A 109,523-nucleotide genomic window follows, 5' to 3' on the forward strand; every position below is an offset into this window, starting at 1 on the left:
GGGACCGCTCCAAAGGGTCATATATCGAACATGCCCATGCGCCGCTTTTGACGTTAGAAGACATAGTCTTTTACGAAAAGGTGCGTTGCGGTGGCACACCTCCGCAAAGTGACCCGACCTACGCGCCTTTGCAGGATACGGATTTCGCCGGGCTGCCGCCCACAGTGATTGTGACGGCGGATTGCGATCCGCTGCGGGATGACGGGCCAGACTATTGCGAACGGATCAAAAAGGCCGGAGGGAAGGCACATTGCATCAACGAAGCGGGGCTGGTGCATGGCTATCTGCGGGCACGAAGCTCGGTCAAACGTGCCGCAGATAGTTTTGAGCGGATTTCGATCGCGATTGAAGCGCTGGGTCAGCAAATCTGGCCCTATGACTGATCACTTCAGAAAGGGTTGCGCCTTCATGGTCTCGGCCACCGGTGCGCCCATCCTCTTCAGGATCGTTGGTGCCAACTGAAGCTGGTCTATGACCGTATCCGCCTCGGGGCCTTCCGCGTCGCCGAAGTAATACAGCGCCGTTTCCTGTTGCAGTGGACTGCGCCCTCCGTGGTGGCCGCGGTCGTCCTGACCGTGGTCGGCGGTGACGATCACCTCGTACCCCAACTGACGCCAGCGGGGGATAAATGGGGCCAGCATTTCGTCCATGACAAAACAAGCGTGGTCCATCTCTTCGCTTTCGTGGAAAAAACGGTGCCCCATGCTGTCCAGAGTGCAAGTGTGCAGGATACCGTAATCAAGCCCGAACCGAAGGCACATGTTGGTGAGCTGGGCAAACAGATCCACATCGCACGGCGTCATCTGATTGGCTTTGCCGTAGCCCGTCATGGTGTGGAACCGGCCGTGGTTGATCGTCTTGCTGTTGGGTTCGTCATATTCCACGTCGCGCACGTAGTCGAAGGGATGGCGGTTGAAGAACTGCGACCAAAAACTATGAGTGACTGCCCCTGTGACGCCCCCGGCCTCGCGTATCTGGCTGAACACATCCTTGTGGCCGAGGCGGAAGACATTGCCATTGCCGGTGCAGCCATGTTCCTGCGGTGAGACACCTGTGTGGATCGAAGCGTAGCAACTGGCTGAGATTGACGGCAGCACCGCGCGGTGTTTCCACACGCGCGCCTCGCCGCTGTCGACCCAACCCTCGAGGTTGCCGAACAGGCGGCGGAAATTACGCCAAGGGACACCGTCAAGGATGATGAGAAGAAGTTTGCGGTCCATGGTTCGGCCTTTTCGTGGGGTCTTTCGGCGACCCTACGAGATTCGCAGGGCAGGGGCAGCTTGTTCCCGCCCCAAATAGCAAAATCCCGACACCTGTTTGTGACAAGCGTCGGGATTTTATGATTGTTTTGCGTGGGATCAGTTCCCGGCGCTCTCCATCTTGCGGTGCGCGACAACCTCTTCCAGCCAACCCAAATGCATCTCGGGCACCGAGCTTAGCAGAAGGTCGGTATAGTCGTCGAACGGCGGGCTCAGAACCTGCGATTTCGGGCCGTAGCGGACCACACGGCCCTGATACATCACCGCAATACTGTCGCTGATCGCGCGGACCGTCGCCAGATCGTGAGTGATGAACAAATAGGCCACATCCTCGATCTTTTGCAGGTCCAGCAGCAGCTTCAGGATGCCATCCGCAACCAAGGGGTCGAGGGCCGAGGTGACCTCATCGCAGATGATCATCTTGGGCTTTGCCGCCAGTGACCGCGCGATACAGACACGCTGTTTCTGCCCGCCCGACAGCTCCGCCGGATAACGGTCGATGAACTTCTCGCCCAACTCGATCTCGTCCAGCAGTTCCACGATCCGCTTGCGTTTTTCAGCGCCGCGCATGTTGAAGTAGAACTCCAGTGGGCGTCCGATGATGGTGCCCACGGTTTGACGAGGGTTCATCGCAACATCGGCCATCTGGTAGATCATCTGCAATTCACGCAGATCCTCGCGGGTGCGTCCCTTGAGGTCGGGCGACAGCTTGCGCCCGGCAAAAGTGATCTCACCACCGCGGGGCGGCAACAATCCAGTGATTACCCGCGCCAGCGTGGACTTGCCCGAGCCGGACTCGCCCACAACCGCCAGTGTCTGCCCCGGATGAAGCTCGACATTGACGTTGTGCAGTACGTCGAAATTCAGCCCCTTGTAACGCGCCGTGATTCCGTCGACGCTGAGCACCGGTTCAAGTGTGGGCTGCTTTTCCTCGTGTTCGATCGAACGCACCGAGACCAGGGCCTTGGTGTATTCTTCCTGTGGGTTGTTGATGATCTGGTCGGTGGTGCCGTATTCGACCGTATTGCCCATGCGCAGAACCATGATGTCATCACTGACTTGCGCAACGACCGCCAGATCGTGCGTGATATACAGCGCGGCAACGCCGGTATCTGCAATAGCCTCTTTGATGGCCATCAGAACGTCGATCTGCGTGGTCACGTCCAGCGCCGTAGTGGGTTCGTCGAACACCACCAGATCAGGCTCGGGGCATAGCGCCAGCGCTGTCATGCAGCGCTGTAGCTGACCGCCCGAGACCTGGTGCGGATAGCGCTCGCCGATATTGTCGGGGTCGGGCAGACCCAGCTTGGCGAACAGCTCGCGCGCGCGGGCCTCGGCCTCTTTGCGGCTGAATTTTTTCTGCTCAACCGCAGCCTCGACCACCTGATCCATGATCTTTTTGGCGGGGTTAAAGGACGCCGCAGCGGACTGAGACACATACGTCACCTCACCCCCGCGCAGCTTGCGGATATCGCCATAGGACGTCTTCAGGATATCACGCCCGTTGACCCAGACCTCGCCTCCGGTGATCTGAACTCCGCCTCGACCATAGGCCATTGAGGCCAGACCGATGGTGGACTTGCCAGCCCCGGATTCACCGATCAGCCCCAGCACCTTGCCGCGTTCAAGGTCAAAGCTGACCCCGTGCACGATTTCGATGTCATGGGGCTTTTCGCCTGGCGGATAGACGGTCGCGCCGATCTTGAGGTCGCGGACCTTGAGAAGGGTATCACTCATCCCCGGCCTCCTTTCAGCGATGTGGTTCGGTTCAGGACCCAGTCAGCCACGAGGTTGACCGAGATTGCCAGCGTCGCGATAGCCACAGCGGGGTAAAGCGCCGCGCCGATGCCATAGACGATGCCGTCCTTGTTTTCTTTCACGATCCCGCCCCAATCGGCCAGTGGCGGCTGAACGCCCAGCCCCAGGAACGACAGTGTCGAGACGAAGAGAACCGCAAAGATGAAACGCAAGCCCAGTTCCGCCACCAGCGGCGACAGAGCGTTAGGAAGGATTTCGCGGAAGATGATCCACGACTGCCCCTCACCGCGCAGCTTGGCGGCCTCGACATAGTCCATTACGGCGATATCTACCGCGACCGCGCGAGCCAGGCGATAGACGCGGGTGGAATCCAACAGACCCATGACGATGATCAGAACCGGAATGGTCACTGGCACCATCGCCAGCACCACCAGCGCGCTGATGAGCGTCGGGATCGACATGATCAGGTCAACTGTTCGGGACATGACCTGATCGGCCCATCCCCCCAGAACAGCGGCCAAAAATCCAAGGATCGAACCGGTCACAAAGCTGAGGATCGTCGCAGCCGTCGCGATAAAGATCGTTGTGCGTCCGCCATAGATCATGCGGCTGAGAAGGTCGCGCCCGATATTGTCGGTCCCAAGCCAGAACTGCGAACTTGACGGTTCCCAGACATCGCCCACGACCTCGGCCATACCGTATGGGGCCAGCACAGGAGCCAGCAGAGCAATCAGAAAATAGAGGGCTGTAAAGGCCAGCCCGATCATTGCAGAGATGGGGATGTTCTTCATTTCGGATGCCTCAGCCTTGGGTTGGCCAGAATGGCAACGATATCTGCAACCATGTTTAGTCCGATATAGATCGCGGCAAAGATCACGCCGCAGGCCAGAACCACGGGCACATCTCGCTTGGTTACGTGGTCCACAAGGTACTGCCCCATGCCGGGATAGACGAACACCACCTCAACCACGACAACGCCGACGACCAGATAAGCCAGGTTCAACATCACCACATTGACGATAGGTGCGACTGCATTGGGCAGCGCGTGGCGGTAGATGATTTTAAAGTTGGTCAGACCCTTCAGTTCAGCCGTTTCGACATAGGCCGACTGCATCACGTTCAGAATAGCGGCGCGCGTCATACGCATCATATGCGCCAAGACAACCATGGTCAGCACCATGACGGGCAGTGCGATCGAGTTCAGCTTTTGCCCAAGTGACATGCTGTCATTGATCATTGCCAGCGGCGAGAACATGCCCAGTTTTACGGCAACGAAATAGACCAGCACATAGCCGATCAGGAATTCCGGGATCGAGATTGTGGTCAGCGTGACAGCCGAAATCAGTTTGTCCGGCCACCGGTTGCGGTAGCGCACTGCCAGCAGGCCCAGAAAAATGGCCAGTGGAACCGAAACCAGCGCGGCCCAGAACGCCAAGAACAGAGTGTTGTTCAGACGGCCGCCAACAGATTCGGCGATGTCCAGCTTGTTTGTCAGGGACTGGCCCAGATCACCTTGCACAATGCCACCCAGCCATTCGAAATAGCGGGTCAGGGCAGGGCGGTTCAGACCCATTTCTTCGCGTAGGTTAGCCAGAGCTTCAGGGGTTGCGGACTGCCCCAGGACGGCTTGCGCGGCGTCTCCGGGAAGGGCTTCGGTCAGGCCAAAAATCAGGGCCGAAGCGCCGAGCAGCAATAGGAGTCCCAGCGCCAGGCGCTGGGAAACCAGTTTCAGAATAGGATGCATTCGTCCGTGATCCGTATCAGGCGAACCACATCTTACGAGACATCTGGCCGTTCATCAGCTCTTGGGTCGGGTCGGTCTCCCAACCTTCCAGCTGGTTGCTGACGCCTTCGACAAAGTCGTTGAACATCGGGCAGATCAGGCCGCCTTCGTCGCGGACCATCTGGCCCATCTGGCTGTAGATGTTCTTGCGCTTGTCATTGTCCAGCTCGGCACGGGCCTGGAACAACATTTCGTCAAAGCTGGCAACCTTGAACCGCGTGTCGTTCCAGTCAGCGGTCGACAGATACGCGGTCGCGTACATCTGATCCTGAACCGGACGGCCACCCCAATACGAGGCGCAGAAGGGCTGAACGTTCCATACTTCGGACCAGTAGCCATCGTTGGGCTCACGCTTGATTTCCAGCGGGATGCCGGCCTGAGCGGCGGTCTGCTGGAACAGAGCGGCGGCATCCACGGCACCCGGGAATGCACCATCTGCGACGCGCAAGATGATGGGCGATCCGTCATGGCCGGACTTCTTATAGTGCTCGGCGGCTTTTTCGATGCTGAATTCACGCTGTGGGATCGAGCCATCGAACAGAGGATATGCCGCGTTGATCGGCATGTCGTTCCCGATCGAGCCATAACCACGAAGAACCTTGTCGACCAGTTCCTGACGGTTGATCGCATATTTCAGTGCCAGACGCAGTTCGTTGTTGTCGAACGGTGCGGTGTCGCAATGCATGATGAACACATAGTGTCCACGACCAGCTGTTGAATGCACTGTCAGGTTGGGTGCGCGGCCCAGCAGGTCTGCCACTTTGGGCTCGACCCGGTTGATCGCGTGAACCTGGCCCGACTGCAATGCGGCTGTACGGGCGGTTGCGTCGTTGATTACAACCACTTCGACGCTGTCGAAGTTGCCAAAATCACTGTTCCAGTGGTTGGCAAATTTCTTGAACACATGGCGTACGCCGGGCTCGTCGACCTCCAGTTGGTAGGGGCCGGTGCCGATACCGGCGCCGGGGTTGTCCATGCCGCCGTCTGGCTGGATGATCAGGTGGTAGTCGGCCAGCAAATAGGGAAGGTCGGCATTCGCTTCGGTCAGTGTGACCTGGAAATACTCGCCATCGGCCTTCATGGACTCGATGCCCTTCATGATGCCCAGAGCACCGGACTTGGAGTCTTCGTTCGAATGGCGCTCCATGGTTTTCAGCACGTCTTCGCTGGTCATGGTCTTGCCATTGTGGAATTCCACGCCTTGGCGCAATTTGAAAGTCCAAACCTTAGCGTCCGCGCTGCCTTCAACGCTTTCGGCGACGCGTGGCTCGATCGAGCCATCGGGCGCGACCTCGACCAGCGTGTCACCGAACTGCTTGCCGTTCGCGAACGGAACCGAGCTGGCATAGGTTGCCGGGTCAAGCGAGTTGGTGGATTCGCCGCCCTGAAGGCCCAGCTTAAGATCGCCGCCCTTTTTTGGTCCCGCTGCGCGAGCTGCATCTGCAAACATGGTGCTGGCCATCGCTGCCGAAACACCCAATGCCGCCGCTTTTCCCATAAATTCGCGGCGGGTCAGTTTCCCGGCTGTGACCTGTTTGGTCATGTGAGTGAGTTGTTCGTTCATCCAAAGATCTCCCAGTTGATTGGATTCCAGCCCTTGCGCGGGCTTTTTATTGACGCATGAGTCAAAGTTGGCTGATTTTTGCCCACCGGGCAAGTTTTATTGTCATACATTTGCATCGCACTGAGTCACATCTGCTCGCGCGGGATCGAATCCTCCGTTTCCTTTGAAAAAACCTCTGTCCCTTCCTCATAGGCGGTCAGTTTGGCTTTCAGGTAAAAGGTGTTGATATCCGACCACATTTCACAAGTGGTCACGGTGCGCAGGTGAATGTCATCCCGGCGCATTTCCTGTGTCCAAACACATTGACCGCGCGCTGAAAGTGGATCTTCGGGGTGAATAGACCATTTTTCAGTGGCCGTGCCCCCGTGTGTCGGACCGTGGTGTTTATCTGTGATCAACCCAAAATCATCTTCGATGATCAAGTGCGTTTCGCCCGTGTTCATGTCTGTTTCTACACGGCGTTTGTTGCTGTCTGCACGCAGAGTGTCGACATCGCGAGGGGTTTCAGAATCGGCGGGTTCGAACACCCATTCGTCCCCGGATGACGGGCGAAGAGGGATATCGATCTCACCATTGGTCATATGAAGCTCGGTCGCCTCGGGCGAGGGCCAGATCAGCGGCCAGTAAGCGCTTGAGATTGCGACACGCAAATGGTGCCCTTTGGGAACGCGGTACGCGATATGGTCGAGGTCTAATTCTATCTCGAAGGGTACGTTGGGTGTCAGGGCAGACGGGGTCGCGTGGCTGTCTCGGTGTGACAGATTAAGGACCCCATAGGTGATACGCGTCGACGCACCGTCGGGGTGCACGTGGTTCAGACGCACGGCAATCTGTGCTTGTGGTTTGTCAGCGCTGACGCGAAGCCGTAGCCGAGGTGCGCCAACGATGTCCAAATCATCGGACAGTACTGCGCCGTCGAAACAAGCAGACAGCGCGTCATCCCCCCGCTGATCACCGGGCATGTCCGGGCCGAGCCAGATGGCGCAATACTCGCCGCCTTCCATCCCGCAGGTGTGCGGCGACCGGATGCGAGCGTCCAACGCGCCTGACGCGCCCAACCCGTCCTCGGTCAGCGCCAACGTCTGAACAGGCAAGTGCGTGGTCGCGCCCTTTTCTTCAGCGATCCAGCGGCCGGGACGTTCGGTGTACCACCGTTGCGGGCGAACGCCGTCCATAAGATAGGCACGGTAATCCGGGTCCTGGTCCACTCCGGTATTTCGGCCTTTTAACCAGTGGTCCCACCAGCGCAGCGCCTCTTGCAGGAACCCAATCCGGGGCTCGGGGATCGCGAAATGCGGATACTTGTGCACCCATGGTCCCACGATCCCTTTGGCTGGGGCGTCAAGTTGTTCGACCAGCAGAGGAACAGTGTTTTTATAGGCGTCACCCCATCCTCCGACGGCAAGGGTTGCGGCCCGGATAGCACCGAAATCCTCGCAGACCGAGCCGTGCTGCCAATAGGCATCCCGAGTCTGATGCCGTAGCCAGACCGACGGCAGGAATGGTTCATTTTCCAGTCGATCCAGCCATAGTTCGCGCCAGTTCGGGCGCAGTGCCGGATCAGGAGCGCGTGACGAATACGACCACATTGTTGCCCCCCAGCCGAGGTTTTCGTTCAGCAGGCAACCACCCTTGTAGTGGATGTCGTCGGCATAGCGGTCTGCGGTTGAGCAGAGGGTGATGATCGCCTTTAGGGCCTCGGGCTGCATTGCAGCGACCTGCAACGAATTGAAACCGCCCCAGCTGATCCCCATCATCCCAACTTGACCCGTGCACCAGGGTTGGTCGGCCAGCCACCGGATCGTCGAGACGGCGTCGTCCAACTCTTGTTGGGTGTACTCGTCCTCCATCAGCCCTTCGCTGTCGCCATTGCCGCGCATATCGACCCGGATGCAGGCGTAACCGCGCTTAGCGAACCAAGGATGTGTCAGGGCATCGCGCGTCGCGGTGCCGTCGCGTTTGCGGTAAGGCAGGAACTCCAGAATGGCGGGGACAGGATCGTCCTGCGCATCCACCGGTCGCCAAACGCGGGCAGACAGGCGGCACCCATCTGGCATGTGAATACCGATATCTGGCAGGTCTTCGATCTCGCGCAGCGCATTGGAGGGATGAGTCATCGGATCAGTCTCGTGGTCTTGTGCGTTTAGGGTGAGATAAAAATCGTCAATTCAAGAGCGAATTGCGACAAGCAGATCCATCACGTTTGTTCCGGTGGGGCCGGTCACCAACAAAGCATCTGCACGCTCAAGGTAAGTGCCGCTGTCGGCATTCTGCAGCGCTTGCTCTGCGCCGTCTGCCCAAGTGGTTCCATCGACAATACCGCCTGCCGCCTGCGTCGGACCGTCGGTGCCGTCAGTGCCGCCTACGACCACCGTCAGCCCTTCGACGCCAGCGATTTCCTTGGCCAATGCCAGCGCCAGCGCCTGATTCCGCCCGCCGCGTCCCGGATCGTCCGGCAGAACAACCGTCGGCTCGCCTCCAAAGATCATAACTCCCTTTGGCATGTCGCGCAGGCGTGGGCCTAGGGTCGCTGCCACGGCAAGAAAATCGTCGTGCAAAGCTTCTTCATCGGCAAATACCGCTGCGCCTTCGATTTCGGCTTGTCGGACAGCGGCCGCACGGGCGTGGGCGTTTGAGGCCACAATCTGTGCCGATGCTTCGAAATCACGGGTATCGGGTAGCGCTCCAATCCCTGAGCCGATGACATTCAGATCATCCCCAGGCACATCCGAGATCGCCAGAACCGTTGCTTTGCGCCCCTTGAAATGGGACAGCAATCCGGCCCCCTTGATCCGGGATATCTTGCGACGTTCGACATTCATCGCAGTGATATCAAGCCCTTGGGACAAAAGTCGTTTGTTCAATCGCTCAAGATCATCCAGCGTCTGGCCCGGTACCAGATCTTCCGCCAGCGATGATGCGCCGCCTGACACGAGCAGTAGCAGGTGCGACGAAGCTCCCATTCCTTCCACGGTTTGTCGCAGCGCACGCCCACCGTCCAGACTGCGCGCGTCAGGAACAGGATGAGACGCCTCGATCACCGTTACATGATCAGGCAGGCCCCGTCCGTGATCGTCCTTGGTGACGACAAGGGTTGGCACCGGGCCGAAATGCTCAAGCGCGGCGAGGGCCATTGCCGCTGCAGGTTTTCCCACTGCCAGAATTTGGTCGGGCGCTGGGATATCACCAAGGGCTGTCTGCGTTGCGGCGTGGCCGCCAACGGCATCCACGCCTGCTTGCCAGATGCGTATTGCCTTTTGCGTTTGATTCATCAGTTCTCCACCCAGATTGTGACCGGCCCGTCATTTACCAGTTCCACGGCCATATCCGCACCGAATTGCCCGGTTTCGACAGATATGCCTTGCGCGTCCAGAAAGCGCGCGAATTCTTCGTACAGGTGCTTGCCAATCTCAGGCGGGGCAGCTTCTGAGAAACCTGGCCGGTTTCCCCGTGTCGTATCTGCCGCCAGCGTGAACTGGCTGATCACAAGCGCCGAGCCCCCAATATCCTGAACCGACCGATTCATCTTGCCGGCGTCGTCCTTGAAAATTCGCAGTTTTGCGATTTTGGTCGCCAACTGCTCTGCTTTAACCAAGTCATCGCCCTGCATGGCACAAACCAGAATCATCAGGCCGGGACCGGTCCGCCCAACGACAACACCATCTACGCTGACCTTGGCTTTGGAAACTCTTTGTAAAACGGCCCGCAAGTGCTGCTCCTTTAGTTAATCGGCCCAGGTGATAAATTCACTTGGTGCAGCGCGTGTTGTACGAAATCCATTTGCCGGATGCTCTGAATCCGCATAGCCGAAGGAAATTGCGCAAAGGATCAGCCGGTCGTCAGGGATGTTGAAATACCGGTGCAGGAATGGGCCGTAGCTGGCCACGGCTGCCTGCGGGATGGTCGCCACGCCCACAGCCTGCGCCGCCAGCGTAAAAGCGGTGACAAAACCGCCGCAATCCATTGCACCATATGGGCCCAGCTCGGCTGGGCTGGACACAATCGCGCAATGAGGCGCACCGAAAAGGGTAAAGTTCTGCATCATCTGTTTTGCGGAGGCGGATCGGTCTCCGCGTTCAACACCCACCGCTTCGTATAAAGCCCATCCACATTCGCGGCGACGGTCCTTGTAAACGCCAGAATATGACGTCGGAAAGGGCAGATCAGGCGCAGGCGCGCCAGTGGTCGCCTCTTCTTGTAGCGCTTTTCGGAAGGTATCGGTTTGGGCACCGCTGGTAACGATAACATCCCATGGCTGTGCGTTGCACCAACTTGGCACACGTGCCGCGCTTGTCAGTATTTGCTCGATCTGGTCTTTTGGAATCGGATCAGGGCGAAAAGCGCGACAGGAATGGCGCTCGTCCAGCAATTTGTTCAATTCGGATAGCGTCACACTGGCCTCTCCCCTCGGCGTTGACGACGCGCAGGATGGCGTCTGACCAAAGGATGTTCAAGCAGTTATCCGGCGGGTAGTGTGTCTGTCTATTGCTGACCGGTCGCGATCAGATAGCCAACCCCCGCGGCAACCAGCAAACCAAGCGCAACGGCGATGGTGATCTTGATAGCAGACCATGGGCGTTCGCCCTGTACCCGTCCCGTGCGGCCATTCACCACGAACCGATAGGTCTGGCCGCGATACTTGTAGGCCGCCATCCAGACGGGCAACAGGATGTGTTTGAAGGTGACATTCCGCACATCGGTATCAATCGCGTGTATGCGCTGACGGTCGCCGCCAATATCAAAGCGCACGTCCCGCTCGATCACGCGGGCCATATGGCCGCGCGCCTCGGAATAACCTTCCTTCAGCTCGACCGAGTACGCCTCGGCCCGGAACCCGGCCAGATATTCGGGCTGATAGGGTTCCAGCGCAGGCAGATCCCAAGGCTCCAACGCGTCGGTATAGGTTTTGGGCAAGGACCGAGAGGCCAGCACCAGCACATCGTCAAAGAAACGCGCCACCCGCCCGGATTTGGGCGACCATCGCACTTTGGGAACCTGCTGTTGCACCCGCTTGCCATCGCGCATGACAGTGCGGGTTTCGTAATAGACCGTGCCGCGCTCACCTCGGTAGCTGGACTGGGTGTTGGCATCAAATGTCCAGTAGGGCACATAGATACCCTGCATTTTCCGGCCCTTGCGGGCATAGTCCTTGAGCCCGTTAGGCGCAAACCACAGCCGGCCCAACCAATCGCCCATCGCCTTATGCGCAGCCCGCTCATCCAGCGCAAAAGGCAGCACGCCGCGCGGCTTGATGTGCCGGTTGACTCCGGTATCCGTCACCACGGGCGTGGCGCAGAATGGGCATTCTGCGGCATGGGTGGCTGGGTCGAATTCGACCTGGGCCGCACAATTGGGACAAGAAAGAACGCGCGTTTCCTCGATCTCGGTATCGGGCAGCCGGTCGGCGATGGCGGTGTCGAAATCCAGCTCTTTCAGGCTGGCCCCGCCCCACGGACCTGCGCCGATGGGTTCCGAATGGCCGCAATGGTCGCAGGTCAAAGTGCCATCGCCCGGGTTGAAACGGTAATCTGCGCCGCATTGGTCACAGGGGAAACGGTGTTCTTCTGTCATAGCTTGGCCTCTGTGTTCGTGGCGCTGCTCCCGGGGCCAATTATCAAACGAACAACCAAGGCCGAGAGGATGCAGATTGCGACGAAATTCAGAGAGTTCTTTGCAAATACCCACCAACCATAGTCGGTGTAGACACCGTTGATCGAGATGGTGTCAGTCCCGTCGCCATAGCTGGATGTGCTTTTAGGATCCTGCGACATTAGCCAGCTTCTAAAGAACCTGAAGGTCAGTCGAATGGCGATGAGGTTTACCGCAATCCCTGCGCCCCAAATGGCCGCACGTATATAATTGATCCGGCGGCGCATCATGAAGCGCAGAAAGGGTTTGACCAACAGCCAGCAAATAAAAAACGATATTGGCAGGCCAAACAACGCGTACCAAAACACAAGGAACACAGAGTCCACGTCCAGAGCTTCACGGCTCAGGCTGGCAAACAACGGTACGCCGATAACGCCCACCCAGCCCAACAGCGCAGACAGTTTCACCGCACATCCCAGATCGCGCTGAGAATACGGAGACTCCGCCTTGACGTCGGCCACCGATTACGCCCCCGGCGGCGGTGGCGGCAGGATGGTGAACAGCTGTGCCAGTTCCTGCACCTCGCCCGCCTTTTTCCAGCCGTCCTGACCGGCGGTCCAGACATGGGTGTCACGGGTTAGCTCTCCGTCAGTGGCCATTCGGCCCACCTTGGCCTTGGAAAACGGCCCGCTGGTCTGCCCGTCGACGGCGATATGCCAAACATGCTCAACCGGAGGCGGGGGCGGCGGTGCCGCATGTGCAACTGTTTGCGGGGCAGCGGGGGCGGAGCTGCCCCACGGGCCGCTCGGTTGACCCGCTGCCATGTTCGCCATCTGCTGCGCCATCGCCATTCCCATGCCCATACCAAGACCGGCGCCCATGCCACCGCCCTGACCGGGGTTGTTGGCGGCTGCGGTCATCGCCTCGGCTGCAGAATACTGGGTGAACTTGCCCAAATCACCGGCCAGACCCATCGATGTGCGCTTATCCAGCGCCGCCTCGACCGCCGGCGGCAATGAGATGTTTTCGATGTAAAACTCAGGCATCTCCAACCCGTACCCATCCAGCACGGGCGAGACCTCAGCCGCGATCAGTTTGCCTAGATCGGCGGTGTTGGCCGCCATGTCCAGAACCGGAATGCCCGATCCCGCAATCACGCGGCTGAATTCCTGCACGATGATGTTGCGGATCTGAAAGCTGATCTCATCCATGGTGAATTCGCCATCGGTGCCGACGATCTCGACCAGAAACTTCGCGGCATCCTTCACCCGCACCGTATAGGTGCCAAAGGCCCGAATGCGGGTTGGCCCAAATTCGGGATCGCGCAGCATGATCGGGTTCTTGGTGCCCCATTTCAGATCGTTGAATCGGGTCGTGTTGACGAAATAGACCTCGGATTTGAATGGAGACTGAAAACCGTGATCCCAATGCTGCAAGGTCGTCAGGATCGGCATGTTGTTGGTTTCAAGCATATAAAGGCCCGGCGTGAACACATCCGCCAGTTGCCCTTCATGCACAAAAACGGCGGCCTGACCTTCGCGCACGGTCAGCTTGGCACCGTATTTGATCGCATGGCCTTCACGCTCGAACCGCCAGACCATTGTGTCACGGGTGTCGTCGACCCAGTGAATGACGTCGATGAATTCTCCGGTCAGAAAATCGAAAATACCCATTGGGGCCTCCTTATCCTTGGGCCTATAGCGGCTGGCCCATCAATTCACGTGCCAGTATCCGCACCACGGGGCGGGCATCCTGTGCCGTCACGCCCGGTTGCAGGCGCGGATCGTAAAGCATTGAAAGCAGTTTCTCGTCATGGCTGGTCAGCAGAGCAAACTCGTCATCGTCGTTAAAGATCGAAGGCCGTGCGGCCGGACTGTCGTTGGACAGGCCAAGACCCTGCGCCATTTCTTCATGGATGCAACTGCGGCGCAGCAGGTCCGGCAATTCCGTTCGGATGAGTACCACGGCCCGCACGAACTGGTTCGGCGCCCGGTTAGTAGGGGACGCAATTACAAAGCAATCAATATTGGCCCGAGGGTTTGCGACCAGTTCAATGACCGGTTGGCTGATCCCCGGCGCGAGCTCCTTGAGGCGTGACACCACGTATGCGCTGTCGTCTTTGCCCGCAAAAAAGACATGAAAATTCGGTTTTCTTGTGACGACAGAAATCGGGTGGCTGGTAAGTCTCGCTAACCTTTCGGTGTAGGCGTTGACCTGAGCGGTATCCTGTTCGCGCAACTGTGGTTCCACGGTGGGCGCAAACTCAATTTGGACACGAACCGGGGTGGTCCAGCGGCTGAGTTGCCCCTCGGTGCTGTACGTCGTCGCGGTGACGGCGTGGTCGGGATACTCGTTGTAAAACGCAATCACGTCGAAATTGCGCTCAAGGTCGCTGGCGTCGTAGGGCGTATCTGGCCCCCCGCCATCTGTGCGCAGCAGGCCGCGCGTGACCAGATCGCGCTCGACCCGCTGGTAAAACCGCGCAAGATCCTGACTGGCGGCCGAGGGCGCGACATATGCGTTGGGCGCGGGCGTTGCCGGCGCAGGGCGGGGTTCAGGCACTGCAGACGCGGTCAGGGTTTCGTCGCAACTGGCCAAGGCCCAAAGCGCAACGCACCCCAACGCATATCTGAGTGTCCTTAGTCCTGCCACCGTATCAGTCCGGAACAGCGGTGCCGGAATTGTCGCCGATGCCGTCCTTGCGGGCCTTGGCAGCGGCCAGCGTGTCGCGCAGCTCGGCCTCCATCTTCTGAAGCTCTTCTTCGGCGGCCGCACGTTTGGCTTTGCCCTCATCGGCAATAGCAAGGCTTTCATTGATCGTTCCGATCAGATCAGCATTGGCCTGTTTTACAGCTTCGATGTCGAACACGCCGCGCTCCATCTCTTCGCGGATCATCTTGTTCGACTGCCTCAGATTGGCCGCGTTCGAGGTCAGCAACTCATTTGTCAGGTCGTTGGCCTCACGCACGGCCGAGGCAGCCTCGGCACTGCGCTGGATAGTAACCGCCTGCGCCAGTTGGGTTTCCCACAGCGGTACGGTGTTCACCAATGTCGAATTGATCTTGGTCACCAGCGACTTGTCGTTTTCCTGTACCAAGCGGATTGAGGGCAGCGACTGCATCGTCACCTGTCGGGTCAGTTTCAGGTCATGCACGCGGCGTTCCAAATCATCCCGCGCGGCGCGCAGGTCGCGCAATTCCTGCGCTTTCATGACCTGATCATCTTCGGGGGCGGCCTGAACGGCGGCCTCTTTTTCGGGAATATCGTGGCTGTCCAGTTCGGTCAGCTTTTCCTCACCCGCCGCGATATACAGCGCCAGCTCATCGTAAAAACCCAGCGTCTTTTCATAGAGCATATCCAGCGATTTGATGTCTTTCAGCAGCGTATGCTCATGCGCCAACAAATCGTCAGTAATGCGGTCTATCTGGCCCTGTACTTGTTCGTATTGCGCGGTGAACTCGGCAAATGGCGCCGCGCGGCCCATTAGTTTTTCCCACCAGCTTCGTTCGCGCCGTACGTCCAGCTCGCTGACCGAGAAACCGCGAATGGTGGTCACGATGTTGCGCAGGCTGTCTCCGGCTGGTCCAACATCCTTGTTGCGTACGTCGGCCAACATGGCTTGGCTTATTTCCTGCAGTTCGGCTTGCGCCGAAGATCCGAACGCGACGATCGAGTTGGTGTTGTCCATGTCGATCTCTTCCATCCGCTTGCGAATTTCGGCACTGACAGGCTCGTCGGCATCCTCCAGCGAGATGACCTCGGCGGTGGGGTCGGGAAGGGCAACTGCAGTAACTTCCTGCACCATCGTCTCGGCTTCGACCGCCTTATTCTTGATTTCGTCGGACATGGGGAAATCCTCTCTTGCAATAGTGGCCGGTCAGTCCAACCGGACGCCTTCGCGCTGCAACCGTTCGCGCAACACGTCAATTTCAACCGTCAGATCACTGCGGTCATCCAATAGCATCTTGCGGGTTCGAGCCGCGAAATTCTGCTCCAAATCGTCTAGCAATTCCGAGTAACCGGCAAGGGCTTGTGCGTCCCGCGTGCGGGCATAGACATCCGAGAATTTGACGGTCGCATCACGTGCACCTTGCAGATAGACGGTCAGGTATTTGCGCGCACCCGCGAGATCGCGCGGGTCCTCTTCGACCGTACGAAATAACTCGCGCGCAGTGTCCTGAAATCGTTCAACGCGGGCCTCGATCTGTCGGTCGCCTGCGCGTTTGATTGCATCCGTCATCTCGGCCAGATTGGTCTCGGCATCTTCGATCACGCGGGCCACGCGGTCCTGTTGAAAGGTGTCGATGCCCTCCATTCCCTTGTCTTTCATCGGATCCAGTCCGAAAGACACGGAATGCAGCGCCGCGGCTGCTAGGCCAAACAGAACAGGCGCGATGATACCGGCGTCTGACGCCGCTGCTGCGTCTAGAAATTCCACTCTGTAAGACGCCAACGCCGTGCCAAGCCCCGTGAGAACACTGGCAAAGATCTTGCGCGGAATAGCGGGCCGTCGCGCCGTTCGACGGGCGTTATAAGCCGCTTCGGCGCGCAGACCCTCGCGCAGAAGAAACGCCGCACCGGTCAGCAGCGCCGCTGCAATCAGGCCAATGGTCATGCCAAGTGCGCCATCGTTCAGCGACAGAAACACCAATGGTATGGGAGGGATGAACAGAATGTTGGCGCGGGCACCTGCAGGTTCTACCCGGGCGCCGTCGAACTGACCACGCGACGGCTGTTCGGTCGGGTCGGCTTCACCGTGTGGGCTATATTTTCCGCCATAGCGTTTGGCCATGCGTCTACAAGCCCCCCAGAAGGCCGGTGCAAACGCCAAACAACAGCACCACCAGGGCCGCGTAGGCCAGTTTCTGCACTCCGGTTCCGGACATGATGCCCCCCAAAGACGATCCTCACCTAAAATTTAGGGCATGAGGGGCGTGTACGCTAGGGGGAAGGTTGCCTAACCCGCGTCACTTGCGAGATTTCTTGCCGATCGGTGCCCGTTTTCTTTGCGGTCGAGCCTTGGGTTTGGCTTGCGTTTCCGGGGCCGCGTCCAAACCCAATTGGTCGCGCATCACGCGGCGACGAATTTCTTCGACCTCGCCGGGCTTCAGGCTGCCCAGTTGAAACGGCCCATAGGATACGCGCAGCAGGCGATTCACGGCGTAACCGATATCCTCCATCGCGCGGCGAATTTCGCGGTTCTTGCCTTCGCGCAAGCCGATGGTCAGCCATGCGTTCGCGCCCTGTTGACGGTCCAGCGAGACGTCCATGGGTAAAAACCGCTCACCTTCAATGACCAGACCTTTGCGCAAGGGGGCAAAATCCTCGTCCTTGGGGCGGCCATTCACCCGCACGCGGTATTTGCGCAGCCATCCGGTCGAGGGCAGCTCCAGCTTGCGCTTGATGCCGCCATCATTGGTTAACAGCAGCAACCCTTCGGAATTTAGGTCCAACCGCCCGACGCTCATGACTCGGGGCATGTCCTCGGGCAGGTTGTCGAAGATCGTCGCGCGGCCCTTTTCGTCCCGCGTCGTCGTCACCAGACCAGGGGGCTTGTGATACAGCCAAAGGCGCGAGGGTTCGGGCTCGGACACCGGCTTGCCGTCAACGGTGATCCTGTCTTTGCCGGTGACGTTCAGGGCGGGGCTGGTGATGGCCTTGCCATTCACGGTCACACGACCAGCTTCGATCATGCGTTCGGCTTCACGGCGCGAGGCGACGCCCGCGCGGGCAAGCACTTTGGCGATCCGGTCGCCGGGAGGAGGGGTTTGTGTCATCCGCAGCCCATAGCGCATCCCGCCGCCTTGCGAAAGACAGGTTTCTGATGCAGTCAGGGGCATGGCATTCAGGTCTTACATGAATATCGCGATAGATCAGGCGCGCGCGGCGGCCGAACGCGGCGAGGTTCCCGTGGGCGCCGTCATTGTGCAGGGTGGCCGGGTGGTTGCGGCAGCGGGAAACCGAACACGAGAACTGAATGACCCGACTGCACATGCCGAGATACTCGCTTTGCGCGTAGCCTGCGCCGAGGCTGGGTCCGAACGTCTGCCCGAGCATGACTTGTACGTCACGTTGGAGCCCTGCGCGATGTGTGCTGCGGCCTTGTCTGCTGCGCGTATACGTCGGGTGTATTATGGTGCAGCCGATCCCAAATCGGGCGGCGTGGCGCATGGCGCGCGGGTGTTTTCGCATCCACAAGCGCATCACAAGCCCGAAGTGTTCGACGGTATTGCTGCGGCCGAGTGTGAAGATCTGTTGCGCCGGTTTTTTGCTGAAAAAAGAGAGCAAAAATAACTTGATCTTTACTTCAATTCTCAGACCAATCCAGTTGATAGACAACTTGCTGCCCGCCGAATCCTTTCAGCGAAACTGACGCAGGTGGTCTGAATACTAAGTTATCCTCTGCCCCGACCAAAAGGCGCGTTACGTCAGTGACGTGAATTTCGTTTGGCCCGCTGATATCGGTGACACGGGCTGCCTTGTTGACGACCGATCCGAAAAAATCCTCGTTCCGCTGTATGACATCTCCGGTGTGAATGCCGATCCGCAGCCCAAATGGGGCGTCGGACGCTGCTGCCGCGTTTCGGCTCTGGATTTCGATCGCCGCCCTTAACGCATTTTGAGGAGAGGCGAAAATCGACATGGTTCCGTCTCCAAGCGATTTGATCATCCGGCCGCGATTCGCCTCGATCATCTGCGAGGTCAGGGCAAAATGGTCCGCAATAACCTCTGCCCATCTGCGATCACCCAATCGCCGGGTGATCACCGACGAATTCGCGATGTCAGTAAACATGACCGAAGCGGTGCCTTCGGTCTGATCATGTTGAAATTCGTGACGCGCTGCGTCGATCAGGGCGTTCAGCGCAGTGTGCTCGATCCCGATTTTTTCCATGTTCGAGGTGGGATTGGACACATGCGCCTGCACGACTTTCCAAACGCCGTCCTCAAGATGCAAAACAAATGTAAACCGGTGAAATGCAGACTTTCCATTCGAGGCAAAGGTCAATGTCGCGGTGCAATGCGCCCAGCCCGCGTTGCCGCATTCAAACGCTTCCAGCGAGTGTTCATCCCACTCAAAGTCGGGGATTTCTTTCGTGTGATCGGCAAACCCTCGGCGGAAAACTTGCCCCGACCACTCTTCGTTTTCCGCTGATCCTTGATACCGCAGATGCTCAGAAGACGAGAGCATATTGACCAAGGTCGCGCGGTCCTTGAGGCGTACGGCATCGTTCCACCGTCTGACAACGGCGATCAATTCGGGAGAAGGAACGATGCCTTGGCTCATTCGTGCGCTATAGTTTGATCGGCTGCATCACCACGGGCTCGATCACATTTACGCCGGGCAGCCTGTCGATCAGCATTTGCGCGGATTGTTCCAGGATCGGGAATGTTTTGTAGTGGCATGGAATCACGGTTTTGAAATTGAAATACCGCTTGGCAGCGTATGTAGCCCCCTTCATATCCATGGTGAAATGCCCGCCCGCCGACAGGATGCCGATATCGGGTTTGTAGTAGTCGCCCATCCAGTCCATGTCGGCCATTATGTCAGTATCCCCAGACACATATAGCATGTGCCCATTACCCGCGATCATGAACCCAACTTCGCTGCCACCGGTGCGCAAACCATCGGGCGTAGAGAAGGTCGAGCTGTGCGACGCGGGAACCATCGACACCATCACGCCGTTCAGGTTTACCGTGCCACCTTTGTTGAAGCCCACGGTTTCGATCCCTTCGGATTCGCTCCAATACCCCATCAAATCGTATTGGCCGACGACTGGAACCTTAAGGTGCTTGGCCAGTGACACAACATCCGCGACATGGTCGAAATGTGTGTGCGTCAACAGGATGTGAGTTGCCCCCTCAAGGGCTGCGTCGTGCTGGTCTTCGGGCAAAACCGGGTTTCCGGTCAGCCACGGGTCGATCAGCAACACTTGCCCTTCGGTCTCGACGCGAAAGCTGCCGTGACCCAGCCAGATGATATTCATGAAAAAACCTCCCAATCAGTCTGTTGGCTTTAACCTAGCATCGGCTATGTAAAAATTCATGGACTGGTTTCAGGAAATTGACGGGTATTGCGAACGGTTGTCGCCCGCCTATTGGGCCGAGCCGATAAATGCGGTCACGAACGCGGCCTTTCTGGTTGCCGCGTTGATTATGTGGATGCGCATTCGGGGGCAGGGGATGCCGCTGGCCGTGGTTCTGGTGGCGATTCTGGTTGCGATCGGAGTGGGCAGCTATCTGTTCCACACACATGCACAAGTCTGGGCGGCGCTGGCGGATGTCGCGCCTATCCTGCTGTATATTCTGGTTTACATTTTCGCGATCAATCGTGATGTCTGGCAGATGCGTCCGCTTTTTGCGGCCATCGTTACGGCGTTGTTTATCCCGTATGCAGCCGCGACCATACCTGTGTTCCAACTCGTGCCCGGTCTCGGCGGGTCAGCGGCCTATGCGCCGGTCCCGTTGCTGATCCTGATCTACGCTTTCTTGTTGCGCACGCGCGTTCCGGAAACGGCCAAAGGGCTGGCCATTGGCGCGATAATCCTGATCGCCTCAATTACATTCCGGGCGCTGGATGAGCCGATCTGCGGCCACCTGCCGTTGGGCACACATTTCATGTGGCACATCCTGAATGCGACCATGCTGGGCTGGATGATCGAGGTCTATCGCAGGCACATGATAGGTCTGCGTTAGTTTTCGAAAGCGGCGGCAAGCTCTTTGGGTAGGTCAAATTCCGTCAATACCCGCGTGCGACCCTCGTCAGACATCTTACGGGCGGTCTTTTCGACGATGCTTTGGATTTTCTCGGCAGAGTGCTTTGCGGCGAAGGGTGCAAAATACCACTTTAGGAATACGAAACAGATCACATCTTCCAGCGCCTGAACCTCGTCGTCGCGCTTGATGCCCTGTTTGCGCAGCATTCGCTCAGCCGCTTCGATGTCGCCGGCGCCATATTCACTAAGCTCCATCAACCCGGCGACGACTTCGGCGTGATGAACCGCTTGCGCTTTGCGCCATGCCAGATAGCCCGCACGACCTTCGGGGTATTCACTGCGCGCAAGCTTCCAACGTTCCACATGCTGACCGCGCGCCGCGATTTGCAGTGGGTCCGAGGCGTTTGGAAACAGCCGGTCCAACTCGGCGGTCATGCGCTGACCGTAGAGCAGGGCGGCAGGTTGGCCATCTTCCAGATTGGGGTCTTGTGCGTTGGCCGCGTCAATCGCGTCCAGAACTGCTTGTTTGCGCGGGTTCATCTTGTGCTCCGTCGAATGGCTGACTTTGTGTCCATCCTAGCGTGTCGTCAGATTAAGCGCAGCAGGCGATTGTATAAAATCCGGGTCGGGGAGAGGAGTACCCGACCCGGACGAAGGGGGTCACATCACTTACCGACCTTCGTTTTATCTTGAGAGACAGGTTCCGAGACCGTTTCGGGGAAGGTCAGGTCGCGGGTCAGGCTGCCCATGGTCGGCCCGAATGCCTGTGCCTGCGCTGCCAGAAGGGTCGAGGTCAGTACAAGGGCGGTCATGAACGTTTTCATCGTCTTACTCCGATTGTGCGTTTCCGTGAGTATGAAATGAACAGTTCGGTTTAGTTTTTCAAGAGGCAAAGTGAACTAATCGGTTTATTTTTTGCATGGCGGGTATGCTTCATTTGCAGTCGGCTTGGGTCGCCGGGGCGAAAGGCGGGTAAATCCGCCCCCTGCCGCTCTTGCGACCGGGGCGGCAGACAGGTAAACGCCACCTAACGCATATGAGGTTTTCCGATGTCGATTGACCAAAGCACCGCCGCCAAGGTGGCCAAACTGGCCCGGATCAAGGTCGAGGATGACGCGCTGCCCGCGCTGGCATCCGAATTCAACACCATCCTTGGGTTCATCGAGCAACTGAACGAAGTAGATGTTGAAGGTGTCGAGCCCATGGTCTCGGTCGAGCCGATGCGCCTGAAACGGCGCGAGGATGTGGTCACCGACGGAAACCAGCAGGACAAGGTTCTGGCCAACGCCCCCGACGCGCGCGAGGGCTTTTTCGCAGTCCCCAAAGTGGTGGAGTAAGACATGAGCGATCTGAACAAACTGGGCCTGGCCGAGGCCCGCGACGCGCTGCGCAAGGGTGACGTAACCTCGGTCGAGCTGACCGAAGCCTGCTTGAAAGCGATTGATGACGCTGACGCGCTGAACGCTTTTGTCCACAAGACGCCCGAGATCGCGCTGGAACGCGCCAAGACGGCGGATGCCCGGATCAAGGAAGGCGATGCGCCTGCCATGTGCGGTCTGCCGATCGGCATCAAGGATCTGTTCTGCACCAAAGGCGTGCCTTCGCAGGCCGCCTCGAAGATTCTGGAAGGCTTCAAGCCCGAATACGAATCCACCGTGTCTCAGCAATTGGCCGACGCCGGGGCTGTTATGCTGGGCAAGTTGAACATGGACGAATTCGCCATGGGCTCGTCCAACGAAACCTCGGTTTACGGAAACGCGGTCAGCCCGTGGCGGCGCGGCAATGACGACGCGCAACTGACACCTGGCGGCTCGTCGGGAGGCTCGGCGTCTGCTGTGGCGGCTGACCTGTGTCTGGCCGCAACCGGCACCGACACTGGCGGTTCGATCCGTCAGCCCGCCGCGTTTACCGGCATCACCGGCATCAAGCCGACCTACGGCCGTTGCTCTCGCTGGGGCATTGTGGCCTTTGCGTCCTCGCTGGATCAGGCCGGTCCTATGACCAAGAACGTGCGCGATGCGGCGATCATGCTGGAAACCATGTGCGGCCATGACCCCAAGGATTCCACCAGCGCCGAATTGGCTGTGCCGAACTTTGAGGCGATGCTGACCGGCGACATCAAGGGCAAGAAAATCGGCATCCCTAAGGAATACCGTATGGACGGTATGCCGGCCGAGATCGAAAAGCTCTGGGCAGATGGCGCTGAGATGCTGAAAGCTGCGGGGGCCGAGATCGTCGATATCTCGCTGCCGCACACCAAATACGCGCTGCCTGCGTACTATGTGATTGCCCCGGCCGAGGCGTCCTCGAATCTGGCGCGCTATGACGGCGTCCGCTATGGCCGCCGCGCCACGCTGGCGCAGGGCGATGGCATCACCGAAATGTACGAGAAAACTCGCGCTGAAGGCTTCGGTCACGAAGTTCAGCGCCGCGTGATGGTCGGCACCTATGTGCTGTCGGCGGGCTTCTACGATGCCTACTACAACCGCGCCCGCCGCGTACGTACCCTGATCAAGAAAGACTTCGAAGACGTCTTTGCCGCAGGTGTCGACGCAATCCTGACGCCCGCCACCCCGTCAGCGTCGTTTGGGCTGGGTGAGATGACCGAAGCCGATCCGGTGCAGATGTATCTGAACGACGTCTTCACCGTCACCGTGAACCTTGCGGGCCTGCCCGGTGTCTCTGTCCCGGCAGGTCTGGACGCACAGGGTCTGCCGTTGGGTCTGCAGTTGATCGGACGTCCTTGGGAAGAGGGTGATCTGCTCAACACGGCCTACGCGCTGGAAAACGCCGCCGGGTTTGTGGCCAAGCCGGGCAAATGGTGGTAGGTCTGGGCGCAGGCAAGACAACACGGAGCAGCCGGATGCGATTTACGTTTCTGATCCCCGCAATCGGGTTTGTGGCCGCCTGCAACACGGTGGCCCCAATCCAGGGGACCGACTTCAATACACCGTCTTATCAGGCGCAGCGTGAGGCCCAATTGGCTGGCCAAGGCTACACGGGCAACCCTCTGGTCGGCCCAGTAGACGTGTCAGAGCAGGCGCTTGGCGCGCCGGGTACAGCACTGCCCCCATCGGGAGACAACGCAGACCTGGCCTCTGCTACTGCGGCGGCATTGGCTAGTACTTCTGCCTCTGGTGCACCTTTGACCGCTCCGGTTGCGACAGAGCTTCCGAGCAACAACGCCATCTCGGATGAGCAGGATTTTGGGGCTGTATCTGACCGCCGTTCCATCGAGTCAGATGCGGCACGGATCGAACAGAATCGTCAAACCTACGAGGTGGTTGCCCCAACAGCGATCCCTCAGCGGGGCACCGATGGACAGCCCAACATTGTGCAATACGCGTTAAGCACTTCAAATCCGGTTGGTACGCAGCTCTATAGTCGGGCAGGGTTCAACCTACAGGCCAAGGCGCAAAGAAATTGCGCAAAATTCCCGTCGGCGGATCAAGCACAGATCGAGTTCCTGTCCAATGGTGGCCCGCAGCGCGACCGTAAGGGGTTGGACCCAGACGGAGACGGGTATGCCTGCGGCTGGAACCCCAGCGCGTTTCGCAGTGCCGTCAACAACTGACCTGAATCCGATCTGGCACCCTTCCCCCAATTTCGGCTCACGCAGAGACGGGTTGGGGCCGTCGCTGGTCGTTCTGCACTATACCGCAATGAACAGCGCCCAGGCGGCGTTGGATCGCCTCTGCGACCCGCAATACGAGGTGTCCGCCCACTACCTGATCGGTTGTGGCGGCACGCTCTGGCAGATGGTGCGCGAAGAAGACCGTGCCTGGCACGCCGGGGCAGGTGAGTGGCGCGGCCAAACTGACATCAACTCGCGCTCGATCGGGATCGAGCTGGACAATCGCGGCGACCACCCCTTTTCCGAGCCGCAACTGGCGACACTCGAAACCCTTCTGCTCGCAATTTTGTCGCGCTGGAAAATCCCGCCATCCGGCGTGCTCGGTCATTCCGACATGGCTCCGGGTCGCAAGATCGACCCCGGCCCGCGCTTTCCTTGGTCTCGGCTGGAACACCAAGCCCTTGCCGCCCAATCGGGCGCAGGCGATTGCCCGCAAAACCTCACACAAGAGGCGTTCCGCGCTGCTGCCCGCGCCGCAGGCTATACTGCCCAAACCGACGACGATACGCTGCTGGCAACTGTGCGCCTGCGTCACCGTCCAAGTGCAACAGGCCCTTTGCACCCTGCCGATTTTGCCGCGCTTATCCCCTAGAACCTGATCTGTCCTTCATCTGGCCAAAAATACCTCGGGGTTGAATTGGCCGTAGGCCAAGAAGGGGCTGGCCCCTTCTACCAACCAATCCACCCTTGACGCCGCCTGGTCCAAAGCCTACCCAGCCCATGCGCGGAGGGCCGGATGGCTGCTGGGGTCGCAAGGCCCGAGAGGAAAGTCCGGACTCCACAAGACAACGGTGCCGGGTAACGCCCGGGCGGGGCAACCCGACGGAAAGCGCCACAGAAATCAGACCGCCACACGCGTGTGGTAAGGGTGAAACGGTGGGGTAAGAGCCCACCGCGCCGCTGGCAACAGCGGTGGCACGGCAAGCCCCACCGGGAGCAATGCCAAATAGGGTCCCCGCGCGGGCCGGTCGGCGCCCGCCGATACCGCCGCTAAGCCTGTCTTGGCCCAGAGGGACCGGGTTGGCAGCTTGAGCCGCGCAGCAATGCACGGCCTAGAGGAATGGTCATCGAAGGGGGTAACCCCGGAACAAGATCCGGCTTACAGGCCCTCCGCGCATATTCCCTGCTCACTTGCCCGGGGGCGAATAGGCTCCGGCAAGTTTGGCAGCTTTTTTCTGAATCGCGACAAAATCCTTGGCCTTCCATGCGCGAACAGTCTCGACCTTGGAAACTGCGCCCGAGGCTGCGACGGCCATGCCGACGGCGACCGCATCAGTTCCGTCCGGTGCCTCGCTGATAACAACCACGTCGTTTTCGCCAGTTGTCACATAAAAAGCCAATAACTTGCCTCCGACTTTCTTTAAAAGAGCTTTCACCGGTCCCGTCCGATCCGCCGGCTTCTTAAGCATCCCACGGACACCGTTCTGCGAATAAGTGGCGTATGTAATGAAAATTGGCATGTCTACCTCCTGAAAAAATGAAGGGGACCCTTAAGTTGGCCGGCCCCGAAAGCCGAGTATTTTGATCACGTCACCGGAATCGAAAGCCCTGCGATCAACCAAGCACCGAATACGATCAAGGCAATGCCGGTCAGGGGAACAAGCCATCTTGCATGTGGGATAAGTTTTTCCAGCGCGACATACACGGCGATCCCGACAATCCAATAAAGGTTCATAACGCCGCCAACAAACAGCAGCAGCATCAGCGCCCAGCAGCACCCAAGGCAATACGCCCCATGCAGTGCGCCGGTACGAAAGGCGCCAACTGCACCCGGTCTGCTGTGGTCGGCCAAAAAATGCGCAGGGTTGCGGCAATGACGCAGGCATGCAGTTTTCAGGCTGGACAGTTGATAGAGCCCGGCCGCCAACAGAATAATCCCGGCAAAGGTTCGGGATCGGATCGTCATCATCGGCCCGTCGGATAACCCGGCTTGTTCCAACCCCCATTGCGCTCCTGTTGCCAATGCGCTGAAGGCCGCCCAAGTCACCAGATACCCGCTCAGAAAAACCATGCTCAGGACAGCGGACCGGGCCTTTTCAGGCCCCATGCGTTTGATCGCGGTATAAAGCAAAACGGTAGGAGCAGCGCTGGGTGTCATCATGGCGACCATCATCACCCACCACATTAGAAAAATAAGGATGGCGTAGGGCAGGGACCACGCCGTTTGACCTGCCATTGTCATTGGCTCTCCGATCGGTCCGGCCATGCGGGTCATGTCCACTGCGGACATGTTCATACCAATGCCAACTGTTGTGTACCACGCAGTGCCAAGGACGACTGCGAGGACACTCAGCAACACGATTAGTCGGTCATGGCGTAAAACACGATCAATGGCTCCGGCCGAGGCCGCTTCGTTCTCAGAGGTCATGATCGCACCTGTTCACGCGCCAAGAACGCCGTGGCCTGATATGTTAAGATGCGCCAAATGCGCGTGCGTGGCGTCAAAACTCAGGCTGATCTCGCCACCCGTTGTCTGTGCTTTCCCCGAGGCGGCCTCGGCCTGACGATATTCAAAACCATTCGGTAATTGTATGGATGCCCGATGGGGCAGACCCGATACGATATGTGGAATCGGATTGACCTCAAGATCGAAGACACCATGAACCTTTGCGTGGCCTGTGCGGTCTTCGCGGGACCAGCTCAACTCGATCGGTACATAGAGTGTTTCGTGTTTGGTTGGTGCCATGGCACTGTAGACGAACCAGAATGTCGCCATTTCATCCGTGTCCTGACCAGTCATGATAGCTTGCATCGCCGCCCGCTGATCGGCCGAGGCCGAGACGTCGATCACCAATTGCATCTGGCCGTTGCCTTCGTGAATCGGGCCCGGCCAATAGTAGACGCCTGCCGCGCGGATTCCCGCAAGATCGGTGTCTCCGTAGTGGCCGCTTTGGATATCATAAACAACAACCGCTTCGCAGTTGCCATGCGTCGGCAAAACGCTGAATTGGCACGGGCAACCGAAGTTGCAGTTGCAATTGGCCAATTCCTCGGCCTGAAGTTCCCATTCCGTCATAATAGCCCCCCAAGTGTACGGCATGATAAAACCGCGCTGCCCCAGGGTTTTGCCTGTGATCCGATGCCTCGTGCATCCCGCCGGAATGCAGCCTTTTGGCCTGCTCCGACCGCAGAACTGTATCACGGAACCGCGATCCCACCAAATCGACACGGTTCGGCTGTCGCGCGTCAGATGGAATTGTGCGGAAAAGACACCGATTCAGGTTGACTCGGCTGTGCGACCGGGTAAAAGCGCACGCTCATAGGAATTCAACCGAAAGGCCCCTGCCTTTTCGGACGCAGGAGATAACCATGGCGAAGCCGACGACAATCAAGATCCGTCTGAACTCGACCGCGGGCACGGGCCACTTCTACGTGACCAAGAAAAACGCGCGTACCATGACCGAGAAAATGACCATTCGTAAATACGATCCGGTCGCTCGGAAACATGTCGAGTACAAGGAAGGCAAGATTAAGTAATCTGCCGTCCCTCTTGGACAGCTTAGAAGGCCTCGTGTTTACGGGGCCTTTTTTCGTTTGAAACTGGTTGGATGGTGGATCTCGGACGACCTTGTGCTGCATCTGTGCCGTTGCAACGGCGCATCAGCCGTAAAGCTATTCGCTACGGCTGCGGGTTGCTTTTTGGAACGCCTTTCTCATACGCTTCAGCTAATCGTTCCAAAATGTTGGCCGTCATGAAAAAAATCTTGTTATCCACAGCTACCGTTCTGGCCCTTGCGGCCTGTGAAGACCCTTACAACCGCTCAGGTGTCGGCTTTACCGGCATTGATGGTGAGCCCCGGACAATTGCGGATGTTCCGGGTGCGGTCGCCTTCCTGCCTGAGGCAACGAACGTACCCGCAGAACTCGCCGTCTTGCCGGCGGTGCCCGTGACGACAAGCGAAACCGACCCGCAGAAAATCGCGCGGATCGCGATTGACAATGGCGGCCGCAGTGACGCCAATTCAGTCGTGCTGACCGGTTCAGACACAAACCTGTTCCTTAGCACAGTCAGCGTAAACGGAACGCTGTATGGTGTCTTACGCACCGCGAATAACTCGACCCGTATCGACAACGAAATCGGCGCAGCTTTCGGTCGTAACGCCGAACAGTTCACTGGTTGTTTGCCTGCGGGTAATGTGTTCCGCAAAGGGTCGTCGCAGCGCAGCTCGGGCTTTGCTGTTCCTCTGAACTGCAGCTGATCTTTTCTTTAAGCCGTCTAAGACAAAAGGCCCTCACCGGATAGTGGGGGCCTTTTTTGGTGTACTAAATAGCCCGCGAAAAAAAAGGGCGAGCCATTGGCTCGCCCTGAATTGCGTGGTCTGAAGACCGTTTTACTCGCGGTTGCCGAACAACTGCAGCAGGAACATAAACATGTTGATAAAGTCGAGATACAGGCTCAGTGCGCCCATGATCGCTGCTTTACCCAACCATTCCTGATCACCCGAATGGGCCATTTGCAGGTAAGTGGTCTTGATGTTCTGCGTGTCGTATGCGGTCAGTCCAGCGAAGATCAGCACACCGATGACCGAGATTGCAAAGGCCATGGCCGAGGATGCGATGAAGATGTTCACGATTGATGCTACGATCAGACCAATCACGCCCATGATCAGGAACGTGCCCATCGCCGACAGATCTTTCTTGGTCGTGTAGCCATACAGCGACAGTCCCGCAAAGGCGATGGCAGTGATAAGGAAGACCTGAATGATCGACTCGCCGGTAAAGACCAAGAAGATCCAGCTGATCGAAACGCCCATAACGGCTGCGAACAGATAGAATACCGTCTGCGCAGCTGCTGCCGACATACGGTTGATCCCAGCGCTAAAGCCAAAAACAAAGGCCAGCGGCGCGAACATGATCACCCATCTCAGCGGCGATGAAAACAGGGCAGCACCTAGCGATGTCAGGTATTTGTCAGCACTCAGTTGCGCCGCTGCCGCCGATGGGTCGGTTGTTGTTGCCAGGCCGGCAATTGCCCAAGCCGCCGCAAATGTTATCAGCATGCCGACGGACATGGTGCCGTAGACTTTATTCATGTGGGCGCGCAGGCCCTCGTCAATCTGGGCAGCGCGCGCGCCGGCCGCCGTCCGGATCGTGTCAAATTGTGCCATAAAAGGGTCTCCCTTCGTTAATTCTTTGCGCGCCCGCGAGAGGGCGGCGTTCCCCGCAAATATCGGCAACTGCGAGCAAGCTTTCAAGGGTTTAGCGCAGGATTCCGGTTAAAACTGACAACAAAAATGGCGACCTGCTGACGCGGATCGCCATTCCAGGAAAAAAGATCAATTTAAAAATCATCTTTGCCAGAATTCCGGCGCATCCCAGATTTTACGCGAGGCCTCTGCCTCGGCCTGTTCGCGGGTGATTCCGATGTCTTCCAACGCGCGGGCATCCAGCCGAGCCAGGGTGCAGCGCTGGCGATACAAAGACACGGCGTCCAGCAAGGTTTTCAAGCCAAACCGGCGGCGCGGTGGACAGGGCTGGTGGAGTGCAACTTGGGTCATAATTTATGTCCTTTCCTCTATTTGCGATGAATATCGCCTGTCTCATCAACTTCCTTGATTTATATGGCGTGGTATGACACATTTTAAAAATGAATGTTTTTGATCTGATCCATAAGGAATCGTGAAGATGCGAAATCTCGATATTACGACGCTGCGATCCTTCGTGGCTGTAGCCGACCAAGGCGGAGTAACCCGCGCCGCCGGGTTCCTGCATCTGACGCAATCTGCCGTCTCAATGCAGCTGAAGCGTTTGGAAGAGCTTTTGGGTCTGGATCTGTTGGACCGCAGCGGTCGGACCATTGCGCTGACACCCTCGGGCGAACAGCTGTTGGCGTACGCACGGCGTATGGTCGCTTTGAATGATGAGGTGATCTCGAAGCTGACGGACCAAGCCTATGAGGGAGAAGTCGTGCTTGGTGTACCGCATGACATCGTATACCCGGCCATTCCGCGTGTTTTGAAGCAGTTCAATGCAGATTTCCCTCGGGTGCGCATCCAACTGGTGTCGTCTTTCTCATTGCAGCTCAAGGATATGTTCAAGAAAGGCGAATGTGATTTGATCCTGACAACCGAGGGCGGGGCGGCCGATGGTGCTGAATCGATCGCAGAATTGCCTTTGCGCTGGGTCGGTGCGCCGAATGGGTCTGCTTGGCGTAAGCGTCCATTGCCCTTGGCCGAGGGGCGCCGGTGCCTTTTCCGACCCAAGGTGATCAGCGCCCTTGACGCACAGGACATTCCCTGGGAACTGACCGTCGACGCCGAAGATGATCGTACAATCGAGGCAACGGTCAGTGCCGACTTGGCTGTAAGCGCGATGCTGGAAGGGACCGAGGCCGCACATCTCGAGCTTATCGACTCCGGCGGTGCTTTGCCCGATCTGCCTGTGCAGATGATCAACCTATACGGTGGAGAGGCGGGCCGAGGTGATGTGGTCGAGGCCTTGGCTGCTTTGGTCCGTCAAAATTTCCGCATGTTGGTCGGCACGCCCTTGAAGGCGGTCGCGGGGTAGGGTGGTCAGATAGTGATCACGACCTTTCCGGTCGCGGTCCGATCCCGTAGCATCTGCAAACCTCTGGCTGCTTCGGTCAGCGGAAACATATGACTGATATGAGGTTTTATGCGCCCTTCGGTATGCCACTGGAACAGGGTTTGAAAGCTCTTTTGCACGATTTCCGGGCGGAAGTTCAGATACCCACCGATATAAAAACCTATGACGGTCAGGTTTTTGACCAGCAGATGATTCGCTGGGATTTGCGGGACTTCGCCGCCGGCGAAGCCGATTGGCACTAATCTTCCTTCGGGGTTTGTGGCGCGAAATGCGGCTTTGAACACATCGCCGCCGATTGCATCATAGACGACATCAGCGCCGCCCAGTTCCTTGACCCGCATGCGAAGGTCTTCAGAGCTATCAATCAAGTGATCAGCTCCCGCCTTGCGGGCCACCTCCAACTTTTCAGAGCCACGTGCTTGCGCGATGACGGTAGCCCCCATAAGTTTGCCGATTTCAACCGCAGTTAAGCCAACGCCTCCGGCGGCGCCGGTGACTAAAAGTGTTTCGCCCGGTTGTAGCTGCGCTCTGTGATCCAAAGCCATATGCCCTGTTCCGTAGGCAATCTGGATCGCGGCGGCGTTTTCAAAGCTCATGCTGTCTGGCATCGGGATCGCCCGCGCAGCCTCGAATACACCATACTCGGCTAGCCCACCTTGGCCTGAATAGATGGCGATGCGATCGCCCGGATTAAGGTGCGTGACGTCAGGCCCGCAGCTGTCGACAATCCCAGCGATTTCCATGCCCTGGGTGAATGGGGCCGGAGGCGTGTCCTGATACGTACCCTTTTGCATCAACAGATCGGCAAAATTCAGGCCACAGGCTTTGATGGCAACGCGAATCTGTCCTGGACCGGGCTCGGGTATATCCAGATTGCACAGCCGGGGTTCGGCCCCGGTGGTTTCGATTCTAAAAGCCTGCATCAACTCGCTCCGTGTTTGCGGCATAGATTCGGTTTGTCCTGCCGTTGTCAATTCATTACCGGGCGAGACAACCTAAGGCAGCGCAGGAATTACATAATATTGCAATGCGTGTATGCGTTTATGTCTATTGCGATTGCACAACCGTAAACCATTGTTGGGTAATCTCGATTCAACCCGCTTGAAAAAATCACCAAAAGGCGCAATATTGCGCTATGGTGCTGATTTGGGGGCATGTTCCAAATTAGGGAGTGGTTAAGCGCGACTCGCTAGTGATGCGGTGGTGGTGTACGCCGTGCGTCCCTGGGAGTTGTGTGTAGTAGAGGAGAATACCGATGACCCATCACGTCGATGTCCATGTGGGCAAGCGCGTACGGCATCGCCGTTGGCTGATTGGGATGACTCAACAGCAGCTGGCGCAGCAGGTTGGTATCAAGTTTCAGCAAATCCAGAAGTATGAAACAGGGGCTAACCGAATCAGCGCATCCCGCCTGTGGGACATTGCCGAGGCACTAGATGTTCCGGTCAGCTTTTTCTTTGAAGGTCTGGAAGAGGCTGAAAAAGAAACCGCTGGCAAGAAATCGGTTCCTGCGGATCTGATGGGGGACAAGGAAGCACTGGATCTGGTCCGCTCGTATTATGCGATTCCTGAAAACCAGCGCCGCCGTCTTTTCGAACTGGCTCGGGTTCTCAGCGACGTTGCTTGAATTAGCGGGTTGACTCTGATGCCGGTGATCCTCACGGGTGTCGCATGCAACAGATCTCGCTCAGTGACATAGAAGTAGCACAGGAAATGGCCGACGCCGCGCGCGAGGTCATTCTTCCTTTTTTCCGGAAACCGGATCTGGAAACCTCGAACAAGCTGACTGACGGGTTTGACCCGGTCACTGTCGCGGATCGGGCGGCGGAACAAGCCATGCGGGCGGTTCTGGCGCGTCACCGTCCAGACGATGGCATTTTTGGCGAAGAATATGGGCAGGTCGAGGGTCTCAGCGGTCGAACCTGGGTGTTGGATCCGATCGACGGAACCCGAGGCTTCATCAGTGGTACTCCGACTTGGGGGGTTCTGATTGCCCTCAGCACTCAGGACGGACCCGTCATGGGGGTGATTGATCAGCCCTATATTGGCGAGCGTTTCATAGGGTCGGCGGATACTGCCGAGGTCTCAGGTCCGACTGGTACGCTACCTTTGAAGACGCGCGCGACAGAAACGCTGGATCAAGCCGTTTTGTTTACCACGTTCCCCGAGGTGGGAACTTCGGAAGAACGCGCAGGATTTGAATCCGTAGCGCAGCACGTACGCCTGACACGTTACGGCATGGATTGTTATGCCTACGCGTTGTTGGCAGCGGGGCAGGTCGATCTGGTGATTGAATGCGGCTTGAATGCCTATGATATTCAGGCACCCATCGCAGTGATCGAGGCTGCAGGCGGTATCGTAACTGATTGGCAAGGTGGCCCGGCACATCAGGGTGGACGCGTGCTTGCTGCGGCGAATGCTGACCTGCATGCCAAGGCGCTGGCCATTCTGCACGACGTTTGAAACAGGTTGATGCGGGGGCGATGGTCAGGTAGCGTTCATCCCGCTGGTTCTTGAGCCCGTTTTCCGCCAGCCATCGCACTCCATGCATGAAACGGGCATGTGCAAGGAGGGCGAAGTGACAGAATTCCTTATCAAAAACGCAGATTCAATCCTGACCATGGATGACGCGCGCCGTGAACTGGCGGGTGCGGATATCTTGGTCCGGGGCGGTCAGATTGCAGCGATTGGCCATGGGCTGACAGCGCTGGGGGACGTGCACGATGCAGCCGGATGCGTCGTCACGCCGGGTCTGGTTAATACGCACCACCACCTCTATCAGACGCTCACGCGGGCGGTTCCCAATGGACAGAATGCATTGCTGTTTGGGTGGTTGCAGACGCTCTACCCGATCTGGTCACGATTTGGGCCGGAAGAGATGTTTGTCTCGGCTCAGATCGGGCTGGCCGAGCTTGCTTTGTCGGGCTGCACCCTGAGTTCGGATCACCTGTATCTTTACCCCAACGGCGCAAGATTGGACGATACCATAGCCGCGGCGGCCGAGATTGGCCTGCGTTTTCACCCGACCCGAGGCGCGATGAGCATTGGCGAAAGCGACGGGGGCTTGCCACCGGACGCTTTGGTTGAAAAGGAACAGGCAATCCTAGACGACATGATCCGCGTGGTGGACGCCTTCCATGATCCGTCCGAAGGCGCAATGTGCCGCGTCGGGCTGGCCCCCTGTTCGCCGTTCTCGGTCAGCTGCGACTTGATGCGGGATACAGCTGTTCTGGCGCGGGACAAGGGCGTGATGCTGCACACCCATCTGGCCGAGAATGACGAGGATATCGCCTATTCTCAGGCCCAATTCGGCTGCCGTCCGGGGCAATATGCCGAGGATCTGGGCTGGACGGGTTCGGACGTCTGGCACGCCCATTGCGTTAAGCTGGACGGGGCCGAGATTGACCTGTTCGCCCGCACGCAAACCGGCGTCTCCCATTGTCCCTGTTCGAATTGCCGTCTGGGGTCTGGGATCGCCCCGGTCCGGGCGATGCGGGATCGCGGCGTTCCGGTGGGTCTGGGCGCGGACGGCTCGGCCAGCAATGACAATGGCAGCCTGATCCTTGAAGCCCGGCAAACCATGCTGCTGCAACGGGTCGCAAACGGAGCCGATGCGATGTCTTCCCGCGAGGCACTGGAAATCGCCACGCGCGGCGGTGCGGATGTGCTGAACCGCCCTGATTGTGGCCGGCTAGAGCCCGGAAAACGCGCCGACATTGCGATCTGGGACACGCGTGGCATCGAAAGCGCAGGCAGCTGGGACAAGGCCGCGCTGTTGTTGTCCGGTCCGATGAAGGTCAAACACCTGTTCGTCGAAGGCCGCCAAATCGTGCGCGATGGGCAGATCACAACGCTGGACCTGCCCAAAATCATCGAAACCCAAAACCGCCTCGCCCGCGCGTTGGCGGGCTAGGTGCGGATCCGCTTTTCATCTGACCAAAAATATCCCCGCCGGAGGCATGGGCCGCAAGCCCATCAAACTGAAACAGCCCGCCCCCCGACCCAGACCTCTGCTATGGCGCGGTCGTCACCCATCATGATGGTGGGAAAGATCGCCTCCCATATATCGTCCGCACAAGCTTCGCGCTGGGCGATAGCAGGGGTTGAGGCCAGATCAAGCACAACCAGATCCGCTTCCATACCCGGCTCAACGTTTCCGATCCGGTCGTCCAGCCGCAGCGACCGCGCCGATCCCACGGTGCCCAACCACAACAGCTGCGCCGCGTGCAGAGGCGCACCGCGCAGCTGGCCGATCTCATAGGCCGAGGCCATCGTGTGCAGCATCGAAAAGCTCGACCCGCCGCCCGTATCCGTGGCCAACCCGACCCGGTGCCCGTCGCGCATCAACCCGGTCATGTCGAACAGGCCCGAGCCAATGAACGTATTCGAGGTCGGGCAATGGATCAGCGCCGCGTCCACCTCGCGCAGACGATCCCGTTCGCGCGCCTCCAAATGGATGACATGGCCGTAGACGCCATGCGATCCCAGCAGGCCGAATTTCTCGTAGGTATCCAGATAATCCCGCGCCTCGGGGAACAGCTCGCGGACCCATGCGATCTCATCGGTCTGCTCGCTCAGATGGGTCTGCATCAGGCAATGAGGATGCTCGGCCCAAAGCGCGCCCATGGCCTCAAGCTGTTCAGGGGTCGAGGTGGGTGAAAAGCGTGGCGTGATGGCATAGGACAACCTGTCGATGCCGTGCCATTTCTCCAACAGCGCTTGCGACTGGTCATAGGCGGTCTGCGCCGTGTCCCGCAGCCCGTCGGGCGCGTTGCGATCCATACAGGTTTTCCCCGCGACCACCCGCTGATTGCGGGCCTGGGCTGCGGTGAAAAACGCGTCCACACTTTCGGGATGAATGGTGCAAAAGCTGCACATGGTCGTTGTGCCGTGTGCCGCCGTCAGGTCCAAATAGCGGTTGGCAATCTCGGCGGCATAGGTCGGGTCGCCGAACTTCATCTCTTCGGGGAAGGTATAGGTGTTCAGCCAGTCGATCAGGCGTTTGCCCCAGCTGGCGATCATCGCTGTCTGCGGGTAATGCACATGCGCATCCACGAACCCCGCCATGATCACGTGCTGTCCGTGATCGACGACCGCCGCCTCAGGGTGATCTGCGCGCAGGCGAGTGGCCTCCCCTACGCCAGCAATGCGGTCGCCGTCGATCAGAACCGCCTCACTGATTTTCACCGCATCAGTGGGGTTGCCGTCAAAGGGCGAGCCCTCAAAGCTCAGCACACGGCCTTTCAGCAGCGTTTTTTGCGCCATTTTTTGTCATCTCCGCCTGTATGGGGTGTGGAAACACCATAGGGCGGCGAAACTTGTCGGTAAATCGCCGCATTGTCATTGTTTTCCGGTAGCTGCTTCTTCTAATTAGAGGCCAATGACCAGAACACGGGGGCAGACATGACCACAGGCTTTGATGAACCCGTAACCGAGACAACCAGCGACGAGGACGTCTATGCGCTGGACCGGCGGACCGTGGCGGCCATTCTCTACGCGGTTGATGTAGATGACCGCGACAAGCTGGTCGAGCTGATGGAGCCGCTGCACGCCGCCGACATCGCCGACCTGCTGGAACAGATCAACCCTTACGACCGTGCCCGCCTGATCCGGCTATATGACAAGGAATTCGACGGCGACATCCTGTCGGAACTGGATGAGGCGATCCGCGAAGAGGTGATCGGCGTCCTGCGCCCGGACGTTCTGGCCGACGCTGTGCGCGACATGGAAAGCGATGATGTTGTCGACCTGCTGGAAGACCTCGAAGAACCGCAGCAGGAAGCCATCCTTGACGTACTGGAGGATTCCGAACGTGTCGCTGCCGAGCAGGCGCTGTCCTACCCCGAGAACTCGGCCGGTCGCCTCATGCAGCGCGAGGTGGTCATGGCCCCCGAGCATTGGTCGGTAGGGCAGGCCATCGACTTCATGCGCGCTAACGATGATCTGCCCGAGCAGTTCTATCACGTGGTGCTGGTCGACCCGCGCCTTAAGCCTGTGGCGCAGGTGACTTTGGGCAAGCTGATGGCGACACGTCGCGATGTTCCCCTGCATGACATCGCCGAAGAAGAGTTTCACACGATCCCCGTAGATCAGGACGAGGAAGACGTGGCTTATGCGTTCAACCAATACCACCTGATCTCAGCCCCAGTGGTGGATGGAGATGGGCGGTTGGTCGGCGTGATCACCATCGACGACGCCATGGTCGTGCTGGATGAAGAACACGAGGAAGATATCCTGCGTCTGGCTGGGGTCAGTGACGAAAGCTCGATCTCGGACAGTGTGGCGGCGACCAGCAAGCGGCGTCTGCCGTGGCTGGCCGTGAACCTGTGTACGGCTATTTGTGCCTCGTTGGTGATTTCGCAGTTCGAGGCGGCGATTGATCAACTGGTGGCGCTGGCCATTCTGATGCCGATTGTGGCCTCAATGGGCGGCAATGCGGGCACGCAGTCGCTGACCGTGGCCGTGCGGGCGCTGGCCACGCGCGACTTGACGGCGGCAAACGTGATGCGGGTGATCCGGCGGGAATTGCTGGTGGGGATGCTGAACGGGCTGTGTTTTGCCGTCGTGCTGGGCACAGTGGGGATGATGTGGTTCGATTCTCCGATGCTGGGTGTCGTGATCGGGTCGGCCTTGGTCGTGAACATGGTCATCGCGGGCTTTGCAGGTACGGTAGTACCGGTGGTGCTGGACCGTCTGGGCGTTGACCCTGCGCTGGCGTCGGGGACTTTTGTGACCACCACCACGGATGTCATGGGGTTCTTCATCTTTCTGGGGCTTGCCAGCGTGGTGCTACTGTGACCGATCTGACCGAAATCAAAGCCGCCGCGCGTAAGGCGGCTTTTGCGCGCCGCAAGGCCGCATTTGACGCGCGGCTTCCCGGTGCGGCCGGACGTTTATCCGAAGTGCTGGCTGGGTACCGGGGCGTACCGATCTCGGGCTATATGCCAATCCGCACCGAAATTGATCCACTGCCCGCTATGGCCGAGGCTTCGGCCTATGGCCCGGTCGGGGTGCCGGTCATTCAAGCCGCCGCGCAGCCGCTGAAGTTTTCCCGCTGGACGCCCGAGGGCGCACTGAAAGACGGCCCGTTCGGCGCCAAAGTGCCCGAGGTCGACGACTATTTCGACCCCGAGATACTGATCGTGCCGCTGGTGGCGTTTGATGCACAAGGCGGGCGTCTGGGCTATGGGGGCGGGTTTTATGACCGCACGCTGGAAGGGCTGCGGGCCCAACGCCCGACGCTGGCCATCGGGTTCGCCTTTGATGCTCAAGAAGCGGAAGGGCTGCCGCTGGAACCGACAGATCAACCGCTGGATATGGTGATCACCGAAAGCCGGGTTCTGACGTTTTAAGTTAGCCCATGTTTTCTGCGCGGAAGAACTCCCACGCGTCTTGTTTTGACCCGTCGGGCAGGGTGCAGGTTCCGGTCTGTCCCTCGGCGCCGTCCACGATATCATATGTGCCGCCTTTTTCGACGCAGAACGTAGCCGCAGGATTGGCCAGTCCGACCTCAGGCCCGGGGGTGGGGTCACAGGCGGCCAACGGGGTCAGTAAAGCGGCCGAGAGGATGTAGCGGGTCATGAATGTCTCCTGATGCAATATGTTTCACTGCGTTATGGCGGCAGTTTAACCACTTGTGCTTGGCCGAGGCCACACTTAGGACGGTTCGTATGAGAATATTGTTTCTGGGTGACGTTATGGGCCGTGCAGGACGCACGGCCATTCAACAACATTTGCCACGTCTGCGCGATGAATGGCGGCTGGATTTTGTTGTGGTCAATGGCGAGAACGCGTCGAACGGGATGGGGCTGACCGGCGATCACGCCAAGCTGCTGCTGGATGCGGGGGCCGATTGCCTGACGCTGGGCGATCATGCGTTCGACCAGAAAGATATGCTGCAATTCATCGAGAAAGAGCCGCGCGTCGTGCGCCCCTTGAACTTCGCCAAAGGCGCGCCCGGGCGGGGGCATCGTTTGTTCAACGCGCCGGGGGGTCGCAAGGTGCTGGTGGTGCAGGTGCTGGGGCAGGTCTTTATGAAGCGGCCCTTTGACGATCCGTTCTCGGGTGTTGAGCCGATCCTGAAGTCCCACCCGCGTGGCGGGCAGGCGAATGCGATCATTGTCGATATGCATTGCGAGGCGACGTCGGAAAAGATGGCGATGGGTCACTATTGCGACAAGCGCGCCAGCCTTGTGGTCGGCACGCACACACATGTGCCTACAGGTGACGCGCAGATTCTGCCCGGCGGGACGGCCTATCTGACCGATGCGGGGATGTGCGGCGACTACGACTCGGTCATAGGTATGGATAAGGTCGAGCCGATGCGCCGCTTTATCACCGGGATGCCCAAGGCGCGGTTCACCCCCGCCAATGGTGAGGCCACCTTAAGCGGCGTGTTTGTCGAGACCGATGATCGCGACGGGCAGGCAAAATCTGTGCATATGGTGCGTGTTGGCGGGCGATTGCAGCAGGCGGGGCCGCAGTAAGGCTTGCTCTGTCTCGCGCAATGCGTGAAACTGACCGCCGGGCCAGAGGTCGGACACACCAGGAATGCAATTCATCCAACTGACAGAGACGGGCAGCGCGATACTGGCGCTGATGGTTGTCGCGGGCATGTTCATCATGTTCTTGCGCGAGATCTACCCAACTGAAGTGGTGGCTATTGGCGGCGTGGCCGTCATGCTGCTGACCGGTATCTTGCCTTACCAAAGCGCGCTGGCCGTGCTGTCCAACCCCGCGCCGTGGACCATTGCGGCGATGTTCATCATCATGGGGGCGCTTGTGCGTACCGGCGCGCTGGATGCGTTTACCTCCACCGCGCAAAAGCAGGCGCAGGTGAACCCGCGCTTTGCCATCGGTCTTCTGATGGCTTTTGTCGTTTTGGCTTCGGCCGTGGTGTCGAATACGCCCGTGGTCGTGGTGATGATCCCGGTCTTTGTGCAGATTGCGCGGACGCTGAACGTGCCGGCCTCAAAGCTGCTGATCCCGCTCAGCTATGCCGCGATTCTGGGCGGAACGCTGACGCTGATCGGCACGTCGACCAACCTGTTGGTGGATGGTGTGGCCCGGTCGCAGGGCATGGCCCCGTTTACCATCTTCGAGGTCACGCCATTGGGCATCGCACTAGTGATCTACGGCATGGTCTATCTGCGGTTCATTGCGCCGCGCCTGCTACCGGATCGCGACAGCATGGCTTCACTTCTAAGCGACCGCTCGAAGATGAAGTTCTTTACCGAGGCAGTTATTCCCCCAGAAAGCAACCTGATCGGGCGCGAAGTGACAGGCGTGCAGCTGTTCAAACGTCCCGGCGTGCGTCTGATCGACGTGGTTAGGGGCGATGAATCGCTGCGTCGCAACCTCAAGGGCGTTGAGCTTAAGCTGGGTGACCGCGTGGTTTTGCGCACCGAGATGACCGAGTTGCTGAGCCTTCAGAGCAACAAGGAATTGAAGCGCGTCGATCAGGTTTCGGCGGTCGAAACCAAGACGGTCGAAGTTTTGATCACCCCCGGTTGCCGAATGGTGGGCAGAACTCTGGGCGCGATGCGTCTGCGTCGGCGCTATGGTGTGTATGTGCTGGCTGTGCATCGCCGGAACCAGAATATCGGACGGCAGTTGGATGATCTGGTTGTGCGCGTGGGGGATACGCTGCTGTTGGAAGGCTCGCCTGAGGATGTTCAGAAACTGGCCGCAGATATGGATATGGTAGACGTGTCGCAGCCTTCGGCTCGGGCTTTCCGTCGCAGTCACGCGCCAATTGCGATCGGGTCACTTGTTGGCATCGTCGTGCTGGCGGCGCTTGGCGTTGCTCCGATCCTGCTGTTGTCGATCATCGCGGTTGCGGCGGTGTTGCTGACGCGCTGCATCGACGCGGATGAGGCGTTTTCCTTTGTCGAAGGCCGTCTGCTGGCGCTGATTTTCTCGATGCTGGCGATTGGCGCAGCGCTGGATAAATCTGGTGCGGTGTCCCTGATTGTCGAAGCGGTTGCGCCCGGCTTAAGCTCTCTACCGCCCTTCCTGATCATTTGGGCCGTGTACCTGCTGACCTCGGTGTTGACCGAGCTTGTGTCAAATAACGCGGTGGCCGTGGTCGTGACGCCGATTGCTATCGGTCTGGCGCAGGCGGTGGGCATTGATGCGCGCCCGCTCGTGGTGGCGGTTATGGTCGCGGCCTCGGCCTCGTTTGCGACGCCAATCGGGTATCAGACCAACATGATGGTTTACGGCCCCGGCGGGTATCGGTTCACCGATTTTCTGAAGGTGGGTGTGCCGTTGAACCTGACCGTGGGGCTTCTGGCGTCGCTACTGATTCCGCTGATCTGGCCGCTGTAGCGACGGCACGTAATTGCCGAATAAAATGCCGGGGGCTTGTAAACGCTGATCAAGTCACGATCTTTTTATCAAATAGGAATGTGAAAGGATTGGAACATGCCTTTTCCGAAGCTCGGCCAGGCCATCGTCGTTGGCGCAGTTGCGCTGACCATTCTGGGAAGTCAAAGCCATGCGGGCACCGTTACCGGGACCGCCACATATCGCGAGCGGATCGCAGTGCTTCCGGACGCGACTCTTTACGTCGAACTGCAGGATATTTCTCTGGCTGATGCGCCTGCAGTGACGCTTGCGTCTCAGCGCTATGCGTTGACCAGTGTCCCTGCCGACTACCAGCTGACCTATGATGACGCGCTGATTCAAGATGGCCGGACATATGCCGTCCGAGGCTCAATCTACCATGGCAACAAACTGCTGTTCACAACAGATACGGTGAACCCTGTGCTGACGCGAGGAGCCGGGGATACGGCAGATCTTTTGTTGGTGAAGGTTCCTTCGCAACCAGCCGCAAGTCTGGATGACACCAACTGGACAGCAATCGGCATTAACGGAGAAGTGGTGGACGCGAAACGCCCGCCTCAGATTACCTTTGCACAGGGCGGCGCGTTCGGCGGTACCGGCGGGTGCAACAGGTTCTCGGGCCAGGCCGAAATCAGTGGTGACAGCCTGAATTTCCCTGACAACATGGCTGCGACCCTGATGGCATGCCCGCCCGAGCTTGAAGATGTCGAAGATCGATTCCTTGCCGCGCTCCAGACTGTGACCCGCTATGCAATGGCCGGAGACAGCCTTGTGCTGTTGGACGCGGCAGGAGAACCCGTTCTGAAATTCGTCCGCGCGCAGTAGTCAGGCCACAGCGCGCGACCGTCCGGCATTGCGGCCCGAGAAGATGCAGCCGCCCAGAAACGTGCCCTCAAGCGCGTTGTATCCGTGGTATCCTCCGCCGCCAAAGCCCGCGACTTCTCCGGCCGCGAACAGGCCGGGGACGACCTGACCATCCGCCCCGATCAGTTGGCTGTCTAGGTTGGTCTGCAGCCCGCCCAACGTTTTGCGCGTCAGAACGTGCAGTTTGACCGCGATCAGCGGACCGTTGTTCGAATCAAGGAACTTATGCGGTTTGGCGGTGCGGATCAGCCGGTCGCCACGATAGTTGCGCGCGGCCAGAATGGCAGCCATCTGGGCATCTTTGGTGAAGGGATTATCAACCTGTGAATCGCGCGCTTCGATCTGGGCGCGCAGATGGTCCTCGTCGATTGGGGCGTCGCCCATCTGGTTCATGCCACGCACCAACTCGCTGAGCGTATTGGCGACAATGAAATCCTCGCCATGCTGTTTGAACGCCTCGACCGGGGCGGTGGCTTTTGATCCGGTCAGTATCCGCTGCAACAGCACTTCGCGCCAACCGCCTTCGGTCATGTCGGGGTTCTGTTCGGACCCAGATAGTGCGAATTCCTTCTTGATCACCTTCTGGGTCAGCACGAACCAGCTGTATTCATAGCCGGTTTTCAGGATTTCCTTTAGCGTACCCAGCGTGTCAAACCCCGGTAAACAGGGCGGCTTCATCCGGTTGCCGGTCGCGTCAAACCACATAGAGCTTGGTCCGGGAAGGATGCGGATGCCATGCGATGGCCAGATCGGATCCCAGTTCCGCACGCCTTCGGTGTAGTGCCACATCCTATCGCCATTGATCACGTGACCGCCCGCTTTCTCGCTGATGGCAATCATACGGCCATCAACGTGAAAGGGGACACCTGCGACCATGTCATTTGGCGGCTCTCCCAGCCGTTCACGGGGCCAGTTCTTGCGCACCATCTCGAAATTGCCGCCAATGCCGCCGGAGCTGACGATGATCGAAGGCGCGTAGACCTCGAACTCACCCACTTCGTCGCGGTTGGTCTTGGCCCCGTGCTGGGCGGTGTCATCAGCCAGAACCTCGCCCGAGACACCCTTGGCGCAGCCGTTCTGCATGATGATATGGCTGACCTGATGGCGGAACTTCATCTGGATCAGCCCGTTATCCTCATGTTCGCGCACGCGGCGGATGAAATGTTCCAGCACACCCGGACCGGTGCCCCATGTGATGTGGAACCGAGGGACCGAGTTGCCATGTCCATCCGCATATGACCCGCCGCGCTCGGCCCAGCCGACCACGGGGAACCAGCGCAGACCCATATCGTGCAGCCACGGACGCATCTCGCCTGCGGCGAATTCCACATAAGCCTCGGCCCATTTGCGCGGCCATGCGTCCTCATCCCGGTGGAACTGCGCGCTGCCCATCCAATCGCGCAAGGCCAGGTCGTGGCTGTCGCGGATACCCATGCGGCGCTGTTCCGGGGTGTCGATCATGAACAGCCCGCCAAGGCTCCAGAATGCTTGCCCGCCCAGAAAGTGCGCCGGTTCCTGATCGACGATGATGACCTTTTTACCCCGGTCTCCCAGCTCGGCAGCTGCGGCAAGCCCCGCCAGCCCAGCCCCCACTACGATGGCATCTGCAGTGTTATTGGTCATGCGACGTCCTTTCGGCGGAACCATAGGAGGAAGGGTACGGCCACGACATACATCGTGATCCCGTAAACGGCCGACGGAAGGGCCAGCGGGCTAAATCCGCTTTCGGTGCCAGTGATCAAAGCAGCTAACGTGATGCCCAGGGTCGAGTTCTGAATGCCTGTTTCGATCGAAACGGTCTTGGCCTCATCCCATGACAGGTTCGCGGCTTTGGCAATCCCCAGACCGATCAGCAGTAGTGCAATGTTCAGGGTGATCAGGCCGCCGCCCATGATCCCGAGATTTTCGGTGAATGTCTGCCAATTGGCGGCCAATGCAGCCAGAACCACGAGCACGAACAAGAACGTTGCCAACTTGGACAAGCCGCTCTCGATCCGGTTTGCAAATCCCGTTGCGAAATGGCGAATGCTAATGCCGATTGCGACGGGCAGGGTGGTGATCAGGAACATGGCGATTGCCAGTCCGGTGATCGAGACCTCGGGGGCGTCGGCCCCCATGAAATGCGCGATCGACCACGCAGCCAGAAGTGGCACTGTCAGCATCGACAGCAGGCTGATCACTGCCGTCAGGCTGACCGAAAGGGCCACGTCCCCCTTGGCCAGTTTGGAAAGGATATTGCTAGTCACACCGCCGGGGCAGAAGCTGAGGATCATAAACCCCACCGCAATTTCGGGCGGCAGCGCGAACAGTTTGACTGTGGCAAAGGCCGATATTGGCAGCAGCACGACCTGACACAGCGCGCCGATAGCAAAGGGGTAGCCGCGTGTCAGGACGCGGCGGAAATCTGCAATCTCAAGTCCTACGCCCAGAGATAGCATGATAATGGCCAGCGACAGGGGCAGGCCGACAGAAATGAGTAGATCCAAGAACAACTCCTCCCAAAGCCGTTCCGGTCAGCCTATGCGAGCGGTCCGCAATTGCGCAACCGCGCCGTTGGGTCAGCCATAGCGTTCCGCAAAACGGCGCAGGATCAGTGCCGGCTGGGTGACGTCGGCCGCGTGGCAGATGTCGATCAGGCGCTGGGCATCCTCTGGTGGAAAATAGCCGTGATGCTTGTAGATATTGATGCGTTCCTCAAAGTCCTTTGCCTCGGCCTCGGGATGGAACTGCGTCGCATAGACGTTCTGGCCGAAACGGATCATCTGAAACGGGCAGGGGTCAGAGGCCAGCAAATGCACGCATCCTTCGGGCAGTGCTTGAACCGCCTCTTTGTGGCCGACAAACGCGTCGAAAGTTACGGGCAGCCCTACCGTTAGCTGGTCCTGCATACCGTCCTCGGTCACGTGGCAGGTCGAAGGCCCGACGGGTTCACCGTATTTTTCTTTACTGACCGCACCGCCAAGGTGGGCGGCCAGAATGCCTAAGCCATAGCAACACCCCATGAAGGGATGGTCCTGCGCAGTTATCTGCGGCATCAATCCCATGATCGACGCCTCGACGCGGGCATCTATGTCAGATTTCGTTGCGGGGTCGTCGCTGACGCAGCCGGGGCCTCCGCCGACGATCACGCCTGCGCAATCGGTTACGTCGAGCCCCTCAGGCAGAGTTTCGCAATCCAGACGGATGCGATGCGTTCGCTCGGGCGTTAGCCCGGTTTTGTCCAGGATCGAGGCATACTCAGCATCCGAGGCGTCCGTCTCAGGGCGTAATTGCAGGATCAGAAATCGTTTCATACGCAGCCTTTACCCGTCACAACGGCCAGAACACAAGGATCGAGGGGATCGAGACCGCGATGATCAAAATCTCAAGCGGCAGCCCCATGCGCCAGTAGTCGCCGAAATGATAGCCGCCGGGGCCCAGAACCAGCGTGTTGTTCTTGTGGCCAATCGGCGTCAGAAACGCAGCCGAGGCCGCAACCGCGACCGTCATCAGGAACGGATCGGGCGAGACCTCCAGCGTGCGGGCCATCTGGATGCCCACTGGGGCGGCGACAATGGCTGTGGCGGTGTTGTTCAGCACATCCGACAGGGTCATGGTGACGACCATCAACACAGTCAGGATCGCCCAGGCGGGCAGGCCATCGGTCAGTTGGATCAGCGCATTTGCGATCAATTCAGTCCCGCCAGAAGTCTCCAATGCACTGCCGAGTGGGATCATCGACCCCAGCAGTACCACGACGGGCCATTCGATATGGTTGTAGATCTCGCTAATAGGCATGATCTTGGTCAGCACATAGGCCACCACGACCAGACCCAGCGCAATCGGCAGGTAGATCAGCCCGATACTGGCCGCCAGCACGGCCGCCCCGAACAGACCAATCGCCAGCCAAGACTTGTCATTGGCGGTCACGTTCAGGCCGCGCTCGGCCAGCGGCAGACAGCCCAGCCACTCGGTCACGTCCACGCTGCGGTCACGCGGACAGAGCAGCAGCAGGATATCGCCCGCCTCGACCTCGGTCTTGCGGACTTGTTCGGTGATCTGACGACCCTGGCGCGAGATGCCCATCAGCACGGTGCTTTGGCGCCATGCCAGCCCCAACCCTTGGGCGGTGCGTCCGGTGATACGGGCGTTCTCGGTGGCGACGACCTCGATCACCTCTAGCCCGTCGCCCTCGGCGGTCAGCAATTCCTGCCGCCGCGTGTCCGAGAAATCGAGGTTCAGCGCCGCGCGGAATTCGTCCAGCGCCTCGGGTCTGGCCTCCAGCACCAGCGCGTCGCCCGCGTGCAGTGTGGCATGGGCGGACCGCCCATAGCGGCGCTTGCCGTCACGGATCAGGCCGATAATGGCGACGTCAGATTTCTCGGCGGTTTCGTATAATTCGCTGACACGCTTACCGATTTGGGGCGACTCGGGCGGGATGGTCAGTTCAGCGATATATTCGGCCAGCGCCTCGGTGCTTTCGGTCTGTAGGCCTCGATTTGGGATCAACCGCCAACCTATCAGAGCGACAAAGGCCAGACCGGCAATGGCTGCGACCCCGCCGACCGGGGCGAAGTCGAACATGCGGAACGGCTCGCCCAGAGTTTCCGCCCGGATCGAGGCGATGATGATGTTGGGCGGCGTCCCGATCAGCGTGACCATGCCACCCAGAATGGTAGCGAAACTCAGCGGCATGAGTGACAGGCCCACAGACCGTCCGGCCTTGCGTGCGGTCTGGATATCGACCGGCATCAAAAGCGCAAGTGCCGCCACGTTGTTCATAAAGGCCGACAGGACCGCGCCGATCCCGCCCATCAGCGCGATGTGCGCGCCAAGCCCGCGCGAGGCATCGACGAGCGAGCGCGTGATCAGAAACACCGCGCCCGAGCGGACCAGCCCGGCGGATACGACCAGAACCAGCGCCACGATGATGGTCGCGGGATGGCCAAACCCGGCGAATGCGTTGTCCACGGGCACGACGCCCAGCACAACACCAATCATCAGCGCCGAAAAGGCAACCAGATCATATCGGAACCGCCCCCATAGAAGCATTCCGAAAACCGTGGCGAAAAGGGCAAAAAGAATAATTTGATCACTTGTCATGTCGCCACCATACCTGCGACGGGATATCGGGCAAGCCGCTCTCTTGATCCTGCCCCCCGCAAACGTCTATATGAGCGCCGAACACGCAAACATGATGACGAGGACGCACTATGGCAGGCCACTCCAAATGGGCCAACATCCAGCACCGCAAGGGACGTCAGGACGCCGCGCGGTCCAAACTGTTTTCCAAACTGTCGAAAGAGATCACCGTGGCCGCTAAGATGGGCGACCCCGATCCAGACAAGAATCCGCGCCTGCGTCTGGCGGTGAAAGAGGCCAAGTCGAACTCGGTCCCCAAGGACGTGATCGACCGCGCTATCAAGAAATCGGTGGCCGGTGAAGGCGACGAATACGAAGAAATCCGGTACGAGGGCTATGGCCCGAACGGCGTGGCGGTGATCGTCGAGACGATGACCGACAATCGCAACCGTACCGCCTCGACCGTGCGGTCTACCTTCTCGAAGAATGGCGGCAATCTGGGCGAGACCGGCTCGGTCGGGTTCATGTTCGACCGCAAGGGAGAGGTTGTCTATCAAGCGGAAGCGGGCGATGCAGACACGATCTTTGAGGCCGCGATCGAGGCGGGCGCCGAAGATGTCGAAAGCTCGGAAGACGGTCACATCATCTGGTGCGCCGATACCGATCTGAACGACGTATCCAACGCGCTGGAAGAGGCCTTGGGCGAATCCGAATCCACCAAGCTGGTCTGGAAACCCACGACCACGACCGAGCTGGGTCTGGAAGATATGCAAAAGCTGATGAAGCTGGTCGATGCGCTGGAAGACGATGACGACGTGCAGCGCGTGACGACCAATTTCGAAGCGACGGATGAGGTCATGGCGCAGCTGTGATCCTGTCGTTAATCGATCAGGAAAACCCGGCCTCTGGTCGGGTTTTTTTATGCGCCTTTTCAGTGTACTTGGCGGAATGCGTTAAACTCGGTAAACTGTTCGTAAAACAGCAATGAGAGCATGACGGACAGTCCCCCGATCCCTGCTAAACGAAACCTGCCTGTGTTGACCGGGCAAAGCATCCTGTCGCAAATCGCCTGGACGCTTGGCAGCCCCTCCATCGTGCTGCCGTTTCTTGCTGTCTCGCTGGAATTGCCGATGTTCATAGCAGGCGCGCTGGTCTCGGTTCGCATGGTGGGCAGCGTGATTGCGGATGTGTTCCTGGCGCGTTCGATTTCGGCCCACGACCGCAAGAAACGTGGCATTGCGCTGACCGAAGTCGCGGTCGGCCTCTGCCTTCTGATTGCACTGGGGGTTGCGACGACGGGTTATGTGCCACTGATCGCGGCGGCGTTTGTCCTTGTTTTCTTCATCATCGGGTTGGTCGATGAGACGCAGATGCTGATGTATACGGATTTATTGGGCGATCACGTTCAATCCAAATCCCGCATGATCATGCGCTATCTGCAACTAGGGGTCGGAGGGCTTGGCGCCATTGGGCTGGCGCTTTTGGTGCATGAGATCGTTAAAGAAAACCCACCTTTCTCGCGCCATTCGGCAATCATCTTCGTGTCCGTGGGCTTTTTTATCCTGTCGGGCCTGGCCATTCTGGCGATGTTCGAAGGCGCGAGCGGTGATGAAAGCACCCGCGATACCGCGCCCGGGCCGAAACGCAAATTCATCACCTATTTCACCGACATCACCGCGATGTTCAACGAGGCATGGTTCCGGCGCTACATGATCATGCGCTTGCCTCTGGTCGCGGCCACGCTTTCAGTGCCCTTTTTCGCCCTGATCGCGGCTGAGGCGCACCATGCTTCGGCCAAAGGGCTGACGGCCATGATCGTTTCCTCGGCGTCTGGATATCTGGTTTCCGCTCCGTTGTGGCAGGTGGTGAACATGAAGTCCCATAGGGCGGTCATGGTGACGGGCAACCTGATGGTCGCCATCACTGGGGCGGTGCTTTTGACCTTTCATTTCTTGTACTTGGATCATAATGTTCATCTGCACGCGATCGCGCTGTTCATCGTGACGGTGGCCGTGACCGGCATCAGCAGCGCACGAAAACTGTATTATCTGGACGTGGCCCCAAAGGATCAGCGGGTCAAAGGTGCGGCAGCGATTAAGAGCGTCAGTCGCCTGGTCGCAGTCATCCTTTCGGCCGCGCTAGCCGCGGTGGCGCATATGCACGAGGTCGCCTGGGCCATTGCTTTTATCGTCGTGGTGGCCGTATTCGCGGCCTTTGCCTGCTATCGCCTGGTTTTGCCGGTGGCAGAAAGCTCGGCTTCGGCTTGACCTATGCCGGCTGCAACGCCTTGCTTGCGCTGCGTTTCACCGCTTGGGTCAACGGGTGCAGCGCCGGGGCCAGAATGCGCCCGACTTGCCATGTCAGGGGAACATCGTAAGGCGCATCCGGAAGCAACAGGGACAGGCTGCCATCGCGCAACGCTGGCTTTACAAGGCTTTCGGGGTTCATCCCCCATCCCAGCCCGGCAATCGCGGCTTCGACAAAGCCATGCGAAGAAGCCAGATAGTGAGAGGGTGGCGAAAGACGCCGCCCGGTTTGTTGAGTGATCCAGGCTCTTTGCAGGCCGTCTTTACGGTTAAATGTCAGGTTTGGCGCTTTGCCAAGACTGTCGATGTTTACCCCTTTCGGAAACCACCTTTGCATGAATGCCGGACTTGCTGTCGCCAAGTACCTCAACGACCCGAGCGCGATTGCATCACAGCCCGCGACAGGCTGACCTCCGATAGTGACGGCTGCGCTGACCTCTCCGCGCTTTAACCAGTCAGCGGAATAATCCTGATCGTCGATCACAAGATCAAACAGCATGTCGTCCACCTGCGCCATGGCGTCGATAAACCAAGTTGCCAGCACGTCGGCAGGCACTGCAATCCGAACGCGCGTAGGGTTTGTGTTTTGGTCCAGCGTCAATTCACGTGCCAGTTGGGCCTCCAGCAATCCGATGTCCTCGGCGTGTTGGGCGATGCGCAGGCCAGCCGGAGTGGCGGTGCAGGGTGTGCCGCGAAGTATCAATGCGGCACCGACCCGGTCCTCTAACGCTTTAATTCGCTGGGAAATAGCGGAAGGCGTGACCGATAGCTCGGACGCGGCGGCCTCAAAGCTGCCATGACGCAGAATGGCAGACAAAGCGGACAGGTGATTGGGGTCGAGCAGCATTAGTAAAACTTAATCGGGCTAAACATCTTTAATTTGATAGGCAGCCTTGGGCATCGTAGTCAACTGGCCAACAGCTTAAGGAGTTCTAATGCCCACGTCTCTGATTGCCGGTTTTGCGCTCGGCTTTAGCCTGATCCTTGCTATTGGGGCGCAGAATGCTTTTGTTTTGAGGCAGGGCTTGCGGCGCGAGCATGTATTTCCCCTTTGTCTAACCTGCGCAGTGTCGGATGCGATCCTGATCGCAGCGGGTGTGGCCGGTTTCGGATCGCTGGCGCAGATGGTTCCTTGGTTCGAAACCGCGATGCGGTACGGGGGCGCGATTTTTCTGACCTGGTACGGGTTGCGAAGCCTGAATTCCGCGTGGCGCGGGGGCGCAGTGATGGAGGTAGAGGGCGGTCAGCGATCTAGCTTGCGGTCTGTGCTGCTGACGGTGCTGGCTTTCACCTGGCTGAACCCGCACGTTTATCTGGATACGGTCGTTCTAATCGGGTCGATATCAGCCCAATACGAGGACCGGTTGGCTTTTGCTGTTGGTGCGATGACCGCAAGCTTTGTCTTCTTTTTCTCGCTCGGCTACGGGGCAGGGTTTTTGTCTCCGATATTCGCCCGTGCCAGGGCGTGGCAGGTCTTGGATATGATTATCGGTGTGGTGATGTTGGCGATCGCGGCCAAACTTGTCGTGATCTGAGGGCTTGTCCCCAAGCGGTATTCAGTGTTGAACCGTTAACATGACAACTCTCACCGCCCCCGCTCGGCCTGTTGCTGGCATGTTCTGGATGTTCTCGGCCGGGTTGTCTTTTGTGGTCATGACAGCGTTGGTCAAGTCGCTTGGGTCCAGCATGGATCCGATACAGGCTGCTTTTCTGCGGTTCGTTTTTGGGTTGGTCTTCCTCTTGCCCGCGCTGCGCCTGATCGTCTCGACACGGTTGTCGCGCAGGCACTTAACCCTGTTCGGCATACGCGGGATCGTTCACGCGGTGTCGGTGATGTTGTGGTTTTATTCCATGACCCAGATACCCTTGGCCGAAGTCACAGCGATGAACTACATGACCCCGGTCTACGTGACACTTGGTGCGGCGCTGTTTCTGGGCGAGCCATTGGCGTTTCGCCGCATCGCTGCCATTGGAGTAGCCCTGATTGGGGTTGCCATCATCCTCAGGCCCGGCTTTCGAGAAGTTTCGCCGGGACATATCGCTATGCTGATGACCTCGCTGACGTTAGGGGCGTCATATTTGCTGGCCAAACGGCTAGTGCAGGACCTGCCGCCCTCAGTCGTAGTGGCGCATATGTCGATCTGGGTGACACTCGCACTGATCCCTTTCGCGGTGGCCGTCTGGACGCCGCCTAGTCTGTATGACCTCGGCGTGCTGTTTCTGGTCGCCAGTTTTGCCACTCTGGGCCATTACTTCATGACGCTGGCACTGCAGGCGGCACCCGTGGCGGTGACGCAGCCGGTCACGTTTCTGCAGCTGATCTGGGCGACCCTCATGGGTGCGCTGGTGTTTCACGAAAGCGTCGACATCTGGGTCGTTGCCGGAGGCACTCTGATTCTGTCCGCCGTCAGCTTTATTGCCTGGCGCGAAGCCGTTCTGAACCGCAGCAGCCTGACGACACCCAGTATCGCTCCGAAACTGTAGCTGTTTCCGATGAATAAGGCGTTATTGATTGACGGGTCAATAAAAACCTCTTAGCGTTTTTTCATCTTGCGCAGTGGAGGGGTAACGATGCCAAAACTCGGAATGGAGCCGATCCGTCGGGATGCGATCGTCAAAGCCACGATTGCCGAACTGGGGGCGAAGAAATCCCTTGATGTCACTGTTAGCCAGATTGCCAAACGGGCCGGTATGTCCAGCGCGCTGGCGCATCACTATTTCGGGGGCAAGGACCAGATTTTTCTGGCCGCCATGCGCCGCATCCTTTCGGATTTCGGGGCCGAGGCCCGGCAGGAGTTGAAAGGCGCCGCACCCAATGAGCGTGGTCAGGCGATTATCCGGTCCTGTTTTGCCCCTTCCTGCTTTACGCCTGACGTGATCGCAGCTTGGATGACCTTTTACGTGCTGGCACAAACCAATGATGAGGCGCTGCGTCTGTGGCAAATCTATCAGGCGCGTATTCGGTCGAACTTGATTTATGCGTTGCGCCCTTTGCTGTCCGATCCGATTGAGGCGGCAGAGGATATGGTCGCGCTGATCGACGGCCTGTATATCCACGCCGCCCTTAACGCGCCTGAAAAGCCGGAACGTGCGGTCAACCACGCGATGCGTGTGCTCGATACTTTTCTTGAGGCTGAAACATGACACAACCTAACATTCTGATCCTGATGGTGGATCAGTTGAACGGGACCCTCTTTCCGGATGGTCCCGCAGACTGGCTGCATGCACCGAACCTCAAGAAACTGGCAGCGCGGTCCACGCGGTTTGCCAATGCCTACACAGCCTCACCTTTGTGTGCGCCGGGTCGGGCCAGTTTCATGTCCGGGCAGTTGCCTTCGCGCACCGGCGTCTATGACAACGCGGCCGAGTTCCGCAGCGACATCCCCACTTATGCGCACCATTTGCGCCGGGCTGGGTACCATACCTGCTTGTCAGGCAAGATGCATTTCGTTGGTCCCGATCAATTGCACGGGTTCGAGGACCGCCTGACCACTGACATCTACCCCGCCGATTTCGGCTGGACGCCCGATTATCGCAAACCGGGCGAGCGGATCGACTGGTGGTATCACAACATGGGTTCGGTGACGGGTGCCGGCGTGGCCGAGATTTCCAACCAGATGGAATATGACGACGAGGTCGCATATAACGCCAAGGCCAAGCTCTATGATCTGGCGCGCGGCAAGGACGATCGCCCATGGTGCGTGACCGTCAGCTTTACCCATCCGCATGATCCCTACGTGGCGCGTCGGAAATATTGGGATCTGTATGAGGATTGCGAGCATCTGCTGCCCGAAGTTTCGGACTTTGGCTATGACAATCAGGACGCGCATTCCAAACGGATTTTCGACGCGAATGACTGGCGTAGCTTTGACATCTCTGAGGACGATATCCGAAAGTCCCGCCGGGCCTATTTCGCCAATATCTCGTATCTGGACGATAAGATCGGCGAAATTCTCGAAGTGTTGGAAACCACGCGGCAAGAGGCAACGATCCTGTTTGTCTCGGACCACGGCGACATGCTGGGTGAGCGGGGCCTGTGGTTCAAGATGACCTTCTTCGAGGGCTCGTCGCGGGTGCCGCTGATGATCTCTTCGCCCGATTTACCAGCGGGTCGGATTGAGGCGCCGGTCTCGACCATCGACGTCACGCCGACGCTTGGCGCGCTTGCAGGTGTCGACATGGCCGAAATCGCACCATGGACCGATGGCGAAGACCTCGTGCCGCTGGCTAAAGGCGCCGAGCGTACTGCGCCCGTGGCGATGGAATATGCGGCCGAGGCGTCATACGCGCCGCTGGTTTCGCTGCGGTATGGCAAGTGGAAATACAACCGTTGCGCGTTGGACCCCGACCAGTTGTTCGACCTTGAGGCCGATCCGCATGAGTTGGAAAATCTCGCCGAAAAACCTGAACATGCAGGCACCTTGCAAACCCTGCGTGCCAAGTCCGAGGCGCGTTGGGATCTAAACCGGTTCGACGAAGATGTGCGTGCCAGTCAAGCCCGCAGATGGGTGGTGTATGAGGCTCTGCGGCAGGGGGGGTACTACCCTTGGGATTATCAGCCCCTGCAAAAGGCATCCGAGCGTTACATGCGCAACCACATGGACCTGAATGTCGTCGAGGAAAGCCAACGCTTTCCCCGCGGAGAATAACAGACTGATTTAGTAATACCCCCTTCGGTTCGGTCAAGGTTTTTCGATGGAAAATCTTGGTGCACCGGTGGGAAACGGAGACCCGAAAATGGAAGCAGATTTCGTCATCGTCGGCGCAGGTTCCGCAGGCTGCGCGATGGCATACCGGCTAAGCGAGGCAGGGGCCTCGGTTCTGGTGATCGAGCATGGCGGAACGGATGCTGGGCCGTTCATCCAGATGCCGGCTGCACTGAGCTATCCGATGAATATGTCGCGCTACGACTGGGGCTATCAGTCCGAGCCCGAGCCACATCTGAACAACCGTCGTTTGGCCTGTCCACGCGGCAAGGTGATCGGAGGGTCTTCCTCGATCAACGGCATGGTCTATGTGCGCGGCCACGCGCGGGACTTTGATACCTGGGCCGAGATGGGGGCGGATGGGTGGTCCTATTCGGATGTGCTGCCCTATTACAAACGCATGGAGACCTGGCACGACGGTGGGCACGGGGGCGACACGGCGTGGCGCGGCACCGATGGTCCGCTGCATGTGTCGCGTGGGCCGCGCGAGAATCCGCTGTTCAAAGCGTTCGTCGATGCGGGCCAGCAGGCAGGGTACGAGGTCACGGGCGACTATAACGGCGAAAAGCAGGAAGGCTTTGGCCCAATGGAGCAAACCGTCTGGAAGGGGCGGCGCTGGTCGGCGGCGAATGCGTATCTGAAGCCTGCGCTCAAGCGCGACAATTGCGATATTGTGCGGGGTCTGGCGTCGAAGGTCGTAATCGAGAATGGCCGTGCGACCGGAGTTGAACTTGTGCGCGGTGGTAAGACTGAGGTCATTCGCGCCCGGCGCGAGGTGGTGCTGGCGGCGTCGTCCATCAACTCGCCCAAACTGTTGATGTTGTCAGGGATTGGCCCGTCGGCGCATCTGGCCGAGCATGGGATTGAGGTGGTCGCCGATCGTCCGGGTGTGGGTGCGAACCTTCAGGACCATCTTGAGCTGTACATCCAGCAGGCATCGCTGCAGCCGATCACGCTGTATAAACACTGGAACCTGATCAGCAAGGGCTTGATCGGCGCGCAGTGGCTGTTCACGAAAACCGGGCTTGGGGCTTCGAACCAGTTCGAAAGCGCGGCATTCATCCGCTCGCAGCCGGGTGTCGAATATCCTGACATTCAATACCACTTCCTGCCGATTGCCGTACGCTATGACGGGCAGGCGGCGGCCGAGGGGCATGGGTTCCAGGCGCATGTTGGGCCGATGCGGTCGCCGTCGCGGGGTGCTGTGACATTGCGATCCAAAAGGGCCGAGGATGCCCCTGTGATCAAGTTCAACTACATGAGTCATGAGGCGGATTGGGAAGACTTCCGCACCTGTATCGGCCTGACCCGCGAGATTTTCGGGCAGGAGGCGTTCAAACCCTACGCCGGCAAGGAAATCCAGCCCGGTGCTGACGTTCAAACAGATGATGAATTGAACGCTTTCATCGCCGAACATGCCGAGAGCGCCTATCACCCATGCGGAACTTGTCGGATGGGGCGTGCGGATGATCCAAACGCGGTTGTCGATCCTGAAGGCCGCGTGATCGGTGTGGATGGGCTGCGGGTGGCCGATAGTTCGGTTTTCCCTCAGATTACCAATGGTAACCTCAATGCGCCTTCCATCATGGTCGGGGAGAAGGTCTCGGATCATGTGTTGGGGCGCAACCCGTTGCCTAAGGCCAATGACCGGCCATGGATTCATCCTCAATGGGCGACATCACAGCGGTGATTTGATCCGCGTCAAAGCGGGGTAGCGCAGACATCTATAAACCTGAATCGCAACGACTAATCTAAGGAGCGAACAGAAATGTCCAACACCCCGCATGAACTGGCCGAAGAGTTTCCGGACAAAGTTGAGGTGATGAGCCAGCTCAAGCAATCAGACGCTCACTTTGCGCGGCTGGCAGAGGAGTACCATGAGATCAACCGCGTGGTGCACCGAGCCGAAACCAATGTCGAGCCCATGGAGGATTTGGCCGAAGGTGAATTGCGCAAGAAGCGCGCGGTTCTAAAAGATGAGATCTGGGCGATTTTGTCCAAAGCATAAGCCAAAAGGGCGGGGGCTCTGCCCCCGTCGCGGCACGTAGCGCCTTCCCCGGGATATTTCAGGCTAAGTGAAGTTCAGGTGACTTCGTAAGGCAAGGTATTGCGGGTATGGGCGTCGATGGTCAGGCGACGTTCGAGTGGTGGAACCGAACGCTGGTGGCAGTTCTGCCTTTCACAGATACGGCAGGATATTCCGATTGGTTCGTAGGCGCTGGCGTTATTGATATCCAGATTATCTGCATAGACGAGGGCTTCGGCGTGCCGGACTTCACATCCAAGCGCGATGGCGTAGCGACGCACAGGCGCGCCGAAGGATCCCCCGGATTTCGAAACGTCCCGCGCCAACGAGATGTATTGAACGCCATCGGGGGTTTCCGCTAGTTGCCGCAGGAAATGGCCCGGTGTTTCAAAGGCGCGGTGCACGTTCCAAAGGGGGCAGGCGCCGCCAAAGCGGGCGAATTGCAGGCGTGTGGCCGAGTGGCGTTTGGTGATTGTACCGGCCTGATCGACACGGACAAAGAAAAACGGAATACCCTTGGCACCGGGACGTTGCAGTGTCGAAAGGCGGTGAGCGACCTGTTCGATTGAAGCCCCAAAGCGGTTGCTGAGCAGCTCCAGATCATGGCGGTAGTCTTGCGCGGCCCCAAGGAATGCGCTGTAGGGCATTAGGGATGCGCCTGCGAAGTAGTTGGCGAGGCCGATCTTGGCGATGGCGCGGGCTTCATCCGTTTGGAATTTGGCAAAGTCCAACGTCGCTTCCAGCAGCTTGTCCTGGTTTATCAGGGCGACTTGCAGCAAAAGCTGGAATACCTGCGTTTGAGGCGTGCTGCGCGAGGACAGAGACAGGGTTTTGCTGTCAGCGTCATACCGTCGGGTTTCTTTGATATCAGCAATGTGTACCCGAATTTCCGTTTCTCGCAGGCTGCTGATCGCCGCATCGCGAATGCCGCCGGTTTCTTGTGCAATTGACGCGAAACGCTCGGCCGCCCGATCCACGGCGTCAATGTAGTTGTCGCAATAGTGGAAGAAATCCCGGACCTCTTCCCAGGGGCTGGCTTGAATTTGCGCATCTTCACGCCCCAATGCTTCGTCCAGCGATGCAAGCCGTTCGTGGGTCTGCCGATAAGTTCGGTGCAAAGCGATAAACGCGCGGGCCAACGCAGGCGCATTTGATGCCGCCAGTCGCAGATCGGCCAACGGGGGCATTGCATCGTCAAAGACCGGATCGGCGAGTGCTTCGCGCATGTCTGACACAAGGCGTTCGCTGTCGCCGGTGCTTAACTCGGTCACGTCCATGCCGAATTCCTGCGCCAATGCCAGAACAACCGTGGTCGAGATGGGACGGTTGTTGTTCTCCATCTGATTAAGATAAGGGAGCGAAACCCCAAGCTTGGCGGCGAATTCCTTTTGGGTCAGGGTCAGGCGCGTACGCATCTCGCGCAGTTTCGCGCCTGCATAGAGTTTCTGGGTCGCCATGGCGCGCCTTTGCAACTATTCCGTTGTGGGAAATTAACTTTGCAAATCGCTGGGCGCAAGCATTGCTAGAGTCCCAGATGACGTTCCCGCCGGATTACAGATGTAATTGCAAAGACAGCCAGCAAGGCGGTTATCAGCATCAGCCATAGCAAGGGCATCGCCCCTGTTTCGCGGGTCAGCAGCGACCCGGCCAGTGCGCTGAGACCAGCCCCACCCGCCAGCATGATAGCGCCGCTCAGCCCCGCGGCCGTTGCTGCCAGATGTGGGCGCACTGACAGAGCGCCCGAAGTAGCGTTCGGGATTGTCATGCCATTTCCAAGGCCAACGAATGTCATAAGCCCAAAGAAACTGAGGGGTGTGCCTAGCCCAAACAGGAACAAAAGCGCCGACAGAAAAACGCCAGCGGCATTCAAGATGCAGCCCCGCAGGACCATTCGGTTGACACCAAATCGGACGGAATACCGACCGCTTAGGAAGTTGCCGGCAAAATACCCAATCGCAGGCGCGCCAAAATATACGCCAACTTCTGCGGCTGACATTCCGAATATCTCGGTCCCGATAAATGGAGCTCCACCGAGGTAGGCGAAGAAGGCACCTGACGACAACGCAGAGGATAGCGAATACCCCCAAAAGCGAGGAGACGTCAGCAGTTCAGGATACTCTCGAAACTGTTGCAGCAGGGTCTTTCCGCTTTTGGCTGAGGTTTCTCCGAAGTCTTTGAAGCACAGGATCAGCGTCAATGCGCCCAAAACGAAAGGCAGCCAGAAATTAGCCTTCCATCCGAGGGATTCTTCCAGCAGCCCTCCGATCGCGGGGGCAATCATCGGGACGACCGCCATCCCCATAGTCACGTAGCCAATCATCGAGGCAGCCTGATCCTGATCGTAAAGATCCCGCACGGCAGCCCGGCTCAGCACCATGCCGACGACTATTATCGCCTGAGACATCCGAAACGCCAGAAAGACCGTGGCGTTCGGCGCGTAGATGCAGCCCAATGTCACCACCAGGAACAGGGTAAGGCCATACAGCAAAACTGGCCTGCGGCCGGCCTTGTCTGCGATCGGTCCGATAAGAATCTGCAGCACCGCGCTGACCATAAGGTACAGGGCGATCGAAAGCTGCATGACCTTATAGTCTGTCTGGAAATAAACAGCCATGTTTGGCAGGCTGGGAAGATAGAGATTCAGACTAAGTGCCGACAGCCCTGACAATAGCACAAGCGTGGCAATAGATGGTGGTGAGCGTCGAGTGGAAGATGATCTGAACTGCATAGTTCAATTGTATAGTCCGCGATTTTGGGATTGGCATCAGCATTGTGATCTCAGCGTTGAAATTTGCTGATTTGCATTATGCCATCGATAAATGTTCAAAGGTTTGCAAATTTGCCGAAAGTTGCTTTGGGCTGGCAAGCATAACGTATAGTGTCCCGCCAGATTACATTAGGGGATCACTGTCATGAAAGACATCCTGACCGAGCTTGAAGACCGCCGTAACAATGCCCGTTTGGGTGGTGGTCAAAAACGGATTGACGCTCAGCATGCGCGCGGCAAGCTGACTGCGCGGGAACGTATCGAACTGCTGTTGGATGAAGACAGCTTTGAAGAGTTCGACATGTTCGTCAGTCATCGCTGCACCGATTTTGGTATGGAAAACCAGAAACCTGCGGGCGATGGCGTAGTCACCGGCTGGGGCACGATCAACGGTCGGATGGTTTATGTGTTCAGCCAGGACTTTACCGTATTTGGCGGGTCTCTTTCGGAAACGCATGCCCAGAAGATTTGCAAGATCATGGATATGGCGATCCAGAATGGCGCACCAGTGATCGGCATCAACGACTCGGGCGGCGCGCGGATTCAGGAAGGCGTCGCCTCGTTGGCGGGCTATGCCGAGGTGTTCCAGCGCAACATCATGGCTTCGGGCGTGGTGCCGCAGATCAGCGTGATCATGGGACCCTGTGCAGGTGGCGCAGTGTACAGCCCGGCGATGACCGACTTTATCTTTATGGTCAAAGACACCTCTTACATGTTCGTGACCGGCCCTGATGTGGTGAAAACTGTCACCAATGAGGTTGTCACTGCCGAAGAACTGGGCGGCGCATCGACCCACACCAAGAAATCCTCGGTCGCGGATGGCGCCTTTGAAAACGACGTTGAAGCGCTGGCCGAAGTACGCCGTCTCGTCGATTTCCTGCCGCTCAACAACCAAGAGAAACCCCCGGTCCGTCCGTTCTTTGATGAACCCGACCGGATTGAAACCTCGTTGGATACGTTGATCCCGGACAATCCGAACACGCCCTACGACATGAAGGAACTCATCACCAAAGTGGCGGATGAGGGCGACTTCTACGAGATTCAGGAAGACTACGCCAAAAACATCATCACCGGTTTCATTCGCCTCGAAGGGCAGACTGTCGGTGTTGTCGCCAACCAGCCGATGGTTCTGGCCGGGTGCTTGGACATCGACAGCTCGCGCAAGGCGGCCCGGTTCGTGCGGTTCTGTGACTGCTTTGAAATCCCGATCCTGACACTGGTCGATGTCCCGGGCTTTTTGCCGGGCACGTCGCAGGAATATGGCGGCGTCATCAAACACGGCGCAAAGCTGCTGTTTGCCTATGGTGAGGCGACCGTTCCGAAAGTCACCGTGATTACCCGCAAAGCCTATGGCGGGGCTTATGACGTTATGGCGTCGAAGCACCTGCGTGGTGATTTCAACTATGCGTGGCCGACAGCCGAGATCGCGGTGATGGGTGCCAAGGGCGCGACCGAAATCATCCACCGCGCCGATCTGGGCGATGCCGAGAAAATCGCGCAGCACACACAAGATTACGAAGACCGTTTCGCCAATCCATTCGTTGCTGCCGAACGTGGCTTCATCGACGAGGTGATCATGCCGCAATCGACGCGGCGTCGCGTTTCGCGCGCTTTCGCAAGCCTGCGCAACAAAAAGCTGAAAAACCCCTGGAAAAAGCACGACAACATCCCGTTGTAAGTGCTTGGGCGGGGTCGGTTTCTAGTCAACTCGACCCCGATTGCCTTTGGCAGTCCTAGGTAACGAAGACCTGACAGGGACTTGAGTTTGACATTGAGGGCAAAGCTGATAAATGAGTGCTCTTACCAGATATAGAAAAGCGCGGGCCAAAAGCCATGCGCGCGCGATCCCGGAGAGAGGAGCTCACCTTTGGTGGGTCCGGGGTCGCGCCTTTTGTCTAGGCCTTTTGACCCTGTCATCCCCTGTAGTTGCGGAAACCAATTTGGCTGTCCCTTCGGGTCAGCCCGTGCATCTGAGCGATGTTCTGTTGGACAACAACCCCGGCGAACTTTGGGTCCGTTTCCGCTTTGTTGCTCCGAAGATCGGTTCCGACGTAGGCCGTATCGGCTATGACGTCGCCTCGGTCGATATGGAGCACCTGTGCCATACGCTGGCCGTCGCTTATGTTGCTGAATACGATTTGGAACCGGCACGCGTAGTGATCTCGCTGTCTGATAGGCCAACGGAATTTGGACAAGCCGCACCTGACGCCACGCAGTATTTCGAAGCCTACCGATTGGAGCAGGCGCAGTGTATCTGGGAGGGGCTCTGATCATGAGACCCGGTTTTCAGATCGTCAGAGCGTTTCTGACCAGCAATGCGGCTTTGGAGGTGCGCAAGATGAACTCATCCATCACAGGATGCGATTTCGATGTTTTTGGGGACATTTACGTCAGCGGAGGAGCAACATGCTGAAGCACCGCGGATTTCCCGGTCGTTTGGCCGGAACAGATTTCCAATTCACAATCCGCCGGGCCAATCCCAAGGGCGTGACGCCGCTAACCAGACGAGAACGGTTCCGTGATCGCAAACCGGCCGACCGCCGGGCGGATGCGGGATTTATGGAGGCGCTCTGGCAACATTTCGGCGACCAGCCTTTTGAGAGGGGCAATCTGGATGCCGGTCGTCTTAGCTGGTTGTTCGAGCGTGAAGTCATTCCAGCCGAGGATCCTTTTGATCCGGCCAGCTATGACGCATTGCTGGTGATCGATCCTGACGCTGCAAAGCTGTCGTTTCCGGATGTTTTCGACGGACTGCGCTGATTTTGACCTATCTGGCCGTATATCCTCACGCGGGCAATGCTCCGTGGAAAACCCTGCCCCGATGGGGGCAGGGTCGTGATATGCGATCAGAAGTTCAACTGCGCCGCAACTTGAACGCGGCTGCCGTCAAAGTCATCGCCCGAGTTCACGTCGTTCCGCTCACCGTAGATGTATTCGGCGCTCAGTGTCAGAGTCTCGGTCGCCTGATAGAAGGCGTTTACGTGGATCGTCTCAAGCTCGGTAAATGCCAGATCACCAGTCGAGGTTGCCAAGTCATAGTCCTCGTAACCGTAGGCGATACCGACGTTCCATTTCGGACCGATGTCCTGACGCAGTTCGACGGTGAAGCCGTCAACATCGTTGGCTTCGCCGTTGACCACCGCATCACCCAAGCCGATCAGCCACGGTCCAAGCGCCTGACCGGTCACGTAGTTGACCTGGAACAGGCCGCCCTGCCAAAGCCGCGCCGATCCGGACAGAGTCACACCCCATTGGTCGACTTCATTGATGCCGGCGTCGTCCTGGGCTCGACCGTAAAGACCGGCAATTCGGGCGACGTAGGTGCCATCATTGTATTCGGCCGACGCGGTGAAAACCGGATCATCCGAGTTGGAGCTACCGACGTTTTCCTCGATGGAGAGTGCAAATTCGGCATTTTCAGAGAATGCGTTAGTGTAACGGACCTGCGGAACACGGGCGAAGGCGATACCAACGGGACCGTTGAATTCAACCGAGGTCGGATAGGTGTCCAAGGGCTGGAAGTTGGTCCAGAACTGGCCGATCAACCACTGGTCGCCGATACGGATATTGGCGTGACGCAAACGCAGTTCAGCAGCGCCGCCGCCTGCAAACAGGTCAAGCTCCAACTGACCGCCGATATCGCCAATGGCGCTGGGCGTACTGGTGAGCAAGCCGATCCGCGACTGACGGACGGTTGCGCCAAAGGTGCCGCTGGTCTCAGCGGAAGGTTCACCAATTACGTTAACGAACGCTGTATCGCCTTGGTCGAAGTCGAAATCGTAGAAGAAGTCGGCTTTGACATAGCCATAGACGTCCAGTGTCGTATTCCCGATCCTAAATTCACCGGGTGTCGCGTTCGGTCCCTGAGATTCCAAGGCTTCGATCCGGAGGCGAAGTTTCTCCAGTTCGGCCTGCGTATTCGCATCCTGGGCATAAGCAAGCGTGCAAGTCACACTAAGCGCAGTAGCAGCGAGCAGAGATGCCGTTTTTCTCTTTGTAATCATTTGGATGTTTCCTTGTGTGCGAGTGTGCACGCGCAACGTTCCACGCCGACGATTTTCAGGGAAATCACGAGATTGGGACAATCAAACGCAAAAATCTCAAGAAAATTTGTGGGAAAAACGGACCTGGATCACAGCAAGGTGAACAGATCGGTTAACCTTATGAGTGCAGTGTTTTTTTTCGTCGCTATCGCGTGCGCAAAACGTGATGCTGCAAGTGCAAAGCTTGTTTTTCGGGTCAACGTTTGTAACGGGATTGTGACGAACATTCGCGTGAGTCCCCGTGAATATGCGCGAAACAGCGTCGGCGCAAAATTGCGCGGCTTTTCCTTGAATGGGCAGATTCCAGCCGGAAAAATTGCAACTCGTGAATCACAGTTTGCAGGTGCAACCACACCGTGCATGGTGACCAAGCCGTGCGGCTCTACTTTGCCTGCGCCGCACATGCACCTACTATTCCGTACCCCTTCCTTCCGCGGGCAGGCTTGTGAGTTTCACAAATCCCTGCCCGCGTTTTTCTTTGCGCACACGGAGGGGGATCGACGGCATAAAGCTGCGCATATTTGGCCTAATACCTGTCTGTTATTGAATAGCGGTACACGAACCGCGCATCTGGCTTCGACTGATTCAAACCAACAGATGAGGCAGAAATCATGCGACTCTCGAAACTTGCGCTTGCATTGGCGACCTGCGCCGGGCTTGCAGCCTGTGGCGACACCACGGGTGAACAGGCGATCTTGGGCGGTGGCGCCGGCGCGGTCGGCGCGGCGGTGCTGCAATCGGACCCGCTCTTTGGGGCCGTGGTCGGCGCGGCCGGCAACGTGCTGTATTGCAAGACGCAAAACAACTGTAGCTAACGAAGTCATCGGGGCTTACTCGGCCCCGACCGTCATCGCTGATCACGCCGTCGTGGGGTTAAGTCCTCGCGGCGGCGTGTTACGTTTTTCGAACACCAAGACAAAGGACGTTCCATGTTCAACAAGATACTGATCGCCAACCGGGGCGAAATCGCCTGCCGGGTCATCAAGACTGCGCGCAAGATGGGTATCGGCACCGTTGCCATTTATTCGGACGCGGACCGCAACGCGCTGCACGTATCGATGGCGGATGAGGCCGTTCATATCGGCCCGCCCCCTGCGAACCAGTCCTATATCGTGATTGACAAGGTCATGGACGCGATCCGTCAAAGCGGCGCGCAGGCGGTACATCCCGGTTACGGCTTCCTGTCGGAAAACTCTAAGTTCGCCGAAGCGCTTGATGCCGAAGGCGTGGCTTTTGTCGGTCCCCCGGTCGGCGCGATCGAAAGCATGGGCGACAAGATCACCTCGAAGAAAATTGCGCAGGACGCAGGCGTGTCGACCGTGCCCGGTTACATGGGGCTGATCGAAGACGCGGAAGAGGCAGTGAAGATTTCGAACGAGATTGGCTACCCGGTCATGATCAAGGCCAGCGCCGGTGGCGGCGGCAAAGGCATGCGGATCGCGTGGAATGACGACGAGGCGCGCGAGGGTTTCCAGTCGTCCAAGAACGAGGCCGCGAATTCCTTTGGCGATGACCGGATCTTCATCGAGAAATTCGTAACCCAGCCGCGCCATATCGAAATTCAGGTTCTCTGCGACAGCCACGGCAACGGCATTTATCTGGGCGAGCGTGAATGCTCGATTCAGCGTCGGAACCAGAAGGTTGTGGAAGAGGCCCCGTCGCCCTTCCTCGACCCCGAGACACGCAAGGCGATGGGTGAACAGGCCGTCGCGCTGGCCAAGGCTGTAAACTATGCCAGCGCCGGGACGGTCGAGTTCATCGTGGATGGGGACAAGAACTTCTACTTCCTGGAAATGAACACCCGCCTGCAGGTGGAACACCCTGTGACCGAGCTGATCACCGGTGTCGATCTGGTGGAACAGATGATCCGCGTAGCCGCAGGTGAGAAACTGACCATCACCCAAGATGACGTCACCCTGACTGGCTGGGCGATTGAAAATCGTCTGTATGCCGAAGACCCGTATCGCAACTTCCTGCCCTCGATTGGCCGTTTAACCCGCTATCGCCCGCCGATGGAAACGGCGGCTGGTCCGATGTTGGTGAATGGCAAATGGCAGGGTGACGCGCCCGAAGGCGAGGCCGCAGTGCGTAACGATACCGGCGTCTATGAGGGCGGCGAGATCAGCATGTACTATGATCCGATGATCGCCAAGCTCTGCACCTGGGCGCCGACCCGCGAAGCGGCGATTGAGGCGATGCGCGTGGCGCTGGACAGCTTTGAGGTCGAAGGTATCGGTCACAACCTGCCGTTCCTGTCGGCAGTGATGGATCATCCCAAATTCATCAGTGGCGACATGACCACCGCTTTCATCGCCGAAGAGTATCCCGACGGTTTTGAAGGCGTCACCCTGCCAGAAGAAGACCTGCGCTGTATCGCTGCGTCTTGCGCGGCGATGTACCGTGTCGCTGAAATTCGTCGCACCCGCGTCTCGGGTCGTATGGACAACCACGAGCGCAAGGTCGGCGCGCATTGGAATGTTGCGCTGCAGGGTCAGGAGTTCGACGTCAAGATCGAAGCGGATAAAGAGGGCGCGACAGTGGCCTTCTCGGATGGCACAAGTCTGCGGGTTGCCTCGGATTGGACGCCGGGCGACCAACTTGCTGTTTTGGATGTCGACGGAGAGGCGCTGGTCATGAAGGTCGGCAAAATCTCGGGTGGGTTCCGTATCCGCAACCGGGGTGCAGACCTGAAAGTGCATGTGCGCCGTCCGCGCCAGGCGGAATTGGCCAAACTGATGCCCGAGAAACTGCCGCCCGATACCTCGAAAATGCTGCTCTGCCCGATGCCCGGCCTGATCGTGAAGATCGACGTTGAACTGGGCCAAGAGGTGCAGGAAGGTCAGGCGCTATGCACTGTCGAGGCGATGAAGATGGAAAACATCCTGCGCGCCGAGAAGAAAGGTGTTGTAGCCAAGATCAACGCAGGCCCCGGCGACAGTCTTGCCGTGGACGATGTGATCATCGAGTTCGAGTGATCATGACGGCACTTTTGTCATACCCCATAGCTCTCCCGGCGTTCCGCGCCGGGGGCTTGGGGCGTGGCGAAGGCTATCAACCGCCCTCGCGCCGTTCGCGAATCTCGCGTTCGCGCAGGGGGGTTTTGTCGATGGATCGACCGATCTCACGCACGCTCCACGGGGACGGTTTGCGCAGTTTGACCACGCCGTCCTTGTCGACGAACACCATCTGGAAACCACGCGGGCGCAATTGCGACCGTATCGGGGATTTTGCCGCCGGGTCCGTGTCGGTGATGACAATCACATCGCGGTCACGCATCGCGGCTTCGCCTTCGATCAGCATGTCGATTTGTTGTTGGAAGCGGGGGTCTGCGGGCGTGTCGGCAAAGACGACAATGGGTCTGTTGACCCATAAAAACTCGCTCAACTCGCTGTCACCTGCGGGTCGGACAAATTCATCCTCATCCGGCGCAGACCCGTCGGCAGCCATCGCGGCCAGCGGGATTAGTGCCGAGAAAACAAGGGCAAGCGTTCGTGTCATGGGGCCTCCTGTTCCATCGAATATAGCCCCTGTTCAGATGAATGCGACCAGTGAAATGCAATGCGCGCTCAATTTGTCGCGCGCAGCCCGGATTGGCCGGGCACTTCGAAACATAACTGCGTGCGGGTTCCTCTTCGCGCGCAACCCGAAATAGGAAAAGGAAATCGCCATGACCGATACCAAAGACTGGCAGGCGCTGGCCGAAAAAGAGCTGCGCGGGCGTCCGCTGGAAGATCTGACCAAAGAGACGCTGGAAGGCATCGACGTCAAGCCGCTCTATACAGCCGAGGATACGGCGGATCTGCCGCACATAGGTACGCTGCCGGGGTTCGGCCCGTTCACGCGCGGGGTGAAGGCTACGATGTATGCAGGCCGCCCATGGACGATCCGTCAATATGCGGGTTTTTCGACCGCCGAGGAATCGAATGCCTTCTACCGCCGCAATCTGGCCGCGGGTCAACAGGGCGTGTCGGTAGCCTTCGATCTGGCCACGCATCGCGGTTATGACAGCGACCACCCGCGCGTGGTGGGCGATGTGGGCAAGGCCGGTGTGGCCATCGACTCTGTCGAGGACATGAAAATCCTGTTCGACGGCATCCCGCTGGACAAGGTTTCGGTCTCGATGACCATGAACGGCGCGGTGATCCCGATTCTGGCGAATTTCATCGTGGCGGGCGAGGAACAGGGGCACGACAAATCTGTGCTGTCCGGCACCATTCAGAATGACATTCTGAAAGAGTTCATGGTGCGGAATACCTATATTTACCCGCCCGAGCCGTCGATGAAGATCATTTCGGACATCATCGATTACACGTCGAATGAGATGCCCAAGTTCAACTCGATCTCGATCTCGGGCTACCACATGCAAGAGGCCGGCGCGAACCTGGTGCAGGAACTCGCCTACACACTGGCTGACGGACGGGAATATGTGCGCGCCGCGACGCAGGCCGGGATGGACGTGGACAAGTTTGCGGGCCGTCTTTCGTTCTTCTTTGCGATTGGTATGAACTTCTTCATGGAGATCGCAAAACTGCGCGCCGCCCGCACCCTGTGGCACCGCGTGATGACCGATTTCGGAGCGAAATCAGAACGGTCCAAGATGTTGCGCACTCATTGTCAGACCTCTGGCGTCTCGCTGCAGGAACAAGACCCATACAACAATGTGATCCGCACAGCCTATGAGGCTATGAGCGCGGTTCTGGGTGGCACGCAAAGCTTGCACACCAACGCGCTGGACGAGGCAATCGCGTTGCCCACTGATTTCTCAGCCCGCATCGCCCGCAACACACAGTTGGTGCTGCAGGAAGAGACCGGTGTAACCGATGTGGTCGATCCTCTGGCGGGCTCATATTACATCGAAAGCCTGACCAATGAGCTGGTCGAAAAAGCCTGGGCCCTGATGGAAGAGGTGGAAGAGATGGGCGGCATGACCAAGGCTGTTGCCTCGGGCATGCCCAAGCTGCGAATCGAGGAAAGCGCCGCGCGCCGTCAGGCGATGATCGACCGGGGCGAAGAGGTCATCGTCGGCGTCAACAAGTACCGCAAGGAGCAGGAAGACCCGATCGACATTCTGGACGTCGACAACGTCGCCGTGCGCGAGGCGCAGGTCGCGCGCCTGGAACGCATTCGCGCCACCCGTGATGAGGCGGCATGTAAACGGGCGCTGGACGCCCTGACCAAAGCCGCCCAGGAGGGCGGAAACCTGCTGGCTGCTGCGGTCGAAGCCGCCCGCGCCCGCGCATCCGTAGGAGAGATCAGCATGGCAATGGAGAAAGAGTTCGGCCGCCACCGCGCCGAGGTGAAAACACTGGCCGGTGTCTATGGTGCCGCCTATGAGGGCGACGAAGGCTTTGCCGCGATCCAGAAATCCATCGACGAATTCGCCGAGGCAGAGGGCCGCCGCCCGCGCCTGTTGGTGGTCAAGATGGGGCAGGACGGGCATGACCGGGGTGCCAAGGTGATCGCGACCGCCTTTGCCGATATCGGCTTTGACGTGGATGTTGGCCCACTGTTCCAGACACCTGCTGAGGCGGCGCAGGATGCGGTCGACAATGACGTTCATGTTGTCGGGATTTCGTCTCAGGCCGCGGGACACAAAACGCTGGCCCCGCAACTGGTCGAAGAACTGAAAAAGGCCGGAGCTGAGGATATTATCGTCATTTGCGGCGGTGTGATCCCGCAGCAGGATTATCAGTTCCTCTATGATCACGGCGTCAAGGCGATCTTTGGACCGGGCACAAACATTCCCGAGGCTGCACAAGACATCTTGCGCCTGATCCGAGAAGCCAAAGGGTAAGGCTAAAGATTTTTCGACGAAAAATCTTGTGATCCCGGCGCTTTGACGGAAACATGCGACCAGACCCAAAAGGTCTGGTCGCACTACGTTGGAGGCACTCATGTTACTGGATCATCTGGCCGTCTCAGGCGAAACCGTTGAGGAGGCTGCATCCCATATCGAAGACGCGCTGGGTGTGACCCTGCAAGAGGGTGGCAAACACGATGCCTTCGGAACACATAATCGTCTACTAGGGTTGGCCGATGGATTGTATCTCGAAGCCATTGCAATAGATCCGACCGCGCCAAATCCAGAGCGAACACGCTGGTTCGATCTGGATCGGTTCGAGGGCCCTCCGCGTTTGACCAATTGGATTTGCCAGGTGCCGAATATTGACGCGGCGCTGGATGTGTTCCCCGATGGTGTTGGACATCCAATCGACTTGGCCCGAGGTGCGTTGCGGTGGCAGATGGCGGTCCCTCCGAGTGGTCGTTTGCCTTTCGACAACTTGTTTCCGGCTCTTATTCAATGGCATGGCGATCTGCACCCGGCGCGGATGTTAACGCAAAGCGGTTGCCGATTGCGCCGGTTGGTGGTCTCGCATCCGGAAGGTCTGGAGCTTGCGAAACTGTTGGGCCAGATGGACGGCGTGGTTTTCGACAGCGGTGCTGCGGCATTGCGGGCCGAGTTTGAGACACCGCATGGACCGCGCGTGTTGGAATGAAAATTCGTCAGGCTCAGGTGGCGGATGCCAAGGCAATCGCGGACATTGCGAATGCTATCATTCGGGACACACTGATCACCTTTACGACGGCTGAACGCAACACCGACAGCATTGCAGAGGATATCCGACAACGGGACCGCGCCTATCTGGTGGTTGAAGACGCCGCTTTGGTTCAGGGATTTGCCACCTATGGCCCGTTCCGATCCGGCCCCGGATATGCTCAATGCCGCGAGCATTCTGTTCAACTATCAGAGCAAGCACGCGGCAAAGGCGCGGGGAGGGCCCTGATGGCTGCACTGGAAGAAGTCGCGCGGCATGAGGGCGTTCATGTGTTGGTCGCCGGCATCTCTTCGGCCAATCCGGGGGCTGAGGCGTTCCATGCAGCGCTTGGGTTCCAACATGTCGGGCGGATGCCCAAAGTAGGATTCAAATGGGGCAAACGGCTGGATCTTGTGCTAATGCAGAAAATTCTTGCCCCCAAGCCACTAGTCGCACCTGACACCGGCGTTTTCAAAGGCTAGGGTGCGCTCATGTCGATCTGGACTCGCATATCCGATGCGCTAAGCGCGCTTGCTAAGGGCGAAAGCCTGACTGCTGTTTTCGAAAAGCTGCGTACGCCGCCTGAACGGTCGGTGGCCTTTACGATCGCAGTGATCGCGCTGGGCGCCAAGATGGCCAAGGCCGATGGGCAAGTAACCCGCGATGAAGTCACCGCATTTCGGGATGTCTTTCAGATCGCGCGCGAAGATGAGGCAGACGCCGCCCGTGTGTTCGACATGGCCCGAACCGACGTTGCGGGGTATCAGGAATATGCCCGCAAGATCGCGGGGATGTTTGCCGATGACAGCACCACCTTCTGCGACCTGATGGAGGGGCTGTTCCACATCGCCATGGCGGATGGGTTCTACCATCCCAACGAAAACGAGTTTCTGGAAGAGGTCAGCCGCATCTTTGGCCAGACCGAGGCGCAGTTTCTGGCCTTGCGCGCGCGGTTTGTTCCGGATGCGCCTAATGATCCCTACATTGTGTTGGGTGTTCCGCGAGATATGCCATTACTTGATATCCGAAAGGTCTGGCGGCAATTGGTGCGCGAAACCCATCCCGACGCGATGATGGCGCGTGGCGTCCCCGAAGAGGCGATCCGACTGGCCGAGAAAAAGATGATCGACATCAACCGCGCATGGGATGAGATCAACGGCGCTCGGGCCTGACCGCAATGCGGCTGGCGACCTACAATATCGAGTGGTTCGCCAATCTTTTTGATCGTCAGGACAAGCTGATTGTCGACGACAGTTGGTCCGGCAGGCACAACATCACCAAAGCGGAACAGGTTGAGGCGATTGCCAAAGTTTTGACGGCCGTAGATGCGGACGCGATGCTCATAGTCGAAGCGCCTAACACCGGTAAGACCCAGAACACCGTGCGCGCGTTGCAGCGCTTTGCCGAGGCATTTGATCTGCGCACCAGTCACGCGGTGATGGGTTTTGCCAACGACACGCATCAAGAACTGTCGCTGATGTATGACCCGATGGCCATGACCGTAAATCACGACCCGAAAGGGACGGGTGACAAGAACGCCCCTCGGTTTGACGGCGTGTTTCATATTGACCTCGACATCGACGCGACCGAAGACCGCGTTCGGTTCTCAAAGCCTCCGATGGAGCTATTGGTGCGAACACCGGCGGGTGGGCGCTTTCGTCTGATCGGCGCGCATCTGAAGTCAAAAGCCCCTCATGGGGCCGAAAGCCGGGATGAGGCTATACGAATCTCGATCGCCAATCGACGCAAGCAATTGGCTCAGGCGGTGTGGTTGTCGCGACGGGTAGGGGCCCATTTAGACGCGGCAGAACCCGTGATCCTGATGGGCGATCTGAACGATGGACCGGGGCTGGATGAGTTTGAAAACCTGTTCGGTCGATCCTCGGTCGAGATTTTGTTGCAGGCGGGCCTGTTCGACCCTCACGCGGTGGAGGCCTATGCGGATCAACCGGGTAGTCTGTTTTCGACGGCGCGCTTTGCACGTCCGACCGAAGGTGAGTATCTTGAGGCTCTGCTGGACTACATCATGATCAGCCAGGAATTGCGGGCGTGCAGTCCGCAATGGCGCATCTGGCATCCTTTTCATGACCCCACCTGCCTGGCTGTGAAGGACTTGCATCAAGCGCTTTTGACCGCATCCGATCATTTCCCTGTCACACTGGATATTGATCTGTGACCTTACATGACCGGCCTGATGGCTCTATATTACCAGTATGAGACATTTCATCACGATCTGCGCGATTTCCGCAGCCTTGACCCAACCGGCCCACGCTGAAGATGACAGCGGCCCGTCGCTGATGGAGCAAGGCGCCGAACTGTTCTTTGAAGGGCTGCGAAAGGAAATGGAACCAGCGTTCGATGAATTGCTGGGGCTGGCTGATCAGTTTGGACCAGCGATGCAGTCCTTCATGGCCGAGATGGGGCCAGCGCTTGCGGATCTGGCTGCCGAGATCGAGGACTGGAGCACCTATGAGGTCCCGGAAATCCTGCCCAATGGTGATATCATTATCCGCAAAAAGTCCGAAACACCCGAAATCGAACCGGTACAGCCGCAGGACGCGCCGGAAGGTGAGATTGATATCTAAGGCTCAGCCTTTGATCACAACGCGGGTTTCCGACCTCAGTGCAGACGCCAGTGAATTCAGGCGCGCTTGGGCCACTTCGCTGAATAGCGAGGCAGCGGTTTCAGGCAAAAACAGTTCAAGCTGTCGCTTTTTGGGATAAAAGCGCAACTTACCCATCGTGGCGTCGTTCTGCATCCAAAGCATCGCGCCGAACCGCATGGCTTTGCCCAGAATCTCGGCCTGTTTCTGGCCGCTTTCATCTAACAGCTCATAAAGCGGCGCAAACCGGTTGTCTTCGCGCTTGTTGCGGTACCGGTGCTGCAGGGCAAGCCCGATGAATACCCGCTCGGAGTGTTTTAGGCCCCCCAAATTGGCGCGTGTGACATAGTCAAAGCAGGTCTCGGCCCGGTAGTCGGGATGCGCGCGCCAACTTACATCATGCAGCAGGCAAGCCGCCTTGATCAGACGCACCCGTGCGTCGGGGGCGGATTTGAACAAGGGCATCACGAAGTCAAACAAGTGTTTGCTGAACCCGGGCAAGCGGGCATCTTTCGCCTCATAAAATCGACTGGCTTCGATCAATGGATCGCGGTCGCGCAGGATTTGCGGCATCTGTTCGTATAGCAAGCCTTCACGGATGCCATAGCTTGAGATCGCGATATCCTTAGGTTTGAACGTCCGCACCAACCGGGCCAGTACATCCATCGCAAAGGGCATCAACGCCATACGAGAGCCAGACACACCAGCAAGGCTTCGCAGCTTGTCCGGGTCGCCCTTTTCAATGAATTTTATTGTCTCGTGAACCTGTTTGGTGGTCATACGGTATTCATGCAGCACGTTCAGCGGATAGCCCCGGCGCAACATGTCCAACCGTGCAAAAGCACGCCAACTGCCACCGACCAGAAACAGCCGGTCACGCTGCGGGCCCATTTGATCGCGCAGCTCTTCCATCGTGGCTTTGATATGTGCTTTGCGCGCCCGTCGCCCACCTTTGATATCGCGCAGCTTGAGCGGACCAAGGGCCGATGTCACGCGGCGGCCCACATCGCCGCCTCCGATCTCGGCCAGTTCCATCGAAGACCCGCCGATGTCGCAGATCAAGCCATAGGCTCCGGGCCAGCCCAACAGGACGCCTTGCGCAGACAGGCGCGCCTCTTCACCGCCGTCGATAACCGAGACGGTCAGGCCAGTTTCGGCATACACCTCTTTGCAGAAGGCAGGCCCATCTGTGGCTTCGCGCACCGCAGCCGTCGCGACAACATGCAGGCCCGGCAGCCCCAAATCCTGGGCCAGTTGTGCAAACCGACGCAGGGCAGCCAATGCGCGTTCCCGTCCCCGTGGGTTCAGACGCCCGGTCTCGGACAGGCCTGCGCCCAGTTCGCACATAACTTTTTCGTTGTAGAAATAGGCTGGCGACCGTGCTGCACCGTCAAAGATAACCATTCGGACCGAGTTCGATCCAACGTCGACCACTCCGACACGCGAAAGGGCGCGGGCCTCGGGGTTGTCGAATAGCGGTTTTCCGAAAGGCCCCCAGTCGGGGATGTCTGTGTCGACGGTCTGATCCATGTCTCTTCCAGATATTCCGTGCTTAGAATGCGAAATCGTCGGGTTTGGGTCAATCGTCAGATGCGACCTCACCTACGTCCGAGTTCAGGACACGCACAGCCAGCGAGCGGGTGATGTCACGTTTTTCAGTCAAAGCCACCAAATCCAACTGCGCGACAACATTTGCGGCTGTCTCGAACCTACGATCCATGTGTTTCACAAGGTAGGATATCACCTCGGGGCCCGGGTTAAGCTGTCGGTCCAGAAACAGTTTAGCCAGAACAGCCCCCAAAAGGGCGTCGTCTGGCGGGTCCAGTGCTACGTGGTGTGCCCCCTCGATCCGGCTTTGAAGGTCAGGCAGCGGCAGTTCCCAGAACTTCGGAGCCATGCGCCCTGTCATCAACAGAGCGTTGCCTTCCGCCAGCGTCAAGTTGTGCAAATGGAACAACGTCTTTTGGAGGTCGGGGTCACCGGCGATCATCGGCACATCTTCCACAGCAATCGGCGTGCTGGCCAGTGCGGGTACATCGTCATAGCGAAGATCACGGGCCTGAATAATCCGGCCTCCGGTCTCAGCCGCCCAGACATGGGCCAGGTGAGTCTTTCCCGCGCCCGCCGGGCCGCTTAGTACCAGTTTGTTGCCGGGCCACGAGGTCGCTGAAATCATTGCCACCGCCAGCGCATTGGCAGGCGAGACAAAGAAATCCTCGCGGCCCAAGGCGGTTTTGGCCGGCAGGTCAAAGCTCAGTTGGCGGGGCATTTATTCGTCGTCCTGTTGAAGCCCCTCAAGGCCCGTATACAAGCGGCTGTCCAGATAAAGCGAAGTCATGAACCGGGCCACAACACCCAGTGCCGCCGCGACCGGAACCGCCACCAGCATCCCGACAAATCCGAACATGGCGCCAAATACCGATAACGCCAGCAAAAGCCAGACCGGGTGCAAACCTACCGAGCTGCCGACCAGCTTGGGGGTCAGGAAATTGCCCTCGGTCACTTGTCCCAGCGCGAAGATCCCGGCGACCAGCCCGATCTGCGCCCAGTCGCCCCAGAACTGAAACAGGGCCAGGCCGATTGCCAGCGATCCGCCGATCAGTGCGCCCAGATAGGGGATGAAGGTCACGAGCCCGGCGATAAAGCCCACGATCAGGCCAAACTGCAGGCCCACCGCCATCAGCGCCACGGCATAATAGGTGCCTAGGATCAGGCAGACCGTCCCCATACCGCGCACGAACGAGGCCAGAACGGCGTCAATCTCGCTGGCCAGGCGCTTTATGGTGGGGGCGTGGTCGCGGGGCAACAGCTCTCCGACACGGGCGATCATACGGTCCCAGTCCAACAGCAAATAGACAGCGACAACGGGGACGATCACCAGCAGTACCACCACATTGATCGCGGATCCCAGCGAGGCCGCCACCGATTGCAGGACATCCCCGGTTTTGGATTGCAGCGTCTCGCCCAGCGAGACAAGGAATTGGTGCGAGCTGGATTCGCGGTCCAGCAGCGAGGGGAATTGTTGCTCGACAAACCCGCGCAGCTGTTTGATCAGGCTGGGCATGAACTCGACAAGGTCGATCAGCTGCGTGACCAGCGCGGGCACGACCATCAGGATCATAAGGACAAAGCCCAGAACTCCGACAACGGTTATAATCGCGGTTGCCGCCATGCGTGACAGCCCCAGATTTTCCAGCCGGTCGGCAACCGGGTCAAGGAAATAGGCAATCGCGCCGCCAATTACGAAAGGTAAAAGCACATCGCCTAGCGCCCACATCAGGAACACGAAGACAACAGCGGCAATGCCCCAGTATCTGAGTTGGTCCTTCACTGGCAGCGCCATGCCCGTCCCCTTGTTGCCGGTTCTTGCATATGTTCTTGGCGTATGCGGCGCGGCGATGCAAGCGGTTCATGGGGCTGTGGATTTCTGCCCCTCAATCGGCAAGCGTTCCCAGTTCCGGCGTCGCCTCATCGGCATGTTCATCTGGCCAGTTGGTGCGCCATATTTCGGCCGACCAATGGCCGCAATGGACCGAAGGGCGGTCGAATCCGTCCAAAGGCTCCAGCAGCGGACGCACAACAACATCATGACGAGGTACAGCGAAATATGGGAAGGAATAGCGCTCTTGCCCAGATCGGTTGACAACCCGGTGTGGCGTGGATTTCAGGCGTCCACCGGACCAAAGCTCTAGCATGTCACCGATATTCACGACAAACCCGCCGGGAGGGCAGTCCGGCGTTATCCAGCCGCCTTCGCGGGTCTGAACCTCCAGTCCGCCGACGGGGTCGGGGGCGATGATGGTCAGGGCGTCGGTATCCTTGTGCGGGTGGATACCATATCCACCCTCATCCGGTGCCTGCGGAGGATAGTGCAGCAGGGTCATGTTGGTCATTGGATCGACAAATGCGTCTCGCAAGGTGCGAGCGGGCAGGGACAGCCCGACCTCTAGCGCGCCCAGCAGATGATCGGCCACCGCATCCAGTTTCGACCAATAGCCAAGTATCGTGTCGCGCGCGCTATCCACGCCCTTTGGCCAGAGGTTAGGGCCATAAAGTGCGCAGTCCTGCCGGATCGGTGCATCGGGGGCCACGTCATAGTGTAGCTTGTAGCCTTCGTATTTGTCGGCCTTGCCTGATCCGTCATTGGGGGTGAAGAACCCCATTGGGATATATCCACGATAGTTCTCGCGCGTGATCGCCTGATCCCATTTGGCGCTTTCCTCGACCGCAAAGATATCGCGCACGCAAGCGCGCACGGCGTCTACAGTATCGGGGGAAATGCCCGTGCCGGTGATCGATAGAAAACCGATACCGGTGCAGGCGTCCATGATTTGCTTAACGGTGCGAGCATAGTCCGGGTGCGCCGAGTCGCGCAGGGGGGTGATGTCGATGGTCGGGATATGCTGCATCAGTGAATCCGCACGCCCTGACGGTCGAGTTCTTTGTGGACGGGGGCGAGATTCATCGTGTCGACCTCCTGATTGCTTTTCAGCGACAGCGCAGCGGCGATGCCTGCGCCTTGGCCCATGACAGCGCAGCAGGCCATGTTGCGTGTGGCGGCATGGGCCACTTTGTCGGCTCCGTGGGAACGGCCCGCTACCAGCAGCCCTTTGATTCCCTTGGGGAGCATCGAACGATAGGGCACCTGCATGTACCGCCCCGTGGTGGGCAGGATTAGGATGCCATAGCCGTCAATGAATTCGGGGTAGATGCCGATCGTATCTTCGAACCGGCCCTGATGGCGGGCGTCATCCTCGGTCATGTTGTAAATTGCGTCGATCTTGCGGGTGTCGCGGATGCCGATGGTCATTCCGAAATTCCGCAGCCGCGCGTTTTCGCAGCCCGGCATGAAGCGCCGCAGTGCCTCGATGGCCAGCATCGACTGACGGCGGCCCTCAATCTCGCCCCGCGTCAAGCTGTCGGGATCGGTGCCGTCAATCTCGGCCAGATGGATGAGGTTCATATAGGTCAGCTCACCCGTATCATGCATCGCGCCCCACGTGCCTGCGATGGTGTTCAGGTGCGGCGGGATCATCCCTGCATCAATCGCTTGTTGGAAGGGCTTGTGAACGAAGGGCGAGAACATGTCATCCTCTTTCCCCGAGGTCTCGATATTCCACTCACCGCCGCCGCCCCAGTCCTTGTAGGTCTGCGGATCAGCCTTGACGCCCTCCATAAACGCACGCTTGTCGACACCGGCCAGATGGAACATGACCGAGGCGGCCATCATATCCTCGCGCGCGGTTTTGTGGGTCGGGGCACCGGCGCGGTGGGCGACATCTGCGTCGCCGGTGGCGTCGATCACCACGCGGGCCAGAATCGCCTCGCGCCCGGCTTTGGATTCGGTGATGATGCCGGTGATCCGGTTGCCGTCCATGATCGGGGCCACGAACTGACGGTGCAGCATCGGATGCACGCCTGCTTCTTCGACCAGCTTGTCGGCCACCAGTTTGAACCCTTCGCTGTCCAGCTCATAACTCAGCGACTGGCTTTCCGGCACCGCCGCGCCCATGTCCTTGGCGCGGGTCTCAAACTCCATGCCGATGCCGCCTGCCTCGACCGTTTGTTCGTGGCGATACCATGCGAACCCTTCGACCCCCACGGCGGTGATATTGCCGCCCATGCAGCCAAAGCGATCAACCAGTGACACTTCGGCCCCGGCGCGCGCGGCGGCCAAAGCGGCGGCCAGCCCGGCGGGGCCAGAGCCCACGACCAGAACATCCGTCTGGTGAACAACAGGAATTTGACGGGCGGGTTCCGAGATTGTCTGCATCGGGGCCTCACATTTTTACATTCCTGTCACATTTGAGGTTCCTGACTGGCGGGTCAATAAAAAATGCGACGGGCCGGGGGTCGCAAAAACGCCATTGCGTGATTGCCCCCGGCGAGGCTTTGGCATAATCACCTTGCAGCGAAATTCTCACCTTTGAAGGTCACCCAATGCGCCTGAGCCGTTACTTTCTGCCCGTTCTCAAGGAAAACCCCTCCGAGGCTCAGATCGTCAGCCACCGGCTGATGCTGCGCGCGGGCATGATCAAGCAGGCATCCGCCGGGATTTACTCGTGGCTACCGATGGGCTTCAAAGTACTGCGCAAGCTGGAAAACATCATTCACGAAGAGCAGGCGCGCGCAGGCCATATCGCGATTCAGATGCCGATCATCCAATCGGCGGACCTGTGGCGCGAATCCGGGCGTTACGACGACTATGGTCAGGAAATGCTGCGGATGAAGGACCGGCATGACCGGGATATGTTGTTCACGCCGACTGCCGAGGAACTGGTGACGGATATCTTCCGCGGCCACGTCAACAGCTACAAAGACCTGCCGCTGACCCTGTACCAGATCCAGTGGAAGTTCCGCGATGAAATCCGCCCGCGTTTCGGCGTGATGCGGGGGCGTGAGTTCTATATGAAGGACGGCTATAATTTCGACCTGACCAAAGAGGATGCGCTGCACGCCTATAACCGCCATCTGGTCAGCTACCTGCGCACCTATGAGCGTATGGGCCTGCAAGCCATCCCGATGCGTGCAGATTCCGGCCCCATCGGTGGCGACGACACGCATGAATTCCTTGTGCTGGCAGACACTGGTGAATCCGAGGTCTTCTATGACAGCGCCGTCACCGATCTGAGTTTTGGCGACCGTCAGATCGACTATGATGACCGCGCCAAGTGTCAGGCGATCCTCGAGGAGTTTACCTCGAAATACGCGCGCACCGACGAAACCCATGACGAGGCGCTGTTCAACGAAGTGCCGGAAGAGCGCCGCCGGGTGGCGCGGGGGATCGAAGTAGGGCAGATCTTCTATTTCGGGACCAAATATTCCGAGGCCATGGGCGCGACCGTCCAAGGGCCCGATGGCAAGCCGACCCCCGTTCACATGGGCAGCCACGGCATCGGTGTCAGCCGCCTTATTGGTGCAATCATCGAGGCCAGCCATGATGACAAGGGCATCATCTGGCCCGAAGGCGTAACCCCGTTCCATTGCGGCATCGTGAACCTGAAGCAGGGTGACGATGAGGCCGACGCGGCCTGCGAGAAACTCTATGGCGCGCTGACGGCGCTGGGGCTGGAGCCGCTCTATGATGACCGCAACGAGCGGGCAGGTGGCAAATTCGCCACCATGGACCTGATTGGCCTGCCATGGCGCATCACCGTTGGTCCGCGCGGGTTGAAAAACGGTGTGGTTGAACTGACCTGCCGCCGCACTGGCGAGAGCGAGGAACTCAGCCCCGAGGCCGCCGTCACTAAGATCGCCGAGATCTATGAGCAAATCGGCTGACACAGACGCGCCGCTGATCTCGGTTGTTACGGCGACGCATAACCTGCTGTCCCAAGGGCGGCAGGATAGCTTTCGCGAGGTAATCGCGTGCATGGCCCGCCAGAACTGCTTGAGGTCCGAGCATATTATTCAGGACGGTGCCTCAACGGATGGCACCGTTCCGTTTCTTCAGGACGTCACTGCCAATGCAGAACGGACTCGCGTGATCAGCGAACCGGACCGCAACCTCTACGACGCGATGAACAAGGGGGCAGGGGCCGCGCGTGGTCAATACCTTTTGTTCCTGAACTCGGATGACTCGCTCGCTTCGGATGACATCCTGAACATAGCCGTTGAACGTTTGACCGCGACCCGGCCCGACTTCCTGTACGGGTCCACCTTGCGGCGGTTCAAGGACGGGACGGAAAGCCGCGAAAAACGCATGTCTCTGACTGCGATCCTTCAGCGTATGCCGTTCTGTCACAACTCGGTCCTGATCCGAAGCGACGTGTTCAAGGCGCTGGGCGGCCATGATCCGCAATTTCGCGTGGCGGCTGATTATGACCTCATGCTGCGCATGATATCTGCCGGGTATCAGGGCGAACGTATGGACGAGCCGATTTCGATGTTCTGGGGGCGCGGTGCAAGCAGTGATACGGATCTGACGGCCCGGGACTATGCGCGCGTTTGGATGAAGTACTACGATAGGCTGAAGGCCGCAGATGGTTTGACCGAAGATGACTTCTGCCGGTTCTACAATCGCGGACACATGCCCGCGAAACTGGTCCTTGGGCGGTTGATCGAACCGGGAACATGCGCCGGTATCAAAGCGGCGGCGCGCCACAGCCTGTGGAAGGCCATGCGGCGTTCAGTCCAGTTCTGGCGCAGCTTTTAAGCGCCGTTCACCGAAGGTCGGGCGGCCAGCAGGTCGCCGGTTTCACTGTCGCGTGCAACAACTATGGGGCGTCCCATCCGCTGCACCAAGTCGCGGAACTCCAGCCCCAGGAACCTCAGCCCACACACCCGCTTTGCCGTTGCGATGTCGGTAATGCACAGGCGTCCTTGCCGGAAGGCAAGCTGGTAGCCTTTGTCTTTCAGGATGTCTGTCAGGCCATTCCAACTGGCCGCACTGGCAAACAAGGGACGTATCGCGGCCCTCAGCAATGCCGCTGTTTCGCAATCCAGTTCTGTCGATGCCTGCCGGGCCGAAATCGCGCCCGCTTTTTCTTTGTTTAGTCGAATACTCATGAGCGACCCCCGCTCTAAAAATTGTATTCCCCCAAAGTCAGGGTGACAAAGTTTCGAAAAATAATCAAAAAGCGAAATATTATTCCAACGAAAATGTTGCATTTTGAGTTCAGTCAATCACGCGAACCCCGCATTGACTACATAGCTGAAACAGTCGCCGCTGGTCTGTGAACGGTGTCACAACCTTTGGTTTTGAGAGGTTCGACTAAATCATCCTTACCTCGAATAGCGGTTTGCCGGAACCGACAACTGATTCGTGGTGTGGTTCGCTTGGACAGGTCGGCAAATGCTGCTAGATGAGGGGAAAAACGCAAAAAGGTCCGCGCGGTGCTGAGTTTCGCAACGGTTGTATATTCCAGGGACTTTCCTTTGCTGGAGCTTCAGGCCCTTTCCTTCGCCCGGTTTGTTGATCCGGCGCAGGTCGGGTCGATCCATGTGATCATGAACGACGTTGATGAGGGTGCGTTGCGGCAGCGGATCGAGCCGATTCTACCTGCCTACGGAGCACTGCAAGACAAGGTGCGCGTCCTCAGTGGGGACGATGTTCTACTAGGGGAGGGTCATTGTGCGCGACGCCCGGCGCTGGATCGTGTGCTGATCGAGAACCGCTTTCGCATTCCGCTGATCCGCAAGGGCGGGTGGCTTGGCAACAATGGCTACCGCAATCAACAGATTCTGAAACTGGGCGCGGCGCGGGTCGCGGCCTCCGAGAATATGGTCATTCTGGACACCAAGAACCTGTTTCTGCGCCAGTTTGATGAGGCAGAGTTCTTTACGCCCGGCGGCGCGGCGCGCATCCCGTTCATTGACATTGAAAGTGATTTTCACCGCAACTGGCTGCTGCAAAGTTTGGATGCCCTAGGTACGCCACGGTCTGATCCAGGGCAGATCAAGACGACAACCTTTGCCACGCCGTACCCGGTGCGCCGGTCGCTTGTCCTATCTCTGCTGGATGAAATCAACGCGCGCTACGGCTCGGTTCAGGCCTTATTCGCGTCGCGCAGGCGGCCCTCAGAGTTCATGTTGATGAACGCGTTTTGCCTGAAATCCCACGACGGTTATGCCCCATGGTTCGAAGAAGCGGAGTCTACAGCCATCGGGCTCTGGCCTACCTATTCGACCGAGGTGCTGACGCAGTTGCTAGGACGGCTGGATGACCCGCGCAGTTTGACGCTTGGGTTGCACAACCGCGCCATCGCGAACCTGCCACAGGATCTGCGCGACCGTGTTTTTCACGAGCTTGAGGCGCGCGGCATTTGTGACCGGAGCCGGGCCAAGGCCGTTTTGCAGCAAACCGCAGCCCTGTCGGGATAACGCGCGGCTTGACCATTCGGCCAAATGCCGAAAGGGTCACGTCCAACAAAAACACCGGAGCAGGCATGGCCAAGACACCCCCGCCCTTTGCACCTTTTGAATGGAAAATCGCCTGGCGATACCTACGCGCGCGCCGCGCCGAGGGGGGCGTCAGCGTGATGACCTGGATCTCGCTGATCGGGATCACCTTGGCCGTGTTCGCTCTGATCGCCACGTTGGCTGTTCGATCGGGTTTCCGTGCCGAGTTTGTCGGCACCATTCTTGGTGCCAACGCGCATGTGACTGTTTATTCGGCTGGGAATTTTGATGCGCAGGGGCGCATAGATCGGACCATTGAAAACTACGATCAGGTGGCTGACAGGATCGGGCAAGTGCCGGGCGTTCAACGGGCGGCACCTTTGGTCAAGGGGCAAGTGCTGATCACAAACCGCGACCGCAGCAGCGGCGTCGAAGTTTTTGGGATACAGCCTGACGACTTGTTGGACCTGCCGGGCATCGCCGAAAGCGATCAGGCGGTGGGCGATCTGTCGGAATTCCAGAACGAGGAATTCGTCATTGCGATCGGTTCGGGCGTGGCGCGCAGTATCGGCGCGACAGTAGGGGATACAGTCAAGCTGACCTCGCCTAACGGGGTCAAGACGGCTTTTGGCACCTCGCCCCGCGTCAGCGCCTATCGGGTGGTTTATGTGTTTTCGGCCGGGCGCTATGACATCGACCGCACCCGTGTCTACATGCCGTTCGAACAGGCGCAGACCTTTTTTAACCGGGAAGGTGTGGCCGATGAGATCGAAGTTATGGTGGATGATCCGGAGAATCTGACACCCATTCTGATCCCCATCCTGGAAGCAGCAGGCGAACGCAGTCAGATATGGACATGGCAGGACGCCTCGGGCGGGTTCCTGCGCGCGCTTGAGGTCGAGGACAATGTGATGTTCATCATCCTGTCGATCCTCGTACTGATTGCGGCGATGAACATCGTCTCGGGTCTGATCATGTTGGTCAAGAACAAGGGGCGAGATATCGGCATCCTGCGCACCATTGGCCTCAGCGAGGGGTCTGTCTTGCGCGTGTTCTTCATCTGCGGGTCATTTACCGGCATTATCGGCACTACGATGGGTGTGGTTTTGGGGTGCTTGTTTGCGATCTATATCGACCCGATCTTCAGCTTTGTGAACTTTGTCATGGGCGGCGGGGTCTGGGATCCTTCGATCCGGGGCATCTATACGTTGCCGGCCGAGTTGCACCTGTCCGATGTGCTTAAGGCCGTGGGGTTGTCGCTGGGCCTGTCCTTCTTTGTCACCTATTTCCCGGCCCGCCGCGCGGCGCGGCTGAACCCGGTTGAGGCGCTGCGCTATGAGTGACGTGACATTGCGGCTGAACGGCCTGACCAAAACCTATCTGCAGGGCACACCGGGCGAGGTGCAGGTGCTGCGCGGCGTCGATCTGGACCTGCGCGCGGGCGAGGCAGTTGCACTAGTGGCGCCCTCTGGGGCGGGCAAGTCGACGCTGCTGCATATTGCCGGGCTGCTGGACACGCCCGATAGCGGCACCGTTGAGATCGCGGGGCAGAGCATCGCAGGCAAAGGCGACCGCACCCGCACCGCGCTGCGGCGGCAGGATGTAGGCTTTGTCTATCAGTTCCACCATCTACTGCCCGAGTTCACAGCGCTGGAGAACATCACCCTGCCGCAACTGGCCAATGGTGTCTCCGAGAAGGCCGCACAGGATAGGGCGATGGCGCTGCTGGATCGCGTCGGTGTTGCGGCGCGCGCGGATCACCGCCCGGCGGCCCTGTCTGGGGGCGAGCAACAGCGGGTCGCCTTTTGCCGCGCGCTGGCCAACGCGCCGCGCGTATTGTTGGCGGATGAACCGACGGGCAATCTGGACCCCGAGACCTCGGATCAGGTGTTCGATGCGCTAATGGCATTGGTGCGGGACGAGGGGCTCTCGGCCCTGATCGCCACGCACAATATGGATCTGGCCGCGCGGATGGATCGCAAGCTGCGGTTGGATGGGGGCGTTCTTAAGCCAGTTGAGTGATCGCCACCCCGGCGGCCATCACGGCGATACCGCCCGCGCGTATCCATGTCAGCGGCGTGACTTGCGCACCGAACAGGCCGAAATGGTCTATGGCAGCGGCGCTGATCAACTGTCCGATCAACACGAAGAACACCGCGTTGCCCACGCCGAAATGCGCGGCGACGTGGGTTATTGACAGAACGTAGAAGGCGATAAGCACACCCGCAAGCAGCAGGTGTCTTGGTGCCCCGGCGATTTTCGATAAGGCTCCGAACCCCGGAAATAGCACCATGACGACTGCCGAAGATGCAAAGGCGATGGCGAACAGAACCACTGCGGCGGTCGTAGGGGAACCGATCATCTTGCCCAAAGCCGCGTTCAATGCGGCGAGGATGGGAACTCCGATTCCGGCGGCCAGCATGATGGCTGCGTATTGTGTCATGGCCCGTGTCCTATGGTTTCGTTGATCTGGATCATTGCGCCAAGCTGCCCAACGAGCAAGTCTGCAAATGTCAGTCGTGACAGGAGGATGCGATGATCAGACGGGTACTCGGGCTTGTTTCGATAGGGTTAGCAATGGGGTCTCAGGCCATAGCGCAGGATGTGCAAGAGGGTGCGAAACTGTACCAGCACTATTGCGCGACGTGCCACGGCATTGATGCTACCGGGCAGGGTCCTATGGCCGGGGTGCTGGTGATCCAGCCGACAGATTTGACCGCTTTGGCCAGCGCGGATGGCACTTTCCCGGTCGCACGTGTTGTCGCGCGGATTGACGGGCGCGATCCCTTGGTCAGTCACGGCAGCCCTATGCCGGTCTACGGGCCATATTTCGATGGTCAGGATACTTCGATGAAAACACCTCAAGGGCAGCCAATTCTAACAAGCCAGCCAATCGTGGACTTAGTGGCGTACCTGCAAACGTTGCAAGCGAAATAGCCTTAACGGCAAATTCCCTCGACCTCAGCATCGGCCCAAGGGATTACCACGTCCCGTTCGCGGCGTTCGCCGGGTAGCGCTGCTAGGTCAAAGTGCTGTCCCAGCATTTCATGCAGCCGTTGAGTGCGCGGTGCTGTAGGATCCAGTGCACGGCAGCAGATGTATTCCTCGACAATAGCGCCCTGCTGCTCGAACCCGTAGGACAGGAAATCGGGCGAGGTCGTCAGATCAAATTGATAAGGATCAGTATTGCCCCCATGCTCGGCCGCTGCACGCAATGGGTGATAGCCCGTGGTTTCCCGGTTCTGCCACTGCCACACGTGGGTCAATTCATGGGCCAGCAACATGGCGGCGATCAGGTCCATCTGTTCCGGAAACTCGGACATATAATCCTCGAGGTACCAGTCTTTCGTGAAGTAGACTTTGTTAAACAACGCGACGGCGGCAGGTTTTGCAGTGACCACGCCTTCCTTGGTTGGCGGCAGGATACGCTCGCGGCAGGCCAGACGCGGACGGTCTTTGCGATAAAAGGTGATCGGCACGACCGGGGCGCCTTCGACCAAACGTACGTTCTTTAGGTCCAGCGTGTTGCCCTGAACAGCGCTTGCAAAGGCGACCTCGTTTTCCGTAAGGGGACGGCCGCAAGAGTAAAGAAACAACAAAGACGTCATCAAAATGAGGCGCAACATGTTCCGACCTTAATCCCTGACCTTCAACCTGCAACCTGTTTTCAAACGCTCATAGCCAGAACGCGGCTGATTTCCGTGAGCGAACGCCCGGATTGATCCATCCACGTATTAAAAGCAGCCTGCACAGCGTTCATGGCTTTCTTGGAGGTCGGCGCTTTGTCTACGACGCCTTCGGCTATCAGCCGTGCTGCAACATCCTGCGAGAGAATGAAGCTGTCACGGCCTGCAAAGCGCAATGCGATCTGCGCCGAGGTACCACCCAAGCGCGCACCACGCTTACGCAGTATCTCAAGCAGACCGACGAAGTCGGTCGAAGGCCAGCCACCCAACACCCGGCCTGCACCACCTTCTTCACGCAGTTCCAGCAGAAAGGCTGCGTTGTCACGCACGGCGGCGATCTTGGTGCCGTTGCGCACGATTCGGGTATCTTGCAAGAGGGTGTCGAACTTTTCGTCGTTCATGAAGGCGCATCGGCCCACGTCAAAACCGTCGAACGCAGCCTCGAACCCGTCCCATTTGGATTCGATCACTTTCCAGCTGAAACCGGCCTGAAATATGCATTTGGTCATCACCGATAGCCAGCGGTCTTCTGGCAGATCCGCCAGTTCTTCAGGGGATTTGGGTGTCTCGAGTTGCGAATTCAGGGCGTCGGCGCCGCCGTGTCGGTCGGCGGCCATCCTAAAGATATCGTCAAAATGGTGCATAGCGGTGTCCTTTCTGATCAGCGTTGCTTGTCAGGCCCGGGGTTTCAAGGCCCCGAATCCAGGGCAAGGCCTAAGCGTTTCGGGAAAAAAGTTGGAAAATTGGAAAGAAACACTCGACAAATCAGGTGATTCTGGTTTGTGATTGACTGGTCAATCAATGTCCGCACCCAGCGAAATGTGAAAACACGTGGGGGCGGGCTTTCGGTGCATGCCGGCAGGCGGGGAACATTTAGGTCGGTCGAGCGTATGATTTCCGCGCTGGACCCAACTGTTTGCTTTCCCTTTCCGGCTTTAATTGTGCATGTTGCGGCATGGTAATGTCGTGAGACAGCCCCCGAGGCGCGTGCTTGTGCCGGAGCGGGCGAAGCAAAAAAGACAGGGAGAATGTCGATGAAAAAACTCAGTGTAAGCCTTTTGGCGATGACCGTTGCGGGCTCGGCTTTTGCGGCCGATATGGGCGCCGTGGATGAACCGATCAAACTGGCGATCAACGAGTGGACTGGTCAGCATGTGACCACCCATGTGGCCGGGGAGATGCTGAAAGCCGCAGGGTACAACGTGGAATATGTCACCGCGGGCATGATGAACCAGTTCCAGGCGCTGGCCGATGGCGACATCGACGCCACGCTTGAGATCTGGTCGTCGAACGTGTCCGACGAATATGCCAAGAAGGTTGATGAAGGCACCGTCGTTGAAATTGGCGATTTGGGTCTGGATGCCAAAGAAGGCATCGCATACCCCGCCCACGTGGCCGATCTGTGCCCGGGCCTGCCCGCTTGGGAAGCCTTGAAAGATTGCGCACAGGTTTTCGCAACCGCTGAAACGCTGCCCGGTGGCCGACTGGTCGACTACCCGGCAGATTGGGGTACGCCCGGCGCGGACCGCATGACTGGTCTGGAACTGCCGTTCAAAGCCGTGCCCGCTGGGTCCGAAGGCGCACTGATCGCCGAACTGCGCGCCTCGACCGAGCGCAAATCGCCGCTGCTGATCACATTCTGGCAACCGCATTGGGCGATGTCGGCCTATGACGTTCAGTTTGTCGAACTTCCCGCCGGTGAAGAGGCGTGCTTTAACGATCCGGCGTGGGGTCCGAACCCGAATGCAGTGAACGACTGCGACTTCTCGCCCTCGCGTATCTTCAAGGCAAGCTGGAGCGGCATGGAAGACAAATGGCCCGCAGCTTATGAAATTCTGACCAACTATCAGCTGGCGGTCGAAGATCAGCAGCCGATGATGGGCGCGATCGACGTCGATGGCGGCAAGGTCGAGGAAGTCGTCGCTGCGTGGATGGCTGAGAACGAAGGTAAGTGGCGTCCGGTCGTTGACGCGGCAACACAGTGAGCCAGCCTAAGTGACGCAAGCTAAAACGCCAGCCATTGCCTGCCAGAATCTCTGGCAGGTCTTTGGCCCCGGTGCAGACAAGGCCCTGACCGACGCGCTGTCTCGGTCAGGGAGTGACTCCGACAAAGCCGCCTCCGATCTGCGCGAACGCGGGTTCATCCCTGCCGTGCAGGACGCTAATTTCGAAGTCAAAGAGGGCGAACTTTTCGTTATCATGGGCCTGTCGGGCTCGGGCAAATCGACGCTGATCCGATGCATCTCGCAACTGCTGCCCGGTACGGGTGGGGAAATCCGCGTGGATGGTGAAAACGTCATCGGTGCCTCGAAGAAGGTACTGACCGACCTGCGCCGTAAGAAGCTGGGCATGGTGTTCCAGCATTTCGGTCTTTTCCCCCATATGACCGTCGCCGAAAACGTGGCCTATCCGCTGCGCGTTCAGGGCGTCGGTAAAAAGGAACGTCTGGCCCGCGCGCAAGAGGTGATCTCATTGGTCGGTCTTGAGGGGCGCGAAGACAGCTTCCCTCGGCAGCTTTCGGGCGGCCAGCGGCAGCGCGTGGGAATCGCCCGCAGTCTTGCCGTGAACCCCGACATCTGGTTTTTGGATGAGCCGTTCTCGGCCCTCGATCCCCTGATCCGTCGTCAGTTGCAGGACGAATTTCTGCGCATTCAGGCGACGTTGAAGAAATCCATCGTCTTCATTACCCACGACATTCAAGAGGCGCTGAAACTGGCCGACCGCATCGCGATCATGCGCGATGGCAAGATCGTGCAGATCGGCACGCCCACTGATATCGTGCTGCGCCCGGTCGATGACTATGTACGCGAATTCTCGAAAGACGTCGCAAAGGGCCAACACGCCAAGGTCGCCTCGGTCATGCGCGACGAGTCCGAACGTGGCCCGGACGATCCCGGTCTGACGACCAGCATGACATTGGACGCCGCGCTGGCGCATTGCATGGAGCTGTACGAACCGGTGCCAGTGCGGGATGAGGCGGGCAATATCGTCGGCACGGTTCACCCGTCCGATCTGGCTGCGGCGCTTCAGGTGGATGAGACATGACGGCGATCACGGACCTCCCTGCACAGGCGCGCCTGACGATCGAAGCCAAGGCGGCACTGATTACTGTTGTCGTCGGCGCGCTGTGTCTGGCGCTTGAGGGTATTGCCCCGTGGCTGGTCAAATGGCCCGCCGCATGGGAGTTGCCGGCGACGCAGTGGGTCGGAGCCTTCCTCGACTGGTTCCTGAACGGCATCAAACCGGCGATGCGGTTGTTTTCCGACCTGATGACCTATCCGATGGACGCGGCGAATTTTGTTCTGGCAAATACGCCATGGCCGATCCTGATCGGGCTTGTTACCGCGCTGGGCTGGTATCTGGGCGGGCTGCCAATGGCCGCGTTGGGGTTCTTCGGCCTCAGCTTCGTGCTGGCCTCGGGCTATTGGGCCGAGAGCATGAATACGCTGGCGCTGGTGGCTGTCTCAGTCCCTGTGGCGCTGGTTGTGGGTGGAGGGATTGGCATTCTGGCCAATGAGATCCCCCGCGTGAAAAACTTTGTTCAAGCCGTGCTGGACGTCATGCAGACCGTGCCGACCTTCGCTTATCTGACGCCTTTGCTGCTGCTCTTTGGTTTTGGCCCGGTGGTGGGTTTGATCGCGTCGGCCATCTACGCTGCACCGCCCATGGCGCGCAACGTGATGCTGGGCTTGGAACGGGTCGAGCCCGAGATCAAAGAGGCCGCCATTATGTCCGGTGGCACGCGGTTCCAGCAACTGTTTCAGGTGGAAATCCCGGCGGCTGCAACCCAGATCATGGTTGGCGTGAACCAATGCCTGATGGCGGCCTTGTCGATGGTGATCATCGCGGCCGTGATCGGTGGCTTCAACGATATCGGCTGGGAGGTTCTGCTGACCATGCGCAAGGCGCAGTTCGGCGAATCCCTGATGGCCGGTCTTGTGATCGTGGTGTTTGCCGTCGTCATTGACCGGATGAGCGGCACGCTCGCCACCGAACGCAAACGCTATGACCAGCGAGTCGTCTGGGCGGTTCTGGGCTTTACCGTGCTGTTCACTGCGGCCTTCTGGCTGTGGTTGCCGAACCCGTCCGAGCTGACCCTTCTGGATCCGATGGCCGAGGCGATTGACAGCGGCTTGACCGCCTTCACTCAGGCCAACGGTCCGTGGTTAGATGCGCTCAAGAACAACTCGCTGTTCTACGTGCTGCTGCCACTGCGGATTGGTCTCGACCAAGCGGTGCTGCCGTTCACGTGGGGCTTTCAGTGGACGCCCGGGATGAGCTTCGGTCTCTTTGCCGTGGCCGCTGTGATCGCGGCGCTGATGGCATGGCGCGGGCATCTGACCGGAGGCTTGGTTGTGCTGATCCTGATCGGCATGTTGGAAACTGGCATTGCGAATCTTCCATGGCCCTTTGTCCTGACGGGGGCTGCTGCCCTCAGCTATGTCGCGGGTGGTTGGCGACTGGCGGCGCTGTCCGTGGGGCTGCTGTGCACCATCCTCGTCTCGGGCCTGTGGGAGCGCGCCTTGCTGTCGCTTTACCTCAGCGGTGCGGCGGTGTTTTCTTGTGCTGTGGTCGGCGGGCTGATCGGTCTGGCCAGCGCGGTTTGGACGCCAGTATGGAAAATCGTCCGCCCGATCTGTGACATGCTGCAAACGATCCCTCTATTCGTGTTCCTGATCCCGGTTCTGATGGTGTTCCAGATTGGCGAGTTCTCGGCCTTCCTGGCGATCTGCGCCTATGCGATCGTGCCGATGATCCGGTACACCCGCCATGGTCTGGTAAACACACCCGAGGAAATGATGGAGGCTGCAATCTCCAGCGGCGCGACCGAGTGGCAGATCATGCGAGACGTGCGCGCGCCCTATGCCGCGCCGACTATCCTGCTGGGGCTGAACCAGACGATCCTCTATGCCTTTGCGATGCTGGTGATCGCGGCGCTGATCGGCACCACCGGTCTGGGCCAGTCGATCTATCTGGCGCTGGGGCAGGCGGATGTGGGGCTTGGCATCTCGGCCGGGGCGGCGATGGCCATTCTGGCGCTGATCGCCGACCGTATGGTGCAGGGCTTTGCCGAGGAACGCCGCAAGGCACTGGGCCTGTAACTTTGGGCAGGGGCGGCGCGACCGCCCCGCCTGATTTGATTTCGAACAAAGACGGTCTCAACCTACAGGGCTAAACCGGGCGCAACACGTTCGGAGACTCTGATGACTGGTTGGGTCCTATTCCTTGCAGCGCTGATCACATTCATGCTGACGCACGCTATTCCGGCGCGTTCCGCCTTGCGTGGGCAGTTGATCACAGCGTTGGGGCGCAAGGGATATTTCGCAGCTTTTTCGGCTTTGTCATTGCTGGTTCTGGGCTGTCTGATTGTCGCGGCCAGTCGTGCGCCCTATGTCGAGGTCATCCCACCTTGGCCTGTTTTCCGCTGGGTGCCATTGTTGGTCATGCCCATCGCCTTGTGGCTGGCCGCCGCCGGTGTGGCGATACAGAATCCGTTCTCATTCGGTGGATTGGGTCGACGCCCGTTCGATCCGGAAAAGCCGGGCGTTCTGCGCGCCACTCGACATCCGGTGCTGGCGGCGCTGATGCTTTGGGCATTGGCGCATCTGCTGGCCAACAGCAGCCTTGCGCACGTGATCTTGTTTGGCCTGTTTGCCGGGTTCGCGGTTATGGGAATGGCCTTGATTGACCAGCGCAAATCCCGCGAGATGGGCATCGAATGGATTCGCCTGTCCCGTAACACCGCGCGCTTTTCCCCGCGCGCCTCGCATCCCTGGCCACCCCTTTGGGTCTGGCTGGTTTCACTTGCCGCATATGCGGTTCTGCTTCACCTGCACGCAGCTGTGATCGGGCTTTCTCCTTTACCTTAGGGTAAAGGAGTGGCCGGAGCGTATCTTGCGTGCTATCTGGAATGTCACAGTTTTATGACGAGGGTCTCTGAATGTACCTGGGCTATGTAACCACCACCGACCGTGGCGCGACCGATCTTTTGCTGGCCGCAGCTGCTGAACAACTGTTGAAATCTGGCGCTCGGCTTGCAGGCGTTGTGCAGACCAACACTGAATGCGTTGACAGCACCAAATGCGATATGGACGTGCGCGTTCTACCCGAAGGTGACACCATCCGCATCTCGCAGTCACTGGGCACGCAATCCCGAGGATGCCGTTTGGATCCCGCCGCGCTGGAACAGGCTGTGGGGTATGTGACCGCGTCGCTTGCCGACAAGCCGCAATTGTTGATCGTCAATAAGTTCGGCAAACATGAGGCTGACGGGCGCGGGTTTCGTCCTTTGATTGCCGAGGCATTGGCGCAGGACATCCCTGTTTTGGTTGGCGTGAACGGTCTGAACATGGAAAAGTTCCAAGAGTTCACGGGCGGCGCAGCAGAAGAAATCACGCCGAAACGCGATGCCATTCTGGAATGGTTTGACCGTATCACAGCGCAACGAGCAGCCGCTGCTTAACGCGGGCTCTTCCATCTTAAAAAACAACGCCTTTGGTATGCCAAGGGCGTTGTTTAATATGAAAACTCACGACGTCACGCAGAGATTCAATTTCGCGAACGGAGATGATGCGCGCTGCACATTGTGCAACCCGTTGCGCTTTTTTACCATCTGAGGAAGATGGTGGGCGACCCTGGAATCGAACCAGGCGTGCGTCTCCGCGAGGGAGTTACAGTCCCCTGCCACACCTTGCGGCCTGTCGCCCACTGTCAGGCGTTGCACCTGACGTGGAGGCGTGATTACTAGCGCCTTAAACGAGCGTCAACAGGAAAATACTGCTTTGGCGCAGGAAACCGAATTCCCGGCCAGGAGGCCCAAGAAATGAAGAAACCCAAGTGGGTCGTTGAAAAGGAACAGGCGCGCAAGGCGGCCGCTTCTGAAACTGTATGGTTGTTCGGCCTGCACGCTGTGCGCGATGCCCTGATGAACCCCAAACGGCAGAAATTGCGCTTGATCGTGACCCGGAATGCCCGCGACAAGCTGAACGAAGCCATTGAATTTGCAGGAATCGAGGCTGAAATGGTTGATCCGCGCAAGTTCACGGCTCCGATTGACCCCGGCTCGGTGCATCAGGGGGCCGCGCTTGAGGTCAAGCCGCTGGATTGGGGCGGGCTGGCCGAAAACTGTATCGGGCGTGAACATCCGCGTGTCATTCTGCTGGACCGTGTGACCGACCCGCATAACGTCGGGGCGATTCTCCGCTCGGCCGAGGTTCTGGGGGCCAGCGCGGTCATCGGCACCCGTCACCACTCGGCGCCGGAAACCGGTGCCTTGGCCAAAACGGCCAGCGGAGCGCTAGAGCGGCAACCTTACCTGCGCATGCGCAACTTGGCCGATACAATCGTTGAGCTGCAGAATATGGGTTTTCTGGTCCTGGGCCTGGACGGTGAGGCCGAGCAGACGATTGAGGCGACGCTGGATAGCAAGTTCGACCAACCGGTCGCCTTGGTGCTTGGGGCCGAGGGGCCGGGGTTGAGGCAGAAAACCAAGGAAACCGTTGACCAATTGGTGAAAATTGACGCGGCAGGCGGCTTTGGATCGCTGAATGTCTCAAATGCGGCCGCAATTGCCCTATATGCTTCAAGGCATAGATAGACAGGAGAGCGCCATTTCCACCCCTTCGAAAATTGTCACCTGCTGCTATTGCGGCACCCGAGCTGCGCTGGTCCTGAAAGGTAAGCAACGCCACGAGCTAAGCTGTTCAAGTTGCGGCGCACCGTTGCACGACCTCAAAATGGTGCCGAAGCGCAAGCTGTCCGACGCAAAGTCGGACCACCGAATCGAAAAACAGCGAAAGACCAAAAAGAAGAAGAAAAAGAGCGTCTTTTCACGCGTGTTCGACGAAGCATGGGATGTGATCGAGGATATTTTCGACTAGGGCGTTTATTCGCCCACGCGCGATCACATCCGCGTTAATTGGGGTTTCAGCGGCGTTAATCAATTGCATCTTGATACCCTGACTTCCTAATGAAGACCTTATGAAGATGTACCGACGTTTCCTATTGGGCGCGATAACCGCCTCTATGCTTGCTCCTGCTGCGTTCGCGCAGCACTTACCCGTGTTTTACAAGACGGATGGCGCAGCCATGGCTGGGTATGATGCGGTGTCGTATTTCAACGGCGATGCCCCTGTTCGCGGCCGTCCAGAGTATTCTGTGGTGTGGAAAGGGGCCGAGTGGCACTTTGCGACACCTGAAAACCGTGATGCGTTCGAAATGAACCCGCGTGCGTACGCGCCTCAGTTCGGAGGGTACTGCGCTTATGCAATGGCTCAGGGGGAATTGGTCAGTACAGACCCGAACCTGTGGCAGGTGATCGATGGACGCCTTTACCTGACGCATTCGCCAGCGATCGAGCGTATGTGGGAACAGGATACAAGCGGTTTTATTCGAATGGCCGAGGCAAACTGGCCTGTTATCCTCTACGAGAACTAGGCGAATTTCCGCTTTTCGTGATCTGTCATCACAAAAATGCGCTCCCCCTCTTTTTTTTAGCCGGGACATGCTTAAATGTCACAGTGACCGCGGAACGGAACTGCCGCGGGTCATTTCACTGTCCCTCGTTCCAACACCTTGCGCCCGGGTTATCACCTGGGCGCTTTTTTCTTTGATGGACTGCGCATAGGGTGGCGGCATGACTGAATACACAGACGCATTTCTGTCGAACATCCTTAAGCGCACGAAAACTGTCGCCGTGGTTGGTGTTTCGATGAACCCGGTCCGGCCCAGCTATTATGTTGCGCGCTACTTATCGCTCAAGGGGTACACGGTTATCCCGGTCAATCCTGGGCATGCGGGAAAAGAGCTGTTTGGCACCAAGGTTCGGGCGTCTTTGTTAGATGTTCGGGAATCGGTCGATATGGTTGATATTTTTCGACGGTCCGAGGCTGTCCCTCCGATCGTTGATCAAGCACTGGATGCGTTTCCGGAATTGGGAACCATTTGGATGCAGATCGGTGTAGAACACGCCGACGCTGCAGCAAAGGCGCAGACGCGCGGTGTTGATGTGGTGATGAATCGCTGTCCCAAGATCGAATATCAGCGCCTTTTCGGCGAGCTGCGGATGGGTGGGTTCGCGACCGGGGTGATCTCGTCCAAGCTATAAGCTATTCGCCTGTATAGGCGAGGAGCTCGCCGTATTGTTCGATACGCCTTTGTGCCAACACAATCTCGCGCGGGACCCAGTCATATCGGGTGTCCTCGCTGAAGGGTGACCAAAAAAGAGTTCCGCCGTACCGCCAGGGGTCCAGAATGATTCCGTCCTGCATCTCATCCTCTGAGCGACTGATAATCGCGGTGCTGTGGTCAATTCGCAGCGGGTTATCCGCATTGGCGATGGCCCGGTGAATCTTCAGGGTTTTGAAACCTTCTTGGTTCAGACGCTGCTCGATATCCTCGGCCCAGTGCCAGCACAGTCCGCGCGGCTTTAGGCCCTTGTTGACCTTGGCATTGTGGATCAGCGGAGGATCGGTAATCTGGTATTCCTGCGCCAGCTGCGCGGTATAGGCATAGGTGATACGTGCAGCGCGGTCGGCCTCGGATGGATCAATGCCGGGGCCCAGATTTCGGATTTCGGTGGCCAGACGCTGCGCCTCGTCCCCGGTCTGGGACGGAGGGCTGGCACAAGCAGTCAGCGCCACAAGGGCCAATAGGGTGGCCAAGGTTTTGATCATCTGCGGGCCCTTTGATCCGTTCGGTGTTGAAACCCGATCATAAAGGCACGTCGGCGAAAGCCTAGTCCTTTGGCCTTGCAGCTTTTTCGGAGATGCCGCTGATACCTTGACGGCGGGCCAGTTCGGCCAACACGTCATCCAGCGCCACATCGCGCGCGGCCAACATGACCAGCAGGTGATACAGCACATCCGCTGCCTCGGCTGTCAGCCCGGCTTTGTCGTTCTTGACTGCTTCGATGATGGCTTCTACGGCCTCTTCGCCGAATTTCTCGGCGCATTTCTCGGGGCCTTTGGACAACAGCTTGGCCGTCCAACTGCTGTCTGGGTCCGTCCCCTTGCGCGAGTCGATCGTGGCGGCCAGATCGTGCAGGATACTCATGTCAGCCTCATGGGGATGCCGGCGGCGGCCATATGCTCTTTGGCCTCGCGGATAGTGTATTCGCCGAAATGGAAGATCGAGGCCGCAAGAACCGCACTGGCCCCACCTTCGGTGACGCCTTCGACCAGATGATCCAGATTGCCGACCCCGCCCGAGGCGATCACCGGCACGTCCACAGCATCAGAAATGGCGCGGGTCAGCGGCAGGTTGAACCCCGCCTTGGTGCCGTCGCGATCCATTGATGTCAGCAGGATTTCACCCGCACCCTTGGCAACGACGGTTTTGGCGAACTCGACCGCGTCGATACCGGTGGGCTTGCGGCCGCCATGGGTGAAAATCTCCCACTTGCCGGGGCTGACGGTTTTGGCGTCAATGGCGCACACGATGCACTGACTGCCGAACTGATCGGCGGATTCGGCGATCACATCGGGGTTGGCCACGGCGGCCGAGTTGAAGCTGACCTTATCCGCCCCGGCCAACAGCAGGGCACGAACATCGTCCTTGGTGCGTACGCCGCCGCCAACGGTCAGGGGGACAAAGCACTGCTCGGCCGTGCGCTGAACCACGTCGAACATGGTGCCGCGGTTTTCATGGGTGGCGTGAATGTCCAGAAAACAGATCTCATCCGCGCCAGCCTCATCATAGGCCTTGGCCGATTCCACCGGATCGCCCGCATCGCGCAGGCCAACAAAATTGACGCCCTTGACCACGCGGCCATCAGCGACGTCCAGGCAGGGAATGATGCGTGTTTTCAGCATGTCGAAGTCCTTTGTTGGCGCACCTCTAACGGCAAAGCCCCGCCGATGCCAGACTTGTGATTGTGATCTCCCGCGAAGCCGTGGAAATTAGGGATGAAATTCATGAAAAGGATTATCGAGATGCGACATCTTATTCTTGCTTCAATACTCACATTCGGAGGGGCACTGTCCGCCATGGCAGACGACATCATCAAAGTTGAGACAAACAAATCCGTGGCCGAGGCGCTGGACGCGCTTGAGGCTGCTGTCGGCAATGCAGGCGCGACCGTCTTTGCCCGCGTCGACCATGCCGCCGGCGCCGAGAAGGTGGGTACACCGATCCCGGCCAATGAGGTGCTGATCTTCGGCAACCCTGCACTTGGTACACCCGCCATGCAGATCGACCCGCGCGCCGGGCTGTTCCTGCCGCTGAAGGTTCAGGCTTACCAGGACGCCAACGGGCAGGTTTGGTTGGCCTATGAAGACCCAAAAGAGACCTTGGACGATCTCAATGGTGTCTCTGACGCCCCAGTCATCGAAAAGATGCGCGGTGCACTGGCCAAACTGACTGCGGCGGCCGCGCAATAAGGTTCTGCCACGCCGGCGGGTGCGTGGCGATACCTCTCAAGTTTTGGGATGGCGGCGATTTGTGATAGAATTGCCGCATTTCAAAGTACATATTGGGAGGTTTTTTATGAAAATTGCCTTACAAACAATCAGCGCAGCAGTGATATGTGTCGGGGTGTTTACCACCGGAGCGATTGCGCAAGATTTCATGTCCAAGTCAGAACTTTTGGCAACCCTACCCGGGTCAACAGTCCGGTCTATTTCTAATCAGGATGACAAGACCCAGTGGGCACAGGCATACAGCACTGGTCGCAAAAAAGGTAAACTTGCCGGTAATTTCGGGGGAAACTCCTACGACGGCGAGTGGTATGTTGATGGCGATAAGTGGTGCGAAAAGACCGGAGACTGGTCGGGTTGTTTTCAATTCGTAAAAATCAGTGAAACGGAGCTGCAGCCATACAAAGATGGGCAGCCCCGGAAACACACATGGAAGCTGGAATAACCGCCGGTCGGCTTGATTACGCGCCGAGCGTGGCCAGCGCTTTTTTCAGATCAAGCGCCCCGTCGTACAGCGCACGGCCCGAAATCGCGCCATTCAATTCCACGCCACAATCGCGCAGGGCGATCAGATCATCTAGCGAGCTCACTCCGCCCGACGCGATCACCGGAATGGACACGGCGCGGGCGAGGGCGGCTGTGGCATCAATATTCGGGCCCTGCATCGCGCCGTCGCGGTTGATATCGGTGTAGATGATGGCCGCGACGCCCGCATCCTCGAAGCTGCGTGCTAGATCAGTGACTTCGACATCGGTTTCCTCGGCCCATCCTTTGGTGGCGACCATGCCGTTGCGGGCGTCGATGCCCACGGCGACCTTGCCGGGAAACTCACGCGCGGCTTCGCGGACCAGATCGGGGTTTTCGACCGCAACGGTACCAAGAATGACGCGGGCGAGCCCTTTGTCGATCCAAGTTTCGATTGTGGCCATATCGCGGATGCCTCCACCTAGCTGGGCGGGGACTTTGCATGCCGACAGGATCGCTTCGACCGGGGCGGCGTTGACCGGCTCGCCGGCGAAAGCACCGTTCAGGTCGACCAGATGCAGCCACTCGCACCCGGCTTCGACAAATGCTTTCGCCTGGGCGGCCGGGTCGTCATTGAACACAGTCGCCTTGTCCATTTCACCACGCAACAGGCGCACGGCCTGGCCGTCTTTGAGGTCGATGGCGGGGTAGAGGATCATGATCGGCGGCCCTATATCAGTGTTACACGCGGGGGATATCGCACAAGCGGGGCAGGGGATGCAACGCGACGCGGGGTCATTCTTGCCCGACGACATAAGGCGCGACAAAGTGGCCTCATAAAAGGGAGAAGATCATGAAATCTACATTCATTGCAGCAGCGGCCTTTTCTGTTCTTTCTACGGCAGCGCTGGCAGACCCGGTCGACGGTCTTTGGAAAACCGAGCCCGGAGATGTAGGCAACTATCTGCACGTTTCGATCCAGCCCTGCGGCAGTGCCATCTGTGGAACCATCGATAGCGCGTTTGACGCCTCGGGCAATCAATCGTTGAACTATGAGAATCTGGGTAAACAGATGATCTGGGATATGCAGGCGCAAGGGGATGGCGCTTATGGTGGTGGCAAAATCTGGGCCCCGGACCGCGATAAGACCTACAGTTCAAAAATGCAGCTGGACAGCCAGAACAAGCTGACCGTCAAAGGCTGTGCTGCGGGTGGTCTGATCTGCCGCGGCCAGACCTGGACCCGCGTTCAGTAAAGGATCAGGGCTTCCACGTCAGGAAGTTGCCGATCATGCGCAGCCCCACATCCTGGCTTTTCTCGGGGTGAAACTGCATGCCAACCATCGTGTCACGGCCAATCACGGCCGTGACGTCCTGCCCATAGTCCACATAGGCCAGACGCTGTGCCGGGTCCGCGACCCGGAAGTGGTAGGAGTGGACGAAATAGGTGTGATCGCCGGATTTTATCCCTTCAAACACCGGGTGATCGCTTTCCAGAACCAGATCGTTCCAGCCCATGTGCGGGACTTTCAGCGCGCTGTCTGACGGTTCAATCCGCACCACATCGCCCGCAACCCAGCCCAGACCATGGGTGTCGGTGTATTCGTGGCCCGTTGAGGCCATCAGCTGCATCCCGACGCAGATGCCCAGAAACGGACGGCCTTTTTGCTCCACCGCCTCAACCATGGCGTCGTGGATGCCCTTATGGCCGCGCAGTTCGGCGGCGCAGGCCGGGAAAGCCCCGTCGCCAGGCAGAACCAGCCGGTCGGCGCGCGCGACAACATCCGCGTCCGAGGTCACGACGACCTCACCCGCATCCAATTCCCGCGCCATCCGCTGAAACGCCTTTTCCGCCGAGTGCAGGTTGCCGCTTTCGTAGTCAATGATCGCTGTCAGCATCTACAGCGCGCCTTTCGTGGATGGAATCGCATCCGCCTTGCGCGGGTCGGTTTCGACCGCCAGGCGCAGGGCGCGGGCGACGGCCTTAAAGGCAGCTTCGGCAATGTGGTGGCTGTTGAAGCCGTGCAACTGGTCGATATGCAGGGTGATGCCGCCATGGGTGGACAGTGCCTGAAAGAACTCACGTACCAGCTCGGTGTCGAACGTGCCGATCTTGTGCGTCGGCAGGTCCACGTTCCAGATCAGGAACGGACGGCTCGACAGGTCCAGCGCACAGCGCACCTGCGCGTCATCCATCGGCAAGTGGCATTCGCCATAGCGCCGGATGCCCTTCTTGTCGCCCAATGCCTGCGTCAGCGCCTGACCCAGCGCGATGCCGGTGTCTTCGACCGTGTGGTGGTCGTCGATGTGGTAATCGCCCTTGGCGCGGATCGTCATGTCGATCAGCGAATGACGCGCCAGCTGGTCCAGCATATGATCGAAGAACCCGACGCCGGTCTGGTTGTCATAGGTGCCGGTGCCGTCCAGATTGACCTCGACCGAGATCTCGGTCTCGGCGGTCTGACGGCTGATCTTTGCGCTGCGCATGGGCGAATTCCTTTTGCTACAGGCGCGCTTATAGACGGGGAATGGCGCGCATATCCAGACCGCAAAGGCGCATTCGCCGTAAACTGTTGCAGGGGATTGCACCCCGGCGCGCCTCGTGCCAGCTTGCGACCAACACGAACCAATAAGGCCCGGCCCATGTCCACCTGCGTTTTCATCCAGATCCGCTGCAAACCCGGCACCACCTATAAGGTGGCCGAAGACATTGCCCTGCGCGAAATTCATTCCGAGCTTTATTCGACCAGTGGTGAATACGACCTGCTGCTAAAGCTCTATATCCCGGAAACTGAAGATGTGGGTCATTTCATCAACGAAAACTTGCTGGTGATTCCTGATATCGAAAGATCGCTGACCACGATGACGTTCAAGGCGTTCTAACCCAACTCAAACGTAGTTACCCCGAAAACCCGACTCAGGTCGATGTCCGGTTCATGATCGGAATACATGCGCGCTGTTTCGAACACTTTCTTTAACTCCAACTGCTGCGCCATCGCGATGGCGGCATCGTTGGGCTGGGGCATGTCGACAAAGACATCGTGATCGCGATGATCTACGGGAATAGCGGCGAGCAAACTGGCCAAAAGCGCCTGAGCAATTGCGGCGTCATCGGCAAAAAGCGGGCCGACTTTGTACCCCGTTTTGCAGGGGCGAAGGGTGGCATATCCTCTGATCTGACCATTTTCGGTGTAGACGCGTGAGATGTGGGAGTAGGCGCTTAGCCAGCTTTGCAAAAATGCGTCCCGCGCTGCCGGGAATAGCTGTCGGTCGTAGGCTTTAAGGGCGTCGGTGGCTGTCTTTATGGGCGCAACCCCATTGCCCAGAACTTGACCCAGTTTGGGCAAGACCTGTCGAACGGGGGCGCCGAAGCGGAAATTGTTGTAGGCAAAGGTGAACCCTGATTTCCGGTAATTATCCTGTTGCTCGACCACGCCATCCAGCCCCATGTTGCGGCCTTCACAATGGGCAAGTGCGTGTCTGGCTATCTCGAGACCGTGGCCGTGATGTCGAAATTCGGGCCGAACAATGTAAAAGCCAAGGAATGAAAAAGCGTCGTCATAGTTCACGGCCGAGACCGACGCGATCATCTCACCATCCAGAAAGCCGCCCAGAAATCCATTTGGGTCTGTTGGGCGAAAACACTGAGCGTCGTGCACGCCGGGGTTCCACCCTTCGCGGCCGGCCCAGTCAACGGCGTTTTGCAATTCATCGGCGGTCAGTGACCTGATACTATATCCTGACATGTTAAAATCCTGAAACTTGTAACGATAACACCTACAACGCCAACAGAATGGCGCAACAATCGGCAGGTGGCCAGAAAAGTTTCAAGAATTTGGTATCTGGAGCGGGCGAGGCGATTCGAACGCCCGACCCTAACCTTGGCAAGGTTATGCTCTACCCCTGAGCTACGCCCGCATCAGATACTATGTTGGTCCGAAGACCTCTCAATGGAGCGGGCGAGGCGATTCGAACGCCCGACCCTAACCTTGGCAAGGTTATGCTCTACCCCTGAGCTACGCCCGCGCCGTTGAGTGAGGAGGGATGTATAAATTCCCGCGCAGGGCTGCAAGCGGAAAAGCACAAAAAGGTGCAAAAATATTTCGACGGAAATGCGCTGCTGAAGTGTTCAAGACATAGAGCAACGTAAAACAACAAGGATGGAAACGAGGAAATGAAGCGGGTGGCAGACATAAAGACGGCTCTATTGGCCGGTTTGATCGTTTTAAGCTGCGCACTGAGCGTGCGGGACGAGGACAGGCTTGGAAAGGCCGAGCCTGACCTCGGGCAATTGCCTAGGGTTGAAACACGCGTTTTGACCGGCTGACCCGTGTTGCGGTGATCAAAAGGCCAATATCAGATTCGAGATAGCCGCCACCAGAAGGGCTGTGAACGTCAAAACCATACCGAGTTGGCGTAGGATAACGATCTGAGGCGTCTTGCCGAATCCATAGGCATGCAGCATGCGTCCGGCCAGCAAACACAGCCCCAACAGATTGACCAACAGGCCGCTCGCCCCCTGAAGCTCGACCATGGCGATCAGCAGCAACCCAAACGGAGCATATTCTGCAAAGTTGGAATGGGTTCGTACCGCTTTAAGCATCTCGCCGTTGCCCGAGTCGCCATACGAGATCTTTTGGCTCCGGCGGGTACTAATGACCCAGCCGCTGAGAGCAACGTAGATGATCGCCAGCAGCGCAGCGTAGATAGGTGTGATAGACAGCATGTTTTCCCTTCCGTTTGCAAAGCGACGGGCCGCCCGGATGTCCGAGCGGCCCGAAGGTTGGGAATTAAACTAGATCGTTCACTCAAGTTCGACCAGTAGGTCCTTAGCGTCAATCTGGCCGCCGGGCTGCACGTGGATCGCCTTAACGGTCGCGTCACGCTCTGCGTGGATGCCAGTTTCCATCTTCATGGCTTCGATGGTCAGCAACAGGTCGCCTTCCTTCACCTCTTGTCCGGCAGTAACGGAAACGGTTGCGACGACGCCGGGCATTGGTGCGCCGATGTGGCCGGGGTTGCCGGTTTCAGCCTTGGGGCGCGTCTGTGTCGACGAGGTGACAAGACGGTTCGGTACTCGAATTACACGCGGTTGGCCGTTGAGTTCAAAAAAGACCTTCACTTCGCCTTTTTCGTCAGTTTCACCAATAGCCTGACACCGAATTTCCAATGTCTTGCCGGGGTCGATCTCGGCCGTGATTTCTTCGCCCGGTTCCATTCCATAGAAAAAGGTGCGCGTGGGCAGGGTGCGAACCGGACCATAGGTACGGTGGCGGCCCATATAATCCAGGAAGACCTTGGGATACATCAGATACCCGTTCAGATCCTCGTCATCGACCTCTTTGCCTTCCAGTTGCTTCGACAGCTCGGCGCGGGTGGCTTCAAGATCGACGGCAGGCACGTCCTTGCCGGGGCGGTCCGTATTAGGGGCCTCGTCCTTGAGGACCTTCTGGATGATAGTGTCTGGGAACCCGCCCGGAGGCTGGCCCAGGTTGCCGCGCATCATATCCACGACTGAATCAGGGAAGGCCACATCCGTATCCGGGCTTTCCACGTCATCGCGGGTCAGGCCCTGGCTGACCATCATCAGTGCCATGTCGCCAACCACCTTGGACGAGGGCGTAACCTTCACGATATCGCCAAACATCTGGTTCACGTCGGCATACATCTGGGCGACCTCATGCCAGCGTTCCTCCAGCCCCAAGCTGCGCGCCTGCGCTTTGAGGTTGGTGAACTGACCGCCGGGCATTTCGTGCAAATAGACCTCGGAGGCCGGCGCCTGCAGGCTGGACTCAAACGCCGCATACTGGCCCCGCACGGCCTCGAAATAATCGCTGATCTCGCGGATGGCCTTGATGTCCAACCCGGTGTCACGCTCTGTGTGGCGCAGCGCCTCGACCACGGTGCCCAGCGTCGCCTGAGAAGTGTTGCCCGAAAAGCTGTCCATCGCGCAATCCACCGCGTCCACGCCTGCCTCGGACGCGGCCAGAATGGTGGCGCTGGCGATGCCCGCGGTGTCGTGCGTGTGGAAGTGGATAGGCAGTCCGACCTCTTCTTTCAGCGCGCGGATCAAGATCTTGGCCGAGGCCGGCTTCAACAAACCCGCCATGTCTTTCAGGCCCAGAACATGCGCGCCCGCGTCGCGCAGCTCTTTCGCCATGCCGACATAGTATTTCAGGTCATATTTGGCGCGATCCGGGTCCAGAATATCACCGGTATAACAAACGGTGCCCTCACAGATTTTGCCGTTTTCAACGACAGCATCCATGGCCACGCGCATGTTCTCGACCCAGTTCAGCGAGTCGAACACGCGGAACACGTCGATATTCTGCGACGCCTGACGGACGAATTCCTGCACCACGTTGTCGGGGTAGTTGGTGTAGCCAACCCCGTTCGCGCCGCGCAGCAGCATCTGGGTCATCAGATTCGGCATCGCCTCGCGCAGGTCACGCAGACGCTGCCACGGGCATTCCTGCAAGAAGCGGTAGGCCACATCAAAGGTCGCACCGCCCCAGCATTCGACGCTGAACAGCTGCGGCAGGTTGGCCGCATAGGTCGGTGCCACCTTGATCATGTCGATCGAGCGCATCCGCGTGGCCAACAGCGACTGGTGCCCGTCGCGCATGGTGGTGTCGGTGATCAGCAACTGGCGCTGCGCCTTCATCCAGTCTGCGACCGCCTGCGGGCCTTTCTGTTCCAGCAGGTTGCGAGTACCCATCTGGGGTTCCCCCTTCAACGCGGGGGGCTTGGCCTCTTTCAGGTCGGCGCGGGGTTCGGGACGGTCCTTGGTCTCGGGGTGCCCGTTCACGGTAATATCCGCGATATAGGTCAGAACTTTGGTGCCCCGGTCGCGGCGCCGCTTGAAGGCAAACAGGTCCGGCGTCGTGTCGATGAACTTGGTGGTGTATTCGTTCGACAGGAAGGTCGGGTGCTTCAGCAGGTTGATAACAAAGTCGATATTGGTGCTGACACCGCGAATACGGAACTCGCGCAGCGCCCGGTCCATCCGCGCAATCGCAGCCTCAGGCGTGGGCGCCTTGGCCGTGACCTTGGTCAGCAACGAGTCGTAATAACGCGTGATCACCCCGCCCGCATAGGCCGTGCCGCCATCCAGACGAATGCCCATTCCGGTGGCCGAGCGATAGGCGGTGATGCGGCCATAATCGGGGATAAAATTGTTCTGCGGATCTTCGGTCGTGATCCGCGTCTGCAGCGCGTGACCGTTCAGACGCACGTCGGACTGGCTGGCAGCACCAGTTGCTTCGGCCAGGGTTTTGCCCTCGGCGATCAGGATTTGCGCCTGCACGATGTCGATGCCCGTGACCTCTTCGGTGACGGTATGTTCGACCTGTACGCGGGGGTTCACTTCGATGAAGTAGAACTTGCCGGTTTCCATATCCATCAGGAATTCGACCGTGCCTGCGCATTCATAATTCACATGGGCGCAGATTTTGCGGCCGAGTTCACAGATTTCCGCGCGCTGTTCGTCAGACAGATACGGGGCAGGGGCGCGTTCCACGACCTTCTGGTTCCGGCGCTGAACCGAGCAGTCGCGTTCGTACAGGTGGTAAATCTCACCGTGCTTGTCGCCCAGAATCTGCACCTCGACATGGCGGGCACGGGTGATCATCTTTTCCAGATAGCCTTCTCCATTGCCAAAAGCGGCCTCGGCCTCGCGGCGGCCTTCCAGTACCTTTTCTTCCAGCTCTGCCTCGGATTCGATCGGGCGCATCCCGCGTCCGCCTCCGCCCCAGCTGGCCTTCAGCATCAGCGGGTAACCGATCTCGGCGGCCTCTGCGCGGATCGCGTCCATGTCATCGCCCAGAACCTCAGTTGCAGGAATGACCGGAACGTCAGCTGCAATCGCAACGCGGCGGGCGCTGGCCTTGTCGCCAAGGGCGCGCATGGTTTCAGCTTTCGGTCCGATGAAGGTTATGCCGTTCTGCACACAGGCATCCACGAAATCGGGGTTTTCCGACAGCAGGCCGTAACCCGGGTGGATCGCGTCTGCGCCGCATTCCTTGGCGACGCGTATGATTTCATCAATCGAAAGATATGCAGCCACCGGACCCATGCCTTCGCCAATGCGATACGCCTCATCCGCCTTAAAACGGTGCAGGCCCAGCTTGTCCTCTTCGGCGAAGACAGCGACAGTGCGTTTGCCCATCTCATTGGCTGCGCGCATCACGCGAATGGCAATCTCGCCGCGGTTGGCGATCAGGATCTTGTTGAAGTCGGTCATTTGCGGTCCCGGTCTTTATGGTTTGGCCGTGTTCATAAGCGGACAATACGCGCACGTATATCAGTCGTTCTGGGTAGAACCGGCATGTTAACGCTCGCAAACGCCCTATGTTGGCGCTAACGTATTACACGTGCCGCGCCGCAGCATCAATCTGAGATATTGCAGGTGGCAAGTGATCTAGAGATTCTGCCCCCAGCTGACCCATATTCGCCAGCAGATCTTGCCGCAGAATGTCTATCGCATGGTCAGGGCCATCGACGCCTAGGGCTGCGAGAGCATACATGAAACCACGCCCAAGCATGACCAAATCTGCGCCCAGTGCTTTCGCGCGCAGAATATCCAGCCCCCCTTCGATGCCGCTATCGAGTATCAATGGCAGATCTGTCGCGGCACGAATGGCTGGTAGCGCCTCGATACTTGCGGGGGCGGCGTCGAACTGTCGACCACCGTGATTGGATATCCACAAGGCGTCGACACCCGCCTGTTTCAGCGGTTCAGTATCCTCGGCACGCATGACCCCTTTAACTATGAAAGGACCATCCCACGCATCGCGCAGCCATCTGACATAGTCCATGTCCGGCGACGTACGCAGTAGATACCCAACATGCGCTGTCGGAGGGAGATTGCTTGAATCGTCGGTGTATTTGTCCAATGTGCGCATCCGCGGTGGCCCACTACGCGCCATGGCAAGGGCCCATGCAGGCCGCTGCATGATTTGTGCCAGCAAGCGGGGGGTCAGCCTGGGCGGGTTCGTAAGCCCAGAACGGGTTTGTCTTTCCCGTCGAGACGCCACCGGCACGTCCGCAGTCATTACCAGCGTGGAAAATCCGGCAGCTTTGACCCGGTTGAGCAAATCCATGCGGATGTCTGGGTCCTTTGGGGGGTAGAGTTGAAACCACGCGTCATCCCCGATGTGGCCGTCCAAGTCTTCGGGGCTTTGGGTCGCAACGTTTGATAGGGTAAAAGGCAGCCTTGCCGCCGCGCAGGCCCGCGCCAAAACCCCCTCGGCGTCGGGCCAGATCAAGCCCGCCATTCCGATCGGAGCTACACCAAACGGGAGCGGGTAACGTTTCCCCAAAAAATCGGTGCCGGTGTCGCAAGATATCTTTCCATGCAGGATTGAGGGCAAAAAGCCAATACGATCCAGGGCGGCGCGGTTTCGGTTCAGAGTCGCTTCGACTCCGGTACCGCTGTCCAGGTATTCCCACACGAAATGGGGGATTCTGGTTTTGGCCCGACGCTTCAGATCTTCGATGCTGGGGTATCTGCTGTGCAAATCCATACGGATTGATCGTGGTTGGCGTCTGATTCGGCAAGAAATTTAGGACTTTGCGCTAATTTTGGCGATGGAAGGTGTTGTAACGCCAGTCTGATCCCCGCGCCCAGAGCTCGGATCAACCTTTCCGGCAACCTGAACCTGATTGCGGCCCTTGTCCTTGGCCTCATACAGCGCATCGTCTGCCGATCGCATAAGATCTTGCGGCATGGTTCCATGCGCTGGATAATTGGCGACACCCACAGAAATCGTTATGCGGGGCAGCGATTTTTCACCGTACCGCACGGTAATACCCTCAACCGCCTGGCGCAGCTGTTCAGCTCGGGTCATGGCATCTTCCGGAGTATTGTCGGGCAGGATCAGCATGAACTCTTCCCCGCCGATCCTGCAGGCGATCTCATCCCTGTCACACCCTTGTTCCAACGCCGATCCAACGGAACGCAAAACCATATCTCCGGCGTCATGGCCATGAGTGTCGTTGAACTTTTTGAAATGATCCACGTCCACTGCAATCAGGCTGAGCGGAGCGCCTGTTTGCTGGCTGCGGCTAATGGACTTGCGCAGCGTCTCGGTCATATGGCGCCGGTTGAACAAGCCGGTCAGCGGGTCCCGCACTGACTGGTCATGCAACTGGTCGCGCATCCGAACGTTGGCGATTGCCATGCTGATTTGCTCTGCACATAGCTGCGCCAGTTTGCGGCTTTTGTGAAAGCACTTGTCGCGGCCTTCCAGCGCCCGCAGATGCAGCAGACCAACCGTTTCGCCGTGGGCCAGAATCGGGAAGCAGAAATAAGGACGGCCATCATGGGGCTCAGCATGTTCACAGACAAAGTCGATCTCGGACGCACCGAATTCATAGGTTCGCCCCCGACGCAGGCCCCAGCATCCTTCGGGGTGGATGTGAGACTTATGCGTGCCGCCATTCCAACTGGCACACCCATCCAGCACATCGCGTGAGTTCGAGTATACATACACACTGCCCTCTGCCTCGGGCAGGATGTGGGTCATGAAACGCGAGACCATGTCGAACAACTCGTCCAGAGACCGGCTGGATTGCAGCCATTCATTCAACTCGCCCAGCAAACGGACTTCTCGGGCCAAACGCAGTTGTTCGTCCATAAGCTCACGTTCCTTGGCTGCGCGCCCGCGAAGGCTTAGAACCTGACGGCGGTTAGAGCGGAACACGACCAATGTCACGACACTGAACGCAAGAAGGGCAACAGTGCTAAGAATAAACAGGGACAGCCGCACGCGATCTATGAACAGGTTCCTGACATCCGTAATGTCCGAATAGAACTCAATCGCGCCCAGAAAACGACCGTCTCGAATGATCGGAGTGTAGATTTCGGCAACGTGTCGTGTTTGCGGGCCCGAGGCGTGAATAGCGTCGCCATCGAAATCCTCGACCTCGGACAAAGGTTTTTCTTCGTGTTTATAGTAGATATTGCCCTGTTTGATTACGGTGTCAAAGTACGGTTTGGAGTTCACTGACCCTAGGTCGGAGGATCGTGAAGACCAGAAGACGCGACCATCTGCGTTGAACAGTTTGAAACGATAGATGTCGGATGTTGCAGGCAAAAGCTCAAGAAACTCCTGATCATGGCCGCCGACGAAACCTGTTTGGAACGTGGCATGAACATCCTTCAGGTGCGATGTCACTTGTTTGCCGAGCTGCGTAGCTTCTTTTCTCAGGTCCGCTTCAAGCATACGGTCCACGACAGGAGCAGGAACAGCGTATATTCCCCAGCCAGAAAACGCGGTCAGGGACAAAAGCGTCAGCACAATGGCCGCCAATTTCAGCCGATATGACCAGCCTGGTTTAAGTTTTTGTTCCATGATCGCGCTCCCACAGCTTTGAATTCACTATCGGGTGCGCTTTTTGAGCAAAGGTTAACGCGGGCCGGCAAACTGCAGAGCTGTTGAATAGAATTGCTTCTAGTTCAAACGGTAGTTCTTGGCGAACAAGGGGTGAACAAACCCTTTCCCTCTGGCCTTATTCGGCGTAGTTTGGCACGATGAGCAGTTTCGATGAAATGGACGCCTTTGAAGGCGCATCCCTGTCCCAGCGCGCCATGGTTGCGCGCCCCGCACCTTATCTTGATGAACTGAACCCGGCGCAGCGCGAAGCGGTTGAGCGTCTGGATGGGCCGGTTCTGATGTTGGCCGGGGCGGGGACCGGCAAAACCAAGGCACTCACAGCGCGGATTGCGCATCTTCTGACCAAGGGGCAGGCGCGGCCGAACGAGATTCTGGCAGTGACATTCACCAACAAAGCTGCGCGCGAGATGCGTGATCGCGTGGGTCGCCTGTTGGGCCAACCGGCCGAGGGGATGCCGTGGCTGGGCACGTTCCATTCGATCTGCGTCAAGCTGCTGCGCCGCCACGCGGAACTGGTGGGTCTGAAATCGAACTTCACCATTCTGGACACGGATGATCAGCTGCGCTTGCTCAAGCAGTTGATCAAGCTAGCGAATATTGACGAGAAACGCTGGCCC

Annotated in this window: 114 protein-coding genes, 3 tRNA genes, 1 other RNA gene and 1 pseudogene (2 of these 119 only partly in view); 59 read left to right on the forward strand and 60 right to left on the reverse strand. The window is 58.6% G+C overall.

Annotation, left to right across the window (positions count from 1 at the left end; all coding sequences use genetic code 11):
- Positions 1-383 carry the 3' end of an alpha/beta hydrolase gene (locus ABWV79_RS17985; RefSeq protein WP_353393678.1) on the forward strand. 541 nt of this gene lie to the left of the window's left edge, so the window shows 383 of its 924 coding nt (coding positions 542-924); its start codon lies beyond the left edge, outside the window; it ends in the stop codon at positions 381-383.
- Here ABWV79_RS17985 and ABWV79_RS17990 read toward each other — a convergent pair whose 3' ends face one another.
- The 16 genes from ABWV79_RS17990 to ABWV79_RS18065 form a co-directional block, all read right to left on the reverse strand.
- Positions 384-1,220 (reverse strand): alkaline phosphatase family protein, encoded by an 837-nt coding sequence (locus ABWV79_RS17990; protein WP_353393680.1) that lies wholly within the window; start codon positions 1,218-1,220, stop codon positions 384-386.
- Between the two features lie 138 nt (positions 1,221-1,358).
- Entirely contained in the window at positions 1,359-2,996 is a 1,638-nt protein-coding gene (locus ABWV79_RS17995; RefSeq protein ID WP_353393682.1) for an ABC transporter ATP-binding protein, read from the reverse strand.
- Positions 2,993-3,808 (reverse strand): ABC transporter permease, encoded by an 816-nt coding sequence (locus tag ABWV79_RS18000; protein ID WP_170352427.1) that lies wholly within the window; start codon positions 3,806-3,808, stop codon positions 2,993-2,995. The genes ABWV79_RS17995 and ABWV79_RS18000 overlap by 4 nt, the downstream gene beginning before the upstream one ends.
- Positions 3,805-4,761, reverse strand: a complete 957-nt coding sequence (locus ABWV79_RS18005) for an ABC transporter permease (RefSeq protein WP_170352428.1) — start codon at positions 4,759-4,761, stop codon at positions 3,805-3,807. The genes ABWV79_RS18000 and ABWV79_RS18005 overlap by 4 nt, the downstream gene beginning before the upstream one ends.
- A gap of 16 nt (positions 4,762-4,777) precedes the next feature.
- The gene (locus tag ABWV79_RS18010; protein WP_170753256.1) at positions 4,778-6,364 is read right to left on the reverse strand and encodes an ABC transporter substrate-binding protein; all 1,587 of its coding nucleotides are present in this window, start codon (positions 6,362-6,364) and stop codon (positions 4,778-4,780) included.
- A gap of 125 nt (positions 6,365-6,489) precedes the next feature.
- Positions 6,490-8,481, reverse strand: coding sequence for a CocE/NonD family hydrolase (locus ABWV79_RS18015; protein ID WP_353393685.1), 1,992 nt, complete (start codon positions 8,479-8,481; stop codon positions 6,490-6,492).
- A gap of 51 nt (positions 8,482-8,532) precedes the next feature.
- Positions 8,533-9,636 (reverse strand): DUF4147 domain-containing protein, encoded by a 1,104-nt coding sequence (locus ABWV79_RS18020; RefSeq protein ID WP_353393687.1) that lies wholly within the window; start codon positions 9,634-9,636, stop codon positions 8,533-8,535.
- Positions 9,636-10,073, reverse strand: coding sequence for a D-aminoacyl-tRNA deacylase (gene dtd / locus ABWV79_RS18025; RefSeq protein WP_353393689.1), 438 nt, complete (start codon positions 10,071-10,073; stop codon positions 9,636-9,638). Before dtd ends, ABWV79_RS18020 begins: the two co-directional genes overlap by 1 nt.
- A 15-nt stretch (positions 10,074-10,088) precedes the next feature.
- On the reverse strand, positions 10,089-10,757 hold the full coding sequence (locus ABWV79_RS18030) for a nitroreductase (protein WP_353393691.1): 669 nt from the start codon (positions 10,755-10,757) through the stop codon (positions 10,089-10,091).
- 89 nt (positions 10,758-10,846) lie between these two features.
- Positions 10,847-11,935, reverse strand: coding sequence for a TFIIB-type zinc finger domain-containing protein (locus ABWV79_RS18035; RefSeq protein WP_353393693.1), 1,089 nt, complete (start codon positions 11,933-11,935; stop codon positions 10,847-10,849).
- Positions 11,932-12,474 (reverse strand): hypothetical protein, encoded by a 543-nt coding sequence (locus ABWV79_RS18040; RefSeq protein WP_170352435.1) that lies wholly within the window; start codon positions 12,472-12,474, stop codon positions 11,932-11,934. Before ABWV79_RS18040 ends, ABWV79_RS18035 begins: the two co-directional genes overlap by 4 nt.
- A 3-nt stretch (positions 12,475-12,477) precedes the next feature.
- Positions 12,478-13,626 (reverse strand): SPFH domain-containing protein, encoded by a 1,149-nt coding sequence (locus tag ABWV79_RS18045; RefSeq protein ID WP_353393695.1) that lies wholly within the window; start codon positions 13,624-13,626, stop codon positions 12,478-12,480.
- Between the two features lie 22 nt (positions 13,627-13,648).
- Positions 13,649-14,605 carry a DUF2927 domain-containing protein gene (locus ABWV79_RS18050; protein ID WP_170352437.1) on the reverse strand — a complete coding sequence of 319 codons (957 nt, stop codon included), beginning with the start codon at positions 14,603-14,605 and terminating at the stop codon, positions 13,649-13,651.
- Positions 14,606-14,609: 4 nt separating this feature from the next.
- Entirely contained in the window at positions 14,610-15,800 is a 1,191-nt protein-coding gene (locus tag ABWV79_RS18055) for a toxic anion resistance protein (RefSeq protein ID WP_353393697.1), read from the reverse strand.
- A gap of 30 nt (positions 15,801-15,830) precedes the next feature.
- Positions 15,831-16,745 (reverse strand): 5-bromo-4-chloroindolyl phosphate hydrolysis family protein, encoded by a 915-nt coding sequence (locus ABWV79_RS18060; RefSeq protein ID WP_353393699.1) that lies wholly within the window; start codon positions 16,743-16,745, stop codon positions 15,831-15,833.
- A 175-nt stretch (positions 16,746-16,920) separates the two neighbouring features.
- The gene (locus ABWV79_RS18065; RefSeq protein ID WP_170352440.1) at positions 16,921-17,793 is read right to left on the reverse strand and encodes a pseudouridine synthase; all 873 of its coding nucleotides are present in this window, start codon (positions 17,791-17,793) and stop codon (positions 16,921-16,923) included.
- On the opposite strand from ABWV79_RS18065, the gene ABWV79_RS18070 reads away from it, so the two are divergent.
- Positions 17,792-18,247, forward strand: coding sequence for a nucleoside deaminase (locus ABWV79_RS18070; protein WP_353393701.1), 456 nt, complete (start codon positions 17,792-17,794; stop codon positions 18,245-18,247). The two genes, ABWV79_RS18065 and ABWV79_RS18070, sit on opposite strands and share 2 nt — an antisense overlap.
- Positions 18,248-18,260: 13 nt before the next feature.
- Here the strand turns inward: ABWV79_RS18070 and ABWV79_RS18075 are convergent, their stop codons facing one another.
- Together ABWV79_RS18075 and ABWV79_RS18080 are read right to left on the reverse strand one after the other, a co-directional pair.
- Complete coding sequence (locus ABWV79_RS18075) at positions 18,261-19,238, reverse strand: adenylate/guanylate cyclase domain-containing protein (protein WP_353393703.1); 978 nt, start codon at positions 19,236-19,238, stop codon at positions 18,261-18,263.
- A 7-nt stretch (positions 19,239-19,245) separates the two neighbouring features.
- On the reverse strand, positions 19,246-19,938 hold the full coding sequence (locus ABWV79_RS18080; protein WP_353393705.1) for a metal-dependent hydrolase: 693 nt from the start codon (positions 19,936-19,938) through the stop codon (positions 19,246-19,248).
- Positions 19,939-19,996: 58 nt separating this feature from the next.
- Here ABWV79_RS18080 and ABWV79_RS18085 point away from each other — a divergent pair, with 58 nt between their 5' ends.
- Positions 19,997-20,647, forward strand: a complete 651-nt coding sequence (locus tag ABWV79_RS18085; RefSeq protein WP_353393707.1) for a ceramidase domain-containing protein — start codon at positions 19,997-19,999, stop codon at positions 20,645-20,647.
- Here the strand turns inward: ABWV79_RS18085 and ABWV79_RS18090 are convergent.
- Entirely contained in the window at positions 20,644-21,207 is a 564-nt protein-coding gene (locus ABWV79_RS18090; RefSeq protein WP_170352445.1) for a DUF4202 domain-containing protein, read from the reverse strand. The two genes, ABWV79_RS18085 and ABWV79_RS18090, sit on opposite strands and share 4 nt — an antisense overlap.
- Before the next feature lie 125 nt (positions 21,208-21,332).
- Positions 21,333-21,491 carry a hypothetical protein gene (locus tag ABWV79_RS18095; protein WP_170352446.1) on the reverse strand — a complete coding sequence of 53 codons (159 nt, stop codon included), beginning with the start codon at positions 21,489-21,491 and terminating at the stop codon, positions 21,333-21,335.
- 225 nt (positions 21,492-21,716) lie between these two features.
- Between ABWV79_RS18095 and gatC the strand changes: the two genes are divergently transcribed.
- The 5 genes from gatC to rnpB all read left to right on the forward strand — a co-directional run bounded on the left by gatC (position 21,717) and on the right by rnpB (position 25,419).
- The gene (gatC, locus tag ABWV79_RS18100; protein WP_170325838.1) at positions 21,717-22,004 is read left to right on the forward strand and encodes an Asp-tRNA(Asn)/Glu-tRNA(Gln) amidotransferase subunit GatC; all 288 of its coding nucleotides are present in this window, start codon (positions 21,717-21,719) and stop codon (positions 22,002-22,004) included.
- Positions 22,005-22,007: 3 nt separating this feature from the next.
- A complete protein-coding gene (gene gatA / locus ABWV79_RS18105; protein ID WP_170352447.1) occupies positions 22,008-23,495 on the forward strand; it encodes an Asp-tRNA(Asn)/Glu-tRNA(Gln) amidotransferase subunit GatA in 1,488 nt (495 codons plus the stop codon).
- Positions 23,496-23,530: 35 nt separating this feature from the next.
- Positions 23,531-24,241, forward strand: coding sequence for a hypothetical protein (locus tag ABWV79_RS18110; protein ID WP_170352448.1), 711 nt, complete (start codon positions 23,531-23,533; stop codon positions 24,239-24,241).
- A complete protein-coding gene (locus tag ABWV79_RS18115; RefSeq protein WP_353393710.1) occupies positions 24,192-24,893 on the forward strand; it encodes an N-acetylmuramoyl-L-alanine amidase in 702 nt (233 codons plus the stop codon). The genes ABWV79_RS18110 and ABWV79_RS18115 overlap by 50 nt, the downstream gene beginning before the upstream one ends.
- 132 nt (positions 24,894-25,025) lie before the next feature.
- Positions 25,026-25,419, forward strand: an RNA gene (gene rnpB, locus ABWV79_RS18120) — RNase P RNA component class A.
- A 9-nt stretch (positions 25,420-25,428) separates the two neighbouring features.
- Here the strand turns inward: rnpB and ABWV79_RS18125 are convergent.
- The 3 genes from ABWV79_RS18125 to ABWV79_RS18135 all read right to left on the reverse strand — a co-directional run bounded on the left by ABWV79_RS18125 (position 25,429) and on the right by ABWV79_RS18135 (position 27,317).
- The gene (locus tag ABWV79_RS18125; protein WP_170352450.1) at positions 25,429-25,761 is read right to left on the reverse strand and encodes a GYD domain-containing protein; all 333 of its coding nucleotides are present in this window, start codon (positions 25,759-25,761) and stop codon (positions 25,429-25,431) included.
- A gap of 65 nt (positions 25,762-25,826) precedes the next feature.
- Positions 25,827-26,669 carry a DUF2182 domain-containing protein gene (locus ABWV79_RS18130; RefSeq protein WP_353393712.1) on the reverse strand — a complete coding sequence of 281 codons (843 nt, stop codon included), beginning with the start codon at positions 26,667-26,669 and terminating at the stop codon, positions 25,827-25,829.
- Between the two features lie 12 nt (positions 26,670-26,681).
- Entirely contained in the window at positions 26,682-27,317 is a 636-nt protein-coding gene (locus ABWV79_RS18135) for a DUF1326 domain-containing protein (protein WP_170753217.1), read from the reverse strand.
- A 293-nt stretch (positions 27,318-27,610) separates the two neighbouring features.
- Here ABWV79_RS18135 and rpmG point away from each other — a divergent pair, with 293 nt between their 5' ends.
- Together rpmG and ABWV79_RS18145 are read left to right on the forward strand one after the other, a co-directional pair.
- Positions 27,611-27,778, forward strand: a complete 168-nt coding sequence (gene rpmG / locus ABWV79_RS18140) for a 50S ribosomal protein L33 (RefSeq protein ID WP_010441901.1) — start codon at positions 27,611-27,613, stop codon at positions 27,776-27,778.
- A 215-nt stretch (positions 27,779-27,993) separates the two neighbouring features.
- Positions 27,994-28,500 carry a hypothetical protein gene (locus ABWV79_RS18145; RefSeq protein ID WP_170352453.1) on the forward strand — a complete coding sequence of 169 codons (507 nt, stop codon included), beginning with the start codon at positions 27,994-27,996 and terminating at the stop codon, positions 28,498-28,500.
- Between the two features lie 132 nt (positions 28,501-28,632).
- Here the strand turns inward: ABWV79_RS18145 and ABWV79_RS18150 are convergent, their stop codons facing one another.
- The gene (locus ABWV79_RS18150) at positions 28,633-29,409 is read right to left on the reverse strand and encodes a Bax inhibitor-1/YccA family protein (protein WP_170352454.1); all 777 of its coding nucleotides are present in this window, start codon (positions 29,407-29,409) and stop codon (positions 28,633-28,635) included.
- A 180-nt stretch (positions 29,410-29,589) separates the two neighbouring features.
- Positions 29,590-29,799 carry a DUF1127 domain-containing protein gene (locus ABWV79_RS18155; RefSeq protein ID WP_170352455.1) on the reverse strand — a complete coding sequence of 70 codons (210 nt, stop codon included), beginning with the start codon at positions 29,797-29,799 and terminating at the stop codon, positions 29,590-29,592.
- A gap of 127 nt (positions 29,800-29,926) precedes the next feature.
- Here ABWV79_RS18155 and ABWV79_RS18160 point away from each other — a divergent pair, with 127 nt between their 5' ends.
- Entirely contained in the window at positions 29,927-30,808 is an 882-nt protein-coding gene (locus ABWV79_RS18160; RefSeq protein ID WP_170352456.1) for a LysR family transcriptional regulator, read from the forward strand.
- 5 nt (positions 30,809-30,813) lie between these two features.
- Here the strand turns inward: ABWV79_RS18160 and ABWV79_RS18165 are convergent, their stop codons facing one another.
- Positions 30,814-31,770, reverse strand: coding sequence for an NADPH:quinone oxidoreductase family protein (locus ABWV79_RS18165; RefSeq protein ID WP_353393716.1), 957 nt, complete (start codon positions 31,768-31,770; stop codon positions 30,814-30,816).
- Positions 31,771-32,102: 332 nt separating this feature from the next.
- On the opposite strand from ABWV79_RS18165, the gene ABWV79_RS18170 reads away from it, so the two are divergent.
- The 3 genes from ABWV79_RS18170 (at position 32,103) to ABWV79_RS18180 (ending at position 34,760) form a co-directional block, all read left to right on the forward strand.
- Entirely contained in the window at positions 32,103-32,474 is a 372-nt protein-coding gene (locus ABWV79_RS18170; protein ID WP_170352458.1) for a helix-turn-helix domain-containing protein, read from the forward strand.
- A 44-nt stretch (positions 32,475-32,518) separates the two neighbouring features.
- Positions 32,519-33,310: a histidinol-phosphatase gene (gene hisN / locus ABWV79_RS18175; RefSeq protein WP_353393718.1), complete on the forward strand. Its 792-nt coding sequence runs from the start codon at positions 32,519-32,521 to the stop codon at positions 33,308-33,310.
- Positions 33,311-33,425: 115 nt separating this feature from the next.
- Positions 33,426-34,760 (forward strand): 8-oxoguanine deaminase, encoded by a 1,335-nt coding sequence (locus tag ABWV79_RS18180; protein WP_353393720.1) that lies wholly within the window; start codon positions 33,426-33,428, stop codon positions 34,758-34,760.
- Positions 34,761-34,822: 62 nt separating this feature from the next.
- Here ABWV79_RS18180 and guaD read toward each other — a convergent pair whose 3' ends face one another.
- Positions 34,823-36,112 (reverse strand): guanine deaminase, encoded by a 1,290-nt coding sequence (guaD, locus tag ABWV79_RS18185; RefSeq protein ID WP_353393722.1) that lies wholly within the window; start codon positions 36,110-36,112, stop codon positions 34,823-34,825.
- A gap of 138 nt (positions 36,113-36,250) precedes the next feature.
- Here guaD and mgtE point away from each other — a divergent pair, with 138 nt between their 5' ends.
- Entirely contained in the window at positions 36,251-37,645 is a 1,395-nt protein-coding gene (gene mgtE / locus ABWV79_RS18190) for a magnesium transporter (RefSeq protein WP_170352462.1), read from the forward strand.
- Positions 37,642-38,199 carry a 5-formyltetrahydrofolate cyclo-ligase gene (locus ABWV79_RS18195; RefSeq protein WP_353393724.1) on the forward strand — a complete coding sequence of 186 codons (558 nt, stop codon included), beginning with the start codon at positions 37,642-37,644 and terminating at the stop codon, positions 38,197-38,199. Before mgtE ends, ABWV79_RS18195 begins: the two co-directional genes overlap by 4 nt.
- A gap of 1 nt (position 38,200) precedes the next feature.
- Here ABWV79_RS18195 and ABWV79_RS18200 read toward each other — a convergent pair whose 3' ends face one another.
- The gene (locus tag ABWV79_RS18200) at positions 38,201-38,428 is read right to left on the reverse strand and encodes a putative hemolysin (RefSeq protein WP_170352464.1); all 228 of its coding nucleotides are present in this window, start codon (positions 38,426-38,428) and stop codon (positions 38,201-38,203) included.
- An 89-nt stretch (positions 38,429-38,517) separates the two neighbouring features.
- Here ABWV79_RS18200 and ABWV79_RS18205 point away from each other — a divergent pair, with 89 nt between their 5' ends.
- From ABWV79_RS18205 to ABWV79_RS18215, 3 genes are all read left to right on the forward strand, one after another.
- Positions 38,518-39,333, forward strand: coding sequence for a TIGR00282 family metallophosphoesterase (locus ABWV79_RS18205; RefSeq protein ID WP_353393726.1), 816 nt, complete (start codon positions 38,518-38,520; stop codon positions 39,331-39,333).
- A gap of 64 nt (positions 39,334-39,397) precedes the next feature.
- The gene (locus tag ABWV79_RS18210; RefSeq protein WP_353393728.1) at positions 39,398-41,176 is read left to right on the forward strand and encodes an SLC13 family permease; all 1,779 of its coding nucleotides are present in this window, start codon (positions 39,398-39,400) and stop codon (positions 41,174-41,176) included.
- 96 nt (positions 41,177-41,272) lie between these two features.
- The gene (locus tag ABWV79_RS18215) at positions 41,273-42,019 is read left to right on the forward strand and encodes an META domain-containing protein (RefSeq protein WP_353393730.1); all 747 of its coding nucleotides are present in this window, start codon (positions 41,273-41,275) and stop codon (positions 42,017-42,019) included.
- Here ABWV79_RS18215 and ABWV79_RS18220 read toward each other — a convergent pair whose 3' ends face one another.
- The 4 genes from ABWV79_RS18220 to ABWV79_RS18235 all read right to left on the reverse strand — a co-directional run bounded on the left by ABWV79_RS18220 (position 42,020) and on the right by ABWV79_RS18235 (position 47,140).
- Entirely contained in the window at positions 42,020-43,681 is a 1,662-nt protein-coding gene (locus ABWV79_RS18220; protein ID WP_353393732.1) for an FAD-binding dehydrogenase, read from the reverse strand.
- Positions 43,678-44,544, reverse strand: coding sequence for a bile acid:sodium symporter family protein (locus ABWV79_RS18225; RefSeq protein WP_353393734.1), 867 nt, complete (start codon positions 44,542-44,544; stop codon positions 43,678-43,680). Before ABWV79_RS18225 ends, ABWV79_RS18220 begins: the two co-directional genes overlap by 4 nt.
- A gap of 72 nt (positions 44,545-44,616) precedes the next feature.
- A complete protein-coding gene (locus ABWV79_RS18230) occupies positions 44,617-45,351 on the reverse strand; it encodes a glutamine amidotransferase (RefSeq protein ID WP_353393736.1) in 735 nt (244 codons plus the stop codon).
- A gap of 16 nt (positions 45,352-45,367) precedes the next feature.
- On the reverse strand, positions 45,368-47,140 hold the full coding sequence (locus tag ABWV79_RS18235; RefSeq protein ID WP_353393738.1) for an SLC13 family permease: 1,773 nt from the start codon (positions 47,138-47,140) through the stop codon (positions 45,368-45,370).
- A 110-nt stretch (positions 47,141-47,250) separates the two neighbouring features.
- On the opposite strand from ABWV79_RS18235, the gene ABWV79_RS18240 reads away from it, so the two are divergent.
- Positions 47,251-47,991 (forward strand): YebC/PmpR family DNA-binding transcriptional regulator, encoded by a 741-nt coding sequence (locus ABWV79_RS18240; protein WP_170462050.1) that lies wholly within the window; start codon positions 47,251-47,253, stop codon positions 47,989-47,991.
- Positions 47,992-48,111: 120 nt separating this feature from the next.
- Positions 48,112-49,386: an MFS transporter gene (locus tag ABWV79_RS18245; RefSeq protein ID WP_353393740.1), complete on the forward strand. Its 1,275-nt coding sequence runs from the start codon at positions 48,112-48,114 to the stop codon at positions 49,384-49,386.
- 1 nt (position 49,387) lies between these two features.
- Here ABWV79_RS18245 and ABWV79_RS18250 read toward each other — a convergent pair whose 3' ends face one another.
- A complete protein-coding gene (locus tag ABWV79_RS18250; RefSeq protein ID WP_170753182.1) occupies positions 49,388-50,272 on the reverse strand; it encodes a LysR family transcriptional regulator ArgP in 885 nt (294 codons plus the stop codon).
- 88 nt (positions 50,273-50,360) lie between these two features.
- Between ABWV79_RS18250 and ABWV79_RS18255 the strand changes: the two genes are divergently transcribed.
- The 6 genes from ABWV79_RS18255 to ABWV79_RS18280 all read left to right on the forward strand — a co-directional run bounded on the left by ABWV79_RS18255 (position 50,361) and on the right by ABWV79_RS18280 (position 56,139).
- Positions 50,361-50,960: a LysE/ArgO family amino acid transporter gene (locus ABWV79_RS18255; protein ID WP_353393742.1), complete on the forward strand. Its 600-nt coding sequence runs from the start codon at positions 50,361-50,363 to the stop codon at positions 50,958-50,960.
- Positions 50,961-51,000: 40 nt separating this feature from the next.
- Positions 51,001-51,909, forward strand: coding sequence for a DMT family transporter (locus ABWV79_RS18260; protein WP_353393744.1), 909 nt, complete (start codon positions 51,001-51,003; stop codon positions 51,907-51,909).
- Positions 51,910-51,996: 87 nt separating this feature from the next.
- Positions 51,997-52,569 (forward strand): choline-binding transcriptional repressor BetI, encoded by a 573-nt coding sequence (betI, locus tag ABWV79_RS18265; RefSeq protein WP_353393746.1) that lies wholly within the window; start codon positions 51,997-51,999, stop codon positions 52,567-52,569.
- Positions 52,566-54,074 carry a choline-sulfatase gene (betC, locus tag ABWV79_RS18270; protein WP_353393748.1) on the forward strand — a complete coding sequence of 503 codons (1,509 nt, stop codon included), beginning with the start codon at positions 52,566-52,568 and terminating at the stop codon, positions 54,072-54,074. Before betI ends, betC begins: the two co-directional genes overlap by 4 nt.
- Before the next feature lie 88 nt (positions 54,075-54,162).
- Positions 54,163-55,821, forward strand: a complete 1,659-nt coding sequence (gene betA, locus ABWV79_RS18275; protein ID WP_353393750.1) for a choline dehydrogenase — start codon at positions 54,163-54,165, stop codon at positions 55,819-55,821.
- 78 nt (positions 55,822-55,899) lie between these two features.
- Positions 55,900-56,139 (forward strand): HP1242/YdcH family protein, encoded by a 240-nt coding sequence (locus ABWV79_RS18280; protein WP_170352480.1) that lies wholly within the window; start codon positions 55,900-55,902, stop codon positions 56,137-56,139.
- Between the two features lie 74 nt (positions 56,140-56,213).
- Here the strand turns inward: ABWV79_RS18280 and ABWV79_RS18285 are convergent, their stop codons facing one another.
- Both ABWV79_RS18285 and ABWV79_RS18290 read right to left on the reverse strand, forming a co-directional pair.
- Positions 56,214-57,614, reverse strand: coding sequence for a helix-turn-helix domain-containing protein (locus ABWV79_RS18285; RefSeq protein ID WP_353393752.1), 1,401 nt, complete (start codon positions 57,612-57,614; stop codon positions 56,214-56,216).
- A 65-nt stretch (positions 57,615-57,679) separates the two neighbouring features.
- Entirely contained in the window at positions 57,680-58,885 is a 1,206-nt protein-coding gene (locus ABWV79_RS18290; protein WP_353393754.1) for a multidrug effflux MFS transporter, read from the reverse strand.
- 184 nt (positions 58,886-59,069) lie between these two features.
- Here ABWV79_RS18290 and ABWV79_RS18295 point away from each other — a divergent pair, with 184 nt between their 5' ends.
- The 4 genes from ABWV79_RS18295 to ABWV79_RS18310 all read left to right on the forward strand — a co-directional run bounded on the left by ABWV79_RS18295 (position 59,070) and on the right by ABWV79_RS18310 (position 61,684).
- A complete protein-coding gene (locus ABWV79_RS18295; RefSeq protein ID WP_170753166.1) occupies positions 59,070-60,602 on the forward strand; it encodes an acyl-CoA carboxylase subunit beta in 1,533 nt (510 codons plus the stop codon).
- 262 nt (positions 60,603-60,864) lie between these two features.
- On the forward strand, positions 60,865-61,194 hold the full coding sequence (locus tag ABWV79_RS18300; protein WP_353393756.1) for a DUF6497 family protein: 330 nt from the start codon (positions 60,865-60,867) through the stop codon (positions 61,192-61,194).
- Between the two features lie 2 nt (positions 61,195-61,196).
- Positions 61,197-61,337: a hypothetical protein gene (locus ABWV79_RS18305; protein ID WP_214648750.1), complete on the forward strand. Its 141-nt coding sequence runs from the start codon at positions 61,197-61,199 to the stop codon at positions 61,335-61,337.
- Positions 61,331-61,684, forward strand: coding sequence for a hypothetical protein (locus ABWV79_RS18310; protein WP_170352485.1), 354 nt, complete (start codon positions 61,331-61,333; stop codon positions 61,682-61,684). The genes ABWV79_RS18305 and ABWV79_RS18310 overlap by 7 nt, the downstream gene beginning before the upstream one ends.
- A gap of 86 nt (positions 61,685-61,770) precedes the next feature.
- Here ABWV79_RS18310 and ABWV79_RS18315 read toward each other — a convergent pair whose 3' ends face one another.
- Positions 61,771-62,928 carry a DcaP family trimeric outer membrane transporter gene (locus ABWV79_RS18315; protein WP_353393758.1) on the reverse strand — a complete coding sequence of 386 codons (1,158 nt, stop codon included), beginning with the start codon at positions 62,926-62,928 and terminating at the stop codon, positions 61,771-61,773.
- Positions 62,929-63,578: 650 nt separating this feature from the next.
- Between ABWV79_RS18315 and ABWV79_RS18320 the strand changes: the two genes are divergently transcribed.
- A complete protein-coding gene (locus tag ABWV79_RS18320; RefSeq protein WP_170753160.1) occupies positions 63,579-63,782 on the forward strand; it encodes a hypothetical protein in 204 nt (67 codons plus the stop codon).
- A gap of 114 nt (positions 63,783-63,896) precedes the next feature.
- Positions 63,897-65,942 (forward strand): acetyl-CoA carboxylase biotin carboxylase subunit, encoded by a 2,046-nt coding sequence (locus ABWV79_RS18325; protein WP_353393760.1) that lies wholly within the window; start codon positions 63,897-63,899, stop codon positions 65,940-65,942.
- A gap of 76 nt (positions 65,943-66,018) precedes the next feature.
- Here the strand turns inward: ABWV79_RS18325 and ABWV79_RS18330 are convergent, their stop codons facing one another.
- Positions 66,019-66,465 carry a DUF4174 domain-containing protein gene (locus ABWV79_RS18330; protein WP_170352489.1) on the reverse strand — a complete coding sequence of 149 codons (447 nt, stop codon included), beginning with the start codon at positions 66,463-66,465 and terminating at the stop codon, positions 66,019-66,021.
- Between the two features lie 169 nt (positions 66,466-66,634).
- Between ABWV79_RS18330 and scpA the strand changes: the two genes are divergently transcribed.
- The 6 genes from scpA to ABWV79_RS18360 all read left to right on the forward strand — a co-directional run bounded on the left by scpA (position 66,635) and on the right by ABWV79_RS18360 (position 72,088).
- Positions 66,635-68,761 (forward strand): methylmalonyl-CoA mutase, encoded by a 2,127-nt coding sequence (gene scpA / locus ABWV79_RS18335; protein ID WP_353393762.1) that lies wholly within the window; start codon positions 66,635-66,637, stop codon positions 68,759-68,761.
- 100 nt (positions 68,762-68,861) lie between these two features.
- The gene (locus tag ABWV79_RS18340) at positions 68,862-69,464 is read left to right on the forward strand and encodes a VOC family protein (RefSeq protein ID WP_353393764.1); all 603 of its coding nucleotides are present in this window, start codon (positions 68,862-68,864) and stop codon (positions 69,462-69,464) included.
- A complete protein-coding gene (locus tag ABWV79_RS18345; protein WP_353393766.1) occupies positions 69,461-69,985 on the forward strand; it encodes a GNAT family N-acetyltransferase in 525 nt (174 codons plus the stop codon). Before ABWV79_RS18340 ends, ABWV79_RS18345 begins: the two co-directional genes overlap by 4 nt.
- A gap of 9 nt (positions 69,986-69,994) precedes the next feature.
- The gene (locus ABWV79_RS18350) at positions 69,995-70,675 is read left to right on the forward strand and encodes a molecular chaperone DjiA (RefSeq protein ID WP_170352493.1); all 681 of its coding nucleotides are present in this window, start codon (positions 69,995-69,997) and stop codon (positions 70,673-70,675) included.
- 5 nt (positions 70,676-70,680) lie between these two features.
- Positions 70,681-71,679, forward strand: coding sequence for an endonuclease/exonuclease/phosphatase family protein (locus tag ABWV79_RS18355; RefSeq protein WP_353393768.1), 999 nt, complete (start codon positions 70,681-70,683; stop codon positions 71,677-71,679).
- Positions 71,680-71,716: 37 nt separating this feature from the next.
- The gene (locus ABWV79_RS18360; RefSeq protein WP_353393770.1) at positions 71,717-72,088 is read left to right on the forward strand and encodes a hypothetical protein; all 372 of its coding nucleotides are present in this window, start codon (positions 71,717-71,719) and stop codon (positions 72,086-72,088) included.
- A 3-nt stretch (positions 72,089-72,091) separates the two neighbouring features.
- On the opposite strand, the gene ABWV79_RS18365 is transcribed toward ABWV79_RS18360, so the two are convergent.
- The 5 genes from ABWV79_RS18365 to ABWV79_RS18385 all read right to left on the reverse strand — a co-directional run bounded on the left by ABWV79_RS18365 (position 72,092) and on the right by ABWV79_RS18385 (position 77,879).
- Entirely contained in the window at positions 72,092-73,636 is a 1,545-nt protein-coding gene (locus tag ABWV79_RS18365; RefSeq protein ID WP_353393772.1) for a Ppx/GppA family phosphatase, read from the reverse strand.
- A gap of 49 nt (positions 73,637-73,685) precedes the next feature.
- Entirely contained in the window at positions 73,686-74,375 is a 690-nt protein-coding gene (locus ABWV79_RS18370; protein WP_170724339.1) for a P-loop NTPase family protein, read from the reverse strand.
- Positions 74,376-75,449, reverse strand: a complete 1,074-nt coding sequence (locus ABWV79_RS18375) for an AI-2E family transporter (RefSeq protein ID WP_170352498.1) — start codon at positions 75,447-75,449, stop codon at positions 74,376-74,378.
- 91 nt (positions 75,450-75,540) lie between these two features.
- Complete coding sequence (locus ABWV79_RS18380; RefSeq protein WP_353393774.1) at positions 75,541-76,515, reverse strand: isopenicillin N synthase family dioxygenase; 975 nt, start codon at positions 76,513-76,515, stop codon at positions 75,541-75,543.
- The gene (locus tag ABWV79_RS18385) at positions 76,515-77,879 is read right to left on the reverse strand and encodes an FAD-dependent oxidoreductase (RefSeq protein WP_353393776.1); all 1,365 of its coding nucleotides are present in this window, start codon (positions 77,877-77,879) and stop codon (positions 76,515-76,517) included. Before ABWV79_RS18385 ends, ABWV79_RS18380 begins: the two co-directional genes overlap by 1 nt.
- A 167-nt stretch (positions 77,880-78,046) precedes the next feature.
- Between ABWV79_RS18385 and proS the strand changes: the two genes are divergently transcribed.
- Positions 78,047-79,387: a proline--tRNA ligase gene (gene proS / locus ABWV79_RS18390; protein WP_353393778.1), complete on the forward strand. Its 1,341-nt coding sequence runs from the start codon at positions 78,047-78,049 to the stop codon at positions 79,385-79,387.
- Positions 79,371-80,261: a glycosyltransferase gene (locus ABWV79_RS18395; protein ID WP_353393780.1), complete on the forward strand. Its 891-nt coding sequence runs from the start codon at positions 79,371-79,373 to the stop codon at positions 80,259-80,261. Before proS ends, ABWV79_RS18395 begins: the two co-directional genes overlap by 17 nt.
- Here the strand turns inward: ABWV79_RS18395 and ABWV79_RS18400 are convergent.
- Positions 80,258-80,614, reverse strand: coding sequence for a hypothetical protein (locus ABWV79_RS18400; RefSeq protein WP_170753135.1), 357 nt, complete (start codon positions 80,612-80,614; stop codon positions 80,258-80,260). The genes ABWV79_RS18395 and ABWV79_RS18400 overlap by 4 nt on opposite strands.
- 324 nt (positions 80,615-80,938) lie before the next feature.
- Here ABWV79_RS18400 and ABWV79_RS18405 point away from each other — a divergent pair.
- The 3 genes and pseudogenes from ABWV79_RS18405 to ABWV79_RS18415 form a co-directional block, all read left to right on the forward strand.
- A pseudogene (locus ABWV79_RS18405) lies at positions 80,939-81,928 on the forward strand (DUF6492 family protein); the annotation flags it as partial.
- Positions 81,929-81,993: 65 nt separating this feature from the next.
- Positions 81,994-83,289, forward strand: a complete 1,296-nt coding sequence (locus ABWV79_RS18410; RefSeq protein WP_353393782.1) for a lipoprotein-releasing ABC transporter permease subunit — start codon at positions 81,994-81,996, stop codon at positions 83,287-83,289.
- Positions 83,282-83,968: an ABC transporter ATP-binding protein gene (locus tag ABWV79_RS18415; RefSeq protein ID WP_170753129.1), complete on the forward strand. Its 687-nt coding sequence runs from the start codon at positions 83,282-83,284 to the stop codon at positions 83,966-83,968. Before ABWV79_RS18410 ends, ABWV79_RS18415 begins: the two co-directional genes overlap by 8 nt.
- On the opposite strand, the gene ABWV79_RS18420 is transcribed toward ABWV79_RS18415, so the two are convergent.
- Positions 83,952-84,389 (reverse strand): DMT family transporter, encoded by a 438-nt coding sequence (locus tag ABWV79_RS18420; protein ID WP_353393784.1) that lies wholly within the window; start codon positions 84,387-84,389, stop codon positions 83,952-83,954. The two genes, ABWV79_RS18415 and ABWV79_RS18420, sit on opposite strands and share 17 nt — an antisense overlap.
- Positions 84,390-84,481: 92 nt before the next feature.
- Here ABWV79_RS18420 and ABWV79_RS18425 point away from each other — a divergent pair, with 92 nt between their 5' ends.
- The gene (locus ABWV79_RS18425) at positions 84,482-84,883 is read left to right on the forward strand and encodes a c-type cytochrome (RefSeq protein ID WP_353393786.1); all 402 of its coding nucleotides are present in this window, start codon (positions 84,482-84,484) and stop codon (positions 84,881-84,883) included.
- Between the two features lie 2 nt (positions 84,884-84,885).
- On the opposite strand, the gene ABWV79_RS18430 is transcribed toward ABWV79_RS18425, so the two are convergent.
- Positions 84,886-85,572, reverse strand: a complete 687-nt coding sequence (locus ABWV79_RS18430; RefSeq protein ID WP_170352509.1) for a hypothetical protein — start codon at positions 85,570-85,572, stop codon at positions 84,886-84,888.
- Positions 85,573-85,613: 41 nt separating this feature from the next.
- On the reverse strand, positions 85,614-86,276 hold the full coding sequence (locus tag ABWV79_RS18435; RefSeq protein ID WP_353393788.1) for a DNA-3-methyladenine glycosylase I: 663 nt from the start codon (positions 86,274-86,276) through the stop codon (positions 85,614-85,616).
- 390 nt (positions 86,277-86,666) lie between these two features.
- On the opposite strand from ABWV79_RS18435, the gene ABWV79_RS18440 reads away from it, so the two are divergent.
- From ABWV79_RS18440 to ABWV79_RS18460, 5 genes are all read left to right on the forward strand, one after another.
- Positions 86,667-87,617, forward strand: a complete 951-nt coding sequence (locus tag ABWV79_RS18440) for an ABC transporter substrate-binding protein (protein WP_353393790.1) — start codon at positions 86,667-86,669, stop codon at positions 87,615-87,617.
- Between the two features lie 10 nt (positions 87,618-87,627).
- The gene (locus ABWV79_RS18445; RefSeq protein ID WP_353393792.1) at positions 87,628-88,677 is read left to right on the forward strand and encodes a quaternary amine ABC transporter ATP-binding protein; all 1,050 of its coding nucleotides are present in this window, start codon (positions 87,628-87,630) and stop codon (positions 88,675-88,677) included.
- The gene (locus ABWV79_RS18450) at positions 88,674-90,734 is read left to right on the forward strand and encodes an ABC transporter permease (RefSeq protein WP_353393794.1); all 2,061 of its coding nucleotides are present in this window, start codon (positions 88,674-88,676) and stop codon (positions 90,732-90,734) included. Before ABWV79_RS18445 ends, ABWV79_RS18450 begins: the two co-directional genes overlap by 4 nt.
- A gap of 102 nt (positions 90,735-90,836) precedes the next feature.
- Complete coding sequence (locus tag ABWV79_RS18455) at positions 90,837-91,502, forward strand: NnrU family protein (RefSeq protein WP_353393796.1); 666 nt, start codon at positions 90,837-90,839, stop codon at positions 91,500-91,502.
- 71 nt (positions 91,503-91,573) lie between these two features.
- The gene (locus tag ABWV79_RS18460) at positions 91,574-92,095 is read left to right on the forward strand and encodes a DUF2478 domain-containing protein (RefSeq protein ID WP_209195067.1); all 522 of its coding nucleotides are present in this window, start codon (positions 91,574-91,576) and stop codon (positions 92,093-92,095) included.
- Positions 92,096-92,255: 160 nt separating this feature from the next.
- Here ABWV79_RS18460 and ABWV79_RS18465 read toward each other — a convergent pair.
- Positions 92,256-92,339: transfer RNA gene (locus ABWV79_RS18465), tRNA-Tyr, on the reverse strand.
- A 116-nt stretch (positions 92,340-92,455) separates the two neighbouring features.
- On the opposite strand from ABWV79_RS18465, the gene rlmB reads away from it, so the two are divergent.
- The 4 genes from rlmB to ABWV79_RS18485 all read left to right on the forward strand — a co-directional run bounded on the left by rlmB (position 92,456) and on the right by ABWV79_RS18485 (position 94,738).
- Entirely contained in the window at positions 92,456-93,229 is a 774-nt protein-coding gene (rlmB, locus tag ABWV79_RS18470; RefSeq protein ID WP_353393798.1) for a 23S rRNA (guanosine(2251)-2'-O)-methyltransferase RlmB, read from the forward strand.
- Entirely contained in the window at positions 93,210-93,512 is a 303-nt protein-coding gene (locus ABWV79_RS18475) for a hypothetical protein (protein ID WP_353393909.1), read from the forward strand. Before rlmB ends, ABWV79_RS18475 begins: the two co-directional genes overlap by 20 nt.
- A gap of 100 nt (positions 93,513-93,612) precedes the next feature.
- Positions 93,613-94,068: a YHS domain-containing (seleno)protein gene (locus tag ABWV79_RS18480; protein WP_234899415.1), complete on the forward strand. Its 456-nt coding sequence runs from the start codon at positions 93,613-93,615 to the stop codon at positions 94,066-94,068.
- 199 nt (positions 94,069-94,267) lie between these two features.
- The gene (locus ABWV79_RS18485) at positions 94,268-94,738 is read left to right on the forward strand and encodes a CoA-binding protein (RefSeq protein WP_353393800.1); all 471 of its coding nucleotides are present in this window, start codon (positions 94,268-94,270) and stop codon (positions 94,736-94,738) included.
- A gap of 1 nt (position 94,739) precedes the next feature.
- On the opposite strand, the gene ABWV79_RS18490 is transcribed toward ABWV79_RS18485, so the two are convergent.
- The 3 genes from ABWV79_RS18490 to hisF form a co-directional block, all read right to left on the reverse strand.
- A complete protein-coding gene (locus ABWV79_RS18490) occupies positions 94,740-95,306 on the reverse strand; it encodes a hypothetical protein (RefSeq protein ID WP_353393802.1) in 567 nt (188 codons plus the stop codon).
- A gap of 61 nt (positions 95,307-95,367) precedes the next feature.
- Entirely contained in the window at positions 95,368-95,685 is a 318-nt protein-coding gene (locus tag ABWV79_RS18495; RefSeq protein ID WP_170753107.1) for a phosphoribosyl-ATP diphosphatase, read from the reverse strand.
- Positions 95,682-96,443, reverse strand: a complete 762-nt coding sequence (hisF, locus tag ABWV79_RS18500) for an imidazole glycerol phosphate synthase subunit HisF (protein WP_170756401.1) — start codon at positions 96,441-96,443, stop codon at positions 95,682-95,684. The genes ABWV79_RS18495 and hisF overlap by 4 nt, the downstream gene beginning before the upstream one ends.
- Positions 96,444-96,617: 174 nt before the next feature.
- On the opposite strand from hisF, the gene ABWV79_RS18505 reads away from it, so the two are divergent.
- Both ABWV79_RS18505 and ABWV79_RS18510 read left to right on the forward strand, forming a co-directional pair.
- Complete coding sequence (locus ABWV79_RS18505; protein ID WP_353393911.1) at positions 96,618-97,010, forward strand: DUF302 domain-containing protein; 393 nt, start codon at positions 96,618-96,620, stop codon at positions 97,008-97,010.
- Between the two features lie 106 nt (positions 97,011-97,116).
- Complete coding sequence (locus ABWV79_RS18510) at positions 97,117-97,491, forward strand: hypothetical protein (protein WP_170756400.1); 375 nt, start codon at positions 97,117-97,119, stop codon at positions 97,489-97,491.
- Between the two features lie 16 nt (positions 97,492-97,507).
- Here ABWV79_RS18510 and hisA read toward each other — a convergent pair whose 3' ends face one another.
- A complete protein-coding gene (gene hisA / locus ABWV79_RS18515; RefSeq protein ID WP_170753102.1) occupies positions 97,508-98,230 on the reverse strand; it encodes a 1-(5-phosphoribosyl)-5-[(5-phosphoribosylamino)methylideneamino]imidazole-4-carboxamide isomerase in 723 nt (240 codons plus the stop codon).
- A gap of 134 nt (positions 98,231-98,364) precedes the next feature.
- Between hisA and ABWV79_RS18520 the strand changes: the two genes are divergently transcribed.
- Positions 98,365-98,766 carry a DUF2147 domain-containing protein gene (locus tag ABWV79_RS18520; RefSeq protein WP_353393805.1) on the forward strand — a complete coding sequence of 134 codons (402 nt, stop codon included), beginning with the start codon at positions 98,365-98,367 and terminating at the stop codon, positions 98,764-98,766.
- Between the two features lie 4 nt (positions 98,767-98,770).
- Here the strand turns inward: ABWV79_RS18520 and hisH are convergent, their stop codons facing one another.
- Positions 98,771-99,409 (reverse strand): imidazole glycerol phosphate synthase subunit HisH, encoded by a 639-nt coding sequence (gene hisH, locus ABWV79_RS18525; protein WP_353393807.1) that lies wholly within the window; start codon positions 99,407-99,409, stop codon positions 98,771-98,773.
- Positions 99,410-99,997 carry an imidazoleglycerol-phosphate dehydratase HisB gene (hisB, locus tag ABWV79_RS18530; RefSeq protein ID WP_353393809.1) on the reverse strand — a complete coding sequence of 196 codons (588 nt, stop codon included), beginning with the start codon at positions 99,995-99,997 and terminating at the stop codon, positions 99,410-99,412.
- A 156-nt stretch (positions 99,998-100,153) separates the two neighbouring features.
- Between hisB and ABWV79_RS18535 the strand changes: the two genes are divergently transcribed.
- On the forward strand, positions 100,154-100,393 hold the full coding sequence (locus ABWV79_RS18535; RefSeq protein ID WP_170753098.1) for an Lrp/AsnC family transcriptional regulator: 240 nt from the start codon (positions 100,154-100,156) through the stop codon (positions 100,391-100,393).
- Here ABWV79_RS18535 and ABWV79_RS18540 read toward each other — a convergent pair.
- The 7 genes from ABWV79_RS18540 to ABWV79_RS18570 form a co-directional block, all read right to left on the reverse strand.
- Complete coding sequence (locus ABWV79_RS18540; protein ID WP_353393811.1) at positions 100,390-101,256, reverse strand: GNAT family N-acetyltransferase; 867 nt, start codon at positions 101,254-101,256, stop codon at positions 100,390-100,392. The two genes, ABWV79_RS18535 and ABWV79_RS18540, sit on opposite strands and share 4 nt — an antisense overlap.
- A 97-nt stretch (positions 101,257-101,353) precedes the next feature.
- Positions 101,354-101,428: transfer RNA gene (locus ABWV79_RS18545), tRNA-Gly, on the reverse strand.
- Between the two features lie 33 nt (positions 101,429-101,461).
- Positions 101,462-101,536: transfer RNA gene (locus ABWV79_RS18550), tRNA-Gly, on the reverse strand.
- Between the two features lie 316 nt (positions 101,537-101,852).
- Entirely contained in the window at positions 101,853-102,236 is a 384-nt protein-coding gene (locus ABWV79_RS18555; protein WP_170352538.1) for an MAPEG family protein, read from the reverse strand.
- Positions 102,237-102,314: 78 nt separating this feature from the next.
- Positions 102,315-105,752 carry a pyruvate carboxylase gene (locus ABWV79_RS18560; RefSeq protein ID WP_353393813.1) on the reverse strand — a complete coding sequence of 1,146 codons (3,438 nt, stop codon included), beginning with the start codon at positions 105,750-105,752 and terminating at the stop codon, positions 102,315-102,317.
- 124 nt (positions 105,753-105,876) lie between these two features.
- Entirely contained in the window at positions 105,877-107,034 is a 1,158-nt protein-coding gene (locus tag ABWV79_RS18565) for an alpha-hydroxy acid oxidase (RefSeq protein WP_353393815.1), read from the reverse strand.
- Positions 107,035-107,073: 39 nt separating this feature from the next.
- Complete coding sequence (locus ABWV79_RS18570; RefSeq protein ID WP_353393817.1) at positions 107,074-108,864, reverse strand: sensor domain-containing diguanylate cyclase; 1,791 nt, start codon at positions 108,862-108,864, stop codon at positions 107,074-107,076.
- 179 nt (positions 108,865-109,043) lie between these two features.
- Between ABWV79_RS18570 and ABWV79_RS18575 the strand changes: the two genes are divergently transcribed.
- On the forward strand, positions 109,044-109,523 hold the 5' portion of the coding sequence (locus ABWV79_RS18575) for an ATP-dependent helicase (protein ID WP_353393819.1). 1,914 nt of this gene lie beyond the right edge of the window; 480 of the gene's 2,394 nt are visible here — the first part of the coding sequence; it begins with the start codon at positions 109,044-109,046; its stop codon lies beyond the right edge, outside the window.

Origin of the sequence: Ruegeria sp. HU-ET01832 (genome assembly GCF_040371315.1) — a bacterium.
GTDB classification, from domain to species: Bacteria; Pseudomonadota; Alphaproteobacteria; order Rhodobacterales; family Rhodobacteraceae; genus Ruegeria; species Ruegeria lacuscaerulensis_A.

What these genes read in the sequence shown, in the direction of transcription:
- ABWV79_RS18115 (WP_353393710.1), top strand. Translation starts at nt 24,192, where the DNA reads ATGCCTGCGGCTGGAACCCCAGCGCGTTTCGCAGTGCCGTCAACAACT.
- ABWV79_RS18495 (WP_170753107.1), bottom strand. Translation starts at nt 95,685, where the DNA reads ATGAGTATCCTGCACGATCTGGCCGCCACGATCGACTCGCGCAAGGGG.
- ABWV79_RS18155 (WP_170352455.1), bottom strand. Translation starts at nt 29,799, where the DNA reads ATGACCCAAGTTGCACTCCACCAGCCCTGTCCACCGCGCCGCCGGTTT.
- ABWV79_RS18320 (WP_170753160.1), top strand. Translation starts at nt 63,579, where the DNA reads ATGCGACTCTCGAAACTTGCGCTTGCATTGGCGACCTGCGCCGGGCTT.
- mgtE (WP_170352462.1), top strand. Translation starts at nt 36,251, where the DNA reads ATGACCACAGGCTTTGATGAACCCGTAACCGAGACAACCAGCGACGAG.
- ABWV79_RS18065 (WP_170352440.1), bottom strand. Translation starts at nt 17,793, where the DNA reads ATGCCCCTGACTGCATCAGAAACCTGTCTTTCGCAAGGCGGCGGGATG.
- ABWV79_RS18485 (WP_353393800.1), top strand. Translation starts at nt 94,268, where the DNA reads ATGACTGAATACACAGACGCATTTCTGTCGAACATCCTTAAGCGCACG.
- ABWV79_RS18160 (WP_170352456.1), top strand. Translation starts at nt 29,927, where the DNA reads ATGCGAAATCTCGATATTACGACGCTGCGATCCTTCGTGGCTGTAGCC.
- hisA (WP_170753102.1), bottom strand. Translation starts at nt 98,230, where the DNA reads ATGATCCTCTACCCCGCCATCGACCTCAAAGACGGCCAGGCCGTGCGC.
- ABWV79_RS18135 (WP_170753217.1), bottom strand. Translation starts at nt 27,317, where the DNA reads ATGACGGAATGGGAACTTCAGGCCGAGGAATTGGCCAATTGCAACTGC.
- ABWV79_RS18285 (WP_353393752.1), bottom strand. Translation starts at nt 57,614, where the DNA reads ATGGCGACCCAGAAACTCTATGCAGGCGCGAAACTGCGCGAGATGCGT.
- hisF (WP_170756401.1), bottom strand. Translation starts at nt 96,443, where the DNA reads ATGCTGAAAACACGCATCATTCCCTGCCTGGACGTCGCTGATGGCCGC.
- ABWV79_RS18490 (WP_353393802.1), bottom strand. Translation starts at nt 95,306, where the DNA reads ATGATCAAAACCTTGGCCACCCTATTGGCCCTTGTGGCGCTGACTGCT.
- hisB (WP_353393809.1), bottom strand. Translation starts at nt 99,997, where the DNA reads ATGCGCAGCGCAAAGATCAGCCGTCAGACCGCCGAGACCGAGATCTCG.
- ABWV79_RS18305 (WP_214648750.1), top strand. Translation starts at nt 61,197, where the DNA reads ATGAGACCCGGTTTTCAGATCGTCAGAGCGTTTCTGACCAGCAATGCG.
- ABWV79_RS18540 (WP_353393811.1), bottom strand. Translation starts at nt 101,256, where the DNA reads ATGTCAGGATATAGTATCAGGTCACTGACCGCCGATGAATTGCAAAAC.
- ABWV79_RS17990 (WP_353393680.1), bottom strand. Translation starts at nt 1,220, where the DNA reads ATGGACCGCAAACTTCTTCTCATCATCCTTGACGGTGTCCCTTGGCGT.
- ABWV79_RS18425 (WP_353393786.1), top strand. Translation starts at nt 84,482, where the DNA reads ATGATCAGACGGGTACTCGGGCTTGTTTCGATAGGGTTAGCAATGGGG.
- ABWV79_RS18375 (WP_170352498.1), bottom strand. Translation starts at nt 75,449, where the DNA reads ATGGCGCTGCCAGTGAAGGACCAACTCAGATACTGGGGCATTGCCGCT.
- ABWV79_RS18080 (WP_353393705.1), bottom strand. Translation starts at nt 19,938, where the DNA reads ATGAATATCATCTGGCTGGGTCACGGCAGCTTTCGCGTCGAGACCGAA.
- ABWV79_RS18430 (WP_170352509.1), bottom strand. Translation starts at nt 85,572, where the DNA reads ATGTTGCGCCTCATTTTGATGACGTCTTTGTTGTTTCTTTACTCTTGC.
- ABWV79_RS18070 (WP_353393701.1), top strand. Translation starts at nt 17,792, where the DNA reads ATGGCATTCAGGTCTTACATGAATATCGCGATAGATCAGGCGCGCGCG.
- ABWV79_RS18055 (WP_353393697.1), bottom strand. Translation starts at nt 15,800, where the DNA reads ATGTCCGACGAAATCAAGAATAAGGCGGTCGAAGCCGAGACGATGGTG.
- ABWV79_RS18455 (WP_353393796.1), top strand. Translation starts at nt 90,837, where the DNA reads ATGACTGGTTGGGTCCTATTCCTTGCAGCGCTGATCACATTCATGCTG.
- ABWV79_RS18565 (WP_353393815.1), bottom strand. Translation starts at nt 107,034, where the DNA reads ATGGATTTGCACAGCAGATACCCCAGCATCGAAGATCTGAAGCGTCGG.
- ABWV79_RS18410 (WP_353393782.1), top strand. Translation starts at nt 81,994, where the DNA reads ATGGCCAAGACACCCCCGCCCTTTGCACCTTTTGAATGGAAAATCGCC.
- ABWV79_RS18450 (WP_353393794.1), top strand. Translation starts at nt 88,674, where the DNA reads ATGACGGCGATCACGGACCTCCCTGCACAGGCGCGCCTGACGATCGAA.
- ABWV79_RS18510 (WP_170756400.1), top strand. Translation starts at nt 97,117, where the DNA reads ATGAAAATTGCCTTACAAACAATCAGCGCAGCAGTGATATGTGTCGGG.
- ABWV79_RS18075 (WP_353393703.1), bottom strand. Translation starts at nt 19,238, where the DNA reads ATGAGCCAAGGCATCGTTCCTTCTCCCGAATTGATCGCCGTTGTCAGA.
- ABWV79_RS18240 (WP_170462050.1), top strand. Translation starts at nt 47,251, where the DNA reads ATGGCAGGCCACTCCAAATGGGCCAACATCCAGCACCGCAAGGGACGT.
- ABWV79_RS18365 (WP_353393772.1), bottom strand. Translation starts at nt 73,636, where the DNA reads ATGGATCAGACCGTCGACACAGACATCCCCGACTGGGGGCCTTTCGGA.
- ABWV79_RS18210 (WP_353393728.1), top strand. Translation starts at nt 39,398, where the DNA reads ATGCAATTCATCCAACTGACAGAGACGGGCAGCGCGATACTGGCGCTG.
- ABWV79_RS18480 (WP_234899415.1), top strand. Translation starts at nt 93,613, where the DNA reads ATGAAGATGTACCGACGTTTCCTATTGGGCGCGATAACCGCCTCTATG.
- ABWV79_RS18255 (WP_353393742.1), top strand. Translation starts at nt 50,361, where the DNA reads ATGCCCACGTCTCTGATTGCCGGTTTTGCGCTCGGCTTTAGCCTGATC.
- ABWV79_RS18440 (WP_353393790.1), top strand. Translation starts at nt 86,667, where the DNA reads ATGAAAAAACTCAGTGTAAGCCTTTTGGCGATGACCGTTGCGGGCTCG.
- ABWV79_RS18535 (WP_170753098.1), top strand. Translation starts at nt 100,154, where the DNA reads ATGTCCACCTGCGTTTTCATCCAGATCCGCTGCAAACCCGGCACCACC.
- ABWV79_RS18555 (WP_170352538.1), bottom strand. Translation starts at nt 102,236, where the DNA reads ATGCTGTCTATCACACCTATCTACGCTGCGCTGCTGGCGATCATCTAC.
- ABWV79_RS18125 (WP_170352450.1), bottom strand. Translation starts at nt 25,761, where the DNA reads ATGCCAATTTTCATTACATACGCCACTTATTCGCAGAACGGTGTCCGT.
- proS (WP_353393778.1), top strand. Translation starts at nt 78,047, where the DNA reads ATGCGCCTGAGCCGTTACTTTCTGCCCGTTCTCAAGGAAAACCCCTCC.
- betA (WP_353393750.1), top strand. Translation starts at nt 54,163, where the DNA reads ATGGAAGCAGATTTCGTCATCGTCGGCGCAGGTTCCGCAGGCTGCGCG.
- ABWV79_RS18250 (WP_170753182.1), bottom strand. Translation starts at nt 50,272, where the DNA reads ATGCTGCTCGACCCCAATCACCTGTCCGCTTTGTCTGCCATTCTGCGT.
- ABWV79_RS18165 (WP_353393716.1), bottom strand. Translation starts at nt 31,770, where the DNA reads ATGCAGGCTTTTAGAATCGAAACCACCGGGGCCGAACCCCGGCTGTGC.
- ABWV79_RS18505 (WP_353393911.1), top strand. Translation starts at nt 96,618, where the DNA reads ATGGCAGACGACATCATCAAAGTTGAGACAAACAAATCCGTGGCCGAG.
- ABWV79_RS18095 (WP_170352446.1), bottom strand. Translation starts at nt 21,491, where the DNA reads ATGAAAACGTTCATGACCGCCCTTGTACTGACCTCGACCCTTCTGGCA.
- ABWV79_RS18420 (WP_353393784.1), bottom strand. Translation starts at nt 84,389, where the DNA reads ATGACACAATACGCAGCCATCATGCTGGCCGCCGGAATCGGAGTTCCC.
- gatC (WP_170325838.1), top strand. Translation starts at nt 21,717, where the DNA reads ATGTCGATTGACCAAAGCACCGCCGCCAAGGTGGCCAAACTGGCCCGG.
- ABWV79_RS18560 (WP_353393813.1), bottom strand. Translation starts at nt 105,752, where the DNA reads ATGACCGACTTCAACAAGATCCTGATCGCCAACCGCGGCGAGATTGCC.
- ABWV79_RS18060 (WP_353393699.1), bottom strand. Translation starts at nt 16,745, where the DNA reads ATGGCCAAACGCTATGGCGGAAAATATAGCCCACACGGTGAAGCCGAC.
- ABWV79_RS17995 (WP_353393682.1), bottom strand. Translation starts at nt 2,996, where the DNA reads ATGAGTGATACCCTTCTCAAGGTCCGCGACCTCAAGATCGGCGCGACC.
- ABWV79_RS18010 (WP_170753256.1), bottom strand. Translation starts at nt 6,364, where the DNA reads ATGAACGAACAACTCACTCACATGACCAAACAGGTCACAGCCGGGAAA.
- ABWV79_RS18570 (WP_353393817.1), bottom strand. Translation starts at nt 108,864, where the DNA reads ATGGAACAAAAACTTAAACCAGGCTGGTCATATCGGCTGAAATTGGCG.
- hisN (WP_353393718.1), top strand. Translation starts at nt 32,519, where the DNA reads ATGCAACAGATCTCGCTCAGTGACATAGAAGTAGCACAGGAAATGGCC.
- rlmB (WP_353393798.1), top strand. Translation starts at nt 92,456, where the DNA reads ATGAAGAAACCCAAGTGGGTCGTTGAAAAGGAACAGGCGCGCAAGGCG.
- ABWV79_RS18045 (WP_353393695.1), bottom strand. Translation starts at nt 13,626, where the DNA reads ATGGGTATTTTCGATTTTCTGACCGGAGAATTCATCGACGTCATTCAC.
- ABWV79_RS18220 (WP_353393732.1), bottom strand. Translation starts at nt 43,681, where the DNA reads ATGACCAATAACACTGCAGATGCCATCGTAGTGGGGGCTGGGCTGGCG.
- ABWV79_RS18325 (WP_353393760.1), top strand. Translation starts at nt 63,897, where the DNA reads ATGTTCAACAAGATACTGATCGCCAACCGGGGCGAAATCGCCTGCCGG.
- guaD (WP_353393722.1), bottom strand. Translation starts at nt 36,112, where the DNA reads ATGGCGCAAAAAACGCTGCTGAAAGGCCGTGTGCTGAGCTTTGAGGGC.
- ABWV79_RS18230 (WP_353393736.1), bottom strand. Translation starts at nt 45,351, where the DNA reads ATGAAACGATTTCTGATCCTGCAATTACGCCCTGAGACGGACGCCTCG.
- ABWV79_RS18475 (WP_353393909.1), top strand. Translation starts at nt 93,210, where the DNA reads ATGCTTCAAGGCATAGATAGACAGGAGAGCGCCATTTCCACCCCTTCG.
- ABWV79_RS18435 (WP_353393788.1), bottom strand. Translation starts at nt 86,276, where the DNA reads ATGCACCATTTTGACGATATCTTTAGGATGGCCGCCGACCGACACGGC.
- ABWV79_RS18215 (WP_353393730.1), top strand. Translation starts at nt 41,273, where the DNA reads ATGCCTTTTCCGAAGCTCGGCCAGGCCATCGTCGTTGGCGCAGTTGCG.
- ABWV79_RS18310 (WP_170352485.1), top strand. Translation starts at nt 61,331, where the DNA reads ATGCTGAAGCACCGCGGATTTCCCGGTCGTTTGGCCGGAACAGATTTC.
- ABWV79_RS18315 (WP_353393758.1), bottom strand. Translation starts at nt 62,928, where the DNA reads ATGATTACAAAGAGAAAAACGGCATCTCTGCTCGCTGCTACTGCGCTT.
- ABWV79_RS18035 (WP_353393693.1), bottom strand. Translation starts at nt 11,935, where the DNA reads ATGACAGAAGAACACCGTTTCCCCTGTGACCAATGCGGCGCAGATTAC.
- ABWV79_RS18385 (WP_353393776.1), bottom strand. Translation starts at nt 77,879, where the DNA reads ATGCAGACAATCTCGGAACCCGCCCGTCAAATTCCTGTTGTTCACCAG.
- ABWV79_RS18260 (WP_353393744.1), top strand. Translation starts at nt 51,001, where the DNA reads ATGACAACTCTCACCGCCCCCGCTCGGCCTGTTGCTGGCATGTTCTGG.
- ABWV79_RS18340 (WP_353393764.1), top strand. Translation starts at nt 68,862, where the DNA reads ATGTTACTGGATCATCTGGCCGTCTCAGGCGAAACCGTTGAGGAGGCT.
- ABWV79_RS18360 (WP_353393770.1), top strand. Translation starts at nt 71,717, where the DNA reads ATGAGACATTTCATCACGATCTGCGCGATTTCCGCAGCCTTGACCCAA.
- ABWV79_RS18130 (WP_353393712.1), bottom strand. Translation starts at nt 26,669, where the DNA reads ATGACCTCTGAGAACGAAGCGGCCTCGGCCGGAGCCATTGATCGTGTT.
- ABWV79_RS18005 (WP_170352428.1), bottom strand. Translation starts at nt 4,761, where the DNA reads ATGCATCCTATTCTGAAACTGGTTTCCCAGCGCCTGGCGCTGGGACTC.
- ABWV79_RS18235 (WP_353393738.1), bottom strand. Translation starts at nt 47,140, where the DNA reads ATGACAAGTGATCAAATTATTCTTTTTGCCCTTTTCGCCACGGTTTTC.
- ABWV79_RS18245 (WP_353393740.1), top strand. Translation starts at nt 48,112, where the DNA reads ATGACGGACAGTCCCCCGATCCCTGCTAAACGAAACCTGCCTGTGTTG.
- scpA (WP_353393762.1), top strand. Translation starts at nt 66,635, where the DNA reads ATGACCGATACCAAAGACTGGCAGGCGCTGGCCGAAAAAGAGCTGCGC.
- ABWV79_RS18085 (WP_353393707.1), top strand. Translation starts at nt 19,997, where the DNA reads ATGGACTGGTTTCAGGAAATTGACGGGTATTGCGAACGGTTGTCGCCC.
- ABWV79_RS18370 (WP_170724339.1), bottom strand. Translation starts at nt 74,375, where the DNA reads ATGCCCCGCCAACTGAGCTTTGACCTGCCGGCCAAAACCGCCTTGGGC.
- ABWV79_RS18345 (WP_353393766.1), top strand. Translation starts at nt 69,461, where the DNA reads ATGAAAATTCGTCAGGCTCAGGTGGCGGATGCCAAGGCAATCGCGGAC.
- ABWV79_RS18020 (WP_353393687.1), bottom strand. Translation starts at nt 9,636, where the DNA reads ATGAATCAAACGCAAAAGGCAATACGCATCTGGCAAGCAGGCGTGGAT.
- gatA (WP_170352447.1), top strand. Translation starts at nt 22,008, where the DNA reads ATGAGCGATCTGAACAAACTGGGCCTGGCCGAGGCCCGCGACGCGCTG.
- ABWV79_RS18110 (WP_170352448.1), top strand. Translation starts at nt 23,531, where the DNA reads ATGCGATTTACGTTTCTGATCCCCGCAATCGGGTTTGTGGCCGCCTGC.
- ABWV79_RS18015 (WP_353393685.1), bottom strand. Translation starts at nt 8,481, where the DNA reads ATGACTCATCCCTCCAATGCGCTGCGCGAGATCGAAGACCTGCCAGAT.
- ABWV79_RS18150 (WP_170352454.1), bottom strand. Translation starts at nt 29,409, where the DNA reads ATGGCACAATTTGACACGATCCGGACGGCGGCCGGCGCGCGCGCTGCC.
- ABWV79_RS18400 (WP_170753135.1), bottom strand. Translation starts at nt 80,614, where the DNA reads ATGAGTATTCGACTAAACAAAGAAAAAGCGGGCGCGATTTCGGCCCGG.
- betI (WP_353393746.1), top strand. Translation starts at nt 51,997, where the DNA reads ATGCCAAAACTCGGAATGGAGCCGATCCGTCGGGATGCGATCGTCAAA.
- ABWV79_RS18090 (WP_170352445.1), bottom strand. Translation starts at nt 21,207, where the DNA reads ATGAACCCGCGCAAACAAGCAGTTCTGGACGCGATTGACGCGGCCAAC.
- ABWV79_RS18350 (WP_170352493.1), top strand. Translation starts at nt 69,995, where the DNA reads ATGTCGATCTGGACTCGCATATCCGATGCGCTAAGCGCGCTTGCTAAG.
- ABWV79_RS18380 (WP_353393774.1), bottom strand. Translation starts at nt 76,515, where the DNA reads ATGCAGCATATCCCGACCATCGACATCACCCCCCTGCGCGACTCGGCG.
- ABWV79_RS18415 (WP_170753129.1), top strand. Translation starts at nt 83,282, where the DNA reads ATGAGTGACGTGACATTGCGGCTGAACGGCCTGACCAAAACCTATCTG.
- betC (WP_353393748.1), top strand. Translation starts at nt 52,566, where the DNA reads ATGACACAACCTAACATTCTGATCCTGATGGTGGATCAGTTGAACGGG.
- ABWV79_RS18330 (WP_170352489.1), bottom strand. Translation starts at nt 66,465, where the DNA reads ATGACACGAACGCTTGCCCTTGTTTTCTCGGCACTAATCCCGCTGGCC.
- rpmG (WP_010441901.1), top strand. Translation starts at nt 27,611, where the DNA reads ATGGCGAAGCCGACGACAATCAAGATCCGTCTGAACTCGACCGCGGGC.
- ABWV79_RS18145 (WP_170352453.1), top strand. Translation starts at nt 27,994, where the DNA reads ATGAAAAAAATCTTGTTATCCACAGCTACCGTTCTGGCCCTTGCGGCC.
- ABWV79_RS18355 (WP_353393768.1), top strand. Translation starts at nt 70,681, where the DNA reads ATGCGGCTGGCGACCTACAATATCGAGTGGTTCGCCAATCTTTTTGAT.
- ABWV79_RS18205 (WP_353393726.1), top strand. Translation starts at nt 38,518, where the DNA reads ATGAGAATATTGTTTCTGGGTGACGTTATGGGCCGTGCAGGACGCACG.
- ABWV79_RS18000 (WP_170352427.1), bottom strand. Translation starts at nt 3,808, where the DNA reads ATGAAGAACATCCCCATCTCTGCAATGATCGGGCTGGCCTTTACAGCC.
- ABWV79_RS18395 (WP_353393780.1), top strand. Translation starts at nt 79,371, where the DNA reads ATGAGCAAATCGGCTGACACAGACGCGCCGCTGATCTCGGTTGTTACG.
- ABWV79_RS18520 (WP_353393805.1), top strand. Translation starts at nt 98,365, where the DNA reads ATGAAATCTACATTCATTGCAGCAGCGGCCTTTTCTGTTCTTTCTACG.
- ABWV79_RS18170 (WP_170352458.1), top strand. Translation starts at nt 32,103, where the DNA reads ATGACCCATCACGTCGATGTCCATGTGGGCAAGCGCGTACGGCATCGC.
- ABWV79_RS18280 (WP_170352480.1), top strand. Translation starts at nt 55,900, where the DNA reads ATGTCCAACACCCCGCATGAACTGGCCGAAGAGTTTCCGGACAAAGTT.
- ABWV79_RS18295 (WP_170753166.1), top strand. Translation starts at nt 59,070, where the DNA reads ATGAAAGACATCCTGACCGAGCTTGAAGACCGCCGTAACAATGCCCGT.
- hisH (WP_353393807.1), bottom strand. Translation starts at nt 99,409, where the DNA reads ATGCTGACAGCGATCATTGACTACGAAAGCGGCAACCTGCACTCGGCG.
- ABWV79_RS18460 (WP_209195067.1), top strand. Translation starts at nt 91,574, where the DNA reads ATGTACCTGGGCTATGTAACCACCACCGACCGTGGCGCGACCGATCTT.
- ABWV79_RS18200 (WP_170352464.1), bottom strand. Translation starts at nt 38,428, where the DNA reads ATGACCCGCTACATCCTCTCGGCCGCTTTACTGACCCCGTTGGCCGCC.
- ABWV79_RS18290 (WP_353393754.1), bottom strand. Translation starts at nt 58,885, where the DNA reads ATGCAGTTCAGATCATCTTCCACTCGACGCTCACCACCATCTATTGCC.